The 112,247-nt window shown below is 71.9% G+C and carries 107 protein-coding genes and 4 pseudogenes (1 of these 111 running past the window's edge); 70 read left to right on the top strand and 41 right to left on the bottom strand.

Annotated elements, in window-relative coordinates:
* The 3 genes in view from ACZ4YY_RS16465 to ACZ4YY_RS16455 are tightly spaced (at most 40 nt apart) and all read right to left on the bottom strand, a layout consistent with a single transcriptional unit that may run on beyond the window.
* A protein-coding gene (locus ACZ4YY_RS16465) for a hypothetical protein (RefSeq protein ID WP_468289763.1) crosses the window boundary here: on the bottom strand, positions 1-106 show its start. 467 nt of this gene lie to the left of the window's left edge; only the first 106 of its 573 coding nucleotides appear in the window; it begins with the start codon at positions 104-106; the stop codon falls past the left edge of the window.
* On the bottom strand, positions 103-441 hold the full coding sequence (locus tag ACZ4YY_RS16460; RefSeq protein WP_468289760.1) for a hypothetical protein: 339 nt from the start codon (positions 439-441) through the stop codon (positions 103-105). The genes ACZ4YY_RS16465 and ACZ4YY_RS16460 overlap by 4 nt, the downstream gene beginning before the upstream one ends.
* Before the next feature lie 40 nt (positions 442-481).
* Positions 482-1,672, bottom strand: a complete 1,191-nt coding sequence (locus ACZ4YY_RS16455; RefSeq protein WP_468289758.1) for a conjugal transfer protein — start codon at positions 1,670-1,672, stop codon at positions 482-484.
* Positions 1,673-2,326: 654 nt separating this feature from the next.
* On the opposite strand from ACZ4YY_RS16455, the gene ACZ4YY_RS16450 reads away from it, so the two are divergent.
* The 13 genes from ACZ4YY_RS16450 (at position 2,327) to ACZ4YY_RS16390 (ending at position 14,265) form a co-directional block, all read left to right on the top strand.
* Positions 2,327-2,899 carry a hypothetical protein gene (locus ACZ4YY_RS16450; RefSeq protein ID WP_468289755.1) on the top strand — a complete coding sequence of 191 codons (573 nt, stop codon included), beginning with the start codon at positions 2,327-2,329 and terminating at the stop codon, positions 2,897-2,899.
* Between the two features lie 296 nt (positions 2,900-3,195).
* Positions 3,196-3,864, top strand: a complete 669-nt coding sequence (locus ACZ4YY_RS16445) for an ATP/GTP-binding protein (protein ID WP_468289752.1) — start codon at positions 3,196-3,198, stop codon at positions 3,862-3,864.
* Between the two features lie 31 nt (positions 3,865-3,895).
* Positions 3,896-4,588: an SAF domain-containing protein gene (locus ACZ4YY_RS16440; RefSeq protein WP_468289749.1), complete on the top strand. Its 693-nt coding sequence runs from the start codon at positions 3,896-3,898 to the stop codon at positions 4,586-4,588.
* Positions 4,588-5,424: a hypothetical protein gene (locus tag ACZ4YY_RS16435; protein WP_468289746.1), complete on the top strand. Its 837-nt coding sequence runs from the start codon at positions 4,588-4,590 to the stop codon at positions 5,422-5,424. The genes ACZ4YY_RS16440 and ACZ4YY_RS16435 overlap by 1 nt, the downstream gene beginning before the upstream one ends.
* Entirely contained in the window at positions 5,414-6,937 is a 1,524-nt protein-coding gene (locus ACZ4YY_RS16430) for a CpaF family protein (RefSeq protein ID WP_468289743.1), read from the top strand. The genes ACZ4YY_RS16435 and ACZ4YY_RS16430 overlap by 11 nt, the downstream gene beginning before the upstream one ends.
* A complete protein-coding gene (locus ACZ4YY_RS16425) occupies positions 6,934-7,845 on the top strand; it encodes a type II secretion system F family protein (RefSeq protein WP_468289740.1) in 912 nt (303 codons plus the stop codon). Before ACZ4YY_RS16430 ends, ACZ4YY_RS16425 begins: the two co-directional genes overlap by 4 nt.
* Positions 7,842-8,732, top strand: a complete 891-nt coding sequence (locus tag ACZ4YY_RS16420) for a hypothetical protein (protein ID WP_468289737.1) — start codon at positions 7,842-7,844, stop codon at positions 8,730-8,732. The genes ACZ4YY_RS16425 and ACZ4YY_RS16420 overlap by 4 nt, the downstream gene beginning before the upstream one ends.
* A gap of 79 nt (positions 8,733-8,811) precedes the next feature.
* Entirely contained in the window at positions 8,812-9,036 is a 225-nt protein-coding gene (locus ACZ4YY_RS16415) for a hypothetical protein (protein WP_468289734.1), read from the top strand.
* Positions 9,036-9,446 (top strand): TadE/TadG family type IV pilus assembly protein, encoded by a 411-nt coding sequence (locus tag ACZ4YY_RS16410; RefSeq protein ID WP_468289731.1) that lies wholly within the window; start codon positions 9,036-9,038, stop codon positions 9,444-9,446. Before ACZ4YY_RS16415 ends, ACZ4YY_RS16410 begins: the two co-directional genes overlap by 1 nt.
* Before the next feature lie 18 nt (positions 9,447-9,464).
* Positions 9,465-9,887, top strand: coding sequence for a TadE/TadG family type IV pilus assembly protein (locus ACZ4YY_RS16405; protein WP_468289728.1), 423 nt, complete (start codon positions 9,465-9,467; stop codon positions 9,885-9,887).
* On the top strand, positions 9,887-10,315 hold the full coding sequence (locus ACZ4YY_RS16400) for a pilus assembly protein TadG-related protein (RefSeq protein WP_468289725.1): 429 nt from the start codon (positions 9,887-9,889) through the stop codon (positions 10,313-10,315). The genes ACZ4YY_RS16405 and ACZ4YY_RS16400 overlap by 1 nt, the downstream gene beginning before the upstream one ends.
* 6 nt (positions 10,316-10,321) lie before the next feature.
* A complete protein-coding gene (locus tag ACZ4YY_RS16395; protein WP_468289722.1) occupies positions 10,322-13,450 on the top strand; it encodes a BTAD domain-containing putative transcriptional regulator in 3,129 nt (1,042 codons plus the stop codon).
* 98 nt (positions 13,451-13,548) lie between these two features.
* Complete coding sequence (locus tag ACZ4YY_RS16390) at positions 13,549-14,265, top strand: prepilin peptidase (protein ID WP_468290192.1); 717 nt, start codon at positions 13,549-13,551, stop codon at positions 14,263-14,265.
* Between the two features lie 128 nt (positions 14,266-14,393).
* On the opposite strand, the pseudogene ACZ4YY_RS16385 reads toward ACZ4YY_RS16390, so the two are convergent.
* A pseudogene (locus ACZ4YY_RS16385) lies at positions 14,394-14,585 on the bottom strand (D-2-hydroxyacid dehydrogenase family protein); the annotation flags it as partial.
* A gap of 54 nt (positions 14,586-14,639) precedes the next feature.
* On the opposite strand from ACZ4YY_RS16385, the pseudogene ACZ4YY_RS16380 reads away from it, so the two are divergent.
* The 3 genes and pseudogenes from ACZ4YY_RS16380 to ACZ4YY_RS16370 all read left to right on the top strand — a co-directional run.
* Positions 14,640-14,804: pseudogene (locus tag ACZ4YY_RS16380) on the top strand (NAD(P)-dependent oxidoreductase); the annotation flags it as partial.
* Between the two features lie 115 nt (positions 14,805-14,919).
* Positions 14,920-15,096 (top strand): hypothetical protein, encoded by a 177-nt coding sequence (locus ACZ4YY_RS16375; RefSeq protein WP_468289719.1) that lies wholly within the window; start codon positions 14,920-14,922, stop codon positions 15,094-15,096.
* 155 nt (positions 15,097-15,251) lie between these two features.
* Positions 15,252-16,145, top strand: a complete 894-nt coding sequence (locus ACZ4YY_RS16370; protein ID WP_468290190.1) for a glycosyltransferase family 2 protein — start codon at positions 15,252-15,254, stop codon at positions 16,143-16,145.
* Positions 16,146-16,180: 35 nt separating this feature from the next.
* Here the strand turns inward: ACZ4YY_RS16370 and ACZ4YY_RS16365 are convergent, their stop codons facing one another.
* Positions 16,181-17,863, bottom strand: coding sequence for a bifunctional 3'-5' exonuclease/DNA polymerase (locus ACZ4YY_RS16365; protein ID WP_468289717.1), 1,683 nt, complete (start codon positions 17,861-17,863; stop codon positions 16,181-16,183).
* Positions 17,864-18,590: 727 nt separating this feature from the next.
* Positions 18,591-19,016, bottom strand: coding sequence for a Clp protease N-terminal domain-containing protein (locus tag ACZ4YY_RS16360; protein ID WP_468290188.1), 426 nt, complete (start codon positions 19,014-19,016; stop codon positions 18,591-18,593).
* Positions 19,017-19,426: 410 nt separating this feature from the next.
* On the opposite strand from ACZ4YY_RS16360, the gene ACZ4YY_RS16355 reads away from it, so the two are divergent.
* Positions 19,427-20,569, top strand: coding sequence for a DUF2786 domain-containing protein (locus ACZ4YY_RS16355; protein WP_468289714.1), 1,143 nt, complete (start codon positions 19,427-19,429; stop codon positions 20,567-20,569).
* Between the two features lie 7 nt (positions 20,570-20,576).
* Here ACZ4YY_RS16355 and ACZ4YY_RS16350 read toward each other — a convergent pair whose 3' ends face one another.
* The 4 genes from ACZ4YY_RS16350 to rpmB all read right to left on the bottom strand — a co-directional run bounded on the left by ACZ4YY_RS16350 (position 20,577) and on the right by rpmB (position 22,971).
* Positions 20,577-21,119, bottom strand: a complete 543-nt coding sequence (locus ACZ4YY_RS16350) for a DUF4232 domain-containing protein (protein WP_468289711.1) — start codon at positions 21,117-21,119, stop codon at positions 20,577-20,579.
* Positions 21,120-21,205: 86 nt separating this feature from the next.
* Entirely contained in the window at positions 21,206-21,733 is a 528-nt protein-coding gene (locus ACZ4YY_RS16345) for a hypothetical protein (RefSeq protein ID WP_468289709.1), read from the bottom strand.
* Positions 21,734-22,429: 696 nt separating this feature from the next.
* Positions 22,430-22,735, bottom strand: coding sequence for a 30S ribosomal protein S14 (rpsN, locus tag ACZ4YY_RS16340; protein WP_468289706.1), 306 nt, complete (start codon positions 22,733-22,735; stop codon positions 22,430-22,432).
* Positions 22,735-22,971 carry a 50S ribosomal protein L28 gene (rpmB, locus tag ACZ4YY_RS16335; protein WP_390700373.1) on the bottom strand — a complete coding sequence of 79 codons (237 nt, stop codon included), beginning with the start codon at positions 22,969-22,971 and terminating at the stop codon, positions 22,735-22,737. Before rpmB ends, rpsN begins: the two co-directional genes overlap by 1 nt.
* A 62-nt stretch (positions 22,972-23,033) precedes the next feature.
* On the opposite strand from rpmB, the gene rpmG reads away from it, so the two are divergent.
* The 5 genes from rpmG (at position 23,034) to ACZ4YY_RS16310 (ending at position 25,903) form a co-directional block, all read left to right on the top strand.
* Entirely contained in the window at positions 23,034-23,198 is a 165-nt protein-coding gene (gene rpmG, locus ACZ4YY_RS16330; protein ID WP_351736062.1) for a 50S ribosomal protein L33, read from the top strand.
* A gap of 6 nt (positions 23,199-23,204) precedes the next feature.
* Entirely contained in the window at positions 23,205-23,453 is a 249-nt protein-coding gene (locus tag ACZ4YY_RS16325; protein WP_468289703.1) for a type B 50S ribosomal protein L31, read from the top strand.
* Positions 23,454-23,457: 4 nt separating this feature from the next.
* On the top strand, positions 23,458-24,663 hold the full coding sequence (locus tag ACZ4YY_RS16320) for a CobW family GTP-binding protein (protein WP_468289700.1): 1,206 nt from the start codon (positions 23,458-23,460) through the stop codon (positions 24,661-24,663).
* A 3-nt stretch (positions 24,664-24,666) separates the two neighbouring features.
* Positions 24,667-24,900 (top strand): 30S ribosomal protein S18, encoded by a 234-nt coding sequence (gene rpsR / locus ACZ4YY_RS16315; RefSeq protein ID WP_468289697.1) that lies wholly within the window; start codon positions 24,667-24,669, stop codon positions 24,898-24,900.
* A gap of 742 nt (positions 24,901-25,642) precedes the next feature.
* Positions 25,643-25,903: a DUF397 domain-containing protein gene (locus tag ACZ4YY_RS16310; RefSeq protein ID WP_468289694.1), complete on the top strand. Its 261-nt coding sequence runs from the start codon at positions 25,643-25,645 to the stop codon at positions 25,901-25,903.
* A gap of 93 nt (positions 25,904-25,996) precedes the next feature.
* Here ACZ4YY_RS16310 and ACZ4YY_RS16305 read toward each other — a convergent pair whose 3' ends face one another.
* Positions 25,997-26,482, bottom strand: a complete 486-nt coding sequence (locus ACZ4YY_RS16305) for an ATP-binding protein (protein ID WP_468289692.1) — start codon at positions 26,480-26,482, stop codon at positions 25,997-25,999.
* A 375-nt stretch (positions 26,483-26,857) separates the two neighbouring features.
* On the opposite strand from ACZ4YY_RS16305, the gene ACZ4YY_RS16300 reads away from it, so the two are divergent.
* From ACZ4YY_RS16300 to ACZ4YY_RS16280, 5 genes are all read left to right on the top strand, one after another.
* Entirely contained in the window at positions 26,858-27,682 is an 825-nt protein-coding gene (locus ACZ4YY_RS16300) for a helix-turn-helix domain-containing protein (RefSeq protein WP_468290186.1), read from the top strand.
* A 130-nt stretch (positions 27,683-27,812) separates the two neighbouring features.
* Complete coding sequence (locus ACZ4YY_RS16295) at positions 27,813-29,273, top strand: aldehyde dehydrogenase family protein (RefSeq protein WP_468289689.1); 1,461 nt, start codon at positions 27,813-27,815, stop codon at positions 29,271-29,273.
* A 52-nt stretch (positions 29,274-29,325) separates the two neighbouring features.
* Complete coding sequence (locus ACZ4YY_RS16290) at positions 29,326-29,967, top strand: PadR family transcriptional regulator (protein WP_468289686.1); 642 nt, start codon at positions 29,326-29,328, stop codon at positions 29,965-29,967.
* An 80-nt stretch (positions 29,968-30,047) separates the two neighbouring features.
* Positions 30,048-31,004, top strand: a complete 957-nt coding sequence (locus ACZ4YY_RS16285; RefSeq protein ID WP_468289685.1) for an ATP-binding cassette domain-containing protein — start codon at positions 30,048-30,050, stop codon at positions 31,002-31,004.
* Complete coding sequence (locus ACZ4YY_RS16280) at positions 31,001-31,756, top strand: ABC transporter permease (protein ID WP_468289682.1); 756 nt, start codon at positions 31,001-31,003, stop codon at positions 31,754-31,756. The genes ACZ4YY_RS16285 and ACZ4YY_RS16280 overlap by 4 nt, the downstream gene beginning before the upstream one ends.
* Before the next feature lie 58 nt (positions 31,757-31,814).
* On the opposite strand, the gene ACZ4YY_RS16275 is transcribed toward ACZ4YY_RS16280, so the two are convergent.
* Together ACZ4YY_RS16275 and ACZ4YY_RS16270 are read right to left on the bottom strand one after the other, a co-directional pair.
* Positions 31,815-33,215 (bottom strand): glutamate decarboxylase, encoded by a 1,401-nt coding sequence (locus ACZ4YY_RS16275; RefSeq protein WP_468289679.1) that lies wholly within the window; start codon positions 33,213-33,215, stop codon positions 31,815-31,817.
* A gap of 30 nt (positions 33,216-33,245) precedes the next feature.
* A complete protein-coding gene (locus ACZ4YY_RS16270) occupies positions 33,246-34,529 on the bottom strand; it encodes an ion channel protein (protein ID WP_468289676.1) in 1,284 nt (427 codons plus the stop codon).
* Between the two features lie 138 nt (positions 34,530-34,667).
* Here ACZ4YY_RS16270 and ACZ4YY_RS16265 point away from each other — a divergent pair, with 138 nt between their 5' ends.
* Positions 34,668-35,429 (top strand): MerR family transcriptional regulator, encoded by a 762-nt coding sequence (locus tag ACZ4YY_RS16265; protein WP_468289673.1) that lies wholly within the window; start codon positions 34,668-34,670, stop codon positions 35,427-35,429.
* A 19-nt stretch (positions 35,430-35,448) separates the two neighbouring features.
* On the opposite strand, the gene ACZ4YY_RS16260 is transcribed toward ACZ4YY_RS16265, so the two are convergent.
* Positions 35,449-35,814 (bottom strand): YbjQ family protein, encoded by a 366-nt coding sequence (locus tag ACZ4YY_RS16260; RefSeq protein ID WP_468289671.1) that lies wholly within the window; start codon positions 35,812-35,814, stop codon positions 35,449-35,451.
* A 132-nt stretch (positions 35,815-35,946) separates the two neighbouring features.
* Here ACZ4YY_RS16260 and ACZ4YY_RS16255 point away from each other — a divergent pair, with 132 nt between their 5' ends.
* Positions 35,947-36,867 carry a DedA family protein gene (locus ACZ4YY_RS16255; RefSeq protein ID WP_468289668.1) on the top strand — a complete coding sequence of 307 codons (921 nt, stop codon included), beginning with the start codon at positions 35,947-35,949 and terminating at the stop codon, positions 36,865-36,867.
* A 30-nt stretch (positions 36,868-36,897) separates the two neighbouring features.
* Here ACZ4YY_RS16255 and ACZ4YY_RS16250 read toward each other — a convergent pair whose 3' ends face one another.
* Positions 36,898-38,559, bottom strand: a complete 1,662-nt coding sequence (locus ACZ4YY_RS16250) for a threonine/serine exporter family protein (RefSeq protein WP_468289666.1) — start codon at positions 38,557-38,559, stop codon at positions 36,898-36,900.
* A 210-nt stretch (positions 38,560-38,769) separates the two neighbouring features.
* Complete coding sequence (locus ACZ4YY_RS16245) at positions 38,770-39,261, bottom strand: inorganic diphosphatase (protein ID WP_055637912.1); 492 nt, start codon at positions 39,259-39,261, stop codon at positions 38,770-38,772.
* Positions 39,262-39,385: 124 nt separating this feature from the next.
* On the opposite strand from ACZ4YY_RS16245, the gene dacB reads away from it, so the two are divergent.
* From dacB to folE, 6 genes are all read left to right on the top strand, one after another.
* Positions 39,386-40,999: a D-alanyl-D-alanine carboxypeptidase/D-alanyl-D-alanine endopeptidase gene (dacB, locus tag ACZ4YY_RS16240; RefSeq protein ID WP_468290184.1), complete on the top strand. Its 1,614-nt coding sequence runs from the start codon at positions 39,386-39,388 to the stop codon at positions 40,997-40,999.
* Positions 41,000-41,578: 579 nt separating this feature from the next.
* Entirely contained in the window at positions 41,579-42,709 is a 1,131-nt protein-coding gene (locus ACZ4YY_RS16235) for a zinc-dependent metalloprotease (protein ID WP_468289663.1), read from the top strand.
* 237 nt (positions 42,710-42,946) lie between these two features.
* Positions 42,947-43,975, top strand: coding sequence for a tRNA lysidine(34) synthetase TilS (gene tilS / locus ACZ4YY_RS16230; RefSeq protein WP_468289660.1), 1,029 nt, complete (start codon positions 42,947-42,949; stop codon positions 43,973-43,975).
* A 60-nt stretch (positions 43,976-44,035) separates the two neighbouring features.
* Positions 44,036-44,596 carry a hypoxanthine phosphoribosyltransferase gene (hpt, locus tag ACZ4YY_RS16225; RefSeq protein WP_468290182.1) on the top strand — a complete coding sequence of 187 codons (561 nt, stop codon included), beginning with the start codon at positions 44,036-44,038 and terminating at the stop codon, positions 44,594-44,596.
* A gap of 183 nt (positions 44,597-44,779) precedes the next feature.
* On the top strand, positions 44,780-46,819 hold the full coding sequence (gene ftsH / locus ACZ4YY_RS16220) for an ATP-dependent zinc metalloprotease FtsH (protein WP_468289657.1): 2,040 nt from the start codon (positions 44,780-44,782) through the stop codon (positions 46,817-46,819).
* A gap of 119 nt (positions 46,820-46,938) precedes the next feature.
* Positions 46,939-47,544 carry a GTP cyclohydrolase I FolE gene (folE, locus tag ACZ4YY_RS16215; RefSeq protein ID WP_468289654.1) on the top strand — a complete coding sequence of 202 codons (606 nt, stop codon included), beginning with the start codon at positions 46,939-46,941 and terminating at the stop codon, positions 47,542-47,544.
* Between the two features lie 36 nt (positions 47,545-47,580).
* Here folE and ACZ4YY_RS16210 read toward each other — a convergent pair whose 3' ends face one another.
* The 6 genes from ACZ4YY_RS16210 to ACZ4YY_RS16185 all read right to left on the bottom strand — a co-directional run bounded on the left by ACZ4YY_RS16210 (position 47,581) and on the right by ACZ4YY_RS16185 (position 52,779).
* Positions 47,581-48,069: a DUF3180 domain-containing protein gene (locus ACZ4YY_RS16210; protein WP_468289651.1), complete on the bottom strand. Its 489-nt coding sequence runs from the start codon at positions 48,067-48,069 to the stop codon at positions 47,581-47,583.
* A 55-nt stretch (positions 48,070-48,124) separates the two neighbouring features.
* A complete protein-coding gene (gene folK, locus ACZ4YY_RS16205; protein WP_468289648.1) occupies positions 48,125-48,736 on the bottom strand; it encodes a 2-amino-4-hydroxy-6-hydroxymethyldihydropteridine diphosphokinase in 612 nt (203 codons plus the stop codon).
* Complete coding sequence (gene folB, locus ACZ4YY_RS16200) at positions 48,733-49,092, bottom strand: dihydroneopterin aldolase (RefSeq protein ID WP_468289645.1); 360 nt, start codon at positions 49,090-49,092, stop codon at positions 48,733-48,735. Before folB ends, folK begins: the two co-directional genes overlap by 4 nt.
* A gap of 342 nt (positions 49,093-49,434) precedes the next feature.
* Complete coding sequence (locus tag ACZ4YY_RS16195) at positions 49,435-49,938, bottom strand: nuclear transport factor 2 family protein (RefSeq protein ID WP_468289642.1); 504 nt, start codon at positions 49,936-49,938, stop codon at positions 49,435-49,437.
* The gene (folP, locus tag ACZ4YY_RS16190; protein ID WP_468289639.1) at positions 49,935-50,843 is read right to left on the bottom strand and encodes a dihydropteroate synthase; all 909 of its coding nucleotides are present in this window, start codon (positions 50,841-50,843) and stop codon (positions 49,935-49,937) included. Before folP ends, ACZ4YY_RS16195 begins: the two co-directional genes overlap by 4 nt.
* 124 nt (positions 50,844-50,967) lie before the next feature.
* The gene (locus ACZ4YY_RS16185) at positions 50,968-52,779 is read right to left on the bottom strand and encodes a phosphatidylglycerol lysyltransferase domain-containing protein (protein ID WP_468289636.1); all 1,812 of its coding nucleotides are present in this window, start codon (positions 52,777-52,779) and stop codon (positions 50,968-50,970) included.
* Positions 52,780-53,010: 231 nt separating this feature from the next.
* On the opposite strand from ACZ4YY_RS16185, the gene ACZ4YY_RS16180 reads away from it, so the two are divergent.
* Positions 53,011-54,132 carry an alpha/beta hydrolase gene (locus ACZ4YY_RS16180; protein ID WP_468289633.1) on the top strand — a complete coding sequence of 374 codons (1,122 nt, stop codon included), beginning with the start codon at positions 53,011-53,013 and terminating at the stop codon, positions 54,130-54,132.
* 226 nt (positions 54,133-54,358) lie between these two features.
* Positions 54,359-56,119, top strand: a complete 1,761-nt coding sequence (locus ACZ4YY_RS16175) for a hypothetical protein (protein ID WP_468289631.1) — start codon at positions 54,359-54,361, stop codon at positions 56,117-56,119.
* A 45-nt stretch (positions 56,120-56,164) separates the two neighbouring features.
* Here ACZ4YY_RS16175 and ACZ4YY_RS16170 read toward each other — a convergent pair whose 3' ends face one another.
* Both ACZ4YY_RS16170 and ACZ4YY_RS16165 read right to left on the bottom strand, forming a co-directional pair.
* Positions 56,165-57,508 (bottom strand): PH domain-containing protein, encoded by a 1,344-nt coding sequence (locus ACZ4YY_RS16170; protein WP_468289628.1) that lies wholly within the window; start codon positions 57,506-57,508, stop codon positions 56,165-56,167.
* Complete coding sequence (locus ACZ4YY_RS16165) at positions 57,505-58,032, bottom strand: PH domain-containing protein (RefSeq protein WP_468289626.1); 528 nt, start codon at positions 58,030-58,032, stop codon at positions 57,505-57,507. The genes ACZ4YY_RS16170 and ACZ4YY_RS16165 overlap by 4 nt, the downstream gene beginning before the upstream one ends.
* A gap of 31 nt (positions 58,033-58,063) precedes the next feature.
* Here ACZ4YY_RS16165 and ACZ4YY_RS16160 point away from each other — a divergent pair, with 31 nt between their 5' ends.
* Positions 58,064-59,215 (top strand): NADH-quinone oxidoreductase subunit D, encoded by a 1,152-nt coding sequence (locus tag ACZ4YY_RS16160; protein ID WP_468289624.1) that lies wholly within the window; start codon positions 58,064-58,066, stop codon positions 59,213-59,215.
* A 48-nt stretch (positions 59,216-59,263) separates the two neighbouring features.
* On the opposite strand, the gene ACZ4YY_RS16155 is transcribed toward ACZ4YY_RS16160, so the two are convergent.
* A complete protein-coding gene (locus ACZ4YY_RS16155) occupies positions 59,264-60,280 on the bottom strand; it encodes an SAM-dependent methyltransferase (protein ID WP_468289621.1) in 1,017 nt (338 codons plus the stop codon).
* A gap of 140 nt (positions 60,281-60,420) precedes the next feature.
* On the opposite strand from ACZ4YY_RS16155, the gene ACZ4YY_RS16150 reads away from it, so the two are divergent.
* The 3 genes from ACZ4YY_RS16150 (at position 60,421) to ACZ4YY_RS16140 (ending at position 63,152) form a co-directional block, all read left to right on the top strand.
* Positions 60,421-61,623, top strand: coding sequence for a sensor histidine kinase (locus ACZ4YY_RS16150; protein WP_468289619.1), 1,203 nt, complete (start codon positions 60,421-60,423; stop codon positions 61,621-61,623).
* 74 nt (positions 61,624-61,697) lie between these two features.
* Positions 61,698-62,366, top strand: coding sequence for a response regulator transcription factor (locus ACZ4YY_RS16145; RefSeq protein WP_468290180.1), 669 nt, complete (start codon positions 61,698-61,700; stop codon positions 62,364-62,366).
* A gap of 114 nt (positions 62,367-62,480) precedes the next feature.
* Positions 62,481-63,152 carry an AAA family ATPase gene (locus ACZ4YY_RS16140; protein ID WP_468289616.1) on the top strand — a complete coding sequence of 224 codons (672 nt, stop codon included), beginning with the start codon at positions 62,481-62,483 and terminating at the stop codon, positions 63,150-63,152.
* Positions 63,153-63,445: 293 nt separating this feature from the next.
* On the opposite strand, the gene ACZ4YY_RS16135 is transcribed toward ACZ4YY_RS16140, so the two are convergent.
* The gene (locus ACZ4YY_RS16135; protein WP_468289614.1) at positions 63,446-64,552 is read right to left on the bottom strand and encodes a DUF5937 family protein; all 1,107 of its coding nucleotides are present in this window, start codon (positions 64,550-64,552) and stop codon (positions 63,446-63,448) included.
* A 159-nt stretch (positions 64,553-64,711) separates the two neighbouring features.
* On the opposite strand from ACZ4YY_RS16135, the gene ACZ4YY_RS16130 reads away from it, so the two are divergent.
* On the top strand, positions 64,712-64,939 hold the full coding sequence (locus ACZ4YY_RS16130; protein WP_468289611.1) for a hypothetical protein: 228 nt from the start codon (positions 64,712-64,714) through the stop codon (positions 64,937-64,939).
* Positions 64,940-65,277: 338 nt separating this feature from the next.
* Here the strand turns inward: ACZ4YY_RS16130 and ACZ4YY_RS16125 are convergent, their stop codons facing one another.
* Complete coding sequence (locus tag ACZ4YY_RS16125; protein ID WP_468289608.1) at positions 65,278-66,453, bottom strand: threonine aldolase family protein; 1,176 nt, start codon at positions 66,451-66,453, stop codon at positions 65,278-65,280.
* Between the two features lie 337 nt (positions 66,454-66,790).
* Between ACZ4YY_RS16125 and ACZ4YY_RS16120 the strand changes: the two genes are divergently transcribed.
* From ACZ4YY_RS16120 to ACZ4YY_RS16075, 10 genes are all read left to right on the top strand, one after another.
* The gene (locus tag ACZ4YY_RS16120; protein ID WP_468289605.1) at positions 66,791-67,720 is read left to right on the top strand and encodes a Rossmann-like and DUF2520 domain-containing protein; all 930 of its coding nucleotides are present in this window, start codon (positions 66,791-66,793) and stop codon (positions 67,718-67,720) included.
* The gene (panC, locus tag ACZ4YY_RS16115) at positions 67,717-68,709 is read left to right on the top strand and encodes a pantoate--beta-alanine ligase (RefSeq protein WP_468289602.1); all 993 of its coding nucleotides are present in this window, start codon (positions 67,717-67,719) and stop codon (positions 68,707-68,709) included. Before ACZ4YY_RS16120 ends, panC begins: the two co-directional genes overlap by 4 nt.
* A complete protein-coding gene (locus tag ACZ4YY_RS16110) occupies positions 68,706-70,421 on the top strand; it encodes an L-aspartate oxidase (protein ID WP_468289599.1) in 1,716 nt (571 codons plus the stop codon). The genes panC and ACZ4YY_RS16110 overlap by 4 nt, the downstream gene beginning before the upstream one ends.
* Positions 70,422-70,426: 5 nt before the next feature.
* Positions 70,427-71,419 (top strand): carboxylating nicotinate-nucleotide diphosphorylase, encoded by a 993-nt coding sequence (nadC, locus tag ACZ4YY_RS16105; protein WP_468289596.1) that lies wholly within the window; start codon positions 70,427-70,429, stop codon positions 71,417-71,419.
* A gap of 15 nt (positions 71,420-71,434) precedes the next feature.
* Positions 71,435-72,232 (top strand): type III pantothenate kinase, encoded by a 798-nt coding sequence (locus ACZ4YY_RS16100; RefSeq protein ID WP_468289593.1) that lies wholly within the window; start codon positions 71,435-71,437, stop codon positions 72,230-72,232.
* A 525-nt stretch (positions 72,233-72,757) separates the two neighbouring features.
* Entirely contained in the window at positions 72,758-73,444 is a 687-nt protein-coding gene (locus ACZ4YY_RS16095) for a hypothetical protein (protein ID WP_468290177.1), read from the top strand.
* 156 nt (positions 73,445-73,600) lie between these two features.
* Entirely contained in the window at positions 73,601-73,780 is a 180-nt protein-coding gene (locus ACZ4YY_RS16090) for a hypothetical protein (protein ID WP_468289590.1), read from the top strand.
* Between the two features lie 143 nt (positions 73,781-73,923).
* Positions 73,924-74,346, top strand: a complete 423-nt coding sequence (locus tag ACZ4YY_RS16085) for a BlaI/MecI/CopY family transcriptional regulator (protein ID WP_468289587.1) — start codon at positions 73,924-73,926, stop codon at positions 74,344-74,346.
* 9 nt (positions 74,347-74,355) lie between these two features.
* Positions 74,356-74,889: an amino-acid N-acetyltransferase gene (locus ACZ4YY_RS16080; RefSeq protein ID WP_468289584.1), complete on the top strand. Its 534-nt coding sequence runs from the start codon at positions 74,356-74,358 to the stop codon at positions 74,887-74,889.
* 225 nt (positions 74,890-75,114) lie between these two features.
* Positions 75,115-75,453, top strand: a complete 339-nt coding sequence (locus ACZ4YY_RS16075; protein ID WP_468289582.1) for a histone-like nucleoid-structuring protein Lsr2 — start codon at positions 75,115-75,117, stop codon at positions 75,451-75,453.
* Here ACZ4YY_RS16075 and ACZ4YY_RS16070 read toward each other — a convergent pair.
* The gene (locus tag ACZ4YY_RS16070; RefSeq protein ID WP_468289579.1) at positions 75,432-76,046 is read right to left on the bottom strand and encodes an SCO3374 family protein; all 615 of its coding nucleotides are present in this window, start codon (positions 76,044-76,046) and stop codon (positions 75,432-75,434) included. The two genes, ACZ4YY_RS16075 and ACZ4YY_RS16070, sit on opposite strands and share 22 nt — an antisense overlap.
* 430 nt (positions 76,047-76,476) lie before the next feature.
* Here ACZ4YY_RS16070 and ACZ4YY_RS16065 point away from each other — a divergent pair, with 430 nt between their 5' ends.
* A complete protein-coding gene (locus ACZ4YY_RS16065) occupies positions 76,477-79,002 on the top strand; it encodes an ATP-dependent Clp protease ATP-binding subunit (protein WP_468289577.1) in 2,526 nt (841 codons plus the stop codon).
* 70 nt (positions 79,003-79,072) lie between these two features.
* On the opposite strand, the gene ACZ4YY_RS16060 is transcribed toward ACZ4YY_RS16065, so the two are convergent.
* Positions 79,073-79,720 (bottom strand): HAD family acid phosphatase, encoded by a 648-nt coding sequence (locus tag ACZ4YY_RS16060; protein ID WP_468289574.1) that lies wholly within the window; start codon positions 79,718-79,720, stop codon positions 79,073-79,075.
* A 518-nt stretch (positions 79,721-80,238) separates the two neighbouring features.
* Between ACZ4YY_RS16060 and ACZ4YY_RS16055 the strand changes: the two genes are divergently transcribed.
* A complete protein-coding gene (locus ACZ4YY_RS16055; protein ID WP_468289572.1) occupies positions 80,239-80,841 on the top strand; it encodes a M23 family metallopeptidase in 603 nt (200 codons plus the stop codon).
* 22 nt (positions 80,842-80,863) lie between these two features.
* Here ACZ4YY_RS16055 and ACZ4YY_RS16050 read toward each other — a convergent pair whose 3' ends face one another.
* Positions 80,864-81,460 carry a TetR/AcrR family transcriptional regulator gene (locus tag ACZ4YY_RS16050; protein ID WP_468289570.1) on the bottom strand — a complete coding sequence of 199 codons (597 nt, stop codon included), beginning with the start codon at positions 81,458-81,460 and terminating at the stop codon, positions 80,864-80,866.
* 169 nt (positions 81,461-81,629) lie between these two features.
* On the opposite strand from ACZ4YY_RS16050, the gene ACZ4YY_RS16045 reads away from it, so the two are divergent.
* The 3 genes from ACZ4YY_RS16045 to ACZ4YY_RS16035 all read left to right on the top strand — a co-directional run bounded on the left by ACZ4YY_RS16045 (position 81,630) and on the right by ACZ4YY_RS16035 (position 84,648).
* Positions 81,630-83,222, top strand: coding sequence for an MDR family MFS transporter (locus ACZ4YY_RS16045; RefSeq protein WP_468289567.1), 1,593 nt, complete (start codon positions 81,630-81,632; stop codon positions 83,220-83,222).
* A gap of 512 nt (positions 83,223-83,734) precedes the next feature.
* On the top strand, positions 83,735-84,217 hold the full coding sequence (locus tag ACZ4YY_RS16040; protein ID WP_468289564.1) for a helix-turn-helix transcriptional regulator: 483 nt from the start codon (positions 83,735-83,737) through the stop codon (positions 84,215-84,217).
* Positions 84,214-84,648, top strand: coding sequence for a VOC family protein (locus tag ACZ4YY_RS16035; protein ID WP_468289562.1), 435 nt, complete (start codon positions 84,214-84,216; stop codon positions 84,646-84,648). Before ACZ4YY_RS16040 ends, ACZ4YY_RS16035 begins: the two co-directional genes overlap by 4 nt.
* Before the next feature lie 27 nt (positions 84,649-84,675).
* On the opposite strand, the gene cseC is transcribed toward ACZ4YY_RS16035, so the two are convergent.
* From cseC to ACZ4YY_RS16010, 5 genes are all read right to left on the bottom strand, one after another.
* Positions 84,676-86,019 (bottom strand): two-component system sensor histidine kinase CseC, encoded by a 1,344-nt coding sequence (gene cseC / locus ACZ4YY_RS16030; RefSeq protein ID WP_468289559.1) that lies wholly within the window; start codon positions 86,017-86,019, stop codon positions 84,676-84,678.
* Between the two features lie 11 nt (positions 86,020-86,030).
* The gene (gene cseB / locus ACZ4YY_RS16025; RefSeq protein ID WP_468289557.1) at positions 86,031-86,735 is read right to left on the bottom strand and encodes a two-component system response regulator CseB; all 705 of its coding nucleotides are present in this window, start codon (positions 86,733-86,735) and stop codon (positions 86,031-86,033) included.
* 282 nt (positions 86,736-87,017) lie between these two features.
* The gene (locus ACZ4YY_RS16020) at positions 87,018-87,680 is read right to left on the bottom strand and encodes a hypothetical protein (RefSeq protein ID WP_468289554.1); all 663 of its coding nucleotides are present in this window, start codon (positions 87,678-87,680) and stop codon (positions 87,018-87,020) included.
* Entirely contained in the window at positions 87,665-88,207 is a 543-nt protein-coding gene (locus ACZ4YY_RS16015) for a SigE family RNA polymerase sigma factor (protein ID WP_468289552.1), read from the bottom strand. Before ACZ4YY_RS16015 ends, ACZ4YY_RS16020 begins: the two co-directional genes overlap by 16 nt.
* A 481-nt stretch (positions 88,208-88,688) precedes the next feature.
* Positions 88,689-89,642 (bottom strand): HhH-GPD family protein, encoded by a 954-nt coding sequence (locus ACZ4YY_RS16010; protein ID WP_468289550.1) that lies wholly within the window; start codon positions 89,640-89,642, stop codon positions 88,689-88,691.
* 493 nt (positions 89,643-90,135) lie between these two features.
* Between ACZ4YY_RS16010 and ACZ4YY_RS16005 the strand changes: the two genes are divergently transcribed.
* The gene (locus tag ACZ4YY_RS16005) at positions 90,136-90,987 is read left to right on the top strand and encodes a hypothetical protein (protein WP_468289547.1); all 852 of its coding nucleotides are present in this window, start codon (positions 90,136-90,138) and stop codon (positions 90,985-90,987) included.
* A gap of 339 nt (positions 90,988-91,326) precedes the next feature.
* Here ACZ4YY_RS16005 and disA read toward each other — a convergent pair whose 3' ends face one another.
* Both disA and radA read right to left on the bottom strand, forming a co-directional pair.
* A complete protein-coding gene (gene disA / locus ACZ4YY_RS16000) occupies positions 91,327-92,451 on the bottom strand; it encodes a DNA integrity scanning diadenylate cyclase DisA (protein WP_468289544.1) in 1,125 nt (374 codons plus the stop codon).
* A gap of 80 nt (positions 92,452-92,531) precedes the next feature.
* Positions 92,532-93,941, bottom strand: a complete 1,410-nt coding sequence (gene radA, locus ACZ4YY_RS15995) for a DNA repair protein RadA (RefSeq protein WP_468289541.1) — start codon at positions 93,939-93,941, stop codon at positions 92,532-92,534.
* Positions 93,942-94,173: 232 nt separating this feature from the next.
* Here radA and ACZ4YY_RS15990 point away from each other — a divergent pair, with 232 nt between their 5' ends.
* Positions 94,174-95,904 carry a hypothetical protein gene (locus ACZ4YY_RS15990; protein WP_468289539.1) on the top strand — a complete coding sequence of 577 codons (1,731 nt, stop codon included), beginning with the start codon at positions 94,174-94,176 and terminating at the stop codon, positions 95,902-95,904.
* 397 nt (positions 95,905-96,301) lie between these two features.
* Here the strand turns inward: ACZ4YY_RS15990 and ACZ4YY_RS15985 are convergent, their stop codons facing one another.
* Positions 96,302-97,192, bottom strand: coding sequence for a DUF3109 family protein (locus ACZ4YY_RS15985; RefSeq protein WP_468289537.1), 891 nt, complete (start codon positions 97,190-97,192; stop codon positions 96,302-96,304).
* A 97-nt stretch (positions 97,193-97,289) separates the two neighbouring features.
* Here ACZ4YY_RS15985 and ACZ4YY_RS15980 point away from each other — a divergent pair, with 97 nt between their 5' ends.
* The 4 genes from ACZ4YY_RS15980 to ilvD all read left to right on the top strand — a co-directional run bounded on the left by ACZ4YY_RS15980 (position 97,290) and on the right by ilvD (position 102,182).
* On the top strand, positions 97,290-98,222 hold the full coding sequence (locus tag ACZ4YY_RS15980; RefSeq protein ID WP_468289534.1) for a Ppx/GppA family phosphatase: 933 nt from the start codon (positions 97,290-97,292) through the stop codon (positions 98,220-98,222).
* Between the two features lie 534 nt (positions 98,223-98,756).
* A complete protein-coding gene (locus ACZ4YY_RS15975) occupies positions 98,757-99,581 on the top strand; it encodes a sugar phosphate isomerase/epimerase family protein (protein WP_468289531.1) in 825 nt (274 codons plus the stop codon).
* Positions 99,578-100,198 (top strand): TetR/AcrR family transcriptional regulator, encoded by a 621-nt coding sequence (locus ACZ4YY_RS15970; protein ID WP_468289528.1) that lies wholly within the window; start codon positions 99,578-99,580, stop codon positions 100,196-100,198. Before ACZ4YY_RS15975 ends, ACZ4YY_RS15970 begins: the two co-directional genes overlap by 4 nt.
* A gap of 130 nt (positions 100,199-100,328) precedes the next feature.
* Positions 100,329-102,182 (top strand): dihydroxy-acid dehydratase, encoded by a 1,854-nt coding sequence (gene ilvD, locus ACZ4YY_RS15965; protein WP_468289525.1) that lies wholly within the window; start codon positions 100,329-100,331, stop codon positions 102,180-102,182.
* A 139-nt stretch (positions 102,183-102,321) separates the two neighbouring features.
* Here the strand turns inward: ilvD and ACZ4YY_RS15960 are convergent, their stop codons facing one another.
* Entirely contained in the window at positions 102,322-104,604 is a 2,283-nt protein-coding gene (locus ACZ4YY_RS15960; RefSeq protein ID WP_468289522.1) for a serine/threonine-protein kinase, read from the bottom strand.
* A gap of 181 nt (positions 104,605-104,785) precedes the next feature.
* Between ACZ4YY_RS15960 and ACZ4YY_RS15955 the strand changes: the two genes are divergently transcribed.
* The 6 genes from ACZ4YY_RS15955 to proC all read left to right on the top strand — a co-directional run bounded on the left by ACZ4YY_RS15955 (position 104,786) and on the right by proC (position 109,589).
* Entirely contained in the window at positions 104,786-105,112 is a 327-nt protein-coding gene (locus tag ACZ4YY_RS15955; RefSeq protein WP_468289520.1) for an SH3 domain-containing protein, read from the top strand.
* A gap of 51 nt (positions 105,113-105,163) precedes the next feature.
* Positions 105,164-105,685 carry an EamA/RhaT family transporter gene (locus tag ACZ4YY_RS15950; RefSeq protein WP_468289517.1) on the top strand — a complete coding sequence of 174 codons (522 nt, stop codon included), beginning with the start codon at positions 105,164-105,166 and terminating at the stop codon, positions 105,683-105,685.
* A 145-nt stretch (positions 105,686-105,830) separates the two neighbouring features.
* Positions 105,831-106,607, top strand: coding sequence for a class I SAM-dependent methyltransferase (locus ACZ4YY_RS15945; RefSeq protein WP_468289514.1), 777 nt, complete (start codon positions 105,831-105,833; stop codon positions 106,605-106,607).
* Between the two features lie 388 nt (positions 106,608-106,995).
* On the top strand, positions 106,996-107,826 hold the full coding sequence (locus tag ACZ4YY_RS15940) for an ABC transporter ATP-binding protein (RefSeq protein WP_468289511.1): 831 nt from the start codon (positions 106,996-106,998) through the stop codon (positions 107,824-107,826).
* The gene (locus ACZ4YY_RS15935; RefSeq protein ID WP_468289508.1) at positions 107,823-108,596 is read left to right on the top strand and encodes an ABC transporter permease; all 774 of its coding nucleotides are present in this window, start codon (positions 107,823-107,825) and stop codon (positions 108,594-108,596) included. The genes ACZ4YY_RS15940 and ACZ4YY_RS15935 overlap by 4 nt, the downstream gene beginning before the upstream one ends.
* Positions 108,597-108,776: 180 nt before the next feature.
* Positions 108,777-109,589: a pyrroline-5-carboxylate reductase gene (gene proC, locus ACZ4YY_RS15930; RefSeq protein WP_468289505.1), complete on the top strand. Its 813-nt coding sequence runs from the start codon at positions 108,777-108,779 to the stop codon at positions 109,587-109,589.
* Between the two features lie 49 nt (positions 109,590-109,638).
* Here the strand turns inward: proC and ACZ4YY_RS15925 are convergent.
* Positions 109,639-109,895 (bottom strand): annotated as a pseudogene (locus tag ACZ4YY_RS15925) (isochorismatase family protein); the annotation flags it as partial.
* A gap of 2 nt (positions 109,896-109,897) precedes the next feature.
* Between ACZ4YY_RS15925 and ACZ4YY_RS15920 the strand changes: the two are divergent.
* Positions 109,898-110,628, top strand: a pseudogene (locus tag ACZ4YY_RS15920) (GlxA family transcriptional regulator); the annotation flags it as partial.
* On the opposite strand, the gene trpS reads toward ACZ4YY_RS15920, so the two are convergent.
* Positions 110,556-111,593, bottom strand: a complete 1,038-nt coding sequence (gene trpS / locus ACZ4YY_RS15915) for a tryptophan--tRNA ligase (protein WP_468289502.1) — start codon at positions 111,591-111,593, stop codon at positions 110,556-110,558. The pseudogene ACZ4YY_RS15920 and the gene trpS sit on opposite strands and share 73 nt — an antisense overlap.
* Positions 111,594-112,247 lie beyond the last annotated feature (654 nt).

The following is a 112,247-nucleotide window of genomic DNA, read 5'->3' as shown; positions in this document are numbered from 1 at the left end:
GGAGGCGCCCGCCGCCGGGGAGCTTGCCGATGACAAGAGGGTGCTTGCGGGCCCGGGTGTAGGAGTGCCCGACCAGCGGCTTCTCGCCCGACGGCGCCGTGCTCACAGCAGGTCAGCCCCCTGGACGGGCGGCAGTCCCGGCTGCGTCACATCGACGACGGTGACCACACCCGATGCCTTGTCCGGCACCTCGCTGTCGACCATGCTGCTGAGGTCGTCCATGTGCGAGACGGCGTAGACGACGATGGCACCGAGGATGGCCGCGGTCAGGGTGCCGGCCCAGGAGCGCGTCTTCCAGTACGCCATCACCGTGGCGACGATGGCCAGCACACCCGCGGCGGTGACGGCCAGGGTCTTGACGTCGGAGAGCGTGCCGTCGATCCACGTGAAGATCTGGCCGTCGACGGCCAGTTGGACCATTTCGGAACTCGCGTAGCTCATGTGTTGAATCCCCTCGTTGTGATGAGCTGCTGTGGGTGGGTTAATCCCCGGCGGATGCCGTCGGGGAATCCGTTGCCGTACTCGCTGCGGCGCTCGGTGTCGCCGGGCTGTCGGCGGCCGGCCCGGTCTGGTCGGGCGCGAGCACAGGCGCACTGTCGAACGCGGCGACCTCCCATCGGCCGTCCCGGGTGGCCAGCGTGAGGGCGTAGCTCAGCGTGTAGTCCTCGCCTCCGGCCGTGGCGCTCACGGTGACCAGTACGCGCCGCCGGGTGCCGTCCGACGGGACCGCGGACTGAGTTGCGTCCGAGTCGTCGGCCTGGTCGTCCTGCAGTCCGGTGACGAGCGTGCCGCTGTACGGAGCGGGGACGATCGGTGCGACCCGGAAGCCGGGGGAGACATAGCGGTCCAGTTCTCCCTGACCGGTGAGGTACGCGGCGATGAATCGGCCCACGGTGTCGGCGACCGGGTCGTTCTGGCTCACTCCGCTGTCAGAGCCGTAACCGAGGGCGCCGGGGCTCGCCTGGATCGGCGCGTTGACTTCCGCCGGCAGGGAGGTCGCCGCGTAGAGCGCCGGTGTCTGGCCGGACTTTGCGGCCTTCGCGGTGCCCCCCTGCTCGGGGGTTCCGGCGACCTGGACACCTACTCGGAAGTAGTGCAAACCCTGGTCGCTGGTCTTTCCGTTCTTGTCGATGGCCTCGATGCGGGCCGCCACCGTCACGGCCCAGTAGCCGTTCCCGATCTGCTGAGCCGCCACCGTCACCATGCTGGTCGCCCTGCGTGAGTCGGGACGGTTGGCCAGCGTTACGGCCTCGGCATAGTAAGGCTCGAGCGTGTCCTCCGTGCCTTCGCCGGCGGCGAGGTAGGCCGCGAGGTACAGCTCGGCGAATCCGGACGGACCGGTGGCCGACGGTGGGGCGGACGCTCCCGTGCTCTTCGCGGCCGTGGTGGGCGTGTTCGAGGAAGCGGCGGCGGCGACCGCGAAGACGCCGATTGCGGGCCCGGACAGCAGAAGGACCCAGATGCCGACTGTGGCGAGCTTTGTGAGACCGGCCATTTTGGCGGTCGTCTGGCGCCAGCCTGTAGCGGACTCGTCGAGCGCGTCGACGAGTTCCAGGTCGTTCTCCTGCACCGGTGTGAGCGCCTCGTAACGCGTCGTCCTTCCGGTCGTGCGCTCGGCGGCAGCCTGGCCCTTCTTCGGTGCCTTCTCCTTCTGCTTGCGGCCCCGCATCATCGGCCGTCTCCCCGTCCGATCCACAGCACCGGGCGCCAGGAATCGACGACGTGTCGTTCGTCCTCGTCCAAGGACGCGGTGGTGGGGATGGCGGTCAAGGGATCCTCCGTGGCGTCGGGATGGGTCATGGGTGGGTGAGGAAGCCGGTTCCTCGGAGATGGGCGTGCACCGGCGTGTCCGGTGTGATGTTCAACCGGCATAAAGTTTGGGCAAGTTGTGTCACCAGTCAGTCACTTTGCTGTCGCAAGGCTGTCCGGAGCTGTGACGGACCTGTCTGGCGCTCAGGTGACGACTGTTTCAGACCCCCCTTGTCCCCCTCCCGCCGGTCGAGCGGTCCAGGGGAAACGCGTCCGATGCACGTTTCGAGGCAAGATCTTGTCCGATTAACTCCGCTGTGTCACGCGCTAATTGATTGAGCGTGAGGCCCGGCACCTGTGTAACGGTGTGACGAGCGATGTCCCAACGGCGTCGCCCACGAGTGCCTGTTGTCCCGGTTTGCCATCAACCCGGTGGATGTGACGGGTGCTTGTGACAAGGGGGCTACATGGTTGTGACACGATCCCCCGCCCGGGTCGCGTGGGGCTGAGGCAAAATGGCGTCGGGTCACTTTTCAGACGTGCACGAGACGTTACGTCGAATGACCAAGGGGGTCTGATGACGCACGGGGGCAACGCTGCCCGCTGGATCCGGACGGGTGCGGCGGCGGCCGTGCTGGTGTTTGTGGCGGGCTGTGGATCGTCGGGTGACGAGAAGCCCGAGAAGCCCAAGGCGAGCACGACACAGAGCAAGGAGCAGAAGGAGCGGGCGGCGGCTGAGCGTGCGGCCCTCGCGGCGTACCGCGGCATGTGGGACGCCCAGGTCAAGGCGTATTCCTCCGGGAGCATGGAGAACGCCAAGCTGGGCAACTACACGACCGGCGAGGCAGCCAAGAAGATCATCAACACGTTCACCTACTACCAGCAGAGCGGGCTCACCTTCACCGGCAAGCCCACGCTGGCGCCGAAGGTGACGGCGGTCAGCATGAAGAGCGGATCCGCGACCGCCACGATCAGCGACTGCGTCGACACGACGGATTACGTCTTGGTCAAGCGCTCGACGGGCAAGCCGGTCACGGTGGACAACGAGGACGCCCGACGCCCATGGACCGCCACGGCGAGCACGGCCGAGGCGGGCGGCACAGAGTGGCGGATCGTCGACTACACCGTGGACAAGGACCGGACGTGCTGAGCCGGGAGCGGCTGAAGCGTGCGGCCCTCGTTCTCCTGGTGAGCGGCGGCCTCCTCCTGGCGGGAACCACGACGGCGACGGCTGACGTCACATGCCCCGTATACGCTCCGAAGTGCGACGTCACGGCGGAGGACCCGGGAAACAACGGGAGTGGAAGCGGGGGAAACCAGGGAAACGGTGGCAACGGCGGGAGCGGGGACTCCGATGACAACGGTGGAGGCTCCAGCACATGCCGTAGCGCGACCGGTGCCGAGATCCCCTGCTACGTCCCGGGACTCGGATACTGGGACGGCAAGATGTGCTACTGGATTTTGGTGAACCCTCAGCCACCAGCCGACGACCCCGTCTGGGACGGCCACGATCCGAGCGAAGGCGCCATCTACCACCCCACTTCCTGCCCGGACTTCCCGTACGTGGGCGCCGGCACGTTCGTGCCCCGGGACCAGTTCTTCGCCGACAGCGAAGGAATCGGACGGGCACCGACCATCAGCCCGGAGGAAGTGGCGCAGCGGGCCGTCGAGCAGATGACGCTGAACGGGCCGCAGATCGGCATGGCGCCCGGTCCGGGCAAGACGGGCCTGATCGGCATGCCCGTATGGATGTGGAACCAGCAGGGTGAGACGACGACGGGGCCCCAGACCGTGACGGCCACCGCAGGGTCCGTCAGTGTCACCGCCACGGCCAAGGTCGACAAGGTCGTGTGGAACATGGGCGACGGGACGTCCGTCACCTGCACCAAGCCGGGCACGCCGTATGCCGAGAGCTACGGCAAGCGGGAGTCGCCCGACTGCGGCCATGTCTACAGCCGGACGTCCAAGGGCGAGAACGGCAACAAGTACAAGATCACCGCGACGGCCACCTGGACCATCCACTGGGAGGGTGGTGGCGAGACCGGAGAGCTGACGCAGACGCGCGAGAGCGACACCGCGCTCGCCATCGGCGAGCTCCAGGTCGTGGGCGAGTGACGAGCGGCGACAGATCTGCTGGAGGCAGGAATTGACCAGGACGAAGACCGCCACCCCGCCGGTTCAGGGCGGGCTCGGCGGCTCCTCCGCCCCCACCCCCGTGGCGCCCCCGCGGGCCCTGAAGCAGCGGCGGCGCCGACCGGCGCTCATCGCGCTCTCCCTTGCCCTGACCGCGGTCGGAGGGCTCTCCGGCGCCGTGTTGTTCACCGCCACCAGCGAGCGCACGGCGGTTCTGGCCCTCAGCCAGGACGTACAGGCCGGTGATGTCATCGAGGACGGCGATCTGACCGAGGCGTCCATCTCACTGGATCCGGCACTCGAAGTGGTCAAAGCCACCTCCCGGTCCAGCGTCGTCGGCAAGCGTGCCGCGGTCGACCTGATCTCCGGGTCTCTGCTGTCGAGTGACCAGGTGACCGACAAGTCGCTGCTGAAGGCGGGCGACACCCTGGTCGGCATCTCCGTCAAGCCGTCCCAGCGGCCCAACGAGGGACTGACACCGGGGCGCAAGGTGCTCATCGTGAGCACGCCGGGACAGGACGAGGACGTTCCGTCCTCTCCTCCGCAGACCATCTCGGCCAAGGTCGTGTCGGTCGGCAAGGCAGCCGACAGCACCGGTGTCGTCACGGTCGACGTGGCGGTGCCCGCCACGGACGGGCCGGCCCTGGCGGCACGCGCGGCCACCGGCCGCATCGCCATCGTCGTGGAAAACGGGAGCGGGTCCTGATGTCGGTGATCGCGCTCGTCGGTGGCACCGGCGCCCCGGGGGTGACCAGCACGGGTCTCGCCCTGCTGCTGGCGTGGCCCCTGGAGCCTGAACGGCGGCTGATCTTCGCCGAATGCGACCCGGACGGAGGGGCGGTGCTGGCCGGCGCGCTCCAGGGGCGGATGGACGCGCGCTACGGTCTACGCAACCTGGCGGTGGCCTCGCGCAGGGATCAGCTCGTGGAAGCGTTCTGGCGGCAGCTCGTCGACCTGTCCGAGACAGAGGACCAGACCCGTCTGCTCCTTCCCGGCATCACCGACCCGGCCCAGGCGGCGGGCCTTGACCCTGCCTGGGCGAGCCTTTCCGAACTCTTCGCCCGCATCGAGGACCACGGCCACGACGTGGTCGTGGACCTCGGTCGGCGTGGGGCGTTCGGCCCGTCCTCCGTCCTGGCCAAACGGGCGGACCTGGTGGTGCTGGTGGTCCGCAACACGCTGCGAGGCATCCAGAGTGCGCAGGTGCGGGCCGAGGCGCTGCGCAAGGAGTTGGCGGGACCGGGAGGCACAGGGGCCGACGCGCTTGCGGCGGTACTGGTCGAAAGCGGTCCCTACTCGGCATCCGAGATCGAGAAGACGCTCCACGTGCCGGTGCTCGGCAGCATGCCCTGGCAGCCGAAGCAGGCGGAGGTGCTCTCCGACGGGGCTGACGGTGGCAAGCACTTCGAGCGTTCACAGCTGATGCGCGCCGCTCGTTCGCTGTGCGGTCCGCTTCAGCAGCGCGTGCTGCTCCGCCGCGACCGGCTGGCACCGAGGTCGTCAGGACCCCAGGGAAGCGAGGAGCTGACGCGTGCGCGCTAACCCCTTGCACCCCGACCCCGGGGTACGGCCCGCGCCGGGATCGGAGCGGACCGTGGTCCTCGGCCGGTTCGGAGCGCCCCCCGCCGACCCCCGCGAGGGGCCCTACGGCGCCTCGACTCCGCGTGCCCTGGGCGGAGACAACCTGCCCAAGGTCACCGTGGACTACCGCGTCGCCAGCGAGATCAAGCGAACGGTGGCGGACCGGCTCGCCCAGGAGATCAACTCTGCCGGGGGAATGAACCCGGAGTCACAGGCACAGCGCGGCCGTGCCCTGATCAATGAGGCAGTCGCCGTCTGGTCCGATGCCATTGCCATCGAGCGGGGCGCGAGCACGACGAAGGCCGAGGACACTGCGCTCGCCGCAGCTGTCTACGACATGCTGTTCCGAGCAGGCCGGCTCCAGCCGTACCTGGACGACGACCGGGTCGAGAACATCCTGATCAACGGCTACGACGACGTGTGGCTCGACTACGGTGACAGCCACCGGGTGCGCGCGACGCCGGTTGCCGACTCGGATGCCGAGCTCCAGGAACTCTTGCGCGACCTGGCCCGGCGCAACGGCCAGAGCGAGCGCACCTTGTCCACTGCCGACCCGTTCCTTGCGCTGCGCCTCGCGGACGGTTCTCGGCTCCAGGCCGTCACGGGAGTGACCCCCAAGACCTATGTGACCATTCGCCGACACCGGGTCAAGGACGTGGACCTGCCGGGCATGGTCGAACTCGGGGCCATCGACGACACCTTGGCGGCCTTCCTGTCCGCAGCCGTGCGCGCCGAGAAAAACATCATGATCACCGGCGAACAAGCGGTGGGGAAGACGTCGTTGCTTCGGGCCCTGCTCAAGGAGATCGACCCGGACGAGCGGTTCGCAACCATCGAGACGGAGTTCGAACTCTTCGCGCACACCAACGGTTACCACCGCCAGGTCGTCCCGATGGAGGCCCGGGAGTCCAACGGCGAACGGGGTATGGACGGCCGCGGCGCCGGTGAGATCACATTGCTCGATCTGATTCACCGGGCCCTGCGAATGTCCCTGTCCCGTGTCGTCGTGGGCGAGGTACGCGGTCAGGAGATCGTCGCGATGATGCAGGCGATGACCAACGGCAAGGGTGGCAACCTCTGCACCATCCACGCTCGCCGGCCCGACATCGTCTTCGACCGAGTCGCGGAACTGTATTTGCTGGCTCAGGACAACATGACGGAGCAACTGGCCTACCGGCAGGCCGCCAACGGTCTCGACTTCATCGTCTTCGTCTCAATGCGCGACGAGACCCGTATCGGAGGCAAGCGGCACCGCTTCGTCTCCCACGTGCTGGAAGTCACGGGTATGGGAGAGAACGGGCGTCCGGCCACCAACCGGATCTTCGCTCCAGGGCCCGGCGAGCCGCGCGCGGTGCCCCACATGCACCCGTCCTGTCTGGACGATCTGGTCCGTGTGGGCTTCCCGGCCCACCTTCTCGACAACCCTCACGGGTCCTGGCGCCACCCTCTGGATCTGCGGGTGATGGCCGGATGAACACGTTGCTTCTGTGGGTGCTCGCAGGGCTTGCCACGGCGGGCGGGCTCGTCGGTGTTGTCGCCGGTTTCGTGGGCACGACCGCGCCGCCGACGCCTCTGCGCTGGAGGCGAGGCCAGGGCGCCGGCGTGGAACTGGAGGAGTCTCTGCGCCGCCGGACGCGCTGGACCGCCGCCGGTGTCGTCGGTCTCGGAGTGTGGCTGTTCACCGGTGTGTTCGTGGGCGGATTGCTGGCCGGGCTCGCCATTGTCGGCGTGCCGTGGCTGCTGTCCCCGACGAAGAGGGCTTCCGGGCGCATCGACAAGTTGGAAGGGCTGGGCGAATGGACCCAGCGGCTTGCGGACGTGCTGCGGCTCGGCATGGGGCTGGAGCAGGCCATGATCGCCAGCCGTCGAGGTGCACCGAGTGAACTCGAACACGAGATCGCCGACCTCGCCGACCGTCTGCAGGTCGGTTGGCGTCCGACCGAGGCACTGGAGGCCTTTGCCGACTCGCTCGACGACGTCACCGCCGACAAGGTCCTCGCAGCCCTGATCCTCTGTTCCTCGGACAGAGGCCCAGGACTCGCCCAGGCGCTCGAGGACCTCTCGGAGGCGGTCCGGGAGGAGGTCGCCAAGCGTCGCCAGATCGAGGCGGATCGGGCCAAGCCGCGGACGACCGTGCGGTGGATGACCATCATCACCCTGTGTGTGGTCGCTGCCGGGTTCCTCACTCCCGGGTACACGGCACCGTACGGAACCTTCGTCGGCCAGCTCGTGCTGGCGCTGTTGGCGGCCGGGTTCGTCGGTGTCCTCGCCTGGATGCGCTCTCTCGCCGATCACAAGCCGGTGCCCCGCTTCCTCATCGCCGACTCTCGAAGCCGGGTCAAGCTGCCGCAGTATGCCGAGTCGGCCCAGGAGGTTTCGTGATTCCGCCCGGTGCGATCTTCGCCGGCCTTGCCGTCGGTGGTGGACTCGCGCTTCTCGTAAGGGAGTTGGTCCGTCCCCAGCCGGATCTTGCCGCCTCGCTGCGCCGACTCAACATCGGTGCGGCGGACGAGGAGACGCGCAGGGCCCCCGCGACTCGGGACGATCTGTGGGGCCGGTGGCTGCTGGAGCATCTGCAGGGGATGCCCGGAGTCAGTATTCCGCGCAAGGACCTGGCGCTCATCGGGCAGTCTGCCGAACGTTTCCTCCTGACCAAGACGGCGTTGGCGGCCATGGGCCTGCTGCTGCCGCCTCTGCTGGTCGGCGTCTGGTCGCTGATCGGGCTCAGTGTGCCCTTCTACATCCCCGGTGTCGTGGGCATCGGGCTCGGGGCGCTGTTGTGGTTCATCCCGGACCTGTCCGTACGCGATCAGGCGGGCCGAGCACGTGAGGAGTTCTCCCACGCCGTTGCTGCCTATCTGGACCTCGTCGCCCTCAAGCGGGCGGCCGATGCCGGTCCGACCGAGGCGTTGGAGGGTGCGGCGGCGATCGGCAAGGGGTGGGCTTTCACCCGGTTGCAGGAAGCGATGCTGCGAGCCCGCGTGGACAAGATCCCGCCATGGGAAGCACTCGTGCGGCTTACTCGTGAGCTGGATCTGCCCGTCCTCGAGGATGTTGCCGAGATCATGCGCATGTCTGCGCATGACGGCGCCGCGGTCTACACGACCCTGAGGGCGCGGGCCAAGTCCCTGCGCACGGAGCTGCTGTCCAAGCAGGCGGCCGAGGCGAACGAGAACAGCGAGAAGATGACGGCCCCGGGCGCGCTGCTCGCGGTTTTGGTAATGCTGTTGGTCGCTTTTCCCGCTGTGATCAATATTCTGACGACCTGAGACACGACCGGTACACAACGAGACGACAATAGACAGGAGTTGGCACGGGAGTGCCCATCCAACGAGGGGGATGTCCAAAATGAACATGCTCAACAAGTTCACCCACCGGGCCACCGCGTCCCTGGGCGTCGTGCTGGCGGTACTGAGCGAGCGTATCGAGCGCGGCATTCAGGACCCGGAGCGGGGCGACATCAGCATCACCACCGTCATCATCTGGGTGGCGGCGGTCGCCGGAGCTCTGCTGATCGCGGGAACGATCGCCGCGGTCGTCGCCAGGTACAACGGTCAGTTGGCAGGTATCTAGTGAGCGCGGCGGACGGCAAGGTCCGCCGACGCCTGGACGACCGGGGCGACTCGTCGATCCAGATGGCGATTCTCTTCCCGTTCGTCATCCTGTTGACGGTCGCCGTGGTGCAGGCGTCCATGTGGTACTACGCGCGCAACGTTGCTCTCACCGCTGCACGGGAGGGCGTGGCCGCCGGCCGGGTCTACGACTCGGGAGCCGGCGCGGGGGCGGCGCGGGCCCGCGCCGTACTGGACCGGATCGCCGGCAACAACCTCACCGGGGCAACGGTGTCGACGGCCGGCAGCTCTGCCGAGCGTATTCGGATCCAGGTCACCGGCAGGGCTCCGTCCATGTTGCCCGGAGTGCCGGGTCTGACCATCACACAGAGTGCGTCTGGGCCGATGGAGCGCTGGACGACCGGCGAATGATCGCGATCGGGGGATGAGTTGAACTGGGATGACCGGGGCAGTGAGTCGATCCAGGCGGCGATCGTCACGCCGCTGATGATCATGTTTCTCTGTCTGGCCCTCGCCGCCGGTCGCGTCGTCACGTCCGGCAGCAAGGTGGACGCCGCGGCCGAGGACGCGGCCCGCGAGGCGTCCATCGCACGTACGGCCGGGACTGCCCAGGCCAACGCGTACGCCGCCGCGGCGGAGTCCCTGACCGACCAGGGGCTGAAGTGCTCCGGCACCAGCGTCTCCGTGGATGCATCCGGCCTCAACGCCCCACTCGGCTCCGTCGGCACCGTGACCGTCACTGTGCGCTGCACGGTGCCCCTCTCGGATCTGCTCCTTCCTGGCAGCCCCGGAAGCAAGACCCTCACATCGACGTTCACTTCGACGGTGGACGCCTACCGGGAGCGGAACTGATGCGTGCCCACTTTGACGACCGGGGCGGTATCGCGGTCTTCTGCGCCATCCTCACCGTGTCGCTGCTCGCCATCGTCGGCATGGTCGTGGACGGCGGCGGGAAGCTCCGCGCCACCGAACGTGCCGACGCCATCGCGATGGAGGCGGCTCGGGCCGGCGGACAGGCCATCGACCCCGGCAAGGCGATCACCGGTGAAGCCGTCGTCGCGGATCCGGCTTCCGCGCGAGCGGCTGCCCTTTCCTATCTCGGTGGCGCGGGTGTCGGAGGCACGGTGGATGTGTCGGCCGACGGCGGCACCATCACCGTCCGGGTGAACACCGCCTATCGCACACGCTTCCTGGGAGTCGTCGGCATCGGCTCCATGGATGTCACCGGCCACGGCCAGGCGACACTGATCCACGGTGTCGTGGCCCCGGAAGGAACGTGATCCCCGTTGCGTACAGCCCGTCATCTTCTGCGGGGCCTGCTGAGCCTGGCCGGCCTTCTTCTGCTGCTGTTCGGCCTTCCGGCATTGCTGTGGACGGCGACCAGGCTGATCCTGGACAGCGGACTGGAGGACCTCGCCCACCTGTTCTCCCGCCAGGACACGGGAGGAGCTTTCCTTTTGCTGCTTGCCCTGGCCGGGTGGGTCGGCTGGGCAGGCTTCGCCGTTTCCGTGCTGTTGGAGGTCCCCGCACAAGTGCGGGGGCGCACTGCGAGGCGGGTGAGCGGTCTCGGTATGAGCCAGCGAGCCGCGGCCTCGCTGATCGGCGGCATCCTCGTGTTGCTGCCCACGGCGGGTTCCGCCATGGCGCTGCCCTCCGCTTCGCCGACCTCGGTGGCCCAGCCGCTCAGCGTCGAGGCAGGCAAGGGCCGAGTGACCCCGGCGGACGCGCGGTCGGTCGACAAGACCTCCGAGGCGAACACATACACCGTGCGTGACGTGCGGCCGGCGGAAAGTTTGTGGAGCATTGCCGAATCTGTGCTCGGAGACGGCGCCCGCTGGCAGGAGATCGCCGAGCTGAACGAAGGCCGCGTGATGACGGACGGCTCCGTCTTCCGCGCTCATGGGATCATTCAGCCGGGCTGGAAGCTCCACATCCCTGGTGGGACGACCTCGGCGAGCGCCGTGACGGCCGGTAGGAACACGACGACTGTGCGCCCCGGCGACAGTCTGTCCAAGATCGCGGAACGTGAGCTCGGTGATCCCGCCCGTTACATGGAGATCTTCGACCTCAACCAGGGCGTGCAACGGCCGGGTGGCGGCACCTTCGACGACCCGAACCTGATCACCCCTGGACAGGAGTTGCGACTTCCCACCGCCGATCCTGGCTCCGAGGACGGGGGAGCGCAACCTGCGCCTGACCAGGGGCGCCCCTCCAAGCCGGGTGGTTCGGGGACGGACCGGGAGTCGAAGCCGGAGGGGTCGGCGAAGCCGGGGGAGACGGCCAGGCCCGAGGGCGACCAGGAGAAGGGTCAGGCGCCGGTGGACCCCAGCGGTGAGGCTACGCCCTCGTCGCCCGCGACGCCGGACGGCAGCGCCTCCCAGGGAAGCAGCGGCGGCAAGCAGCCGGACGCGACCGACCAGACACCGCACGTCTCCGACGAGGAAGACGACGGGGACTCCGAAGTCCGTACCGTCGCGGGATACGGGGCTCTTCTCGCCGCGGGGGTGCTCGGCTCGCTCGCACTGCGGCGGATCCAGCAGCAGCGCCGTCGGCGCCCTCGTCGGCGTATCGCGTTGCCCGAGGGCGAGGCCGCGTCTCTGGAACGGAGCATGAGGCTTGTCGCGGCGGACGCTCCGGAGGGCCTCGACCTCCTGGACCGCGCGTTGCGCACCCTTGCCGCCGAACTGGGGGCGGACGAAGCGGAACTGCCGCCGGTTGCCGCGGCCGTCATCACCACCGAGGGAGTCGCTCTTCATCTGTCCGCCCCGGCACGGGCCGTACGCCCGTTCCTCCCAGTGAGGGAAGGCGACGACATCTGGTGGTGCCCGAAGGGCTCGGACGCTCTGCTGCCGGAAGAGGAGACGGCCGACGTCGCGCTGCCCTACCCGGCGCTGGTCAGCCTCGGCACGAGTCCGGACGGATGCCCCGTGCTGGTCGACCTCGAACGTATCGGGATGCTGCGGCTCCAAGGTGATGAGACCGATGTGCGGGACGTCCTGCTGGCACTGGCCGTCGAATTGGCCTCTGATTCGCTGCACGCGGCCCACTCCGTGCGCCTGATCGGGTTCGGCGAGGAGTTGCGTGTCGCGTTCCCGGGCCGGGTAACCCACCACGCGACTCTTCCGTCGGCGGTCGCCGGGCTGAAGGCCCACGACGAGGCGCAGCGTCAAGCCCTTGCGGAGAGTGGTTCGGCGAGCCTGCGTGAAGCGAGGCTGCGGGGAACCGGCGCCGACGCATGGTCCCCCGAGATCGTGCTCTGCGCCCTGCCACTCACCGACTCCGCCGAAGGCGCTGTGGAGTTGCTGGACCTGGTGGCATCACAGCCGCGCACCTCCTTGGCAGCGGTCGCGAGCGTCGACGACACTCTCGCACCCGGTGAGATGTGGAAGGTGCCGACTGACCGAGGTCTTCTCGTTCCGGTTCCCGAGGGCGGGGACCTGTCGCTCGAGCTTCAGCGCCTGGATGAGGATCAGTACGGACGCCTGCTGGAACTCATGGAGATCGCCGACCGTCCCAGTGACGAGCCGACACCGGTCTGGGCGCGGCCGAAGGATCCGCGTCTGGCCCTCGCCGTCGCTCCCGCACCGCAGCCTTCTCCGGCCGAGCAGCCCGGGGACGAAGCATCAACCGCGGTTGCCGAGGTGATCGACACTTCGCCGGAGGCGCCCGCCGCGCCGTACGTGCGAGTCCTCGGTCCGGTGGATCTGATCGAGGCCGAAGGGCCCGTGGAACCCAATCGTCGTGGCCGGCTCACCGAACTGGCGGCCTGGCTGGTTCTGCACCCCGGCAGGGACCACCATGCGCTCGATGAGGCGATCTGGCCCGACCGCAAGGTCGGTCACTCGCTGCGCAATTCCAACATCAGCAAACTGCGTGCTTGGGTGGGGGGTCAGTCCCATCTGCCGTTCATCACGGACGGTCGCTACGCATTTGCCCCGTCCGTGGGCTGTGACTGGGAGGACTTCCAAGAGTTCTACCGCCAGGGCATGCACGCCACGGGCCCGACTGCCGACAGAGCACTGGCCGAGGCACTGGCACTCATCAGAGGTACGCCGTTCGCCGGGACCAACCCGCGGAACTACATCTGGGCGGACGCGCTGTTCCACGACATGGTCGCAGCGGTCGTCGACGTAGCGCACGAACTGGCCAAGCGGTGCTTGGTGGCAGGCGATCACCACGGTGCCGCCGCCGCGTCCACCCGAGGGCTCGTGTGTTCTCCGGAAAGTGAACTGCTGTATCGAGATCTCTTCCGTGCTCATGCGGCGATGGGTGATCGCGCCGCAATGATCCAGGCAGCGGACCGCCTGAACCGTCTGAACGACGAGTTGGGGGTCGATGCCGAGGACGAGACCATCGAACTGTTGCGCGAACTGCTTGCCCTGGTTCCAGAAGCGGACAACAGCTCCGCTGCCTGAGCAGGTGGGTCGGCCTTCGGTGAGTACGTTCGTCAAGCCGCGGGGACACACAGCCACGTGGACGCGCAGATCGAGGTCCCTCGTTGGAGACATTGCTGATGGTCATCACTGCCGCCCTCTGGGGTTGCGGTACGGGTGTACTGGTACCTCGGGCGGCCTATCGGTTCGCCGTGCCGCTCGGGGAGCCCTGGAGGGAGACGTGTCCGGCCACCCACCCTTTGACAGGGCCGGGCCACGGGTGGATCGGGCGGGCACGCTGCAAAGACGGCACGGCGTACGGGCCGAGTACACCCGTGGTAGCCGGCGTCACCACCCTGGTCTGCGCGGCTCTCGCGGCCACTGTCGGCGTCCGGCCGGAGTTGGGTGTCTGGCTGCTGCTCACTCCTGTGGGTGTGCTGCTCGCCCTCGTCGATCTCGCGGTGCACCGATTGCCTGACGTCCTGACATTGCCGTTCGCCGGGTCCGCGCTCGTTCTGCTCGGCGTATCTGAGGCACTGCCCGCGACGGGCGGTGACTGGACTAACGCTCTCATCGGATCGCCCGTGCTCGGCGCCGCCTTCTTCGTTCTCTTCCTGGTGGGCGGTGGCATCGGTTTCGGCGATGTGAAACTCGCCTTCGGCCTGGGAGCAGTGTTGGGGTGGTACGGCTGGGGCGTGCTCTTCGTCGGCACCTTCGCCGGCTTTGTCTGTGCCGCGGTGTACGGTGCCGGGCTCCTGCTTGCGCGCAGAGCCGAGCGCCGGGCGACGATCCCGTTCGGGCCGTTCCTCATCGCAGGAGCGTACGTGGGGGTGGTCCTGGGGGCCTGCGCCTCATGAGCCTCCGCCGTCGATTCTCCCGGAGATCGGCGCGGCCGGGGGCGGGGAGACGTGGTAGCGCACGACGGCGTGGGCAGGTGCGGGGTGGGCGACGGCGGCGCCCTCGACGCGGAGCCCGAGCCCGCGCCTCACCCCAGCACCCGCACCGCCGTCCCCTCCGGATACGCCCCGATGTTCTCCACAGCCTGGCCGTAGTACCGCTCGTAGTTGGCGCGGGAGACGTAGCCGAGGTGGGGGGCGCCAGCAGGCGGGGTCGTGCGGGTCGGGTGGTGCGCGGGCATGGGTTCCTCGTCGAACACGTCGATGCCGGCGCCGGCGAAGTCGCTGCCGGCGAGCAGTTCCTCCTTGGTGGACGTCCGGCGGATGCCGACCTCGGCCTGCTCGGCCCCGCCGAACTCGCCCTGCTCAAGCCGACCGCCTACCTGGTCAACACCTCCCGCGCCGCGATCGTCGACCAGGACGCCCTGCCCACCGCCCTTCGTGAGGGCCGCATCGTCTCCGTCCACCTCGCCCTGAGCGACCGCACGCGCCCGCCCGCTCCTCCGTGAGGTTCTGGCTCCGGGCGGTGACCTCCGTGCCGTCGCCTTCTACCGCGCGCACGCCGACCTGGCCGCCGAAGCCCCCGCGCTCGTCCGTGACCTCGCCGACCCGGCCATGCTCTGGATCGCCTGGCCCCGCAAGGCCGCCGGTCACATCAGCGACGTCACCGAGAACGTCCTGCGCGAGGTTCTCCTCCCGCTCGGCGTGGTGGACGTGAAGGTCGCGGCGCTGGGCGACGACTGGTCGGGTCTGAAGTTCGTGCGCCGCCGGGAGAACCGCGGTGCGCGGTGAGCGGTGCACCCTGAGCGGGGAGAAAAATCTGCGCAAACTCGACGCGGGGTGACGGGGTGCGCGGCAACCCTCGGCACTGAGGCAACATCTAGGTGAACGACGGGCACCGCGCGGACGGGCTGCGGTCGCCGTCGAGGGCCGGATGGGGTGAAGGACTGGTGGAGCCGAGGATCGCCGTTGCCGTGGTGACGATGGGAAATCGGCCCGCCGAGGTCGACGCCCTGCTGGAGTCGGTGGCCAAGCAGGACGTGCCGCCCGCCCGCATCGTGATCGTCGGCAACGGCTGCCGGCTGCCGGAGTTCGCCCGCAGGCTCTCGCTGTCCGGTGAGGTCACCGTCCTCGAGACGGACGACAACCTCGGCTGTCCCGGCGGCCGCAACGTCGCCCTCGCCCGGCTGCGCGAGTACGGCGACGTCGACGTGGTCGTCGAGCTGGACGACGACGGGCTGCTCGTCGACGCCGACGTCCTGCGCCGGGTGCGCGACCTGTACGCGGCCGACCCGCGCCTGGGGATCGTCGGCTTCCGCATCGCCGACGAGCACGGCGAGACACAGCGGCGGCACGTACCGCGGGTCGGCGCGTCCGACCCGATGCAGGGCGGTTACGTCACCGGCTTCCTCGGCGGCGGCCACGCCCTGCGGATGGAGATGCTCGACGAGACGGGCGACTGGCCCGCCGAGTTCTTCTTCGCGCACGAGGAGACCGACCTGGCCTGGCGGGCCATGGACGCCGGCTGGAAGATCCTCTACGCGCCCGAACTGCTGTTGCAGCACCCCAAGACATCGCCCGCCCGGCACGCCATCTACTACCGGGTCACCGCCCGCAACCGGGTCTGGCTGGTGCGGCGCAACCTGCCCCTGCCGCTCATCCCGGTGCACCTGGGCGTGTGGATCCTCGTCACCCTGCTGCGGACACGCTCCGTCGGGGGTCTGAAAGCCTGGTTCGGCGGCTTCGCGGAGGGCGTGCGCAAGCCGGCCGGCGCCCGGCGCCCCATGCGCTGGCGCACGGTCTGGCACCTGACCCGCCTGGGCCGGCCCCCGGTCATCTGACCGGGCCGCTCGGCGCCACCGGCGCCACCGGCCGGTCACTTCGCGTCCGCGTAGCACTCCACCACCGCCATGGTGAACGGAAACCGCACCGGCGTCGGACCGAAGGTCAGCCTCCCCGCCAGGTCGGACGCCTCGCGGATCGCCGCGACGACCGCTTCCACCTCCTCCTCGGGGCAGTGCACGATCACCTCGTCGTGCTGGAAGAAGACGAGTTCGGCCGCCATGCCCGCGCAGGAGCGGCGCAGTGCGGCGAGCAGCAGCAGGGCCCAGTCGGCGGCGCTGCCCTGGACGACGAAGTTGCGGGTGAAGCGGCCGCGCGCGCGGGCGTCGGTGGAGGCGTACCCGCGCGGCAGCTGGTCCGCCGCCTCCTCGTCCCCGGTGGGGATGCCCGCCTCCTCCGCCGTGTCCTCCGTCGCCCCGGCGGCGGGTGGGCAGGTCCGCCCCAGCCAGGTCCGCACGAGCCGCCCCTCCTCGCCTGCCCGCGCCGCCTCGTCGACGTACGCCACGGCCCGCGGGAAGCGGCGGCGCAGCGCGGCGAGGTTCTTCAGACCGTCCCCGGAGGTCTGCCCGTAGACCGCGCCGAGCACCGCGAGCTTGGCCTGGTCGCGGTCGCCGGAGAAGGCGCGGTCGGACACCGACTGGTACAGGTCGGTCTCCCGGCCGGCCACCTCCATCAGCCCGGGGTCGCGGGAGATGGCGGCGAGCACGCGGGGCTCCATCTGGTCGGCGTCGGCGACGACCAGCCGCCAGCCCGGCTCGGCGACCGCGGCCCGCCGGATGACCTTGGGGATCTGCAACGCGCCCCCGCCGTTGGTCACCCAGCGCCCGGAGACCGTCCCGCCCGCGAGGAACTCCGGCCGGAAGCGGCCCTCGCGCACCCAGTCCTGGAGCCAGGACCAGCCGTGGGCGACCCAGATGCGGTAGAGCCTCTTGTACTCGAGCAGTGGCTTCACGGCCGGATGGTCCAGCGACTCGATCTCCCAGCGCCGCGTGGACCGGATCCTGAGTCCGGCCCCCGCGAAGGCCTTGATGACATCCGCGGGCAGGTCCGGCCGCACCCGTCGCCCGAAGGCCGCGGACACCTGGTCGGCCAGCTCGGCCAGCCGGCGGGGCTCGCCGCCGCCCGGGTACCGCTCGCCGAGCAGGTCGTGCAGCACCGCGCGGTGCACGTCGGCGCTCCATGGCAGGCCGGCCCGGTTCATCTCGGCGGCCACCAGCATCCCGGCCGACTCGGCCGCCGTCAGCAGCCGCATCCGCTCGGGGTGCTCCGCCCGGTCGTGGCGCCGCTGCTGCTCGGCGTAGACGGCGAGGAGGTCCGCCAACGGCAGGCCGGCGTCCTCCGGTTCGAACAGCGAGGACTGGGCGCCGGGCTCGGCGGAGCGCTGCGGCGGGTCCGGTGGTACGGGGCCGCCGCGCAGCCGGGCCAGGGCGGCGGCGGCCGACCGGGGCTGGCCGTACCTGCCCTCGTGGCCCAGGAGGAGGGTCTCGGCGTCCTCGACGTCGTAGCACCGCTCGACTCGCACCCCCGCGGCGAGCAGACGCGGATACACCTCGGCTGTCGAACGCCACACCCACCGGCCGACCCCCGGTCGCGCCCGCACCGCCGCCACCAGGTCGGGCTCGCGCAGCACCGGCCCGGCGGGCAGCCCGTCCGGACCGAGGGCGGCGAGCTCCACGCCACCACCCTCGGCCGGAGCGAGCGCCCACCGTTCGGCCATGCTGCGAGTGTGGCAGGCGGGTCTGACATCGGCCCCCGTGCCGGCGCCCGGCCGCACCTCCGGTGCCCTGGGCCCGGCGGTGGTCCCGGGACCGGCGGCGCTGCTGGGACCGGTGGTGGTCCTGGGACCGGCGGCGCTGCTGGGACCGGCGGCGCTGCTGGGACCGGCGGTGCTGCGTGGGACCTCCGGTGTCCTGGCCGGAGCCTTGGACCTCCGGCGCTCCCGGCGCTGCCGGCCACGCCCGCGCGCTCGGTTGCGGCCTTCTCGATGTCGCCGGCCCCCGGCACCTCCGTCCCCGGCCTTCCCCCCGTGCTTCCGGCGCCCCGGCCCTCGGCACCTCAGGGGGCCGGGGCGCCTCCCGGGCCTCCGGCGCGTCCGTGCTTCCGGCGCCTCCGGCCCCCCCGGCACTCCGTGGCCCCCCCGGCACTCCGTGGCCCCCCGGGCACTCCGTGGCCCCCCGGGCACTCCGTGGCCCCCCGGGCACTCCGTGGCCCCCCGGGCACTCCGTGGCCCCCCGGGCACTCCGTGGCCCCCGGGCACTCCGTGGCCCCCGGGCACTCCGTGGCCCCCGGGCACTCCGTGGCCCCCGGGCACTCCGTGGCCCCCGGCACTCCCTGGCCCCCCGGTACTCCGTGGCCCCCGGCACCCCCGGGCCTCCCGGCACCCCCGCTCCCGCACGGTGCACCGGCGGCGGCCCTCCCGCCCGTTGCCCTACCCCCGGTTGCTCCTACTCCTCCTCCTGCGTCTCCTCCCGCGCCTTCAGCACCTCCGCCAGGGCCTTCTCGACGTACCGCTCGACGCCCGCCTTCTCGACGCCGAGCCCGCTGAGCACGCCCTCGCCGTTCTCGAACTCCAGCAGCGCGAGCAGGATGTGCTCGGTGCCGATGTAGTTGTGGCCGAGGCGCAGGGCCTCGCGGAAGGTGAGTTCCAGGACCTTCTTGGCGTCCGAGCCGTACGGGACGAGTTCGGGCACGTCCTCGACGGCGGGCGGCAGCGCGGCCGTGGCGGCCTCGCGCACCGCGTCCGCGGAGAGGCCCTGTTCGGCGAGGGCCTTCGCCGCGAGGCCCTCCGGCTCGGCGAGCAGACCGAGGACCAGGTGGACGGGCAGCCCCTCGGGGCTGTGGGCCGTCTTCGACTCGCCGTGGGCGGCCATGACGACGTTCCGCGCGCGCGGGGTGTACCGGCTGAAGCCCTGGCTCGGGTCGAGATCGGCCGACTCCTTGGGCACGAACCGCTTCTGCGCGGCCTGCCGGGTCACGCCCATGCTCCGGCCGATGTCCGTCCAGGAGGCGCCCGAGCGCCGGGCCTGGTCGACGAAGTGGCCGATGAGGTGGTCGGCCACGTCACCGAGGTGCTCCGCCGCGATGACCGCGTCCTGGAGCTGGTCGAGGGGCTCGGGGTGGACCTTCTTGATGGCGTCGATGAGGTCGTCGAGGCGGATGGAGGCCGTGGGTTCCTGTCGCGAGGTCATGTGTCAACCGTAGGTTGACACTCGTTCATCGTCAACCCGGAGTTGACAGTGGGGGAGGATGTGGTCGCACGCGCGCGTGACACCATCGCGAGATGAGCAGTACGCCCCCCGCGACCGTCGACCGCGCCTTCCGGGCCGCCCTCTACGACACCGGCGACAGCGCCCTCGACACGGGCGCGTCCCTCCTCGCCGCCGACCCCGGGGCGGACGTCGAACTCGCCCGGCGGGGCGAGGAGTTCGTGGCGACCCTCTGGCGGCACGGCTGGCAGCCCGCGGACGTCGTGCGGATGGTGCGCCGCGAGCTGGACGACGTCCACGTGTCGCTCGCCGCCGCCCTGATCCGCGCGCAGGCGCCGCACGACCGGCCGCGTGGCCGGCGCTGGGCGGCCCAGCTGGAGGATCTCGGCGCCGCCGACGGGCCCGCGACCGCCGCACTCCGCGCCGACCGCTTCTCCCACGCCACCGCGGTCCTGGAGCTGTACCGCCTGCTCCTGCGCCTGCCCGCCCTGGAGCCCCTCCAGGAACCAGCAGCCCCCCGGCGGTCGTCGTCCGGCTCCCACAGTCGCATGCTCACCCGCATCCGAGCCCTGCTGGCGAAGGCGGAGGCGACGGGGTTCCCGGAGGAGGCGGAGGCGCTCACCACGAAGGCGCAGGAGCTGATGGCCCGCCACAGCGTCGACGAGGCGCTGCTCGACGCCGGGGCGCCGCAGCCGGACGCGCCCGGCGCCTGCCGGATCGGGGTCGAGCCGCCGTACGAGCAGGCCAAGGCGGTGCTTCTGGACGCGGTCGCCGACGCCAACCACTGCCGGGCGGTGTGGAACGAACCCTTCTGCTTCTCCACGGTCGTCGGCTTCGAGGCCGACCTGGACGCGGTGGAGCTGCTCTACACCTCGCTCCTCGTCCAGGCCCAGACGGCGATGGCGAGGGCGGAGGCGGCGCAGCGAGCCGGCGGCCGCAAACGGACCAAGACCTTCCGGCAGTCGTTCCTGGCCGCGTACGCCCACCGCATCGGCGCCCGCCTCGCGGCCGCCGCCGAGACGCAGGTGAGCGACGACCTGCTGCCGGTGCTCGCCTCCCGCGAGGTCGCCGTCACGGCGGCGACGGACCGGATGTTCCCGCAGACGGTCACCACCCGGCTGCGCGGCGTCAGCGACGAGGCGGGCTGGACCGAGGGCGCCGAGGCCGCGGACCGCGCCCGCGTGGACTCCCGGCCCCGGCTGCCCCGGACGACATGAGGGCTGGTCAGTCGCCGGCCTGCTGGAAGGCGCTCACCGAGGCGTCCGGCGCGCCCTCGCCCTTCAACGCCACGTCGCCGTAGGACCAGGGGAAGCTCTCCTTCGCCTCGGCCCCCGGCAGGCCGTACCGCACCGTCTTCACGGCGAGGCTCTTGTCGCCGCCGTCCTGCCCGCGCACGTAGGTGATCGTGAAAGAGGCGGTGCCCTGCTCGGCGAGGGTCAGCTTCTGCGCCTCGGCGGCGGCGTCCTTGGGCACGGCGGCGCTGGTGTCGCCGGCCTGGAACTCCACGGTCGGGAAGCCCTCCAGGGTGCACTGGGCGCCCTGGTTGGTGACCGTGACGGTGACGTTGCCGCTGTCCCCGGCGGCCGGGGCGGCGTTGACCGGGCCGACCTCCACGCCGAGGTCGCACGACGACGCGGCGCCCGCGCTCTGCGTGCTGCCGGAGGAGGCACCGGAGGAACTGTCGGAGGAGTCGTCCTCCCCGCCGCCGCAGGCGGTCAGCAGCAGGGCGGCGGCGAGGGCGGTGACGGTGAGGGGAACGGCGCGCATGTGTGGGTCCCTTGGACGACGTGACGGTGCTCGAAGGATCATCACGCACGAGCGCGCCCCGTGGTCGCGCGCCCCCGACTGGTCGTTCACGACCCCAGGCCGGCCGTGGGCAGCCCCGACGGGAACTGCCCGCCCTCCGCCTTGGTGAACGTCTCCTGGCCGGCCCCGCCCTCCCAGGTCACCTTGAGGGTTCGGGCGTCGACGGAGTCGACCATGCCGGTCGTGCGGTCGTTCTTGCCGCTCGTGCAGGTGAGGCGGATCATCTGCATGCCCGCCTCCTGGCCGGCGGTGCCGCTGCACACGCTTCCGCCGGTCGCGAAGAGGGCGGCCTCCTTGCCGTTGACGACCAGTGCGACGGCCTTGCCGTCGGTCGTGGCCAGCCAACTGCCCTCCAGTTCCCCGGAGGCGGACACGGAGCCGGACGCGCCGCCCGTGGCCGGGCCGCCGGGGTCCGCGGTCGTCGCGGACGCACTCGGCGCGGCCGAGGCGCCGTCGTCCGAGCCACCGTCGTCACTGCACGCGCCCAGCGCGAGCACGCCCGCGACCACGCCGGCCATGACGGCGCCCCGGCGGGCCACCCCGCCCCGGGGACGCGAGAAGATCCTCGAAGTCACTGCGAACTCCCTAGCGCTAGCCGACGGAACAAGCCCGCAGCAAGCTACCAGCCGCCCCTGCACGACCTCCGCCTGCGCGAGCGGGCCACGGAGTCGGCTGGCGCGAGCGGGTCCACGGCGTCCGCCCCGTGAGCGGAGCCACTACTTCCGCCTGCGCGAGCGGGCTCGCGACCGCCGCCGACGAGACCGAGCCCACGGCGTCCGCCGGCAAAGGTCGCCTCGCGGCCGCCGCCGGGGCCGCATCACCATCGGCGAGGGCTCCTCCGGCACCCCTGGGGAGCGCCCCGCCCCACCGGCGAGCGCGCCCCACGGCCTCCCGCCCCCGCGACCCCCACCGCCGAGAGCGGCCCCACCCTGTCGACCGGTGAGAGCGGCCCCACCAGTCCACCGCCGAAGGCAGCCCCATCAGGTCCACCGGCGCGAGCCAACCCTGACGCCCGCCCGGTGGAGCCGCCCCGCGAGCCCTTCGTGCCCGCCCGGCGCGAGCCGCCCCTGACGCCCGCCCGGCGCGAGCCGCCCCTGACGCCCGCCCGGCGCGAGCCGCCCCTGACGCCCGGCCGGTGGAGCCGCCCTGACGCCCGCCCGGCGAGAGCCGCCCCCCTGCCCGCTTGCCCGCCGGGCGCGAGCCCTTCACGCCCGCCCGGCAGCCCGCCCTCGTGCCCGCCCGGCGCGAGCCGCCCCCATCCGCAACCGCCCCTACCAGGACGCCTTACGCACCCCCGGCAGATACCCCGCATGCGCCTGTTCGCGCAGGCTCACCCGGGAGAGGCCGAACGCGCGGAAGTAGCCGCGCGGACGTCCGTCCACCTGGTCCCGGTTGCGGACCCGGGTCGCGCTCGCGTCGCGGGGCTGCCTGCGCAGCTCCCGCTGGGCGGCGAGCCGTTCCTCCGGTGTCGACGACGGACGGCGGACGATCTCCTTCAGCTCGGCCCGTCGCGCCGCGTACCGGGCGACGATCTCCTGCCGCTGCTCGTTCTTCGCGATCTTGCTCTTCTTCGCCATCAGACCCGCACCCCCCGCGCCCGGATCCGGGCCACGGCCGCCTCGACGCCGATCGCGTCGACGGTCTTGATCCCCTTCGCGCTCAGCCGCAGCCGGACGTGGCGGCCCTCGCTGGGCAGCCAGTAGCGCTTGGACTGGATGTTGGGGTCGAACCGGCGGGACGTGCGCCGGTGGGAGTGGGAGATGCGGTTGCCGAAGCCCGGCCGGGCCCCGGTCAGCATGCAGTGCGCGGACACAGGTGACGTACCTCTCCTCGATGGCTACTGTTAATGGAATTCATTTTCAGTAAGATAGCAGCATGGCACGCAACGAACTGCGCCCGGTCATCAAGCTCCGCTCCACGGCGGGCACCGGCTACACCTACGTCACCCGCAAAAACCGCCGGAACGACCCGGACCGCATGACCCTGCGCAAGTACGACCCCGTCCTCGGCCGGCACGTCGACTTCCGAGAGGAGCGCTGAGCAGCCATGCGCAAGGGAATCCACCCGGCCTACGGCCCCGTCGTCTTCCGCGACCGCGCCGCCGGCTACGCCTTCCTCACCCGCTCGACCATGACGAGCGAGAAGACGATCGAGTGGGAGGACGGCCACACCTACCCGGTCGTCGACGTCGAGATCTCGAACGTCAGCCACCCCTTCTACACCGGCACCGCCCGCGTCCTGGACACCGCCGGCCGCGTCGAGCGCTTCGAGCGCCGGTACGGGAAGCAGGGCTGACCCCGTGCCCGACCTCCCCGTGGTCATCGTCGGCGGTCTGCACGCCGACGCCCGCAGGGCGACCGTCGCCCGCCTGCTCGCCGACGTGCCCGGCAGCGTCGTCCTCCACCACGACCTGGCGACGGCCGAGACGGGCACGGTCGTCCGCACGGTCCGCGACGCCCACGGCGTCCGGGACACCGGCGAGACGCCCCTCGTCAACGACTGCGCCTGCTGCGCCCTGCGCGAGGACCTCGTGCCCGAACTGCGCCGCCTCGCCGACGACGGCACCACCCGGCTCGCGGTCGTCGAGCTGTGGGACTCCGTCGAGCCCAAGGCGATGGCGGAGGTCGTCGTCGCCGGCGGCCTCACCGTCACCGGCGTCGTCACCGCCGTCGACCCGGCGCTGCTGCTGCCGTACCTCGGCAACGGCGACGACCTCGCCGAGGGCGGCCTCGCCGCGGCCGCCACCGACCAGCGCACGGTCGCCGACACCTTCGCGCGGCAACTGGAGTACGCCCCGGTCCTGGCCGTCGTCGACTCGCCGGAGGCCGACGACGAGGACCGCGAGCTGCTGGCCCAGCTCCATCCGACGGCCCGCCGGGTCCCCGTCCCGGGCGGCCACCCGTGGGACCCGGCGGGCGCCTCCACACCCGCACCGGCATCCGCACGTGCGGCAGCACCGTACGCCGGATCCCCGCTGGCGGCCGCCGTCCTCGCCGGTTTCGACGTGGAGGCGGCCGCCGCGGCCCAGCACCCGGCCTGCGCCCTGCTGCCCGCCGAAGCCGACGCCCACGGCGTCGCCACCTTCGTCTGGCACCGCCGCCGCCCCTTCCACCCGGAGCGGCTGTACGCGGCGCTGGAAGACCTGACCTGTGCCGCGGCCCGCAGCCGGGGCCGGTTCTGGCTCGCCGACAAGGCGGACACCCTGCTCCACTGGGACGCGGCCGGCGGAGCCCTGTGCGTGGAGTCGGCGGGCCCCTGGCTCGCCTCCCTGCCGGACGCCGCCTGGGAGATGGTCCCGCCGGTGCGCCGCGCCGCCGCCGCGCTGGACTGGCACCCCGAGCACGGCGACCGCTGCCAGCATCTGGTGTTCACCTCGCCCGGGCTCGACCGGGACGGCCTCGAACGGCTGCTGGAGTCCTGCCTGCTCACCGACGCCGAGTACGCCGCCGGCCGCGACGCCTGGAAGCGGCTGCCGCCCGCCTTCGACACCCTCCTGGAGGTCTGACCCATGCCCCGCAAGACCGAGCGCAAGCCGGCCAAGTCCCGCCCCAACCCGCTCGACCAGGCGAGGATCGGCTACATCGACTACAAGGACACCGACCTGCTGCGCAGGTTCATCTCCGACCGCGGCAAGATCCGCAGCCGGCGCGTCACCCGGGTGTCCGCCCAGCAGCAGCGCCTCCTGGCCCGCGCGATCAAGAACGCCCGCGAGATGGCCCTGCTGCCGTACAGCAGTCGCTGACCCTCCCGCCGCGGCCGCCGGCCGTCGTTCGCGGGAGGGGAACCGGTTCGTCCGTCCCCTCCAGGCGGCCGGCCGCCGCAGTCGCCTCCCCGCCGACCGCCCTACCGCACCCTTCCGCTCGCGGCCGAGCCCGCCCTCGCCCCCGTGGACGACCCCGTCGTCGTGCACGGGGGCGAGGGCGTTCGCGCTCCCGGAGCCGGGTGGGCGTCGCGGGGGACCCGGTGCGGGCGCGCCCGGCCTGTTCGCGGCGGGGGCGGTGGACGGCGGCGGGCGAGCCGGTGCCGCGGACGCCCCCGTCCGAGCCATTCACCCGGCTGCCCGTCGGACGGAACGGACGGCGGGCCTCCGACCGGCGGGGGGCGTTCCGCCCGTCTTGTCCGGACGGTGCCGCGGCCTGTGGGTCGAACCGTGTCCGGAACCACGGAACACGAAGCGGTCCCGATGCGTCTCTTCCTGTGCAGAAGTAGTTCGATCCGAACCACTTCGCGCGTCCCGCGGTGCCGGAGGCCGTCCTGCGCGACCGGTGGCCACCCGTGCCACGGGCTTCGGGGCGAACGCGTGAAGGGTTCGGGGATCCGACCGGGACCGGTCGCGGGAGCGTCGAAGCTGTAACCGCCTCGGCACCGCGCGTGCACGTGCATCTGCTCATGCAGATGCACGTGAACGGGAGATATGATCCCGGACAGTCGACCACGGCATCCATCGCCGCACGAGCCAGCGCACCACCACCAGGGAGCGACCTGTGGACCACGACGTTGACGGGGGGAACGACGTGTACAACGGCATGACGGCCACGCAGCTGCACGGGGTTGCCTGGCAGAAGAGCCGGCACAGCAACTCGCAGGGTACGTGCGTCGAGTTCGCCCGGTTGCCCGGCGGTGACGTCGCGGTGCGCAACTCGCGCTTCCCTGACGGGCCCGCGCTCGTCTACACACGGGCCGAGATCGAGGCCATGCTGCTGGGCATCAAGGACGGGGAGTTCGACCACCTGATCGCGAGCTGACGGCCGGCGGCCGGGGCCCAGGCGCGGCGCCGGAATCGGCCGAAAAGCGGCAGCAACGCGCGTAGAACCACGGCACGAGCGTGCCGCGGTTCGTCATTCGGCGGGCGTGTGCAGCCGGAACAGCGCCCAGACGACCTTGCCGCCCAGCCTGCCGGACAGCGGGTGCCAGCCCCAGCCGTCGGCGAAGGAGTCGACGAGGAACAGGCCGCGACCGGACTCCGCCGAGAAGTCGTCCGCCTCGCGCGGCAGGGGGCTGTCCCGGCTGGGGTCGCGCACCGCGCAGACCAGCCGCTCGGTCCACCGCATCAGGTGCAGCCGCACCGGCGGGTGCTGCGCGCCGGCCGGACGGGGTTCGGCGTCGGTCGACAGTCCGTGCCGCAGCGCGTTGGTGACGAGTTCCGAGACGACCAGGCACACGTCGTCGAAACGGTCGCCGACGTCCCACTGGCCGAGGGTTCTGCGGGTGAACCGGCGTGCCTCGCGCACGGCTTCGAAGCGGGCGGGCAGTGCGCAGGACGCCGCGTTGGACACGGCCGCGGGATCAAGCGGCGGAAGGCCCTGCCGTAACGGCTCGAGCATGGTCGATCCATTCGTCCCCATGCGAGGCACTCCCGGGATTCGCGGTCGTTGCGATGCAGCGGTGGCGCGGGACCATGGTTTCCGAAGCGCAGGGCAGATGCAAGGGCAGATGCACGTGCACGTGACCGAATTGGACCCGCCCGTACCGCTTCTTGGCCATTTTTTCCGCCATCTTCTCGCCGTTCAGAGGCGGTTCCCTCGCTTTCCGCTCACCCTTCCCACGCACCGGTCCACGCGTATCCTTTGGCTTCTTTCCGTCTGTGTAATCGGACGAGTACTGCTCGAAGTGTTTTAGTGGCAGACTGCGGGCCCTGAGGACGGTTGGGGAGGCTGGCGAACGTGAGCGCGGGAGAGCCAGGATCGGTGGTGCGGCGCATGCTGCTCGGCTCGCAACTACGGCGACTGCGTGAGGCGCGCGGCATCACGCGCGAGGCGGCGGGATATTCGATCCGCGCGTCGGAGTCGAAGATCAGCCGGATGGAGCTGGGCCGGGTGAGCTTCAAGACACGGGACGTGGAAGACCTGCTGACGCTGTACGGCGTCACGGACGAGTCCGAGCGCCACGCACTGGTCTCCCTCGCGCGCGAGGCCAACGTGGCGGGCTGGTGGCACAGTTACTCGGACGTCCTGCCCAACTGGTTCCCCACCTACGTCGGGCTGGAGGGCGCGGCCTCGCTGATCCGGGTCTACGAGGTGCAGTTCGTGCACGGGCTGCTGCAGACGGAGGCCTACGCGCGCGCGGTCGTGCGGCGCGGTATGAAGGGCGCGAGCGCGGCCGACGTCGACCGGCGGGTGGCGCTGCGCCTGGAGCGGCAGAAGTGTCTCGTCGCCGAGAGCGCCCCCGACTTCCACATCGTCCTCGACGAGGCCGCCCTGCGTCGGCCGTACGGCGACCGTGAGGTGATGCGCGGGCAGCTCCAGCACCTGATCGACATCTCCGAACGCCCCAACGTCCGGCTGCAGATCATGCCGTTCGGCTTCGGCGGGCACTCCGGGGAGTCCGGCGCCTTCACGATCCTGAGCTTCCCGGAGTCCGACCTGTCGGACGTCGTCTATCTGGAACAGCTCACCAGCGCCCTCTATCTGGACAAACGCGAGGACGTCGCCCAGTACGAGCAGGCGCTGAAGGAGCTCCAGCAGGACAGCCCCGGCCCCGACGAGAGCCGGGACCTGCTGCGCGGGCTGCTCCAGCTCTCCTGAGGGTTTTCCCCGGGGCGACCCGCTCTTCCACCAACTCCCCTGACACACACGTACGATGACGTGTGATCAGTTCGTGACGTCGATCGGGGTTCCGCGCCGACCGCCCGCTTCCAGGGGATTGAGGGATCACATGTCGTCCTGCTTCACCGACCTGGCCCAGCAGTACATCGACGGGGAGTGGCGTCCGGGGACCGGTTCCTGGGACGTCATCGACTTCAACCCCTACAACGGTGAGAAGCTCGCCTCGATCACCATCGCCACGGTCGACGAGGTCGATCAGGCCTACCGGGCCGCCGCCCGCGCCCAGAGGGAGTGGGCCGCGACCAACCCCTACGTCCGCCGCGCGGTGCTGGAGAGGGTGCTGCGGCTGGTGGAGGAGCGGGAGCGGGAGATCGGCGAGGTCCTGGTCGACGAGGTCGGCGGGACCTTCGGCACGGCGGCCTTCGAGCTGCGGATGGCCAAGGAGTTCCTGCGCGAGGCGATACGCCTGACGCTGAGCCCCGAGGGGTCGATCCTCCCCTCGCCGATCGACGGCAAGGAGAACCGCGTCCACCGCGTGCCGGTGGGTGTCGTCGGCGTGATCAGCCCGTTCAGCGTGCCCTTTCTGCTGGCGCTGAAGTCGGTCGCCCCGGCCCTGGCGCTCGGCAACGGCGTGGTGCTCAAGCCGCACCAGGACACCCCCGTCGCCGGCGGCACCCTGATCGCCAAGCTCTTCGAGGACGCGGGCCTGCCCGCCGGCGTGCTCAACGTCGTCGTCACCGACATCGCCGAGATCAACGACGCCTTCCTGGAGCACCCGGTCCCGAGCGTCATCTCCTTCACCGGCTCCGACGAGGTCGGCCGTCACGTCGCCACCGTCTGTGCCGCGCACTTCAAGCGCTGCGTGCTCGAACTGGGCGGCAACAGCGCGCTCGTCGTCCTCGACGACGCCGACGTCGACTACGCCGTCGACGCGGCCGTCTTCAGCCGTTTCCTCCACCAGGGCCAGGTCTGCATGGCCGCCAACCGCGTCCTGGTCGACCGGTCGGTCGCCGACGAGTTCACCGAGAAGTTCGTCGCCAAGGTGCGCGCTCTGAAGGCCGGCGACCCGCGCGATCCCGGGACCGTCATCGGCCCGTTGATCAACTCCTCGCAGGCGGAGGCCGTCTCGGGTGTCGTCACCAAGGCCCTCGCCGAGGGCGCGACCGCCCTGGTGCACGGCGAGACCCGGGAGAACGTCGTCGAGCCGTCCGTCCTGACCGGGCTGCCCGCAGGCTCCGCTCTGCTGCGGCAGGAGGTCTTCGGCCCGGTCGTCTTCCTCACGGCCTTCGACGGCGAGGAGGAAGCCGTGCGCCTCGTCAACGACAGTCCCTACGGACTGAGCGGCGCGGTGCACACCGCCGACGTCGAGCGGGGCGTCGCCTTCGCCCGGCGGATCGACACCGGCATGTTCCACGTCAACGACGCGACCGTCCACGACGAGCCGGTCGTCCCCTTCGGCGGCGAGAAGAACTCCGGCATCGGCCGTCTGAACGGCGAGTCGTCCCGGGAGGCCTTCACCACCACGAAGTGGATATCGGTCCAGCACGGCCGCAGCGGCTTCCCCTTCTGACCGCTCGGGGCACGGCGGGTGGGCGGCCCCGGCGCCGCCTACGCTGGACGCCATGTCAGCGATCCGTCTCCTCGTGCTCGGCGCCGTCCGGCAGCACGGGCGGGCCCACGGCTACCAGGTGCGCAACGACCTGGAGTACTGGGGCGCCCACGAGTGGTCCACCGCCAAGCCGGGCTCGATCTACCACGCCCTGAAGCAGATGGCCAAGCAGGGGCTGCTGCACGAGCACGAGATCGCCCCCTCCACCGCCGGCGGTCCGCCGCGCACCGAGTACGAGATCACCGGGCGCGGCACCGAGGAGTTCCTGCGGCTGCTGCGCGAGGCGCTGACCGCCTACGACCAGAAGATGGACGTGAAGTCGGCGGCGATCGGCTTCATGGTGGACCTGCCGCGCGCCGAGGCGGTGGCGCTGCTCGAGGAGCGCATCCGGCGCATCGAGGAGTGGCGCGCGGCCGTCACCGAGCACTACGTGCCCGAAGAGGGGCCGGAGCAGCTCGGGCACATCGGCGAGATCATGAACCTCTGGATCCACACCGCCGACGCCGAGGCCGAGTGGACCCACAGCCTGATCGCGCGGATCGAGGGCGGGGCCTACTCCTTCGCCGGCGAGGGCGAACCGTTCGTCGCGGTGCTCGCGGACGGTGAGGAGAACCCGTACACGACGGGGGAGCGGCAACCGGAGGAACCCCGCTAATCAAGTTGGACGAGTGGGATCGGTGGTGTTACCTTGAAGAAGTAGTCAACCTTGACTAGTGAGGGAGATGGGGGACCGGGATGGCTGACGCGGCGATCATCGTCGAGGGCGTACACAAGAGATACGGCGACACCCGGGCGCTGGACGGGCTGGATCTGGAGGTCGCCCGAGGCACCGTGCAAGGGGTGCTCGGACCGAACGGCGCGGGCAAGACGACCCTGGTCAGGATCCTCTCCACGCTGCTGCGGCCGGACAGCGGCCGGGTCGAGCTGGCCGGGCACGACGTGGTGCGGCAGGCCCGCGAGGTCCGGCTGCGCATCGGCCTGCTCGGCCAGCACGCGGCGCTGGACGAGGAGCTGGGCGGCCGGCAGAACCTGGAGCTCTTCGGCCGCCTCCACCACCTGGGCGCCCGCCGCGCGCGCGTGCGCGCCGACGAACTGCTGGAGCGCTTCGGGCTGACCGACACCGGCCGCAAACCCGTGCGCTCCTACAGCGGCGGCATGCGCCGGCGGCTGGACCTGGCCGCCTCCCTGATCACCGACCCGGAGGTGCTCTTCCTGGACGAGCCCACCACCGGCCTCGACCCGCGCGGACGCGCCGAGGTGTGGTCCGCGGTCCGGTCACTGGTCGGCGGCGGCACGACCGTCGTGCTGACCACCCAGTACCTGGAGGAGGCCGACCAGCTCGCCCACCGCATCTGCGTCGTCGACCGGGGCCGGGTGATCGCCGACGGCACGGCGGCCGAGCTGAAGGCGCTGACGGGCGGCGACCGCATCGACGTCGTCCTGCGCGACGAGGGGCACCTGGGCGCCGCGCTCGCGCTGCTGCCCGTGCCCGAGGACGACATCGTGGTCGACGCCGACCGCCGGCTGCTCAGCGCCCCCGTCACCGACCGCATGGCCGCGCTCACCGCCGTCGTCCGCGCCCTGGAGGAGTCGGGCATCGAGGCGGAGGACGTGGCCCTGCGCCGCCCCACGCTCGACGAGGTGTTCCTGCACCTCACCGGACGGGACGACCGTACGAAGGAGGCCGCGTGAGCACGCACGCGCTGACCGATTCCTGGACCATGACCCGGCGCGAACTCGCCCACTGGGCGCGACGGCCGGGCCAGTTGGCCGTCGGGCTGGTCTTCCCGGTGATGCTGCTGCTGATGTTCGGCTACCTGGTCGGCGGCGGGCGCGGGGTGAGCGGCCATTACCTCGACTACCTCTTCCCCGGCATGCTCGCGCTCACCATGGCCTTCGGCCTGGAGGGCACGATGCTCGCGGTCACTCGTGACCTCGACAAGGGGGTGATCGACCGGTTCCGTTCGATGCCGATGGCCGACGGGGCGGTCCTGGTGGGCCGTTCGGCGGCCGACATGCTCCAGTCGGCGGTGGGCCTGGTCGTGCTGATCGGCATGAGCGCGGCCCTCGGCTGGCGTGCGCACGGCGGGGTGGCGGCCTTCCTGGCGGCCGTGGGCCTGCTGCTCCTCCTGCGCTTCGCGATGCTGTGGATCGGCATCCACCTGGCGTTGGTCGCCGGCAGGCCGGAGATGGTCCAGGCCGTGCAGATCCTGGTCTGGCCGGTCGGCTTCCTCTCCAACGCCTTCGCCAGCCCCACGTCCATGCCCGGCTGGCTCGGCACGGTCGTCGAGTGGAACCCCCTCTCCCACACGGCGACCGCGGTGCGCGACCTGTTCGCCACGGGCGCGTCCGGCCACGTCTGGACGGCTGTCGTCTGGCCACTGGCCCTGCTGGCCGTGTTCTTCCCGCTGGCGGTGCGGAAGTTCGCCCGCATGAGCCGCTGAGCCGCGTGAGCCGCATGAGCCGCATGAGCCGTTGTGCCGGGACAGCACAGCTAGGGCCCTAATGGTGGAAGCCCGTCGCCGCCTCCTTGTCCCGGGTCAGTGGGCGGGGCTGTCTGCGGAGTTCCGGCAGGAGGCGCGTCAGGTCGTCGACGAACAGGTCGGCCAGGTCGGAGGAGAAGCCGTTGCGGCACACGACGCGCAGGACGGAGAGGTCCTCGCGGTTCGGCGGGAAGGTGTACGCGGGCACCAGCCACCCGTGCTCGCGCAGCCGGCGGGAGACGTCGAAGACGTCGTACGCCTCGACGCCGGGAGCCGTGGTGAAGGCCAGGACGGGGAGTTCGTCGCCCCGGGTGAGGAGGCGGAAGTCACCGAGGGACTCGACGCGCTCCGCGACGGTCCGCGCGACCTCCCGGGTGGAGCGCTGCACGGCCCGGTAGCCCTCCCGGCCCAGCCGCAGGAACGTGTAGTACTGCGCGACGACCTGGGCGCCGGGCCGCGAGAAGTTCAGCGCGAACGTCGGCATGTCACCGCCCAGGTAGTTCACGCGGAAGACGAGCTCCTCGGGCAGCGCGTCCTGGTCGCGCCACAGCGCCCAGCCCACCCCCGGGTACACCAGCCCGTACTTGTGCCCCGAGGTGTTGATCGACGCCACGCGCGCGAGGCGGAAGTCCCACAGCAGGTCCTCGTCGAGGAAGGGCGCGATCATCGCTCCGGACGCCCCGTCGACGTGCACCGGGATGTCGAGGCCGGTGCGCTCCTGGAGGGCGTCCAGGGCCGCGCACAGGTCGGCGATCGGCTCGTAGGAGCCGTCGAAGGTTGAGCCGAGGACGCCGACGACCCCGATGGTGTTCTCGTCGCACAGCTCGGCGGCGGCCTGCGGGTCGAGATGGAACCGGTCGCCCTCCATGGGCACCTGACGGGGCTCCACCTCCCAGAAGGTGCAGAACTTCTCCCAGCAGACCTGGACGTTGATCCCCATCACCAGGTTGGGCCGGGCCGCCGGGTCGGGACGACGCCTGCTCCAGCGGCGCTTGAACGCCATCCCCGCGAGCATGCACGCCTCGCTCGACCCGGTCGTCGAGCACCCCACGGCGGCCGACGGGTCCGGCGCGTTCCACAGGTCGGCGAGCATCGCCACACAGCGCCGTTCCAGTTCGGCGGTGCGCGGGTACTCGTCCTTGTCGATCATGTTCTTGTCGCGGCACTCCGCCATCAGCACCCCGGCCTGCGGCTCCATCCAGGTGGTGACGAAGGTGGCCAGGTTCAGCCGGGAGTTGCCGTCGAGCATCAACTCGTCGTGGACCAGCTGGTACGCCGTCGACGGCGGCGTGGGACCGTCCGGCAGCCGGTGCCGTGGCGGCGCCTCGGTCATGCCGCCCACCGGATCCGCCTCGCCGTAGAACGGGTTGACGGAACGGGAGCGCTCGTCGGGGTTCCGGGGACCTTCGTGCAACGGCATGGACGTGCCTCCTGAGACGGTCGACTGTGGTCAGCGGACGGCGGTTCCCCCCTCGCGCAACTGCATCTGCGGCCGCCCCGTGACCAGCAGCCAGGCCGGCAGGGAGGCGACACACAGCAGTGCGAGGATCGCGGGCGAGGCGACCAGGACGGCGGCGACGAACAGGCTCACCCAGCCCTGCCGGGTGATGGCGAGCAGCACACCGAGCACCGCGGCCGACACGCCCACCGCCGGATGCACCGCCGGCACGAGTGCGTGGGCGGTGAGCCCGAGGGCGACACCGACGAACACGGCGGGGAAGATCCGCCCGCCGCGGAAACCGCAGGACGCGGCGACGAGCAGTGCGGCCAGCTTCACCACCGTCATCGTGGCGAACTCGCCCGCCGTCCAGCCCTCGGGGTCGCGCGCCAGCTCCCCGATCTCGTCGAGCCCCTTGAAGAGCGTCAGATGGCCGCCCAGGGCCGCCAGCAGCCCCAGGACGAGGCCACCGACCGGAAGGGCCAGCATCGGGTGCCGCAGCCGCGCGAACGCGCCGTGGGCGAACGGAAAGGCGAGGACGGCGCACAGTGCCAGCAGCGCGGCCGCGGACGCGATCACCAGCGCCGCGAGCAGGTCGCCCCAGCCCGCCGTGGTGAAGGCGGGCAGGCCGAGGTCGAACGTCGGGTGCGCCACCAGATTCGTCGTCATGGCCCCCGCCGCGGCCGCGACGAGGGGGGCGAAGACGTGGTCCCACAGCGGCCCGCCGGTCCGCCGCGCGGCCAGCGCCTCCGAGATCAGCAGTGCGGCCGCGACCGGCGTCCCGAACAGCGCGCCGATCGTCGCCGCCTCCGCCAGCGCCGGCCACGCCCCGCCCGGCGCCCGGGGCAGCAGCCGGCGGCCCAGCCAGTAGGCCAGCCCGACGTTCACCGCGATGATCGGGTTCTCCGGGCCGAGACTCGGCCCGCCGGCCAGCACCAGGACCGTCGCCAGCAGCAGTCCGGGCAGCACCACGGGCGGAAGCACCGGCGCGTCCAGCCCGGTGGTGGCCGGGTCGGGCCCGGCATGCCCCGGCGCCTTCCACACCACGAGCCCCACCAGCACCCCGGTCGTGGTGAGGACGACGACCACCCACAGCACCGACCAGCGGCCCACCCCGAGCGCGTCAGGCAGATCCCGCCACACCACGTCCTGGAGCCGCTCGGCCACGCCGCTCACCAGCAGCAGGACCAGGCTCGCCACCACCCCGACGACCAGTGCGGGCAGGATCGTCGGCAGCAGCGTGCGCGCCGGCGTCGCCGGAGCGGGGGGCGCCTGCCGCGCGGTGTCCTGGACCACGGGGTCACGATAAGCGGACGTAACCGACACAACATCCCGAGTCGGGCGACGTGGTGAACCGCCCCGGGAGACGGCTTGCACCTCACGCGACGTGAGGGCCCACAGTGGAGCGCGTACCGAGAAGAAGGAGCGGACGAAGTGAGCTACTCCGTCGGACAGGTCGCCGGATTCGCCGCAGTCACGGTGCGCGCCCTGCACCACTACGACGACATCGGCCTGCTCGTCCCGAGCGAGCGCAGCCCCGCGGGTCACCGGCGCTACAGCGACGCCGACCTCGACCGGTTGCAGCGGGTCCTGTTCTACCGCGAGCTCGGCTTCCCGCTCGACGAGGTCGCCGCCCTGCTCGACGATCCCGGCGCGGACCCGCGCGCGCACCTGCGCCGCAGGCACGCACTGCTGACCGCCCGGATCGAGAGGCTGCAGAAGATGGCGGCGGCCGTGGAGCACGCCATGGAGGCACGCACGATGGGCATCAACCTCACCCCCGAGGAGCGCTTCGAGGTCTTCGGCGACAAGGACCCCGAGCAGTACGCCGAGGAGGCCGAACAGCGCTGGGGCGGCACCGACGCCTACGCCGAGTCACAGCGCCGCACCGCGCAGTACACCAAGGAGGACTGGAAGCGCATGCAGGCCGAGGTGGCCGACTGGGGCGAGCGCTACGACGCCCTGATGGCCGCCGGCGAGGCCCCGACCGGCGAGTCCGCCATGGACCTGGCCGAGGAACACCGGCAGCACATCTGCGGCTGGTTCTACGAGTGCTCCTACGAACTGCACCAGTGCCTGGGTGAGATGTACGTCTCCGACGAGCGCTTCAAGGCGTTCTACGACTCCATGCGCCCGGGCCTCGCCGAACACCTCCGGGACGCGATCGTCGCGAACGCCGCCCGTCGCGCCGGCTGAGCACCTGGCCCGGAAGGTCTCATTCCCGGGCCAGGACCACGGCCGTGCCGTAGGCGCACACCTCGGTGCCCACGTCGGCGGCCTCCGTCACGTCGAAGCGGAACGCCAGGACGGCGTTGGCCCCCCGCGCGCGTGCCTGCTCGACGAGACGGTCCATGGCCTGGTTCCGGGTCTCGACGAGCGTCTTGGTGAGCCCCTTGAGCTCACCGCCGATCATCGACTTCAGACCCGCGCCGATCTGGCTGCCGAGATGCCGCGAGCGCACCGTCAGTCCGAAGACCTCGCCGATGACCTGCTCGACCCGGTGCCCGGGTACGTCGTTCGTGGTGACGACCAGTACGTCCGGCTGGGGCCCCTGGCCGCCGCCGTAATCCTCGATGCCCATGCTCACAGGTTTGCCCAAAGGCGGGCACAGTGCATCCTGGGAAGCCCCATGGAACCTGGGCAGGGGCGGCTGCGTTGATACGTTGGGGCAGCCAGCCCCCCGCCCGTACCCCACAGCAGGAGCCACAATCCCGTGACCACGCTTGCGCTAGGCCCCGAGTGGCTCAGCCCGGACTATCTGATCGAGACCTTCAGCCTGCCCGGCATCCTGCTGATCGTCTTCGCGGAATCCGGCCTCTTCGCCTTCTTGCCCGGTGACTCCCTGCTGTTCACCGCGGGCTTGTTCGTGGCCGAGGGCCAGTACATCAGCCAGCCCCTGTGGCTGGTCTGCACGCTCATCGTGATCGCCGCCGTCGTCGGCGACCAAGTGGGCTACATGATCGGAAAGTTCCTCGGTCCGAAGCTCTTCAACCGGCCCAACTCCAAGCTCTTCAAGAAAGAGAATCTGGACAAGGCGCACGAGTTCATGGAGAAGTACGGCCCCAAGGCGATCGTCCTCGCCCGCTTCGTGCCCATCGTGCGCACCTTCGCCCCCATCGTCGCGGGCGCCGGCAGCATGAAGTACCGCACGTTCATCGCCTACAACGTCATCGGCGGCATCGCGTGGGGCACCGGCGTCACCGTCGCCGGCTACTGGCTCGGCCAGATCGAGTTCATCAAGACGAACGTCGAGGCCATCCTCATCCTCATCGTGATCGTCTCGGTCGTGCCGATCGCCATCGAGTTCCTGCGGGAGCGCTCCAAGAAGAAGCGCGCGGCGGCCGAGCAGCCGGCGGCGGCCCGCCAGGCACAGGACCGGGCCCACCACCAGGCGCAGGCCCACGGCCAGGCGATGGACGACGCCACGACCCAGCTGCGCCGCATCGACCAGCACGAGCCGTACCCGGGCCGCCCGTCCCAGGACCAGGGCTACGGGCAGGACGAGTACTACGGCCAGCAGCAGCAGTACCCGCAGCAGGAGTACCCCCAGCAGCAGTACGCGCCGCAGCAGCAGGACTGGCAGCAGCCCCAGCACCAGCAGAACGGCCAGTACCCCCACAACCAGGGCTACTAGGCCCCGCTCCCGAGAGGCGCGGGGAACAGCTCAGAATCCCCGCGTCCTCTTGGCGGCCCGCCGCTTCTCCGGCGACCCGATCCGCAGGAACAGCCGCGACACCTCCGACCCGAGGTTCACCCCGATGGCGATGGCCATCGCCAGGGCCGCGGCCTTCGTCAGCGACACCAGTCCCGCGTCCACCTCGTTCTGAGCGATCGCCAGCAGACCGAAGTAGGTGGCCGAACCCGGCAGCAGGGGCCCGATCGCCGCCGTGGTGTACGGCAGCGCCGACACGAACCGGTACCGCGACAGCAACTGGCCGAACAGCCCGACGACCCCGGCGGCGACGGCGGTGGAGGCGACGGGCGAGATGCCGCCGGCGTAGTGCATCGCGCCGTACACACACCAGGCGACCCCGCCGTTGAGCGTCACCGCCAGCACGGTGGACCGTTCCTGCTGGAGCAGGACCGCGAAGGTCAGCGACAGCAGCATCGACGCGCCGATCTGCAACAGCGGCCGCTCGCTGATGCCCAGGGTGGCGTCCGGATTGAGATGGGCGCCCAACTGCACGCCGACGTAGAGCATCACCAACACCCCGACGACGATGCCCACGAAGAAGTACAGGACCTCCAGCAGACGGGCCGCCGCGGTGATGTAGAAGCCCGTCAGACCGTCCTGCACGCCCGCCACCAGGGCCCGTCCGGGCAGCAGCGCGAACAGCCCACCGGTGATGACGGCGGCGGCCTTCACATCGACGTGGGCGAGTGTCAACGCCACACCGATCGCCGCCGGCGGCGTCGCGGCCACCAGGAACTGGTAGAACTCGGGCAGCCCGCGCCCCGCGCACAGCCAGGCCAGCCGGTCGCCGAGCATCGCGCCGATCGCGGCCGCCAGGAACACCGTCACGTCACCGCCGACCAGCACCGAGGCCGCCCCCGCGAGCAGCCCGCTCGCCGAGGTCAGCACCCAGGTCGGGTACGGGTGCCGGTTGCGCCGCATCTCCGCGAGCCGCCGGTAGGCCTCCTCCAGGGAGATCTGCGTCTCGGGGTCGCTGAGATCGTCGACGAGCTGGAAGACGGCCGCGAGCCGCGTGTAGTCCGTCCCCCGCCGCCGCACCGTCCGCGACGCCGTCACCGGGTCCTCCACCAGCGACGGCTGGTAGGAGATCGACAACAGGGTGAAGGTGACGTTCGGCTCGCAGCGGTCGAGCCCGTAGGAGCGGCAGACCGCGAACATCGCGGCCTCCACGTCCTCGGCGCCCTCCCCGCCCGCCAGCAGCAGCTCCCCGATGCGCAGGGTCAGGTCGAGCACGCGCGGGACGGCCGGGCCCTCCTCCTCCGCCTTCACCGCCCGCTCCGGCGCGGGCCGCTCGGCCACCGGCATGCGCAGCATCGTGCGCATCCGGTCCTGCCACGGCACGTCCTTGGTCAGACTGACCACCGGGAAGCCCTCGGCGGGCGTGAACGCGGCGGGCGCGTGCCGGGAGCTGTAGGTACTGGGCCGGGTGAACGCCGACTTCTCCGGCTCCGCCGCGGCCGGCTGCGGGGCCTCCAGCCCCACCGGAACGGCGAACTCCGACGTGGTCTCCGACTCGCCCCCACCCCGCGGGACGGCAAGCCCCTCGGGAATCGCGAACTCGGAGGTCACCTCGGGATCGAACAGGCCACGCGCCTCGTCCGACCGTGGCTTGCGGTCCTCCGCCTCCGTCACTGAGCAACGCTCCCTGAACGACACCTTCCGTAGGCCTCAGTATGCGCAGACGCGCCGAAGGTATGCGTCGGGGCCGACCGTCACGCGACCCGCACCACGCAAGCGGGCATGAGAAAGGGCCGCACGCGCGCGTACGGCCCTTTCCGGGACTGCTCTGGCAGGTCGGACCGTGACTGCTACGGCAGGTCGGTCTGCGACTGCTGCGACAGGTCAGTGACCGCCCTGGTCCTTGAAACGCTTGTAGGACCGCTCGATCTCGGCCTCGGCGTCGGTGCGGCCGACCCAGTCGGCGCCCTCGACGGACTTGCCGGGCTCCAGGTCCTTGTAGACCTCGAAGAAGTGCTGGATCTCCAGGCGGTCGAACTCCGAGACGTGGTGGATGTCACGCAGGTGCTCCACACGCGGGTCGGTCGCCGGGACGCACAGCAGCTTGTCGTCGCCGCCGGCCTCGTCCGTCATACGGAACATGCCGATCGCGCGGCAGCGGATGAGGCAACCCGGGAAGGTCGGCTCGTCCAGGATGACCAGCGCGTCCAGCGGGTCGCCGTCCTCGCCGAGGGTGTTCTCGACGAAGCCGTAGTCGGTCGGGTAGGCGGTCGAGGTGAAGAGTCGACGGTCCAGGCGGATCCGACCGGTCTCGTGGTCCACCTCGTACTTGTTCCGCGAACCCTTCGGAATCTCGATCGTGACGTCGAACTCCACCGGTGGCTCCTCCATGATCAACACATAGTTCTGGTGGTTAAGTGTCCCTCACGCTGCTGTGTGATCGCGAAAGGGGCTGGTGGTCGTGCCGGAGCTGGGGCCTTGGCGTGCCGCGAGACCGCACGTGGTGCGGGCCGCGAACGCCGTACGACCGCGTCTGGCACGGGCCGCAGGGATCGTACGACCCCGTCTCGCGCGCGCCGCGGCCGCCGCGCAGCCGAGGGTCGCACGGCTCACACGGGCGGCGAAACCGCAGCTCACGCGGATCACGCGGCCGAAGAACCCCGGGAACCTCAGGACCTGGCAGTACACCACCGGCGCGGCGACCGCCGGACTGGTACTGGCCGCCGGCGTGGTGACCGCGGCCGGCCCCTGGGATTCCACCGGTCAGCGTACGGCCGAGCGGGACCACGCCGCCGCACTCGAGCGGACGGGTGGCGCAGATCACGGCCGCACCTCCGCGGAGGGCGCGTCGGCCGACGGGACGCCGCGGCCCGCCCCCAGCGCCGCGTCCGTCCTCACCGGGCTCGGCGGGACCACGAACGCCGTGCACCCCGTCCCCGGCACCCTGCCCGCCACGACCGCCCTCGCCGGCATCCTGACGCCCCTGCTGGGCGACCCCGCCCTCGGCCCCGCCCCCGCCGCCGCCGTCGTCGACGTGGCCACCGGCACGCGCCTGTACGAGACGGGCGCCGACCAGGCGCTCACCCCGGCCTCCACCACGAAGATCGCCACCGCCGTCGCGGCGCTGTCCGCGATGGGACCCGACCACCGCCTCACCACCCGCGCCGCGCTGGAGCCCGACACCCAGGAGATCGTCCTCGTCGGCGGCGGCGACCCCACCCTGACCGCCCGCGCGAACGCCGAGGGCCTCGCCAGTCTGCGCACCCTCGCCGCGCAGACCGCGGCCGCCCTGAAGAAGCGCGGCATCACCCGGGCGACGCTCTCCTACGACACCACCCTGTACGCCGGCACCGAGGTTCACCCCATCGGGCGCAACCCCAACCTCGCCCGGGTGACCGCCCTGATGGCCGACGAGGGACGCACGGACGACTCGACGAGCGGTGAGGTCGGCCGCGTCCTCGACCCGGCGCTGGACGCCACGACCCAGTTCGCGGACTTCCTGTGGGTGCACGGCATCCGGACCACCCACCCCGGCCCCTCGAAGGCGACCACGCGCGCGCAGACGCTCGCCACGGTCTCCTCCCCGCCCCTGTCCGCCCTGGTCGAACGCATGCTCACCAACAGCGACAACGACATCGCCGAGGCCCTCGCCCGCCAGACTGCCGTCGCCACCGGCGTGCGCGCCGACTTCGCCGGCGCCGGCCGGGCCGTCCACGCCCAGATCGCGCAGCTCGGCCTGCCGATGGCCGGCGTCTCCTTCAAGGACGGCAGCGGCCTCGACCGCTCCGACCGCCTCACCGCGAACCTGTTGGCCGGCCTCCTCGCCAAGGCCGCGGACCCCGCCCGCCCCGACCTGCGCCCCGCCCTCACCGGCCTGCCCGTCGCCGGCTTCACCGGCACCCTCGCCGGCCGCTCCACCGACACCTCGGCCGGTGTCGTCCGCGCCAAGACCGGCACCCTGACGGGTGTCGACACCCTCGCGGGCACCGTCGTCGACCGCAACGGCCGTCTCCTCGCCTTCGCCCTTCTCGCCTCCGACACGACGGACCGCGGCGCTGCCCGGGCGGCCCTGGACCGCGTCGCTTCAGCGGTGGCGGCGTGCGGGTGCAGGTGAGGGGATGCCCGGGCACGTGGAGCTCCGAACAGAAGGGGAGCCCGGCTCGCGACGCCGGGGACGCACGCTCGCCGCGTTGCCGAAAGCCCCTGGCAGCTCCGCTGCGAGGAGCTTCCGGCGTCCTGCGGCCGCACGCACCGGACGCCGCGACCTGATCGGCCCCCCTTCTGTTCGGAGCTCTCAGGGGTCCTCGCACCCTGCCCGCCCGGGCCGCCGCGCGTCTGACCAGGCGCTCACAGTGCAGAGACCCCTCAAAGGGAGCTGCCCGGGGAGACGTCAGGGGAGTGCCCGGGAGATACGTCAGGGGCCCACCCGGGGCGGACCGCCGGCCACGACGCGGCACGACCGACACGGACCGAACCCGAGCACCGGGCGGCGCCCCCTCGACTCCGGGCCGTCGGGCAGACGGCCGCCCCCGGTTCACCCCCGCGCCCGCTCCCCGTGGCCGACCACGCAGCCGGCCGGGCCACCCGAGCACCACCGTCCACCGGCCCGCCCGCCCCGGCCCGACCCTGACGCACCCCCCATCTCGTCCCCCACGCCCTGCCCCCGACGGCGGCGCTCACGTACGGTTGACACATGACGAGCATCGGTGGTGCCTCTTCCGGGATGGTCGACTGGAATCTCGCGGTCGCGACCGCGACCCGGCTCGTACGGCCGGGCCCAGAAGTGAGCCGCGACGAGGCCCGCGCCGTCGTCGCCGAACTCCGTCGGCACGCCAAGGCCTCGGAGGGACACGTCCGGGGCTTCACTCGGCTGGGTTCCGAGGACACCCACGACACCCCCGTCCTCGTCGTCGACCGCCCCGGCTGGATCCGGGCGAACGTCGCCGGCTTCCGCCAGATCCTCAAACCCCTCCTCGACAAGATGCAGGAACGCCGCAGCACCAGCCCCGGCGGCGTGGTCCTCGGCGCGGTCGGCGGCAAGGTCACCGGCGTCGAACTCGGCATGCTGCTGTCGTTCCTCGCCTCCCGCGTCCTCGGCCAGTACGAGACCTTCGCCCCCGCCACCCGAGAACTCCCCGCGGGCTCCGACGGCGGCGGCCGTCTCCTCCTCGTCGCCCCCAACATCGTCCACGTCGAACGCGAACTCGACGTCGACCCCCACGACTTCCGCCTCTGGGTGTGCCTGCACGAGGAGACGCACCGCACGCAGTTCACCGCGGTGCCCTGGCTGCGCGACCACCTCGAGGGTGAGATCCAGTCGTTCCTCGCGGAGACCGACGTCGACCCCATGACCTTCCTGGAGCGCGTCCGCGAAGCAGCCCAGTCCCTCGCCGGCGGCCGCCCCGAGGGCGAGGAGGACGACGGCGGCCACTCCCTGGTCGAACTCGTGCAGAGCCCGGCCCAGCGTGAGATCCTCGGCCGCCTCACCGCCGTGATGTCCCTCCTCGAGGGCCACGCCGACTTCGTCATGGACGGCGTCGGCCCCGACGTCGTACCGACCGTCGCCGAGATCCGCGAGAAGTTCCAGCAGCGCCGCGCCAAGGGCGCCTCCCGCCTCGACATGGCCCTGCGCAAACTGCTCGGCCTCGACGCCAAGCTCCGCCAGTACAAGGACGGCGAACGCTTCGTACGCTCTGTCGTCGACCAGGTCGGCATGGACGGCTTCAACCGCGTGTGGACCTCCCCGAACACCCTCCCCACCAAGGCCGAGATCGCCGCACCGGCGGACTGGGTCGCACGCGTGCACCGCAAGTCCGACTCATGACGCCGACACGCCGAAGACCCCGTGACGTCCCGTGATCGGCCGTGACCCGTCCTGAACCGTCGGGAACCGAATCCGGCCGACGGCAGGCGAACGCCGCGCCAATCACCCGTCCGAGGGACCGTGAGGCCCGCGCAGGCGTGCAATGCTCGGGGAACGGCTCAGTTCTGTCACCATCTACACACTCTGCGTGACCGGCATCGGGCTCAACCCCGAAAACTTCATGAAGGGAACCGGACAATGGGTCCCCATCCTGCGGTCGCGGCGATACGCCTGGCGGTCCGCCGCGTCCTCCACGACATCCTCACCGAACACACCCGCCTCGCCGAAGAGACGGCCCCGCACGAGCGTCCGCCCTCGCCGCTCGTGCTCGTGGCCTGCTCCGGCGGAGCCGACTCCATGGCGCTCGCCTCCGCCCTCGCCTTCGAAGCCCCCAAGCTCGGCATCCGCGCCGGCGGCGTCACCGTCGACCACGGCCTCCAGGCCGGCTCCGACACGCGCGCCGACGAGGTCGTCCTGCGCCTGCGCGGACTCGGACTCGACCCCGTCGAGTCCACCGCCGTGAGCGTGGGCCGCGCGGGCGGACCCGAGGCCGCCGCCCGCGACGCCCGCTACGCCGCCCTCGACGCCGCCGCCGACCGCCACGGCGCCACCGCGGTCCTGCTCGGCCACACCCGCGACGACCAGGCCGAGACCGTCCTCCTCGGCCTCGCCCGCGGCTCCGGCATCCGCTCCCTGTCCGGCATGGCCGCCATCTCCGGGGCCGGCGGCCGTTACCGCCGTCCCTTCCTGGGGCTCGACCGCCAGACCGCCCGCAAGGCCTGCATGGTCCAGTCCCTGCCCGTCTGGGACGACCCGCACAACACCGACCCGGCCTACACCCGCTCCCGGCTGCGCCACGAAGGACTGCCCGCCCTGGAGAAGGCCCTCGGCAAGGGGGTCGTCGAAGCCCTCGCCCGTACGGCCCGGCTCTCCCGCGACGACGCGGACGCCCTCGACGCCTGGGCCCGGCGGGCCGAGACCGCCGTACGGGACTCCGCCGGCCTGCTGGAGTGCGCCAAGCTCTACGCCCTGCCGCCCGCCGTACGCCGCCGCATCCTGCGCCGCGCCGCCATCGAGGCGGGCGCCCCGGCCGGCTCGCTGTTCGCCCGGCACATCGAGGAGATCGACCGGCTGATCACCGGCTGGCGCGGTCAGGGGGCCATCAATCTCCCCGGCAAAGTCGTCGCCCGGCGCCAGGGTGGCAGACTGGTGATTCGGCAAGGCTGAATCCCGGCCCCTCCGAGTACCTCGGGGAGGGGCGGCCAGCCGGTGGGACGACCGAAAGTGATGCGGGTGGACGCGAAAGACATGGGTGCCGAGCTCAAGCAGGTACTCATCACCAAGGAAGAGATCGACGCGAAGCTGGCCGAGCTGGCCGCGAAGATCGACGCGGAGTACGCGGGCAAGGACCTGCTGATCGTCGGCGTCCTCAAGGGCGCGGTGATGGTCATGGCCGACCTCGCGCGGGCGCTGTCCACCCCCGTCACCATGGACTGGATGGCCGTGTCGTCGTACGGCGCGGGCACCCAGTCCTCCGGTGTGGTGCGGATCCTCAAGGACCTCGACACCGACATCAAGGGCCGGCACGTCCTGATCGTCGAGGACATCATCGACTCCGGCCTGACCCTGTCCTGGCTGATCTCCAACCTCGGCTCGCGCGAACCGGCGTCCCTGAAGGTCTGCACACTGCTGCGCAAGCCCGACGCCGCCAAGGTCGCCATCGAGGTCGAGTGGGTCGGCTTCGACATCCCCAACGAGTTCGTCGTGGGCTACGGCCTCGACTACGCCGAGAAGTACCGCAACCTCCCCTTCGTCGGTACGCTCGCGCCCCACGTCTACGGCGGCTGACCCCGCAGGGCCACCGCCGTACGAAGATCGGGAACCCCGGCGGGCCTCGCACCGTTGGAGCATGCAGACGGGTTCGCCAGCCGTCCCGTGCGGCTTCGTGCGGCGAAGCTGGGGTACCGTCAGAAGAACTGTCTTATCAAACTCACTATGGCAGGAGGGACGGGGCGGCACCGCTCCGTATGGATGGACGTGAAGCGATACTTCCGTGGGCCGGTCATGTGGATCGTGCTGGCCGTCCTTGCCGTGGTCGTGTTGATGCAGGTCGTCGGTTCGTCCGGCGGCTACAAGACGGTGGACACCGGCCAGGTCGTCGCAGCGATCAACGACAACAAGGTCGAGTCGGCCAAGCTCACCACCGGTGACGAGCAGATCATCAAGGTCACGCTCAAGGACGGCACAAAGGTCGAGGGCAGCTCGAAGATCCAGGCGAGCTATATCGGCGACCAAGGCGTGACCATCGCCAACACACTGCAGACCAAGTTCCAGGACAAGCAGATCCCGGACGGCTACACCGTGTCGCCGTCCAAGCAGAACCCCTTCGTGGGCATCCTGCTCTCCCTGCTCCCCTTCGTCCTCATCGTGGTCGTCTTCCTGTTCCTGATGAATCAGATGCAGGGCGGCGGCTCCCGGGTCATGAACTTCGGCAAGTCCAAGGCGAAGCTCATCACCAAGGACACCCCGAAGACGACGTTCGCCGACGTCGCCGGCTCGGACGAGGCCGTCGAGGAGCTCCACGAGATCAAGGAGTTCCTCCAGGAACCGGCCAAGTTCCAGGCCGTCGGCGCCAAGATTCCCAAGGGCGTGCTCCTGTACGGCCCTCCCGGCACCGGCAAGACGCTGCTCGCGCGTGCCGTCGCCGGCGAGGCGGGCGTCCCCTTCTACTCGATCTCCGGTTCGGACTTCGTCGAGATGTTCGTCGGTGTCGGTGCCTCGCGGGTCCGTGACCTCTTCGAGCAGGCCAAGGCGAACGCCCCGGCGATCGTCTTCGTCGACGAGATCGACGCGGTCGGCCGCCACCGCGGCGCCGGCCTCGGCGGCGGTCACGACGAGCGCGAGCAGACGCTGAACCAGCTGCTCGTCGAGATGGACGGCTTCGACGTGAAGGGCGGTGTGATCCTCATCGCCGCCACGAACCGGCCCGACATCCTCGACCCGGCCCTTCTGCGCCCCGGCCGCTTCGACCGCCAGATCGCGGTCGACCGTCCGGACATGCAGGGCCGTCTGGAGATCCTCAAGGTCCACCAGAAGGGCAAGCCGGTCGCGCCCGACGTCGACCTGGCCGCCGTCGCCCGCCGCACCCCCGGCTTCACGGGTGCCGATCTCTCCAACGTGCTGAACGAGGCCGCGCTGCTCACGGCCCGATCGGACAAGAAGCTGATCGACAACCACATGCTGGACGAGGCGATCGACCGCGTGGTCGCGGGCCCGCAGAAGCGGACCCGGATCATGTCGGACAAGGAAAAGAAGATCACCGCGTACCACGAGGGCGGACACGCCCTGGTCGCGGCGGCCTCCCCGAACTCCGACCCGGTCCACAAGATCACGATCCTGTCCCGCGGCCGTGCCCTCGGTTACACGATGGTCCTGCCGGACGAGGACAAGTACTCGACCACGCGCAACGAGATGCTCGACCAGCTCGCCTACATGCTGGGCGGCCGCGCGGCCGAGGAACTGGTCTTCCACGACCCGACCACGGGCGCCGCGAACGACATCGAGAAGGCCACCGCCACGGCCCGCGCGATGGTCACGCAGTACGGCATGACCGAACGTCTCGGCGCCATCAAGTTCGGCGGCGACAACACCGAGCCCTTCCTCGGCCGTGAGATGGCTCACCAGCGCGACTACTCGGAAGAGGTCGCCGCGCTGGTCGACGAAGAGGTCAAGAAGCTCATCGAGAACGCGCACAACGAGGCCTGGGAGATCCTGGTCGAGAACCGCGACGTCCTCGACAACCTGGTCCTGCAGCTGCTGGAGAGGGAGACGCTGGGCAAGGAGGAGATCGCCGAGATCTTCGCCCCCATCGTCAAGCGCCCGCCGCGGCCCGCCTGGACCGGCTCCTCGCGGCGCACGCCGTCCACCCGCCCGCCGGTGCTCTCCCCCAAGGAGCTCGCACTGACCAACGGTGCCAACGGCGCGACCCCGGCGATCACCACCGCCAAGTCCACGGCGACGGACGCCACCCCGGTGGCCGAGCCGGCCCCCGAGGACCGTACGGAGAGCTGACACTCCTCGTCACGGACCTCACAAAGACGGGCATGGATGCCGCGTCCCCCAGGATTTAGCCTGGGGGACGCGGCATTTCCCTTATGCCCGTATGCAGGACACACAGGAACGAGGCACAGATGACCGACCCCGTGACGCTGGACGGCGAGGGCCCCATCGGCGAGTTCGACGAGAAGCGAGCCGAGAACGCCGTACGGGAACTGCTGATCGCGGTCGGCGAGGACCCGGACCGCGAGGGCCTCCGGGAGACGCCGGCCCGGGTTGCGCGGGCGTATCGGGAAATCTTCGCGGGCTTGTGGCAGGAGCCCGAGGACGTGCTGACGACCACCTTCGACCTGGGGCACGACGAGATGGTGCTCGTGAAGGACATCGAGGTCTACTCGACCTGTGAGCACCATCTGGTGCCGTTCCGCGGGGTCGCTCATGTCGGGTACATCCCGTCGACCAGCGGCAAGATCACCGGCTTGTCGAAGCTGGCCCGCCTCGTGGACGTCTACGCACGCCGCCCCCAGGTGCAGGAGCGCCTCACCACGCAGATCGCGGACTCGCTGATGGAGATCCTCGAGCCGCGAGGCGTCATCGTGGTGGTGGAGTGCGAGCACATGTGCATGTCGATGCGCGGGATACGCAAGCCGGGTGCCAAGACCCTCACCTCAGCGGTCCGCGGGCAGTTGCGGGACGCGGCGACGCGCAACGAGGCCATGAGCCTGATCATGGCCCGCTGACGTCGGGGGCGCGGGGCCCCCGACGCGTGACGCGGCTCACGCCGCCGGGGCGGTCCCCGGGCCGTTGGGGTCGTCGTCCTCGGGGAGTTTGCAGACGCGCTCCAGGAAGACGGCCGCCGCTATCACGGCGATGCCGGCCAGGACCGAGAAGCCGGCGTAGATGGCCTGGTCGCGGCGGGCGGGGATGTCGAGGGACTCCAGGAGGAAGACGCCCGTGCCGCCGTACATGCCGGCGACGAGGGCGGCGACCAGGGCGCTGGACTGGCCGAAGACGACCGCGCGGGCCGCCATGAGCGGGTCGACGCCCTTGGCCTCGGGACGGCGCTCGCGCTGCGCCTTGAGGCGGGCGCGCAGCGACAGCGCCGTGGCCAGCAGGATGGCCGCGATCACGGCGAGGACGATGGGGGCGGCCAGCGGGACGCTGGGGAGGGTCCCGATCGAGTTCCAGAGGCGGGCGCCCGCCCAGGACAGGACGCCGGCGACGACGAAGACGCCGACCAGCATCCTGATGCGCAGCTCTCTCACGGTGTCCCTTCGGTTCCCCGGCGGTGTTGTGGTCGTGTGACCTTACCGACAACGACTATTCGGGCAGCCGGAGTTCCAGGTCCTCGCGGGCTTCGACGCCCGCCCGGGTGACGGTGTCGAGGAGGCCGGCGACCGGGCCCCGGCCGGGCAGCTGGGCGGCGGGGTCGACGTCGTGCCACGGGACGAGGACGAAGGCGCGCTCGTGGGCGCGGGGGTGGGGGAGCGTGAGGTGGGGGTCGTCGGAGACGACGTCGGCGTAGGCGACGATGTCGACGTCCAGGGTGCGGGCGCCCCAGCGCTCGTCCCGTACGCGGTGGAAGGCCTCCTCGACCGCGTGGGCCCGCTCCAGAAGAGAGGACGGCGGGAGGGTGGTCTTCAGGACGACGACCGCGTTGAAGTACGAGGGCTGGCTGCCGGGCTCGACGCCCCACGGCTCGGTCTCGTAGACGGGGGAGACGGCCTTCACGCGCACGCCGGGCGTGTCCTCGAGGGCGTCGATGGCGCCCTGGAGGGTCTCCAGGCGGTTGCCGAGGTTGGAGCCGAGGGAGACCACGGCCCGTCGCGGGTTGTGGAGGGTGGTGTCGGCGGCGTCCACCCTCTCGACGACGGAGGCGGGTACCGGCTGTACGGTCGGGTCGCTGTGACCCTCGGTGAAGGACGCGGTCATACTCGGCTCCGGGTGATGGTGACGGTCACGTCGTCGAAGGGGACGGTGATCGGGGCGTCCGGCTTGTGGACGCACACCTCGACCTCCTGGACCCCTTCGTGCTTCAGACAGGCCTGGGCGATGCGCTCGGCGAGCGTCTCGATGAGGTTGACGGGCTCGCCCTCGACGACGGCCACGACCTCCTCCGCCACGATGCCGTAGTGCACGGTCTTCGCCAGGTCGTCGTCGGCTGCGGCCGGACGGGTGTCCAGGCCGAGGACGAGGTCCACGACGAAGGTCTGGCCCTCCTCGCGTTCCCTGGGGAACACGCCGTGGTACCCACGGGCCTTCAGGCCGCGCAGCGCGACACGATCCACGCGAATCACTCCTGCAGTCGTCGGTGACGGCCGGTGCGTACCGTGTGCGGGCGGTACACCGGCCTCGAACGAATCTACCTGCGAGCGCTGACAGGGCCGGGCCACGGGGGCGTCGGCCGGGTCGGGGCCGGGAGGTGTTCACCGGGTGTTTCCCCCGGGGAACCCGACGGCTCACGGGCTGGTAGCCGCGCCTACCCGCCGGTTCGCGGTTCCAACCACTTCTCGGTCCCCGCGGGTCACGTCCGTGCGGGCGACGTCCGTGCGCACGACGTCCGTGCGTCCGTCCCGTCCGCAGTGGCCACCCCCTCCCGTGGGCCGCCCGGTCCCGTACCGCCTACCCGCTCAGGAGGGTGTCTCCTCGTCCTCCTCGTCGTCGGTCTCGGCGAGGACCGGGGAGGCGTGGTGGGACCAGAGTTTCCAGCCGTCTGCGGTGCGGTGGAACACGTTCGTGGCGACCACCAGCTGGCCGACGAGCGGGCCGAGCTCCTCGCCGGCCCGTGGTGCGGGGCCGCCGCTGAGGATGTTCTCGGTGCAGGTCACCAGGGCGGTGTCGCCGGTGACGGAGACGTGCACGTCGGTGAGGAAGAACTGGATGTAGTCGGTGTTCGCCATGATCAGCGCGTACGAGCGCAGCACCTCGCCGCGTCCGGTGAGCGCGGGCCAGCCGGGATGCACACAGGAGATCACGCCCACGTCCGCCGGGTCGTGGTACGTCTCGTCGACGCCCAGGTCGGAGGGGCTGAGCCAGAGGGAGGACACCTCTTCGAAGTCGCCCCGCTCGAGTGCCTCGTAGAAGGCGGTGTTGGCGGCCTCGACCTGCTCGACATCGGTGTGCGGGGCGCTCACCGGGTTCCTTCCCGAGCGGCGCGCGCGCCCGGCGTGTCGTGTCCGGCGCGTGCCTCTTCCACGGCGCGCGCGACCCGTACCGCGTCCGCCGTGGCGCGCACCTCGTGCACGCGGACCGCCCAGGCGCCGGCGTGTGCGGCGAGCGCGGAGACGGCGGCGGTGGCGGCGTCGCGTTCGCGTGCGGGCGGCGGGGCGCCCTCGGGTCCGGCGAGGACGTGGCCGAGGAAGCGTTTGCGGGAGGCGGCGACGAGCAGGGGGTGCCCGAGGGTATGCAGCCGGTCGAGGTGGGCGAGCAGGGCGAGGTCGTGGTCGGCTTCCTTGGAGAAGCCGAGGCCGGGGTCGACGACGACGCGGTCGGGTGCGATGCCGCCGGTGAGGACGGCGTCCACGCGCGCGTGGAGTTCGTCGACGACTTCGCGGACGACGTCGTCGTAGGCGCCCCGGACGTTGCCGCCCTCCAGGAAACCGCGCCAGTGCATGACGACGAAGGGGGCGCCCGCGTCGGCGACGACCGGGATCATCTCCGGGTCGGCGAGGCCGCCGCTGACGTCGTTGACGAGAGCGGCGCCGGCGGCGAGGGCCTGGGCGGCGACGGAGGCGCGCATGGTGTCGACGGAGACGGTGACGCCTTCGGAGGCGAGACCGCGGACGACGGGGACGACGCGGCGCAGTTCCTCGTCCTCGTCGACGCGGGTCGCGCCCGGCCGGGTGGACTCGCCGCCGACGTCGACGAGGTCCGCGCCCTCGTCGACCAGGTGGAGGCCGTGCTTGACGGCGGCCGTCGTGTCGAACCAGCGGCCGCCGTCGGAGAAGGAGTCGGGGGTGACGTTGACGACCCCCATGACCGCGCAGCGGTCCCAATCCGGAAGGCCGTCGACTCGCCCGCGTCCGCTCTGCTTGCTCATATGTTCAGCGTAGGCCCAGGAGCGGGCCGTATCGCCGGGAGGCCCGGGCGGAGGACTCGGGGCCGAGGGGCGTGCGAGGCATTCGCCCGGGCCGGCCGGGAGGGGGCGGCCCGGTGGGAGGCGGTCATGCCGCGCGGACGTCTCTTTCGCCGACGGCGTGGGCACACACGCGTGCGGCGGGCGAGCGGCGGCGCAGGAAGCGGGGCAGGGGGAGGGCGAGGTTGACGAAGCCCTCGGCCTGCATCGCGGCGAAGCCGATGCGGGGCAGGTCGGCGGAGGCCCGGTAGACGACGAAGCGGGGTTCCCAGCGGGGCTGGAACTTGGCGTTGAACTTGTAGAGCGACTCGATCTGGAACCAGCGGGAGAGGAACACGAGCAGTCCGCGCCAGGCGCGCAGCACGGGGCCCGCGCCGATCTTCTCGCCGCGTGCCAGGGCCGAGCGGAACATGGCGAAGTTCAGCGACACGCGCGTGATGCCGAACCGGGGGGCGGCCTGGAGGGCGGCGACGATGAGCAGTTCGTTCATGCCGGGGTCGGCGGCGCGGTCGCGGCGCATGAGGTCCAGGGAGGCGCCGTCGGTGCCCCAGGGGACGAAGTGGAGGATCGCCTTGAGGTCGCCGTAGGGGCCGGGTTCCGGGTCGGCCTTGTGGGCGGTGGCGATGAGGCAGTCGCCGTCGGCGGGGTCGCCGACGCGGCCGAGGGCCATGGAGAAGCCGCGCTCGGTGTCGGTGCCGCGCCAGTCCTCCGAGGCCTGCCGGATGCGCTCCAGTTCGCCTTCGCCGAGGTCACGGACACGACGGACCCGGGTCTCGTAACCGGCGCGCTCGATGCGCTTGACCATCTGGCGCACGTTGCGCATCGCGCGGCCGGCGAGCGAGAAATCCGCGACGTCCACCACCGCCTCGTCGCCCAGTTCGAGGGCGTCGAGGCCGGTCTCGCGGGTCCACACCTCGCCGCCCGTCTCCGAGCAGCCCATGACGGCAGGGGTCCAGGAGTGGGCCTTGGCCTCGTCCATGAAGCGCTCGATGGCGCCGGGCCAGGCCTCGACGTCACCGATGGGGTCGCCGCTGGCGAGCATCACGCCGGAGACGACGCGGTAGGTGACCGCGGCCTTGCCGCTGGGGGAGAAGACGACGGCCTTGTCGCGCCGCAGGGCGAAGTGGCCGAGGGAGTCGCGGCTGCCGTGCTTGTCCAGCAGGGCGCGCAGCCGGGTCTCGTCCTCCTCGGTGAGGTGGGCGGCCGGGTGTTCGGGGCGGAAGGCGAGGTAGATGGTGGTGACGGCGGTGATCCAGCCGAGGGCGCCGAGGGAGAAGGCGACGGTCCAGGAGGCGTCCCCCTGGTAGTCGACCGGGCCCTCGAAGCCGAAGAGGCCGTAGAGGACGTGGGTGAGGCGGTCGGCCAGGCTGGGGTCGCCGACCATGCGGCCGGGGTGGGCGCTGACGATGACGAGGCCCAGGCCGAGCGAGCCGGCGCTCATGAGGACGAAGTTCGCGAGGGCGCGCCAGCGGCTGCGCGGGTCGGGCAGGGCCCGGAACTGGTCGCGGTGGACCAGCAGGGGTATCAGGAGTGCGACGGAGATCAGCACGCCGACGACGGAGTGCCGGTAGGTGAACTGCGCGACGGCGCCCGCGGGGAGCAGGGCGACGGCCGCGCGCCACGCGCGCCGCTTGCTGCGCTTGAGGCCGTGTGCGAGCAGGAGCAGCAGGATCCCGGCGCTCAGCGACAGTGCGGCCGCGAACGGACCGAACGCGCCTGGCAGCACCTCGGCGAGTGTGTGCATACGGCTGTGCCGGAAGCGCGGGAACACGCCCGCGGCGACATTCAGCAGGCCGACCAGGGCACAGGCCCTGCCGACGAGGAGGGGCACGGACTCGGGGCGTGGGCCCCGGACCAGTCGCCGCACCCGGCTCGATCGATTCGGAACCTCGCCCGACATTTCCCCATCTTCCCTGACAGACATCGCATCCCGTAGTTCCGCGAGAGACCTTGAACCCGGTGCCGATTCGGGCATCCGGCGACATTGCGCCCTCTAGGACGGTGTCTGGGGGGAGGAGGTTCACTCACCTTCCTCAAAGCCGCCGAAAAGGCGGAGGAAAGTCCGGGGCAAGGCCTCGCGAAGGTCGCGGGGGAGCACAGTCCGGACGGAGAGCGTAGGCAGGAACACTTCATGGGTCTCACGAGCAACAAAACGCTGCTGCTGTCGGTCCTGTGTGCCGTGGCGCTGTTCGCCGGCACGGTGTGGCTGTGGCCGCGGCTGGCAGGGCGGGGCTGGCGTGCCGTCAGCGGTCGCGTGGGCATGCTGCTCGCCACCCAGTTGGCCCTCTTCGCGGCCGTGGGTCTCGGCGCGAACCAGGCGTTCGGGTTCTATGCGAGCTGGTCGGACCTGTTCGGACAGGAGAACGACACGGGCGTCGTCGTCGACCACGCGGGAGGCGGCCGCAAGGGCCCCCTCCAGGTCGTCGACACGCGGCGGGTGTCGGGCGGGGGAGCCGGCCGGCCGCGGATGGGCGGGCAGATACAGAAGGTCACCGTCACCGGCCGTACGACGCACATCGCCACGCCCGCCTTCGTGTACCTGCCGCCGGAGTACTTCGATCCGAGCCAGCGCACGCGTACGTTCCCGGCGGCCGTCGTCCTCACCGGCTATCCGGGTACGGCGGAGGCTCTCGTGAACAAGCTGAACTATCCGCGCACCGCGCGGGAACTCGCCGCGGACGGCCGTATGCAGCCGATGATCCTGGTGATGCTGCGGTCGACGGTGGCGCCGCCGCGCGACACGGAGTGCGTGGACATCCCCGGCGGGCCGCAGACCGAGACGTTTTTCGCCAAGGACCTGCCCGACGCCGTCACCGCGCAGTACCGGGTGAGCAGGAAGCCCGGCAGCTGGGGGATCGTCGGAAACTCCACGGGCGGCTACTGCGCGCTGAAGCTGGCGATGCACCACCCAGAGGTGTACGCGGCGGGGGCCGGTCTGTCGGCGTACTACAAGGCGCCGACCGACCCCACCACCGGTGACCTGTTCCACGGCGACGACACCCTGCGCAAGGAGGCCGACCTGCGCTGGTACGTCAAACACCGGCCCGCGCCCCGCACCTCGTTGCTCGTCACCAGCAGCAAGGTCGGCGAATCCAACTACAAGGACACGCTGAAGTTCATCGACGAGGTGAAGGCGACGAAGAAGACCAGGATCTCGTCGATCATCCTCGATACCGGCGGACACAACTTCAACACCTGGCGGCGGGAGATCGCGCCGACACTGGAGTGGATCAGCGGGCGGCTCAGCGCTTGATGATCTTGTTTCTCGTCGAATTCGGCGCGGGGCTGTTTCCGTAAGGCGTCCTTGCACTCTGAGCGCCTGATCAGGCCGCGCGGCCCAGGCGGCCACAGTGCGCGGCCCAGGCGGCCACAGTGCAAGGGCCCTAAGGCGTTCCTGATGCCCTGTGAAGGGTTCGGGGTGGCTGTGTTTTTACGGGGTGGGGCGCCAACATTCGCCTACGCGCGGTAAGTTTCTGGCCATGCCACGTGGACGTCACCGCCATTCCCCGCCATTGCACAGGCTGCTTCCTCCGTCGGCGATCGCAGGCGTTTCCCTCGTCTGTGCCCTCGGTCCCTGGGTGTTCGCGGAGCAACTGGTGCTCCGGGTGCTCGCCGCGGCCGCCGCGGTGACGGCGATCCTCGGCGCGGTCGTCATGCGCCGCTGGGACATCCAGGCCGGCAAGCGGGTCGCCGACCTCACGCGCGCGCGTGCGGGCGACGAGTGGCGGTTCGAGGAGCGTGTAGCCGAGCTCGAGAGCGACCTCGAGGAATCGCGGGAGCTGCGCGTCAAGCTGGAGCAGCGGCTGCGGGCCAAGCGCGCCGAGCTGGCCGGCCTGCGCAACGAGCACGCGGCCCTGCTGCGCCGTTACGCCACGGCGGAAACCGAGCGGGCGAGCGCCCTGGAGGGCCGCCGCCTGCTCGAGATAGAGACGGCGCCGTCGCCGTCCCGCGCGCTGCCGCCGGCGCGGAGTGCGCAGGAGGCGTCGGCGAGCGGGCCGGCGACGGAGGTCGAGAAGGCCGGAACGGCTGAGAAGGCCGAGAAGGTTGAGCGGGCCGAGAAGGCCGGGGTTGGGGTCGAGCAGGCCCAGGGTGGCGAAGTGGCCGAAGGCGGCGCCCGGAGCGGCGAGTCGGTCGCGGCGGGTTCGCCGGCCGCGACCGGTGGGTCCGACGCGGCCGGCGAGGACGCCGGGACCGGCGGGAACGAGCCGAAGGCGCCCGCGGTCTTCTCCCCGGAGGGATCCCGGCTGTTCCTGCGGGCGCAGGCGGCGCTCGCCCGGTTCGACGACGGTGGCCGGCCGGTTGCGGTCGACGAGAGGCCGGCCGGGGCGGAGCCCGCCCGGCCCGACTCCCCCGACGTCGGCGACGACGCCGGAGCCGCACCGGAGGACGAGGCGAAGGGGAAGCCCGAGGCGGTCGACGAGCACGCGCGCGCGACCGCCCACCACACGGCCGCCGGGGAGAACGCGACCCCGGCTGAGGAGACGGCTGCGGCGCAGGCCGCCGCGAGGCGGACGGAAGGCCCCGGGCACACGGGCTCCGCGGAGACGGACGTCACGGTTGCGGGCGGCGAGAGCGCGGACGTGGTCACCGCCGGGAACGGCGACGGCAGCGGCGGCCCTGACGCGGGCCCGGGCGCGGGTGTGGGCGCCGGGGACGCGGACGGCGAGGCCGCGCATGCCGAGGACGTGGACGCGGAGGGCGCTGCACAGGCCGCGGAAGCCCCGGAGGCGGCAGAGCCCTCGGTAACGGCGGAATACCTGGAGGCCGCGGAGATCCCCGCGGTCGCAGGCACCTCCGGGGAGACCCCCCGGACCCGCTCGGCAGCAGAGGCCTCGGAAGCACCGGCAGCCTCAGCAGCCCCGGAGCGGGCCGAGGGTTCCGCGGACGCCTCCGTCCCCCGCTCCGCCGCCCCCGTGCAGCGGCCCGCCGGGCACTTCACCGTGCCGACCGCCGTGGCCGTCGTACCGGCCGCGCAGTCGGTGCGGCGGCCGAGTGCCGAGGGCGGGTTCGACTTCTTCGGCACGCAGAAGTCGTCGTCCGCCGCGCTGGAGGCGGTGCAGAACGAGGACCTCGCCGACGTCGTCGGCCAGGAGGCCCTCGCGCTGCACAAGGCCGAGGCCGAGGCGGAGTTCAAGCCGGTGGACGAGGACGCGCGCGGTGTCGGCCAGGTGATCGACCTGACCGCGCACGACGAGACCGAGCAGATCGACCTCCAGGGACTGCGCAGCGTCGTTTCCTGAACGGTCGGCGGATGGGTCCCCTTCTGTTCGGATCTGCAAGGACCCCTAAGCCATCCACCGGTCGGACCGGGCGGCGCGGCGCCCGGTCCGTGACCGTTCCGCCTGGCCGCGCAGCAGTTCCGCGGCCTCCTCGGTGCCCCTCAGACGCGCCGTCACCGTCTTGTCGGCTCCCGTGTCCACCCGCACGTCGGCGAGGCGCCACAGTCGCTGCCAGGGCCCTTGCGTCAGCCGCACGCTCTGGACCTTGGCGTGCGGGACGAGGGCCAGATGGCGGCGCAGCAGACCGTGGCGCGCGGCGAACACGGTGTCGCCGACGGCGATGCCGTAGCCGCGCCACCACAGCGGGACGCACCGCCCGGCCCGGCGCGGCGGGCGCGACAGCGCGGCCGTCGCCGGAACGGTCGCGCCGGGCAGCACGCGCGCGATCACGGCCTCGGCGACCGCGCGGGGAGCGACCGGCACGAGCACGGAGTTCGTCGAGCCGGCCACGTCCAGTTCCACGCGCACCCAGTCCCGTCGCCGCCACAGCAGCGGCTCGACGATCCGCACGGTCTGCACGCGCCCCGGCGGTACCGTCTCGTGCGCGCGGTCCAGCAGGCCGTGGTCGATCCGCAGCCCGTCCGGCGACTCGCCGACCGTCCAGTCGTACTCGCCGACGAACCGGCCCACGCTGCTGGCGCCCGCGGCGCCGAGCAGCGGAACACCGGTCGCCAGGACCGTCCACACGCTGTGGGTGGCCAGCCACAGCACGGGCGGGACGACGAGGGCGGCGGCCAGCGCGCCCCAGGTCGCGCCGGTCAGCAACAGCGCGGTCGCCAGCTCGCGCGGCGGCACGCGCAACAGCTCGCGCGCCGGCGCCTCGCCGACCTCGTGCGCCGTCTCGGGCGCGAAGCCCGCAGCCCGTGCGAGCAGCTCGGCCCGCAGTGCCCGCGCCTCGCCCTCGCCCAGAAAGGCGAGTTCGTCCTTCTTGTCCGCTCCGACGACGTCCAGCCGGAGCTTGGCGACGCCCGCGATCCGGGCGAGCAACGGCTGGGTCACGTCGATGGCCTGGATGCGCTCCAGCCGGATGTGCGCGGTGCGCCGGAACAACAGGCCCGTCCGGATGCGCAGGTCGGCGTCGGTCACCGCGAAGTGGGTGAACCACCAGGACAGGAAGCCGTAGAGGGCCGCTGCCGGGACGACGACGGCGAGCCCGGCCAGCAGCGCCGTCGTGGTGAGCCGGGCCAGCTGTTCCTGTGTCCGGTTCGGGTCGTGCACCGCCCATCCGGCGACCACCGCGACGGGCGCCCACGCCCGCCGGAACGGGGTGACGGGATGCAGCCGTCGCTCGCCGACGACCCGCTCCGGACGCTCCCCGGGGACGGCGTCCTGGACGTCCGGCGCCGTCACAGCCCCGCCGATCGGGCCTCGCCGAGCTCGGTGAGCCGGTCGCGCAGCCGTTCCGCCTCGGCCGGGTCCAGTCCCGGGATCGTCGCGTCGGTCGCGGCCGCCGCGGTGTGCAACTGCACGCTGGCCAGCCCGAAGTGCCGCTCCACCGGTCCGGAGGTCACCTCCACGAGCTGCATGCGCCCGTACGGCACGACCGTCTCCTCGTGCCACAGCACGCCCCGGCTGATCAGCAGGTCGTCGACGCGCTCGGCGTAGCGCCAGGAGCGCCAGTTGCGGTCGAGCAGGACCCAGCCCGAGCCGATGCCGGCCAGCGGCACCAGGGCGAACGCGGACCACGCCGGGCCGACGAGCAGCCCCGCCGGCAGGCCGATGCCGAGGGCGGCCAGCCCCAGCCACACCACCAGCATCAGTCGGCGCATCCGCAGCAGCCCCGGGGGCAGCCCCGTCCACACCGGACCGGCCGGTCCTTGCGCCGTACCCGCCTGTGCCGCCGATTCCCCGCCCCGCGGGCTCCCCGTCTCCATACGGTCAGCGTACGTAGGGGAGACTGGGGCCATGACTCCTACGACGGAGACCACGGTCGGGATCGGCGGCGCCGCGGAGAGCACGGACATGGTGCTCAACATCGGGCCCCAGCACCCCTCCACGCACGGCGTGCTGCGGCTGCGGCTCGTGCTCGACGGCGAGCGCATCCGGCACGCGGAGCCGGTGATCGGGTACATGCACCGGGGCGCGGAGAAGCTGTTCGAGGCGCGCGACTACCGCCAGATCGTCATGCTGGCCAACCGCCACGACTGGCTTTCGGCCTTCTCGAACGAGCTGGGCGTGGTCCTCGCCGTGGAGCGGATGCTGGGCATGGAGGTGCCCCCGCGCGCGGTGTGGACGCGCACGCTGCTCGCGGAGCTGAACCGGGTGCTCAACCACCTGATGTTCCTGGGGTCGTATCCGCTGGAGCTCGGCGGGATCACGCCGGTGTTCTACGCGTTCCGTGAGCGCGAGGTCCTCCAGAACGTCATGGAGGAGGTCTCCGGCGGGCGCATGCACTACATGTTCAACCGCGTCGGCGGTCTCAAGGAGGACCTGCCGGCGGGGTGGGCCTCACGCGCGCGTGGCGCCGTCGCCGCGGTGCGCTCGCGGATGGACGTCTTCGACGACCTCGTCCTCGGCAACGAGATCTTCCGCGGCCGCACGCGCGGGGTGGGCGAGCTGTCCGCGGCCGCCGTGCACGCGTACGGCGTGAGCGGGCCGATCGCGCGCGCCTCGGGCGTCGACTTCGACCTGCGCCGCGACGAGCCGTATCTGGCGTACGGCGAGCTCCAGGACACCCTGAAGGTGGTGACGCTCGCCGAGGGCGACTGCCTGGCCCGCTTCGAGGTGCTGCTGGCGCAGACCCACAACGCGCTGGACCTCGCGGACGCCTGCCTGGACCGCCTCGCCGAGCTGCCGCCCGGCCCGGTCAACCAGCGGCTCCCCAAGGTCCTCAAGGCTCCCGAGGGGCACACGTACGCGTGGACGGAGAACCCCCTCGGCATCAACGGCTACTACCTCGTCAGCAAGGGCGAGAAGACCCCGTACCGGCTGAAGCTGCGGTCCGCCTCGTACAACAACATCCAGGCGCTCACCGAGCTGCTGCCGGGGACGCTGGTCGCGGACATGGTGGCGATCCTGGGGTCGATGTTCTTCGTGGTGGGCGACATCGACAAGTGACCGCCCCGGAGGGGTGGGGCCCGGCGCGTGCGCGGCCTGCCGGAGCGCTCAGCCGTCCGGCACGAGCGGATCGGGGATGCCGACGGGCTGGAGCAGCCAGCCGAAGTCACCCAGTCCGCCCGGTGCGGTGAGCTCGGCGGCCTCTCCGGCGCCCGCGAGAGCGCGCACGTACGCGGCGGGGTCCGTGGACGCGAGCGCGAGCGGGGGGCGCGCGCCCGTGAGCCCGAGGGCGCGCAGGGCGGCGCGCTGGGGGACCAGGCGTGCGCCGGCCTCCGCCCCCGCAGTCGCGCAGGCGTCCAGGGCCACGTGGGTGGTGAGGTCGCAGGAGCCGTCGGGGACGGGCGTCGTCTCGTGGCCGGTGCGGAAGGCGGTGAGGGTGCCGAACGGGGGACGGGCGGACGCCGTGTGCGCGTAGTCGACCGCCACCGCGAGGCCCCGCGCCACGCGCGAGACGGCCGCGGCCCACGCGGTGTCCCGGGGGAGGCCGATCTCCGCCCGCAACCCCTCCTGCGCGGGCAGCGGCCACCACCGAGCGAGCCACCGCGCCGCCGCGCCGGACACCGGCTCTCCGAGCCGCTCGGTGCCGTCGTCGCGGACGAGGACCAGGCGGGGCACGCCCGCGGCGTCCACCTCCACGACGTCGACCGGCACGTTGTCCAGCCACTCGTTGGCGAAGAGCAGCCCGGTGAGCTGCTGCGGCGGCTCGGTGAGCCACTCGATCCGGTGAGCGAGGCCCGCGGGGCGGTCGGCGACCTCGACGGCGTACGCGCGCGTGCGGGCCGCGACGTCGGCGGGGAGCGCGGCGAGCACGCCGGTGACGAGTTCGCCGCGCCCGGCGGCGAGGTCGACGAAGTCGAGCGACGCGGGCCGGCCGAGCGCCTCGTCGACCCGGCACAGCAGCCGCGCCACGGCCCCCGCGAAGAGGGGCGACGCGTGGACGGACGTACGGAAGTGGCCGGCGGGACCCTCGGGGCGCCGGTAGAAACCGTCCGGTCCGTACAGGGCGGCCTCGGTCGCCGCCCGCCAGCCGCGCCACCCGCCGGAGTCCGTCGTCGCTTCCCTCACCCGGCCAGACTATGCGTCCAGGTGATCACGACTGTGCGAACAAGTGATCACGGCCTCCACCTTGCGGAGTATGCGCGTCGGCACCGGATCGACCCTCCGGTTGACCCCTGCACTCATCGGGCTTCCCTACGCTGGGTTACGTGCAGCGCCTCTATGACTTCCTCCGCAGGCACCCGACCGGGGTCGACGGCTTCTGGGCCGTCGTCCTGTTCGGGATCTCGCTCGTGTCGGAGCCGACCGTCCAGGAGGCCGGGGGTAACGACGCCCCGGCACTGGTCGTTCCGATCACGCTCCTGCTGTGCCTGGTGATCGCGCTGCGTCGCCGTCTGCCCGAGAAGATGCTGCTGCTGGCCTGTGCGACGGGCCTCGCGCAACTGATCCTCGACGTTCCGACGGCGCCCGCCGACTTCGCGCTGCTGGTGATCGTGTACACGGTCGCCGCGAACGGCGCCCGCTGGGCCTCCCGCCTCGCCCTGGCCCTGGGCCTGTGCGCGGCGACGGTGGCGCAGGTGCGCTGGCCGGAGGAGGACGCGAGCGTCGCCGGGAGCATCGCGGTCGTCGTCCTGCTGACCGTGCCGTTCGCCCTCGCCTGGGTGCTCGGCGACTCGATGCGCACCCGTCGCGCCTACTTCGCGCAACTGGAGGAGCGTGCCGCCCGCCTGGAGAAGGAGCGCGAGGCGCAGGCGAAGGTCGCCGTCGCCGCCGAGCGCGCCCGCATCGCGCGCGAGCTGCACGACGTCGTCGCGCACAACGTCTCCGTGATGGTGGTGCAGGCCGACGGCGCCGCCTACGTCCTCGACGCCGCCCCCGACCAGGCGAAGAAGGCCCTGGAGACGATCTCCTCCACCGGCCGTCAGGCCCTCGCCGAGATGCGCCGCCTGCTGGGCGTGCTGCGCACCGGCGAGCACGAGGAGAGCGGGGAGTACGTCCCCCAGCCCGACGTCGAGCAGATCGAGGATCTGGTCGAGCAGTGCCGCGGTGCGGGCCTGCCCGTCGACTTCAGGGTCGAGGGCACCCCGCGCCCGCTGCCCAGCGGCGTCGAGCTGACCGCGTACCGCATCGTGCAGGAGGCGCTGACCAACACCCGTAAGCACGGCGGGCCCAACGCGGGCGCGAGCGTACGCCTGGTCTACTTCGACGACGGTCTCGGCCTGCTCGTCGAGGACGACGGCAAGGGCGCCCCGCACGAGCTTTACGAGGAGGGCGGCGCCGACGGCCGGGGCCACGGCCTGATCGGCATGCGCGAGCGCGTCGGCATGGTCGGCGGCACCCTGGACGCGGGCCCGCGCCCCGGCGGAGGATTCCGCATCAGTGCCCTGCTGCCCCTCAAACCCGCGCACTGACGCCGACGCGCGCCCCCGGTTGACACCTGTCACGCCCCTGACCCTTGACGAGAGACCCCATGGAAGAGGACCCGATGACGATCCGCGTGATGCTCGTCGACGACCAGGTGCTGCTGCGCACCGGGTTCCGGATGGTGCTCGCCGCCCAGCCGGACATGGAGGTCGTGGCGGAGGCGGGCGACGGCGTCGAGGCCCTCCAGGTGGTGCGCTCCACACAGGTCGACGTCGTGCTGATGGACGTGCGCATGCCGAAGCTGGACGGTGTGGAGGCCACCCGACGCATCTGCCAGGAGCCGAACCCGCCGAAGGTGTTGATCCTGACCACCTTCGACCTCGACGAGTACGCCTTCTCCGGACTGAAGGCGGGCGCCTCCGGCTTCATGCTCAAGGACGTTCCGCCCGGCGAGCTGCTCGCCGCCATCCGTTCCGTGCACAGCGGCGACGCCGTGGTCGCCCCCTCCACCACCCGCCGTCTCCTCGACCGGTTCGCGCCCATGCTCCCCAGCACCGCCAAGGAGCCCCGGCACAAGGAGCTGGAGCGGCTGACCGAGCGGGAGCGCGAGGTCATGATCCTCGTCGCCCATGGCCTGTCCAACGGCGAGATCGCGGCTCGGCTGGTGCTGTCCGAGGCGACCGTCAAGACGCACGTGGGCCGCATCCTGACCAAGCTGGGGCTGCGCGACCGGGTGCAGGTGGTGGTCCTGGCGTACGAGACGGGGCTGGTGCGGGCCGGCGGCCGCTGAGCGGACCCGGTCTCGTCCGCGTGGCCCGCACGGCACAGGCCGCCGCCCCGCCCCCGCCGGCGCTCTGGGGCGATACGCCACCCGCGCGTGACGTGCGGCCACTAGGGTGCGCGCATGCTCCTGTGGATCAACGGGCCCTTCGGGGGCGGCAAGACGCAGACCGCGTACGAGCTCCAGCGCCGCCTGCCCGCCGGTGTCGTCTGCGATCCCGAGCACGCCGGGTTCGGCCTGCGCCGCATGCTGCCGCCGGACCTGCTCGGGGCCGACGGCGGAAAGCCGCTGCTGGACGACTTCCAGGACCTGGTGTCCTGGCGGCGCGGCGTCGTCGAGGTGCTCGACCTGGTGCTCACCCGGCACGAGGGCGTGGTGATCGTGCCCATGACGGTCACGGACCCGCGCTACTTCGCGGAGACCGTCGGCAGGCTGCGGGAACTCGGCCACGACGTACGCCACTTCGCGCTCCTCGCCGAACGCGAGACCGTTCTGCGACGGCTGCGCGAGCGCGGCTTCGGGCACCTCCTCCCGTACGCCCGCGGGCGGCGGGCGGGGAGCACGGCCGGTCTGCGCAGGGAGACCTGGGCTGTCCGGCAGCTCGACCACTGCCTGGAACGCCTGTCCGGCGAGGAGTTCGCCGAGCACCTGTGGACGGACCACTCGACCGTGCCGAAGACGGCGGACCGCATCGCCGTCCTGGCCGGGCTGACGCTGAGCCCGAACACCGAGGGCCGGCTGAGGACGCGCCTGCGCCAGGCCCGGGTCGGCCTGCGGCACATCCGCTTCGACTGACGGCCCCGCCTCGCGGGCTCGGGCAGGGTCCGGCCCGACCCGCCTCCCGTGCCGGGGCGCCTCCCGTGCCGGGGCCGGGTCCGGCACGTGGCTGCGCCGGCACTGCGGAGCCGGCCTGGCAGGACACCCAGGGGGTTTACCGAAAGTCCCGCGCAGCACCCACGGCGCCCGGCACGCCCTCTCGCCGCACCGGCGGAAAGCCCGAGTACATGGGTACGAGCGCCTTCGTCCGGCACGCCGAGAGCCCGCACCGGACACCGCGGGCACCGCACACGACCTTCGAAACACCCCTACTAGCGCAGGACGCCCTCCAGGTAGTCGCTGCCCAGCCGGGCCACGCGCGTGACGTCGAGCTGGTGCAGCACGTACCGGCCGCGCCGGCGAGTGGTGACCAGCCCCGCCTTCTTCAGGACGCCGAGGTGCCGGGATATTTCGGGGGCCGTCATGCCGTGCACCTGGGCCAGCTCGGTGGTCGTGTACGCGCTGCGGGCCAGATGCCGGCAGATCCGCATCCGCACCGGGTGCGACAGGGCGGTCATCCGCAGGGTGAGCTGCTCGACCGACGGCGGCGAGGCCGGCTCGGGCGATCCGACGGGGTAGTGCAGCAGGGGCTGCCAGCCCTGGCGGTGCAGCACGGTCAGATGCGGCCAGCCAAAGCTGGTCGGGACCAGGAGCAGACCGCCGCCGACGGTCGAGGTGCGGCCCTCCACCAGCTTGTCCACGACGATCCGCCCGCCCGCCTCGTCCAGCGTCACCACCGGGGAGACCGCCGCCAGCGCCTCCGCCAGACCACGGTGGCGCAACAGCTCCGTCTTGTGCCGGGCGTCCGCCGCCAGCTGGTGCCCGAGCCGGGACCAGGCCTCCGCGAAGAAGGCCTCGTCGCAGTCCTCCAGGAAGCGCCGCATCCACGCGCGGACGCTGGGCGGGTCGTCGAGCAGCCGCTGCGTGAACCGCACCTGCCGGGGACCGCGCGAGGCGGCCACCTCCAGGGCTCGGCGGCGCAGACCGGGGTCCGACAGGTCGACCGGAGCCGGCGTGTCCTGGGTGAGCACACAGGTGAACTCCAGAGCGGCGTCCACGAACTGCTCGTCGGTGAGCTTGTCCAGCAGGTCCAGTTCCTCGCCCAGGGTGGCGCCGGGCAGGGTGGTGCGGCCCGGGATGCCCGCGTAGGGCAGGAAGATGTCGGAGAAGGTCGTCCGCCACAGGAAGTCGGCCTCGCACATCCGGTCCGCCAGGTGCGAGTCCAGGCGGGCGGTGACGCCGGTGACCCAGCCCTGGAGACCGGGGTGGTGCCCCGGCTCGGACAGCGCGTGCAGCGCCATGCCGAGCTCGGCCAGGGGGGAGGGCACGACGGCGATCCTCTCCGGCCGCAGTCCCGTGATGTCGATGCTCACGCTCATGCACTCATGGTGCACCCCGCCTCTGACAACGCCGCCCTCGTTTGACGTCCGCCGTCAATCGACGCGACGCCGCGCGCCGGCCCGGAGCAACCTGGGACACCGCGGCCACCGCGGAGCCTTCCGGATCCCCCGTCCCCCCGTTCTGAAGAGGCACCGGCCATGAGCATCACCCAGCAGTACGCCCTCGACGTCCACCGCGCCCTGCGCCACGGCGAACCCGTGCCGCCCGCACCCGGCGCCCACGACTGGCAGCTGGTCCGCGAGTTCCACGACCACCGGCAGTTCCGCGCCGTCCTGGCGGGCCGCCCGGCCCGGGGCCGAATCCGCCGTGCCCTGAGCCGCCTGCGGCACCGGCAGCAGCGCGACACGGCGGCAGCCGGCCGCTGACGACCCGCGACCGGCCCGTCGTCCTCTGCCGGCCCCGGAGCCCCGGGACGTCGGCGGTGTGCCGTCCGTTCGATGTGCCGCCCGTTCGGCGGGCAGGCGGCAGGCGGCAGGCAGGCGGCAGACGGGCAGGCGGCAGGCGGGCAGGCGGCAGGCGCGCAGCGGCAGACCCGGGCGCCGGAGCCGTCGTCCCGCGGCCGGCGTGACGCCCGCCGTCGTCCCGCGGCCGGCGTGACGCCCGCCGTCGTCCCGCGCCCTGCGTGACGCCCGCCGCCGTCCCACGCCGGTTCCTCGTCCGCCGCCGTCCCGGGAGGGGGGCCCTCGCCCCGCCGTCCCGGGTCCTACGCGGTGAGGGCCGCCACCCGCGCCACGAAGTCCGCCGCCGCGGCCCGTACGTCGGCCGCCGTCCACTCCAGGCCGGCGGAGCGGACGGTGACCTCGGTGAAGGACACACCGGGCCCGCCCCGGTCCCAGGCGGCGGCGAAGAGCATCGTCCCGGTCTCCTCGGCCTGGAGCGCGGCCGCCTCCGCGAGGACCTCCGGCTCGTACGGCAGCCACACCTGGAACTCGTGGGTGTGCGGCACCCCGGGGTGGACGCGCGACCACGGCACGCCCGCCCCGGCGAACGCCTCGCGCAGCGCGGCGGCCACCACGCGCGCGTGGGCGACGTACCGCGGCAGCCGGGGCAGCTCCCGCTCCAGCCCGGCGAGCGCCGACAGCGCCGTCGGGAACTGCTGGAAGACCATGCCGCCGTACCGGTGCCGCCAGACCCGCGTCTCCTCCACGAGAGTCCGCGGGCCCGCCAGCGCGGCGCCTCCGAAGCCGTCGAGGGACTTGTAGAACGACACGTAGACGCTGTCAGCGAGCCCCGCGATCTCGTCGAGGGGGCGGCCGAGGTGGACGGTGGACTCCCACAGGCGCGCGCCGTCGAAGTGCACCACCGCGTCACGCTCGCGTGCCGCCTCCACGACCGCGGTGAGCTCCTCCCAGGAGGGCAGCACGAAACCGGCGTCCCTCAGGGGCAGCTCCAGCATCAGCGTGCCGAAGGGTTCCTCCAGGGCGCGGACCTCGTCCGCCGTCGGCAGCCGGGGCTCGCTCGTGACGCGGACCGGGCGCAGCCCGCTGACGGCGGTGAACGCGCCGCGCTCGTGCACCTCCGGGTGGGCCAGTGCGTGCAGGGCGACCGTCGGGTTGCCGGTACGGCCCGCCCAGCAGCGCAGGGCGACCTGCTGGGCCATCGTGCCGGTCGGGAAGAACGCGGCGGCCTCCGTGCCCAGCAGGGCGGCGACGCGCTTCTCCAGGGCCTCCACGACGCCGTTCCCGTAGATGTCCGCCCGCTCGTCCAGGTCGTACACCTCCGGTGCCGTCTCCTCCAGCAGCGCGAGCCGTTCGCGCAGTGTGCCCAGGAAGCCGGGGCGTGACAGGACGCGCTCCGCCGCCCGGAAGGCCGCCGCCCGCCGCTCCCGCAGCAGGCGCCCCGCCGACGTGTCCCCGCCCTGCCCGCCCGTGTCCGTCATGGAACGGATCATGCCGCGCGGCGCGCCGCGCGGGCACCCCGGGTACGTCCCCGCCGCTTCTCGGTGCCCCCTGGCCGCTTCCCGCAGGGGCGTGTGTCCCGGTGCGGCCCCGCCGCTCCCGGCGCCCCCGGCCGCTCCCCGCAGGGGCGCGCCCGCCGCCTCTCGGCGTCCCACCCGCGTCCGCGCGGCGGCGTGCCCGTCGCTTTTCCGCGTGCCTCGCTGCTGTCGGAAAACCCACAGCCTGTGGATGACCGGGGGCCTGGGGGACGGATCGCGTTAACATGACGAGAAATCGTCCGGTACCCAGAGCGGACTGGAACGGGAAGGCCGCCGTCGCGTGAGTACAGTCCACCAGCCAGACCCCAGGGACCGCCCCGCGCGGCTCACCGTCGGCGTCGTCGGCGCCGGGCGCGTGGGCCCGGCGCTCGCCGCGTCCCTCCAACTCGCCGGACACCGGCCGGTCGCCGTCTCCGGTGTCTCCGACACCTCCCGGCGGCGGGCCGCGCAGATGTTGCCCGACGTGCCCCTCGTCCCGCCCGCCGAGGTCCTCGGCCGCGCCGAGCTGGTGCTGCTGACCGTCCCCGACGACGCTCTGCCCGAGCTCGTCCAGGGCCTCGCCGACACCGGCGCCGTACGGCCCGGGCAGCTCCTGGTGCACACCTCCGGGCGGTACGGCGCGAAGGTCCTCGACCCCGCCCTGCGCGCGGGCGCGCTGCCGCTGGCCCTGCACCCGGCGATGACCTTCACCGGCACGCCCGTGGACGTGCAGCGGCTGGCCGGCTGCTCCTTCGGCGTGACCGCGCCCGAGGAGCTGCGGCTGGCAGCCGAGGCCCTCGTCATCGAGATGGGTGGCGAACCGGAGTGGATCGCCGAGGAGAACCGCCCGCTCTACCACGCGGCGCTCGCCCTCGGCGCCAACCACCTGGTCACCCTGGTCGCGCAGTCCATGGAGCTGCTGCGCACGGCCGGTGTCACGGCCCCTGACCGGATGCTCGGCCCGCTGCTCGGCGCCGCCCTGGACAACGCGCTGCGCTCCGGTGACGCGGCGCTCACCGGCCCCGTCGCGCGCGGGGACGCGGGCACGGTCGCCGCCCACGTCCTGGAGCTGCGCAAGCACGCCCCGCAGACCGTGAGCGGCTATCTGGCGATGGCCCGGGCGACCGCCGACCGCGCGCTCGCCCACGGGCTGCTGAAACCGGAACTGGCCGAGGACCTCCTCGGGGTACTCGCCAACGGGACCGACGGCGCCGAGGGAGATGCCGGATGACCACGACCCTGCTGCGCACCGCCGCCGAACTGCACGCACGCACGCGTGCGGGCCGTCGCGCCGTCGTGATGACGATGGGCGCCCTGCACGAGGGCCACGCCACCCTCGTGCGCACCGCCCGCGAGATCGCCGGACCCGAGGGGGAGGTCGTCGTCACGGTCTTCGTCAACCCCCTGCAGTTCGGCGCGGGAGAGGACCTCGACCGCTATCCGCGCACCCTGGACGCGGACCTGAAGATCGCCGAGGAGGCGGGCGCGGACGTCGTGTTCGCCCCCTCCGTGGACGAGGTCTACCCGGGCGGCGCGCCCCAGGTCCGCGTCGGCGCGGGCCCCATGGGGGAGCGCCTGGAGGGCTCCTCCCGGCCCGGCCACTTCGACGGCATGCTCACCGTCGTCGCCAAACTGCTGCACCTCACCCGGCCCGACGTGGCGCTGTACGGGCAGAAGGACGCCCAGCAGCTCGCCCTGATCCGGCGCATGGTGCGCGACCTGAACTTCGGCGTCGAGATCGTCGCCGTACCGACCGTGCGCGAGGACGACGGACTGGCCCTGTCCAGCCGCAACCGCTACCTCTCCCCGGCCGAGCGGCGCACCGCGCTCGCCCTCTCCCAGGCGCTGTTCGCGGGCCGTGACCGGCACGCCGCGCAGGAGGCGCTGCGGGCCCGTGCGCGGGAGGTGCCCGCCACGCACGCGCGTGCGGAGGCGCTCAGCGCCATAGGGGAGTCCCGGGCGGCGGCCGACGCGCACGCCGTCGCCAAGGCCGCCCCCGGATCCGCGGCGGCCGTCCGCGCGGCCGCACGGCTCGTCCTCGACGAGGCCGCCCGGCTGAACCCGCCACTCGAGCTGGACTACCTCGCGCTCGTCGACCCGTCCGACTTCACCGAGATCGGGGACGACTTCACCGGCGAGGCCGTCCTCGCCGTCGCCGCCCGGGTCGGGACGACCCGGCTGATCGACAACCTTCCCCTCACGTTCGGAGCCGCCTCGTGACCAGCACAGGCATACGACTGCACGCGCCCGCGCCCGGGTGGTCCATCTCCGCGGACGTCGTGGTCGTCGGCTCCGGGGTCGCCGGACTGACCGCCGCCCTGCGCTGTGAGGCAGCCGGCCTGACGACGGTCGTGGTCACCAAGGCCCGCCTGGACGACGGCTCCACCCGCTGGGCGCAGGGCGGCATCGCCGCGGCCCTCGGCGAGGGCGACACGCCCGAACAGCACCTGGACGACACGCTGGTGGCGGGCGCGGGCCTGTGCGACGAGGACGCGGTGCGGATCCTGGTCACCGAGGGCCCCGACGCCGTACGGCGGCTGATGTCCACCGGCGCGCACTTCGACACCGACGACGAGGGCGGCATCCAGCTCACCCGCGAGGGCGGCCACCACCGACGCCGTATCGCGCACGCGGGCGGCGACGCGACCGGCGCGGAGATCTCCCGCGCGCTCGTGGAGGCGGTACGCGCGCGCGGCCTGCGCACGATCGAGAACGCGCTCGTCCTGGACCTGCTCACGGACGCCGACGGCCGGGCCGCGGGTGTCACCCTGCACGTCATGGGCGAGGGCCAGCACGACGGCGTGGGCGCCGTGCACGCCCCGGCGGTCGTCCTGGCCACCGGTGGCATGGGCCAGGTCTTCTCCGCCACCACCAACCCGTCGGTGTCCACCGGCGACGGCGTGGCGCTCGCGCTGCGCGCCGGTGCGGAGGTCTCCGACCTGGAGTTCGTCCAGTTCCACCCGACCGTGCTCTTCCTCGGCCCCGACGCCGAGGGCCAGCAGCCCCTGGTCTCCGAGGCCGTGCGCGGCGAGGGCGCCCACCTGGTCGACGCCGACGGCGTGCGCTTCATGGTCGGACAGCACGAGCTCGCCGAACTCGCCCCGCGCGACATCGTCGCCAAGGGCATCATGCGCCGCATGCAGGAACAGGACGTCGAGCACATGTTCCTCGACGCCCGCCACTTCGGCGCCGAGATGTGGGAGCACCGCTTCCCGACGATCCTCGCCGCCTGCCGGGCCCACGGCATCGACCCGGTCACCGAGCCCGTCCCGGTCGCGCCGGCCGCCCACTACGCCTCCGGGGGCGTGCGCACCGACTCCCACGGCCGGACCACCGTCCTCGGTCTGTACGCGTGCGGCGAGGTCGCCTGCACCGGCGTGCACGGCGCGAACCGGCTCGCCTCCAACTCCCTCCTCGAAGGCCTGGTCTACGCCGAGCGCATCGCCGCCGACATCGCGGCGAGCGGCGCGGACGAGGGCCTCCACGTGCGCGTGCCCGCACCGGTGGAGCACCCCGAGACGCCCGCCCACCCGCTGCTGGCCCCCGAGGCCCGCTTCGCGATCCAGCGCGTCATGACCGAGGGCGCGGGCGTCCTGCGCTCCGCCTCATCCCTGGAGAAGGCCGCCGACCAGCTCCACCGGCTGCACGACGAGGCCCGCGACGCCCTCGCCGAGAACGGCAAGACCGCCGCGCCCGGCGTCGACACCTGGGAGGCCACCAACCTCCTGTGCGTGGCCCGCGTCCTGGTGGCCGCCGCCCGGCAGCGCGAGGAGACCCGCGGCTGCCACTGGCGCGAGGACCACGCCGATCGCGACGACCGCGCCTGGCGCCGCCACATCGTCGTACGGCTGAATCCGGACCGGACGCTCGCCGTACACACCACCGATACCGCAGACTTCCCCCCGACCCGGCAGCACCAGCAGGAGCAGTGACAGAAGTGAGCACCCCCGAGGACCTTCCCCTCGTCCGGAACGGCGGCTGCGGCGACGGCTGTGCCTGTGGCGCCGACGCCGGCCTCGACGGCGACGAGGAGTACCTGGAGTGCGGGTTGGATCCCGCGCTCGCCGAGCTCCTGGCCGAAGCGGGGCTCGACCCGCTGGAGGTCGAGGACATCGCCAACATCGCCATCCAGGAGGACCTGGACCACGGCGTGGACGTGACGACGGTCGCGACCATCCCCGAGGACGCGGTGGCCACCGCCGACTTCACCGCCCGTGAGGCGGGCGTCGTCGCGGGCCTCAGGGTCGCCGAGGCGGTCGTCTCGGTCGTCTGCTCGGACGAGTTCGAGGTCGAGCGGCACGTGGAGGACGGCGACCGGGTGGAGGCCGGGCAGAAGTTGCTGTCGGTCACCACGCGCACGCGTGACCTGCTCACCGCCGAACGCAGCGCCCTGAACCTGATGTGCCGCCTGTCGGGCATCGCCACCGCCACGCGCGCGTGGGCGGACGTCCTGGACGGCACGAAGGCACGCGTGCGGGACACCCGCAAGACCACCCCGGGCCTGCGAGCCCTGGAGAAGTTCGCCGTGCGCTGCGGCGGCGGCGTCAACCACCGCATGTCCCTCTCGGACGCGGCCCTGGTCAAGGACAACCACGTGGTCGCCGCCGGCGGTGTCACCCAGGCCTTCCAGGCCGTGCGGGAGGCCTTTCCGGACGTGCCGATCGAGGTGGAGGTCGACACCCTGCACCAGCTGCGCGAGGTCGTGGACGCGGGCGCCGACCTGATCCTGCTGGACAACTTCACGCCCGGGGAGTGCGCGGAGGCCGTCGGCATCGTCGGCGGCCGCGCGCTGCTCGAGGCGTCCGGCCGGCTGACCCTGGACAACGCCAAGGCGTACGCCGACACCGGCGTGGACTTCCTGGCCGTGGGCGCCCTGACCCACTCCTCGCCGATCCTCGACATCGGCCTGGACCTGCGAGCGGCGGAGTAGGAGCGGGAACCGGCCATGCTGCTGACGATCGACGTGGGAAACACCCACACGGTGCTCGGCCTGTTCGACGGTGAGGACATCGTCGAGCACTGGCGCATCTCGACGGACGCCCGCCGTACGGCCGACGAGCTCGCCGTGCTGCTCCAGGGCCTGATGGGCATGCACCCGCTGCTCGGCGTGGAGCTGGGCGACGGCATCGACGGCATCGCGATCTGCGCGACCGTGCCGTCCGTGCTGCACGAACTGCGCGAGGTCACCCGCCGCCACTACGGCGACGTGCCCGCCGTGCTCGTCGAACCCGGCGTGAAGACGGGCGTGCCGATCCTCTTCGACAACCCCAAGGAGGTCGGCGCCGACCGCATCATCAACGCGGTCGCCGCGAACGAGCTGTACGGGGGCCCGGCGATCGTCGTCGACTTCGGCACGGCGACGACGTTCGACGCGATCAGCGCGCGCGGGGAGTACGTCGGCGGTGTCATCGCCCCCGGCATCGAGATCTCCGTGGAGGCCCTGGGCATCAAGGCCGCGCAACTGCGCAAGATCGAGGTGGCCCGCCCGCGCAGCGTCATCGGCAAGAACACGGTCGAGGCGATGCAGGCCGGCGTGGTCTTCGGGTTCGCGGGCCAGGTCGACGGGGTGGTCGGCCGGATGGCCCGCGAGCTGGCGGACGACCCGGACGACGTGACGGTGATCGCCACGGGCGGTCTCGCGCCGATGGTGCTGGGCGAGTCGTCGGTGATCGACGAGCACGAACCCTGGCTGACGCTGATCGGCCTGCGCCTGGTGTACGAGCGCAACGTGTCGCGGATGTGAGCGAGTTCCGGCCCCGGAGGACTTCCCCGACGGGGCCGCGCAGCCCTCACGGACCCCTCGCGGGAGTGGGGCGGCCGTTCGGGAGGCCGTCGGCGTCGGCCAGGAGCGGTCGTGTCGCCGGTCGGGCGTCCGTCGGGCGGCTCGAGCGGTTGACCTGCCGTACGGGCGTCCTTCCGCGGCTACGAGTGGTCGTCCTGTTCGGTCGGGCCGTCCGCGCCGCTCGCGGGGGTGGTCCTGTCACCGGGCCGCACGTATCGCCGTGCCGCACGTACGGGTCGAATTGTCCAGGCCGCTCCAGGGGGCCGTCCCGCCGCCGGCCGTCAGCAGAGGCCGTCCCGCCGCCGGGCCTCTCGCCGCAGGGGTGTCCGCAGCCGGAGCCGCTCCGAGCGTTCGTCCCGTCGCTCGAGTGCCCCCTCCCGGGCCGCCCGGCGGAATCGACCGCGCCACACCCATCCCTTATGTCGAATTTGTCTGATTAGCGCGTATCGTCGCCGCATGCCCACGCCATACGGATCCCGCGGCGGCATGGCGTTCGGCGCGGAGGAGCTGCGTGTGCTCCGCCGCGCTCTCGCCCTCGCCCTCCACCCCGGCCCCGCCCACGCCGAGGACGTCCAGGACTGCCATCGCCTCGCCGAGTCCCTCGACGAGGCGATGCGCGAGGCCGCCCGGATGCGGGCCTTCCTGGTGGCCGACCTCGCCCGCTACCGCGCCGCCCTCCCGGGCACCGCGGCCGGCTACCTCAGCCTCCTGGAGGAGGTGCTGGCCGCCGGCCACCTCCCCCGGCCCGACGACCTCGCCGCGCTGCGCGCCCTGCGGGGCAATCCGGTGGCCGCCGCCCTGCTGGCCCGCTGCGAGGTCCTCGCCGAGCAGGACGTACGCGCCCGTCTCGCCCGCCGTACGCCCCACAGGGCCCCCGCGACGGTCCCGGTGATCCCGGCGTCGCGCACCCACCTCCTGGCCCTTCCGGGGGGCCGTCGCGCGGAGCCCGCGGAGCACGGCGCCGCGCGGATCGCCGTGCTCGCGGAGGAGCCGGCCGAGGAGCCGGCGAAGAAACCCGCCCGCAAGCCGTCCGCCCCCGGCCCCGGGCCCGTCCCCGTGAAGCCCGCCCCCGAGCCGCAGCGCCGGCCCGTCCCCACGCCCGGCGAGGTCTTCCCCCGTCGCAAGCCCGCTCCGCCGCCCGGCGATCCCCGCCAGCGCCTCGCGGTGGGCTGAGGGGTTCTGCACCATGCCCGCCCGGGCCGCGCGGCCTGATCAGGCGCTCATGGTGCAAGGCCCCCTGAGGACCCGCCTGCCGGGTGTCCCACCTGGGTGTCCTCCGGTATCCCACCCCGGCCCGATGTCCGCTTCCTCCCTGGCTACCCTGGATCCATGGACTATGTCTCCGCGCTCGTGCCTCCCGTCGTCATGGCCGTCTTCTTCATCGGTCTGATCAGGGTGATCGTGAAGACCCAGGGCGGCGCCAACAAGGCCAAGGAGGACGCGGCCGTCGACGCCGCCCTCGCGCGCGCGGAGGGCACCGGCCGGCCCTCCGCGAACACCGACGCCTGACCCCGGACCGCCTCCGGCCCCCACCGGCGTACGACTCCCCTCGGGAGCCGTACGCCCTTTTTGTTCCCGTTTGCCGATGTGGTGCCCGTCCGGCACGCGATTGCCGGGATCTCCCACTATTGTTCTGAGTTGTGCCTCGCCCATTGGGAGAACTCGAAGACGCGGTCATGACGCGGGTGTGGAAGTGGAACCGCCCGGTGACCGTTCGAGAAGTCCTGGAAGACCTACAGCGGGAACGGTCCATCGCCTACACCACGGTGATGACCGTTTTGGACAATCTCCATCAGAAGGGCTGGGTCCGCCGTGAGGCGGAAGGCCGGGCCTATCGATATGAGGCGGTCTCCACCCGTGCCGCCTACGCCGCCGCCCTGATGAACGACGCCTGGGCGCAGAGCGACAACCCGGCCGCCGCTCTCGTCGCCTTCTTCGGCATGATGAGCGAGGAACAGCGCGGGGCACTGCGCGACGCGGTACGCATCGTCCAGGGTCCGGAAACATCCGAAGCCCCACAAGCACCCGCGCCCGGGGAGAACCCCGGCTCGGCAACGCAGACCGGTGGGCGATAGCGTCCGCACATGTCAGCACAGAGCCCCGAAGTCAGCGCTAAAGCCATCACCGTCCGCCGGGCCCGGACCAGCGATGTCCCCGCCGTACGTCGTCTCCTTGACGCGTACGTCCGCGACCGCATCCTGCTCGACAAAGCGACGGTGATGCTTTACGAGGACATCCAGGAGTTCTGGGTCGCCGAACGGGACGACAACGCCGAGGTCGTCGGCTGCGGCGCCCTGCACGTCATGTGGGAAGACCTCGCCGAAGTCCGCACTCTCGCGGTGAAGCCCGGTCTGAAGGGCGCCGGCGTCGGTCACCAGTTGTTGGAGAAGTTGCTGCACACCGCGCGCTGGCTCGGCGTTCGCCGCGTATTCTGCCTGACCTTCGAAGTGGACTTCTTCAGCAAGCACGGCTTCGTGGAGATCGGCGAGACGCCCGTTGACACCGATGTCTACGCGGAGCTCCTGCGTTCCTATGACGAGGGCGTCGCGGAGTTCCTCGGACTCGAACGAGTGAAACCGAACACCTTGGGCAACAGCCGGATGCTTCTGCATCTGTGATCGCCGAGTCCATTCCGGTCGACCGTCCATGCACCGGTGCCCTATGTCCGAAACGCGCACGTTTCCGGGCGGAGGGTGGGCTGCGGATCTCTCCCCGGGGTTTGTGTTTTTCCAGGAAAAGCGGTTTGCTTTCCGACGTACTGCAGTACTGCATATAACAGGGGGCGGCGAAACGGCGGACGCCGCAGACCCCCGGCCCTCACCTTATCGATGAAAGGAAATCCGGTGGCACAGAAGGTTCAGGTCCTTCTTGTCGACGACCTCGACGGTGGCGAGGCGGACGAGACCGTGACGTTCGCGCTGGACGGCAAGACGTACGAGATCGATCTCACGACTGCCAATGCGGACAAGCTGCGCAGCCTTCTCGACCCCTATGTGAAGGGTGGTCGTCGTACCGGAGGCCGTGCGTCGGGTGGGCGTGGAAAGACGCGTGCCGCTTCCGGCGGCGGCAGCCAGGACACCGCGCAGATCCGCGCGTGGGCCAAGGAGAACGGTTACGAGGTCAACGACCGCGGCCGTGTTCCCGCGACCATTCGCGAGGCTTACGAGAAGGCCAACGGCTGAGCGCACGCGCGCCGCAGCCGGACGCGGTGACAGTGCGTCGCCAGCGAGTCCACCAGCCGCACCAGATCGGGGGCGCCCCCACCGCCCCCCAGCGCCGACACCGTCGGCAGCGAGGCCTCGACCTCGCACCCCGCGACGGGGGGCCGCACCCACACGGCGGCCCCCTGCACCGGCCCGGCATCCTCCCGGCCGGCGGGTGAGGGCGCCTCGATGACGCCGTCCGCGCCGAGCGCCGTCAGATCCAGCGGCAGCGAGCCCCACTCCAGCCAGCGCAGGATTCCCGGCAACTCCTCCGCGCTCCCCGCGGCCACCAGCAGCCACATCCGGTCGCCCCGCGCAGCTACCGGAGCCCCGGGAGCCAGGCGTCGTCGCAGTGCCGCCCGGCCGGCCTCGGCCGGCACGTCCAGGACGTCGAAGCGCAGGCCGGTCGAAAGTCGTACCGGCTCCCCGGGCACCGTCGCCCACCCCAGTTCGTTCTCGTACCAGCCGCGCAGCAGGCCGGACGGACCGGCCGACGGACGGCGGGGGAAGGGGACGGCGGTGGTCGCGACGGCCGAGAGGGCCCGCTCTGTCGGGGGGACGGGGCCAACCATGCCCAGTGCAACAGTCCGAAAGCCCGTCGCGTTACGCTGTGTGTTCATGCGAATGCCCAGTGTGCCGGAAGAGGGGGCGTGTGGGGGTGCCGGGAGGCGCAAGGTTGTTCGCCCGTAGCGGAGGGAACCGGTGCGCGCGGCATGGAGTGTCAGTCCCGGCGGGTAAGACATCCCTAGTGGGAGGGGGCGACACGCAGGAAAGGCCGTCTCGCGTTCGCCATCGGCGTACTGGCGATGGGGGTAACTGCCTGGCCTGCGGGAACATCGTCTCGCACCATCGGGTTGGAGCAGATGTCGGCGTTCGGGGTCAGGAGGCCATCGACGGTGTCGGCAGTTGGAATGAGCGGTCCCCGCTTGCGGGACTAAGCTGCGGAAGGACAGGGAGGGGAAGTTCCCCCCACTGCCTGACCGCTCTGAGGAGCGATTAACGATGTTCGAGAGGTTCACCGACCGCGCGCGGCGGGTTGTCGTCCTGGCTCAGGAAGAAGCCCGGATGCTCAACCACAACTACATCGGCACCGAGCACATCCTCCTGGGCCTGATCCACGAGGGTGAGGGTGTCGCCGCCAAGGCCCTTGAGAGCCTCGGGATTTCGCTCGAGGCGGTCCGCCAGCAGGTGGAGGAGATCATCGGTCAGGGCCAGCAGGCCCCGTCCGGGCACATCCCCTTCACCCCCCGTGCCAAGAAGGTCCTGGAGCTGTCGCTCCGCGAGGCCCTTCAGCTGGGCCACAACTACATCGGCACGGAGCACATCCTGCTCGGCCTGATCCGCGAGGGCGAGGGCGTCGCCGCCCAGGTCCTGGTCAAGCTGGGCGCAGATCTGAACCGCGTGCGGCAGCAGGTGATCCAGCTGCTCTCCGGTTACCAGGGCAAGGAGACCGCCACCGCCGGCGGGCCTGCCGAGGGCACCCCCTCGACGTCCCTGGTCCTCGACCAGTTCGGCCGGAACCTCACCCAGGCCGCTCGTGAGTCCAAGCTCGACCCGGTCATCGGGCGCGAGAAGGAGATCGAGCGGGTCATGCAGGTGCTGTCCCGCCGCACCAAGAACAACCCGGTCCTGATCGGTGAGCCCGGTGTCGGCAAGACCGCCGTCGTCGAGGGCCTCGCCCAGGCGATCGTCAAGGGCGAGGTGCCCGAGACCCTCAAGGACAAGCACCTCTACACCCTGGACCTCGGTGCCCTGGTCGCCGGCTCCCGCTACCGCGGTGACTTCGAGGAGCGCCTGAAGAAGGTCCTCAAGGAGATCCGCACCCGCGGCGACATCATCCTGTTCATCGACGAGCTCCACACGCTGGTCGGTGCGGGTGCCGCCGAGGGCGCCATCGACGCGGCCTCCATCCTGAAGCCGATGCTGGCCCGCGGTGAGCTGCAGACCATCGGTGCGACCACGCTGGACGAGTACCGCAAGCACCTGGAGAAGGACGCGGCCCTGGAGCGCCGCTTCCAGCCCATCCAGGTCGCGGAGCCGTCCCTGCCGCACACCATCGAGATCCTCAAGGGCCTGCGCGACCGGTACGAGGCGCACCACCGCGTCTCCATCACCGACGAGGCGCTGGTCCAGGCCGCCACCCTGGCCGACCGGTACATCTCGGACCGCTTCCTGCCGGACAAGGCGATCGACCTGATCGACGAGGCCGGCTCGAGGATGCGCATCCGCCGGATGACCGCTCCGCCGGACCTGCGCGAGTTCGACGAGAAGATCGCCGGCGTCCGCCGCGACAAGGAGTCCGCGATCGACTCGCAGGACTTCGAGAAGGCCGCCTCCCTGCGCGACAAGGAGAAGCAGCTCCTGGCCGCCAAGGCCAAGCGGGAGAAGGAGTGGAAGGCCGGCGACATGGACGTCGTCGCCGAGGTCGACGGCGAGCTGATCGCCGAGGTCCTCGCCACGGCCACCGGCATCCCGGTCTTCAAGCTGACCGAGGAGGAGTCCAGCCGCCTGCTCCGCATGGAGGAGGAGCTGCACAAGCGGGTCATCGGCCAGAACGACGCCGTCAAGGCGCTGTCGAAGGCGATCCGCCGTACGCGTGCCGGTCTGAAGGACCCGAAGCGCCCGGGTGGCTCGTTCATCTTCGCCGGCCCGTCCGGTGTCGGTAAGACCGAGCTGTCCAAGGCGCTCGCCGAGTTCCTCTTCGGCGACGAGGACGCGCTGATCTCCCTCGACATGTCGGAGTTCAGCGAGAAGCACACGGTGTCGCGTCTCTTCGGTTCGCCCCCCGGATACGTGGGTTACGAAGAGGGCGGCCAGCTGACCGAGAAGGTCCGCCGCAAGCCGTTCTCCGTCGTCCTCTTCGACGAGGTCGAGAAGGCTCACCCGGACATCTTCAACTCGCTGCTGCAGATCCTGGAGGACGGTCGTCTGACCGACTCCCAGGGCCGGGTCGTGGACTTCAAGAACACGGTCATCATCATGACGACCAACCTCGGCACCCGGGACATCTCCAAGGGCTTCAACCTGGGCTTCGCGGCCTCGGGCGACACGAAGTCCAACTACGAGCGCATGAAGAACAAGGTGTCGGACGAGCTCAAGCAGCACTTCCGCCCCGAGTTCCTCAACCGCGTCGACGACGTGGTCGTCTTCCCGCAGCTGACGCAGGAGGACATCCTGCGGATCGTCGACCTGATGATCGGCAAGGTCGACGAGCGCCTGAAGGACCGGGACATGGGCATCGAGCTCTCCCAGTCCGCCAAGGAGCTGCTGTCCAAGAAGGGTTACGACCCCGTGCTGGGCGCCCGGCCGCTGCGCCGGACGATCCAGCGGGAGATCGAGGACTCCCTGTCGGAGAAGATCCTCTTCGGTGAGCTGCGCCCCGGTCACATCGTGGTCGTGGACACCGAGGGCGAGGGCGAGACCCAAACCTTCACCTTCCGTGGCGAGGAGAAGTCGGCGCTGCCCGACGTCCCGCCGATCGAGCAGGCGGCCGGCGGTGCCGGGCCGAACCTGAGCAAGGACGCGTAAGCGGTCCGAACGCCCGAAAGGGGCCGGTGCTTTCGAGCACCGGCCCCTTTCGCATGCCCTGCGCCCTGGGTTACGACAGCTGTCCGTCGTAGTCCGGCAGCTTGAACGTCTTCTCGGCGTGGCCGCCGGAGAGGTCGGTGGCGCTGTTGCCGATGTTCGCGATGATCGTGTAGCCCTTGTTCTCGATGTCGACGCGCTGGGCGGTCTTGTAGGCGGCGACGTCCTTGAAGAGGTCCAGGAAGCCGCGGACGTAGAGGCCGGAGACCTCGTAGCCGACGTGCTGGAGGTTGTAGTCGGTGAAGCCGGCGATGATGCCCGGGCGGGCGGTGACGAAGAACAGGGAGACGCCGTGGTCCTGGGCGTACTCGGCGACGTCCAGCACCGGCTCGTTGGCCGGCTGCGGGTAGCTGAAGCCGAAGTCGGTCTCCAGGGTGGTGTTGTCGATGTCGAGGACGATCGCCTGCTTCTCGCCGGGCTTGGCGGCGGCGATGCGCTGCTTGAGGTACGGCAGGGCCTGGTTCATCACGGCCTGGCAGTCGGCCTGCCAGGTGTCGTAGTCGACGTCCACCGCGGCGGTGGCGGTGGCGGTGGCTGAGGCGACGGTGGGGGTGCCGGTGGCCGTCGCGGCCTGGGCGCCGGCCGGAACGGCCATCGCGGTGACGGCGGCCGTGGCCACCGCGGTCGTGGCGATACGGCGCGTCCAGGTGCCTCTGGTCATGGTGGTGGGGTCCTCTCACGTCGATGCGCTGCCGATGTCATGGGCATGCTCATTGATGGGGATGGCTTGAGGGGAACCAGCGGGTTACTGGACGGTAGATGAGCGTGAGAGGCCGCTCACACCCCCCTGCACACTTCGTGATGGGGGTCACAACTCCCTTTCCCTGTAAGGAAGTAGTCCCGGTCACACGGCAATGCCCTCCGAGGCGGCGCCCCGGTGACATGCCGCACAGGCGATTTGTCCGTTACTAGGCGGATTAGTGGAAACCTGGATTCGGACAAAAGGGACTTCAGGTTCGGAAGTGCATGGCCTCAGTGCACTCCTGGTAAGGGTCGACGGCGAAAAGGGACTGAAGGGTCGGACTGTCAAGAAGGCGGATTTTCAGGGACGAGATACTAGCTACCGTCGTAGGTCACACGTTTGGGACTCAACGGGCATCGGGGTTACCAAGGGATGGCCCATTCGGCGACGTCCGTACGCCGGGTGGTTTTCTCTGTCCCCGTCCCCATGAGGTTTCGATGTTCCAGCGCGTCACGTTCCGTTCTTCCCGTACGTCCCTGCTTCGCAGCCGCGTGGCCGTCGGGGCCGCCGCCCTGGGCGCCTCGGTCGTGCTGGGGAGCGGAGTGGCGTCCGCCACCGCAGCCGCCGCCGCACCCGCGGCCAAGCCCGCCGCCGCTCCCGCCGCCAAGGCGGCCAAGGCCCCCTCCTGGGTCGACCCGGTGGCGAAGTACAAGCTCTCGGCGAGCTTCGCCCAGGCCGGCGGCATGTGGCAGTCCACCCACAGCGGCCAGGACTTCGCCGTGCCGAGCGGCACCAAGGTCGTCGCGGCCCACGGTGGCACCGTCGTCAAGGCCGGCTCCAACGGCGCCGGCGACGGCCCGGCCTACGGCAACGCCGTCGTCATCAAGCACGCCAACGGCGTGTACTCGCAGTACGCCCACCTCTCGAAGGTCAACGTGAAGATCGGGCAGATCGTCAAGACCGGTCAGCGCATCGCCCTGTCCGGCAACACGGGCAACTCCAGCGGCCCGCACCTGCACTTCGAGATCCGTACGACCGCCAACTACGGCTCGGCGATCGACCCGGTCAAGTTCCTGCGCTCCAAGGGCGTGACCGTCTGACCGACGGCGCTCGGGTGCGGCCTCAGGCCGACCGCGGGCCCTGGTGGGCCTGAGTGACCAGACCGATGGCGACCTCGAGGACGGCTTCGCGCTTGTCCTCGGGGTCGCCTTCGAGGTCCTGCAGGAAGTGCATGCCGGCGTGCAGCGTGAAGATGGCGCTGATGCAGCGGACCTGGTCGGCGAGGGGGGCCTCCGGGTCGATGATGATGTCCCGCAGACCTCGCATGCGGTCCTTGAAGGAGTCGCCGATCTGCAGCTCCCGGACCGTCGCCTGGTTCTCCTGCATGAAGCGGAAGAGCGGGGCGGCGTCGGTGAGCGCCTGGCCGTAGCGCCGGACGATCTCCTGCTTGGTCTCCAGGGTGTGCGGCTGGTCCTTGCCCCACTCGATCAGGTCGCCGATCGGCTTCGTCAGATCCGTGAAGATGCTGACGAGGATCTCTTCCTTGGTCTTGAAGTGGTAGTACAGGGCCGCCTTCGTGACCTCCAGACGCTCCGCGATCTCGCGCAGTGAGGTCTTCTCGTAGCCCTGCTCGGCGAAGAGTTCGAGCGCCACGTCCTGGATGCGCTGGCGGGTGTTGCCGCGGCGCTGCTGCTTCATGCCGTCCATGGTGACGTCCATCCTCGTACCTCTCGCCGTCCCGCGGAAACTCCCCTGCCGTTCGGTGAGAAAAACTTACCTGCCGCCCGGCTAGAACTTACTTGACGCCCGGCTAGTTGCCGGTCTACTTTCCCGAGTGTAGTTGAACTAGCCGGGCGGCAAGTAAGTAGGCCTGGGGGAGTGGGAATCGATGGCGGACACGCGCACCGTTGCGACGGGCACCGGAACACCCGACACACAGCCGAGAAGCGTGCGGGTCGTGATCCTCGCGCTGATGATCACGATGATGCTCGCGATGCTCGACAACATGATCGTGGGCACGGCGATGCCGACGATCGTGGGTGAGCTCGGCGGTCTGGAGCACCTGTCCTGGGTGGTGACGTCGTACACGCTCGCGACCGCCGCCTCCACCCCGATCTGGGGCAAGGTCGGCGACATGTACGGGCGCAAGGGCGCCTTCCTGAGCTCGATCGTGATCTTCCTGGCCGGATCGGCGCTGAGCGGCATGGCCCAGGACATGGGTCAGCTGATCGCCTTCCGTGCCGTCCAGGGCCTGGGAGCCGGCGGTCTGATGGTCGGCGTCATGGCGATCATCGGTGACCTGGTTCCGCCGCGGGAGCGCGGCAAGTACCAGGGCATGATGGCCGGCGTGATGGCGATCGCCATGATCGGCGGGCCGCTCGTCGGCGGCACCATCACCGACCACTGGGGCTGGCGCTGGGCCTTCTACATCAACCTGCCGCTCGGCGTGGTGGCCCTCGGCCTCATCACCGCCGTGCTGCACCTGCCCAAGAAGCGGTCCGAGGCGCGCATCGACTACTTCGGCGCCGTGCTGCTGACCGTCGGCATCACGTCCATCGTGCTCGTCACCACCTGGGGCGGCACGGAGTACGCGTGGGGCTCCGCGCGGATCATGGAGCTGATCGGGATCGGCGTGGCCGCGCTGGTGGGCTTCGTGTTCTGGCAGACCCGGGCGGCCGAGCCGATCGTGCCGCTGCACATCTTCCGCAGCCGCAACTTCACCCTGATGTCGCTCATCGGCTTCATCGCCGGCTTCGTGATGTTCGGCGCGACCCTCTTCCTGCCGCTGTACCAGCAGTCCGTGCAGGGCGCGTCCGCGACCAACTCGGGACTGCTGCTGCTGCCCATGCTCGGCGCGATGCTCGTGACGTCGATGGTCGCGGGCCGGATCACCACGAGCAGCGGCCGCTACAAGATCTTTCCGATCGTCGGCGCCGCCCTGATGCTCGTCGGGCTCTACCTGCTGTCGACCATGGACACCGGCACCTCCCGGTTCACGTCCGGGGTGTTCATGGCCGTCCTCGGTCTCGGCATGGGCTGTCTGATGCAGATCACCATGCTGGTCGCGCAGAACAGCGTGGAGATGAGGGACATGGGAGTGGCGTCCTCCTCCACCACCCTCTTCCGCACGCTCGGCTCGTCCTTCGGTGTCGCGATCATGGGCGCACTGTTCAACAGCCGTGTCCAGGACGCCATGGCCGAGCGGGCCGGCGCGCTGGGCTCCAAGGTCACCGAGCAGTCCGCCCAACTGGACGCCGCCGGCCTCGCCAGGCTCCCGGCGGAGGCCCGGGAGGCCTACCAGTACGCCGTCTCCGACGGCACCCACGCCGCCTTCCTCCTCGGCACGGCCGTCGTGGTGATCGCCCTCGTGGCGGCCCTCTTCGTCAAGGAGGTCCCGCTGCGCGGCGCGGGCCCCAAGCCGGAGCCCACCTCGGAGGACGACACGACCACGCCGAAGGCACCGGTGGCGGAAGCCGTCTGAGGAAGGCGAGGCGGTAGCTGCCCCGGGCGGCGGGGGCCGATAGCGCCCCCGCAGGTGCCGTTGGCCGCGAGCCGCGGCGAGGTGTTCACGAGAGGCCACTGCCCAGGGCGGCTTCAGCGAGGGGGAGCCGACTGTCCCGGGAGGGCTGAGCGAGGGGGAGCCGACTGTCCCGGGAGGGCTGAGCGAGGGGGAGCCGACTGTCCCGGGAGGGCTGAGCGAGGGGGAAGCCGCCGCCGTGGTGTTCTCCGTGAAGGTGGGGCCGCTGCCCGGGCTGGTGGGGCGGCGGCCGACCTGTGGGCGCGGGTGGGTACGGGCGAGGGTGCGTACAGGAAACGCGTCCGCGCTCGGGCGGGCCCTCGTGGGCGGCAGTGCGGCCGGGTGGACCGTCGTGGGCGTCGCGCCCGCGCCCGGGCGCTCGTGGTGGGCGACGTGCCAGGGTGGTCGGTGGTGGGCGACGTCCGGGCGGTTCTCATGGGCGACGTGCCCGGTGTGCTCCGTGTCACCATCCCCTCATGGACAAGACACGGCAGTTGCGGCTGGCCAAGGACGCCATGGACCGGGACTGGGCCGATCCGGATCTCGACCTGGATGCCGTGGCCGCACACGCCGGGTACTCCCGGTACCACTTCGTCCGCGCCTTCAAGGAGGCGTACGGCGAGACACCTGGCCAGTATCTGACCCATCGTCGTATCGAACGCGCCGAGGAGATGCTGCGCAGCGCCGACCTCACGGTCACGGAGATCTGCCATCTCGTCGGCTTCAGCAGCCTCGGCACTTTCTCGTCCCGCTTCAAGGCGCGCACCGGGCTCACCCCCAGCGAGTACCGGGCCGAGCACGTGGGCCGGGGCGCCGCCCTCATCCCCGGCTGCTACGCGATGCTGTGGGCCGGCGGGTTCCCCGGCGCAACTTTGAAGAAGCGCCCCGCGCCCGGCCCTGCCTACGGTGGCGGACAGGAAGCGATCCGACCCGACCCCGACGGGAGAGCGAAGTCATGATCAAGGGCCTGGGCATCACCACCGTATGGACCTTCGACCAGCAGCGCACCAAGGCCTTCTTCACCGAGAAGCTCGACTTCGAGGTGCGCACCGAGCTCGCCATGGGGGACATGAGCTGGGTCACCGTCGGCGCCAAGGACCAGCCGGACGTCGAACTGGCGCTGATGAGCCTCGACGGCCCCGGCCTCGACAAGGAGTCCGCGGAGGCGCTGAAGAAGCTGGTCGGCAAGGGCGTCATCGGCGCGGGCGCGTTCCGCACGGACGATTGTCGCGGTGACTACGAGACCTTCCGGTCGCGCGGGGTGGAGTTCCTCCAGGACCCGCAGGAACGCCCCTACGGCATCGAGGCGATCTTCCGGGACGACAACGGCAACTGGTACTCGCTGACCCAGCGCAACGAGGAACTCGACTTCTCGAAGGACTTCGGCTGAGCCGACTGAGCGCGCGCGGTGCCGCCGTCACGGCAGCATCGGGTAGCTCCCGGTGTTCGTCGGCGCGTGCTCCGGCAGCCACAGGACGGCGACGGCGCCCTCCGCCGGTATGTGCTCCGGCACCCCCGCCGGCCGTACGTTGCGGAAGGTCAGCCGGGCGCCCAGGACACGGGCCTGCCCGGCCGCGATGGTCAGGCCGAGCCCATGGCCGCGGCCGGCCCGGTCGGTGCTGCCGGTGCGGAAACGGCTCGGCCCGTCGGCGAGCAGGTCCTCGGGGAAGCCGGGGCCGTGGTCGCGGACCCGGATGACCCGGCCCTCGACGGTGACCTCGATCGGCGGCTTGCCGTGTCGCGCGGCGTTGGCCAGCAGGTTGAACAGCACGCGCTCCAGGCGCCGGGGATCGGTGGTGACCATCGACTCGTGCACCACGCGCACCTCGACCGCGGGGTCCTTCGCCGCGACCCGGCGGGCCACGAACTCGCCCAGCACGATGTCCTGCAATTCGGCCCGCTCCGAGGCGCTGTCGAGTCGGGCGACCTCCAGGACGTCCTCCACGAGCGTCCGCATGGCCTTCGCCCGGTCCAGGACCAACTCCGTCGGCCGGCCGGGCGGCAGCAGCTCGGCGGCCGTCAGCAGGCCCGTGACGGGGGTGCGCAGCTCGTGCGCGATGTCGGCGGTGACCCGGCGCTCGGCCTCGAGCCTCTGCTGGAGCGCGTCCGCCATGGCGTCCACCGCGCTGGCCAGGTCATCGGTCTCGTCCCGGACGACACCGCCGATGGCGTCCCGCACCCGCACGTCCGGCTCGCCCTTGGCGACCTGGTTCGCGGCGGCCGCCGCCTTGCGCAGCCGGCGCGACAACTGCCCGCCGATCAGCACGCCGAGCGCGCTGCCGCCGACGACGACCGCGATGGAGCCGATCACCAGGGCCTGGTCCAGGTCGTTGAGGATGTCGGTGCTGCGGTCGGTGAAGCCGGTGTGCAGCGACAGCACCTGGCCGCCGCCGTTGACCGGGACGGCCGCCCATATGTCCGGCACACCGCCCTGGTCGGAGACGAACGTCGCCCGGCGGCCCTCCCGGACCTTCTCCCGCAGCTCCGAGGGGAGGTTCGGGTCGTCGAGCTTGATGTTGGGGAAGTTGGGGCGCCCGGACAGCGCGTAGTTGCGCTGGGCGATCTGGACGCGCTCGTCGGCGAGGTCGCGCGCGTTGTCCAGCATGGACACGCGGGCCGCGTTGTGCACGACCAGGCTGAGCACGATCGCCACCAGCGCGCCGACCAGCGCGATGGCCGCGCTGAGTTTCCACCGCAGGCCCGTGCGGATACCCGCGCGCTCCACTCGGGCCGGAACCAGGTGTCGCAACATCCCCCGCATCCCGCCTCCGCTCAGGCCTTCAGCTTGTAGCCGAAGCCGCGGACCGTCTCGATGCGGTCCTGGCCGATCTTCGTCCGCAGTCGCTGCACGTGGACGTCCACGACGCGGGTGTCACCGCCCCAGCCGTAGTCCCACACGCGCTCCAGCAGCTTGTCGCGCGAGAGGACCGTGCCCGGGGCGGAGGAGAACTCCAGCAGTAGGCGCATCTCGGTCGGGGTCAGGGCGACCGGCTCCCCGGCCCGCCGCACCTCCATGCCCTCGGTGTCGATCTCGAGATCGCCGAAGGTCAGCACCCCGCCGGTGGCGGCGGAGGCGTCCGGCTCGCCGCGGTCGCCGCCTCCGGCGTGACCGAAGCGGCGCAGTACGGCCCGGATGCGGGCGACCAGGACGGCACCGTCGAACGGCTTGGTCACGTAGTCGTCGGCACCCGCCTCCAGACCGAGGACGACGTCGATCGAGTCCGCGCGCGCGGAGAGCATGATGACCGGGACGGTGGACTCGTCACGGATGCGCCGGCACAGGCTCACACCGTCCAGGCCGGGCACCATCACGTCCAGCAGGGCGATGTCGGGGCGGTCGGCCCGGAACGCCTCCAGGCCGGACAGGCCGTCGGGCATCGCGGTGACCGCGAAGCCGTCCCGCTCCAGGGCCAGCTGGGTGGCCTCGCGGATGACGTCGTCGTCCTCGACGAACAGGACGTGGGTCTGATCTGCCATCCCGGTGCTCTCAGTCCTCGTGGGGTCTCGGTCGTACAGGGCGTCGTCGGTGGTGAGGGGTGTCGGTGGTACAGGGCGTCGGTCGTACGAGGGTGCCAGTCGTACGGGGTGTCGTTCGTACGGGGGTGTCGGTCGGCGGGGGGGTGCGCCGGTGGGTGCCCCCTGAGGGGACGCCCGGAGCGTGTGGTGCGTTCACTCGTTCATCGTTCGGGACGGCCCGAACGGTTCACCGAACGCGAGAATTATTTCGACACCGGAGCAGTTTCTCCGCATCCACGACCGTCAGCCGTTCTCGGGCTCCGGCGTCGCGTTCCCGCCGACGACGCTGCTGTAGTCGTTGTGCCAGCTGTACTCCATGACGAAGCGGTCCGAGGCCCACCGGTACGTGACCACGTTCTCCCCGGACGGGCTGGACACCGGATCGCCCTTCTCGTACACCTGCTTGGTCACGACGAGATCGCCGCGGTCTATCTCCGCGTACACCGGGGGCTCCTCCGCCCTGAACACGTTCTCGTAGCCGCCGCCCGTCTCCCGGTACACGTACGACCCGACACCGACCGCGTCACCGCAGGTCAGCACGTTGACGACGAGGTCCTTGTCGGCGCCGCCGGTGAGGTCGCCGTAGGACACGTCGACCGGGTACTCGTCGCCGACGCACGGCTTCAGCTCGCGCTTGACCTCGGTCGACACGGCGGGGTCGTCCTTGACGAGCCGCACCGCCTCCCCACGGTCGGGGGTGTTCGTGGGAGCGGCGGACGGCGAGACCGTGGCGGCGCCGGCGAACGCGTCGGCATGGGCCGGTCCCTCGTCACGGGCGCCGGTGCCGCCCGTCGCGCACGAGGAGACGAAAAGGGCGAGGGCGGCGAGCACGGACCCTGCCGTGATCGCCGCCTGGAAGGTGCCTCGGGCCGGTGAGGGCCCGGCCTCGGTCAGGCCGCCGCGCAACGCTCCCGCTCCTCACGCTCCAGCGCGCGTGCGTCCAGATCGCGGGCTTCCAGCTCCTCGCGGAGCCGGGCGAGCGCCCGGTGCAGCGTGCTCTTGACCGTTCCGGCCGACATGCCGAGGGCGGCGGCCGTCTCCTCCGTGGACATCTGCTCCCAGTGTCGCAGCACGACGACACTGCGCTGCTTCGGAGCGAGCACCTTCATCGCGTCCATCAGCAGGGCGCGGTCGGCGTGCTGTTCGGTCGAGTCGTCCACGCGTGCGTCCGGGAGCTGCTCGGTGGGAACCTCCTCCAGCTTGCGGGCCCGCCACCACTCCGTCCGGGTGTTGATCATGACCCGGCGCAGGTAGGCGTCGGCCAGCCGCTTGTCCGCGATGCCCTCCCAGCGGCCGTAGGTCCGCGCCAGCGCCGTCTGCAGCAGGTCCTGCGCGTCGACCGGGTCCGGGACCAGCCGACGGGCACTGCGCAGCAGCGCCTCCTGCCGGGTGCGGACGTACTCCTCGAACTCGAGCACCTCTCCCTGCGCCATGGTCAACCGCCTCCGTCGTCCCCGTGCCGGCCGACTCGTCGTCCGCCGGTTTTCCTGCCTGTGTGTCGCCCTCGTGCCCCTGCCGGGCACGCAAACGAAGCTACGGAGGTGTTGTCACGGCACTGTCCGAGGCAGCCTGCGGCTAGCACTCGGCTGTCCGTCGGTTGTGTAACGGAAGCAGGTCCGGGGTAAGGGCATGCGCCGAATCGACCGCGTATGGGGTGATATGGCGATCAGGGCAATGTGTCGGCGTTCACCTGCGGGCCCGTATCGGTGTCACGCCGGTCCCGCACCGGTGTGCGCGCCTGTCGTCCCGCAGTGTGCGCCTGTCGTCCCGCACGGGTGTGTGCGCAGGGCCCGTGTCGGTGTGTGCGCAGGGCCCGTGTCGGTGTGTGTGAAGGCCTGCGCCGGTGTGTGTGAAGGCCCCTGCGCCGGTGTGTGCGCAGGGGTCGGGGCCGGCGTTCTGGGGCCCGGGTCGGCGTCAGGTCAGCGGCAGCCGGTACAGGCCGCCCGGCAGCGGCTCCACCAGACCGTCCGCGACGAGACCGTCCAACGCACGCGCGCGTTGCACCGGCTCGTGCCACACCCGGTCCAGCGCCGCCTGCTGCACCGGCGCGTGTGCGTCCCGCAGGACGGCGAGCAGTTTGCCGCGCACCTGCCGGTCCGTACCGGCGTACGTCTGGCCCCGGCGCGGCGGACCGTCGTGCTCCGGCTTGCCCGCGAGGCGCCAGGCGCACTGCGCGGCGATCGGGCAGCGGTGGCAGGTCTCGTTCTTCGCCGTGCAGACGAGCGCGCCCAACTCCATGGAGGCGGCGGCCCAGCGTGCCGCGGTCCGCTCGTCGTCGGGGAGCAGCGCGCGGGCCAGCTTGCGCTCGGCGGCCGTCGTGGCGTTCGGCGGGTACCGCACACCCTTCACCGCCCGCGCGAAGACACGGCGGACGTTGGTGTCCAGCACCGCGTGCCGCTGTCCGTACGCGAAGGAGGCGACGGCCGCGGCCGTGTACTCGCCGATGCCGGGCAGCGCCAGGAGTTGTGCGTGGTCGGCCGGTACGTCGCCACCGTGCCGCTCCGTTATGGCCACCGCGGCTCCGTGCAGCCGCAGCGCGCGCCGCGGGTAGCCGAGCCGGCCCCACGCGCGCACGGCCTCGCCGGGGGCCTCCGCGGCCAGGTCGGCGGGGCGCGGCCAACGGGCCAGCCACTGCTCGTAGACGGGCAGGACGCGGTTGACGGGCGTCTGCTGGAGCATGAACTCGCTGACCATCACGCCCCACGCGCCCGCCTCGGGACGCCGCCAGGGGAGGTCCCGGGCGTGGTCGTCGAACCAGTCGATGACGGGGGAGTGCAGAGGGGCGCCGGAGGGCGGCCGCTCGGTGGGGAGGGCGTCGGGAGTGGCGTCGGCGGGGCTGCTGTGCGGGGGCTTCGTGGGCGCAGTCATGGCCCTTCCGATCCTGCCATGCGCACGGGGGCACGCGCGCGTACCGCCACCCGACGGGGGTGGCGCGCACAGGCGCGTACGGCTGCGCAGCGGTGGTGCGCGTCCTGCGGGTGGCCGATGGTGGTGCGGCTCTGCGGGTGGTCGGCGGTGGTGCGCGTTGTGCGGGTGGTTGGCGGTGGTGCGCGTTCTGCGGGTGGCCGACGGCGGTGCGCGTTGTGCCGGCGGCCGACCGCGGGACCCGTGGCCGTCGTGGCTGCCGCAACGGCGGTCGGAGTCATGGCCAGAGGTGCAAAGGGTGCGCGATCGCGAAACCGGCCCTGGTCACGGACCGTGGGCGTCGGCGCCCTTTCGTCACGTCCTGCGACCGCTTCGGGCCTGGAGGCCCACAAGTCGGGGGTGTTGCCGCCCTGTCCGGAATGATGATCCGGAAAAGTTGTCCTCCGGGCGGCGGGTGGCGCCGGGGAACGCGACGATCTCTCGTACAGTTTGCGCCGTGGGATCTCTGCGCAATCCGGTCGGGCCGCTTCCCTCCTCCATCTACTGGCGACGGAGGGTCGTACTGCTGTCTGTGGTCGCCCTGTTGGCGCTGCTGATCACCTGGATCGTCACCTCGGGCGGGGGAGGCGACAAGAACGGAGCGGACGGCTCCGACGGCAAGAATCCCGCGTCCTCCATCACGCCGGGACCGTCCGGGTCCGGACCCGCGATCAGCCAGAACCCGGGTGGGCGCGACGACTCGGACGACGGGAGCTCCGGCGGATCCGGTTCGGGGTCCTCGGGCACGGGAACCGGCGGCGGTGCGGGGTCCGGCGGCACAGGCGGTGCCGACGGGAGTGGCGGCTCCGGCGCGGGTGGCGGTGGCGGTGCGGCGGGGGCCGGCAGTGTCGACGACGGTGCGGGCGGCAGCGGTTCGGCCACCACGTTGCCGGCCGGGACGACCCTGCCCGACTGCACCGCGAGCATCGTGCAGTTGACCCTGCGCAGCGTGCGAAACGCCTACTCGCCCGACCAGACGCCGACCTTCCAGTTGACCGCGAAGAACTCCTCCGCGAACGACTGCAAGCTCGATCTCGCTCCGCGGAGCGCGGTGTTGACGATCACTCAGGCGGGCGGTGAGGACGACTACTGGTCGTCGGCCGACTGTCCCAAGGTCTCGGGGAGCCGGCTGTACCGGGTGCCGGGCGGCGGCAGCTTCACCTACACCGTGACGTGGGACCGCAAGCCGAGCGCCCCGGAGTGCGCGACGCCGCCGGCGGGGAGCGCCGGAACCGGCACGTATCTGGTGGAGGCGAAGGCCCCCGGGTTCACGAAGGCGCAGACGTCGTTCGTGCTGAAGGCCGACTGACGCCGACGGTGCCACCCGGGCCGACGGCCGACCGGCACGCACCCGGTCCACCTGGAGGCGTCCGGCCCACGGCGGCCGGTCAGTTCGAGCGACCCGAGCCCCCTTGTGTCCGCCGACTTGTCAGCAGGCCGAGTCCCCGCCCGCCGACCGACGGCGACCCTAGCCCCCCGCCCGCCCGCCAACCGATCGGCAGGCCGAGCCGAGCCGACGCAGCCCCGAGAGCCCAAGCTCGACGCTCAAGGACCAAAGCTCAAGGATCGAAGCTCGGGTCGAAGCCGAAGTTCGAGGCCGAAGTTCGAGGCCCGAAGCCGAAAGCCACCGACGGCCCCCGGTCTCGCGTCAGACGTACCGCTCCAGGATCGAGGACTCCGCCAGACGCGACAGGCCCTCGCGGACGCTGCGGGCCCGCGCCTCGCCCACGCCGTCGACCGTCTGGAGGTCGTCGACGCTCGCGGCGAGCAGCTTCTGGAGGCCGCCGAAGTGTTCGACCAGGCGGTCGATGATCGCGCCGGGGAGGCGGGGCACCTTGGCCAGGAGGCGGAAACCCCGGGGCGAGACCGCCGAGTCGAGGGCCTCGGGAGAGCCGGTGTAGCCCAACGCGCGTGCCACCGTGGACAGTTCGAGGAGCTCGGCGTGGGTGAGCGCGTCCAGTTCGTGGAGGGCCTCGTCGACCGTGCGGGAACGCTTCACCGTGGGCTCGGGCACGTAGTCCCGCACGACCAGCTCGCGCTCGGGTTCGAGTCCCGCGATCAACTCGTCGAGCTGGAGGGCGAGCAGACGGCCGTCCGTGCCCAGTTCGACCACGTATTCGGCGATTTCGGTGGCGATGCGGCGCACCATCTCCAGGCGCTGCGCCACCGCGGAGACGTCCCGGACCGTCACCAAATCCTCGATCTCCAGGGCGGACAGCGTCCCCGCGACCTCGTCCAGGCGGAGCTTGTAGCGCTCCAGCGTGGCGAGGGCCTGGTTGGCGCGGGACAGGATCGCCGCGGAGTCCTCCAGGACGCGGCGCTGGCCGCCGACGTAGAGGGCGATCAGACGCATCGACTGGGAGACCGAGACGACCGGGAACCCGACCTGCTTGGAGACCCGGTCCGCCGTGCGGTGCCGGGTGCCCGTCTCCTCCGTGGGGATCGTGGGGTCCGGCACCAGTTGGACGCCGGCCCGCAGGATCTTCGACAGGTCGGAGGAGACCACGATGCCGCCGTCGAGCTTGCACAGCTCGCGCAGGCGCGTGGCCGTGAACTCGACATCCAGGTCGAAACCGCCCGTACACATCGTTTCGACGGTTTTGTCGGAACCGAGCACGATGAGCCCGCCGGTGTTGCCGCGCAGAACCCGCTCGAGGCCGTCGCGCAGGGCCGTGCCGGGTGCGACTGCGCTGAGTGCGGCGCGCATCAGGCCCTCGGCGCGGGAACTCCCACCGGACTTTCCGGGAGCTGCCGCCCGGTCGTTGGCTGCCACTGCACTCCTCCGGTCGCAGGTTTGGGGCGCTCCCGTTTCGCGCACTCGGTTCGTACGGACGGGCGAGACCTGGGCAAAGTCTACCGGCGGTCCTCCGCCTCCCGGGGGGCGTCTCGGCGACGGGAACGCGGCAGGACCCGCAGGGCGTCCCCCATGTCCGCGACTTCCAGGACCTTCATGCCCGCGGGGATCTTGCCGGGATCGCCCGGGACCAGCGCGTGCGTGAAGCCCAGACGGTGCGCCTCGGCCAGCCTGCGCTGCACGCCCGTTACCCGCCTGACCTCGCCCGCGAGACCCACTTCGCCGATCGCGACGAGGTTCTTGGGCAGGGGGGTGTCGCTCGCCGCGGAGGCCAGGGCGAGGGCGATCGCCAGGTCCGCCGCGGGCTCGGAGAGCTTCACTCCGCCGACCGTCGCCGAGTAGATGTCCCGCTTGCCGAGCGCGCTGATCCGGCCGCGCTGCTCCAGGACCGCGAGCATCATCGAGACCCGGGACGTCTCCAGGCCGGACGTCGTGCGGCGGGGGGAGGGGATCTGCGAGTCGACCGTCAGCGCCTGGACCTCGGCGACCAGGGGACGGCGGCCCTCGAGCGTCACCGTCAGACATGTACCCGGGACCGGTTCGTCACGACGAGTCAGGAAAAGTCCGCTTGGGTCCGTCAGGCCCGTGATGCCCTCGTCGTGCAGTTCGAAGCAGCCGACCTCGTCGGTGGCGCCGTAGCGGTTCTTGACACCTCGGACGAGTCGCAGGCGCGCGTGCCGGTCGCCCTCGAAGTGCAGGACGACGTCCACGAGGTGTTCCAGCAGGCGCGGGCCGGCGATCGCGCCGTCCTTGGTGACGTGGCCCACGAGCAGGGTGGACATGCCGCGGTCCTTGGAGGCGCGGATGAGGGCGCCGGCGACCTCGCGGACCTGGGCCATGCCGCCGGGCGCCCCGTCGATCTCGGGGGAGGCCACGGTCTGGACCGAGTCGAGGATCAGCAGGGACGGCTTCACGGCGTCCAAGTGGCCGAGGACGGCCGCCAGATCGGTCTCCGCCGCCAGGTACAGGTGGTCGTCGATCGCGCCGATGCGGTCGGCGCGCAGCCGGACCTGGCTCGCGGACTCCTCACCCGTGACGTACAGCGTGCGGTGTTCGTCGCTCGCGGACTTCGCGGCCACGTCGAGCAGGAGCGTCGACTTGCCGACGCCGGGTTCGCCGGCCAGCAGCACGACCGCGCCGGGGACCAGCCCGCCGCCCAGGACGCGGTCCAGTTCGGGCACGCCGGTGGTGCGGGCGGTGGCCTGACGGCCGTCGACCTGGCCGATGGGCACGGCGGAGGTGGTGACGCGCCCCGGCGACGTCGTACGGACCGCGGGCGTGCCGTACTCCTCGACCGTGCCCCAGGCCTGACACTCGGGGCAGCGGCCGAGCCACTTCGCCGTCTGCCAGCCGCACTCGGTGCAGCGGTAGGACGGGCGGTCCTTGGTGGTCTTCGTACGGGCAGCCATGGGAGAAACCGTAACCGCCACCACCGACAACGGGCCGGGCCTGTGGACGGGCGGGGCCCCGGCGGGCCCCCCGGAGTGGCACACACCCCCTGCGAACCGGCCACCCCCGTCACGAACGAGCCACGGAACCTCACGCTCCTGTCCCCTTATGAGGGATCGTTTCACCCGTACGGATTAAAAGGGCGCAAGGGGGCAGAAGTGGCTGTTCCACGGCCCCTACGGTCGCCGGGTGATGAGCAGCAGCCCGCAGACCTCGATCCGCACGACCGGCACCCACCGGGCGCACCGGGAGGCGCGCGACCGCTCCGCGGGGCGCACGCTGGCGCAGCGTCCGCCCGCGCGCTACGAGCCGTACCTGGACGGCCTGTTCACCTACTGCCTCTCCGTCCTGTGCGACCACGACACGGCCACCGCCGCGCTCGCGGACGCCCTCGCGCTCGCCGAGCGGCGCGCGCAGCGGATGCCGGACACCACCGGGGACCGCAGGGCCTGGCTGTACGCGCTGGCCCGCTGGGCGTGCCTGCGCAAGCTGGCCGAGGCCAAGCAGAAACGTCAGGGCACGCACGCGGCGGGCCGCGCCGGCACCCACCGGTCCGCCGGCGCGAAGGCCGACGTCGAGCCCGCTCCCGACGAGGTCCGGGAGCGACGGCAACGCGAACTCGCCCTGCTCGCCTGGCCGGAGGCCGCCGGCACCACCCCGGAACAGCGCGAGGCGCTCGAACTCGCCGTACGCCATCACCTCGCCGCGCACGAGGTTGCCGCCGTCCTCGGCATGGACCACGCCGCCGCCCGCGAACTGCTCGCCTGCGCCGCCTGCGAGGTCGAGCGCACGCGCGCGGCGCTCGCGGTCGTCGACACCGGCGGCTGCCCCGGTGTGGCCCGTCTCACCGGCGACCACCAGCTCGTGCTGAGCGCCGCCCTGCGCCGCGAGCTCGTCCGCCACGTCGACGACTGCCCGCACTGCCGCAGAGCCGCCGAGCGGGCCGTCCCCGGCCGCTGGCCCGGCGCCGGCGTCACCCCCGCCGAGCTGCCCGTCCTGGAGGCCCCCCGCGCGGAACTCCACGTCCTCATGACGCGCCTCCCGCGCGTGAGGGGCGCCGCCGCGCCGCGCTTCGACCGGCGCGGCTTCCCCATGGACCCCAAGGACCGCGCCGCCCGCCGCGACCGCCTCCGCGCGCGTGCCATCACGACGACCGTGGTCGCCACCGTCGTCGCCGCACCCGTGCTGGCCCTGTGGGCCGCCTACCGGGGCACGCCGTCGGCCGAGGGGGCCGACGGCCGCGCGGCCACCGCCGGGGAGGCACACGACCCCGGCCTCGACGGCGGGTCGGCGGGCGGCTACCAGAACGCGGGGAACGTCAGCACGCGGCCCGGCTCCGGCTCCCTCGGGGGTGACGAGCCGGACGTGTCCGTGGAGGTCGTGAGCGTCACCGGACTCGACGCGCGGGACGCCGACCGGCTCGCCGTCGCCGCCGGCAACGACGGCGACACCACCCTGATCACCCTCACCGCCTCACCGGACGCGGAGCGACCGGTGCGCTGGTCGGCGTCCACCGGTGCCTCCTGGCTCTACCTGAGCCGCGCCACGGGCGTCCTGCGACCCGGCGAGTCCGTCACCGTCAAGGTGTACGTCGACCACCTGCGCGAGCCCGCGGGCTCCTGGCACGCGCACGTGGCGGTGTCCCCGGCGGGCGCGGTGGTCTCCATCGAGGGGTACGGCGCCGCGCCCACCCCCGTGGACCCCGGCCCCGGCCACCCCAGCGGCCCGCCGCCCTCCTCGGACCCCGCGCCCGAACCGACCCCCACCGCCTCGGCCTCCGCCGACCCCGCGCCGAGCGATCCGCCGAGCCCGTCCGCGCCGGAGCCGACACCGAGCGGATCCACGCCGTCCGACCCGGCGGGGCCCACACCGCCGTCCGGCGGGGGCGGGAGCGGGGGCGAACCGAGCCCTCCGCAGTCCTGACAGCCGTCTCGAAGGCGCCGCAGTCGCAGTCGCGGTCGCAGCCGCACAGTCGCAACCGCAGTCCTGGCGACAACTGTGGCTGCGGCCGTAGCCGAGGCCACGGCCGCAGTCGTATCCACGGCCACGGTCGTATCCACGGCCACGGTCGTATCCACGGCCAGGGTCGCTCCATGGCCGCAGTCGTACCCATGGCCAAGGCCGCGGTCGTAGCCGAAGGACGACGTCGGAGCAGCGCGCCCGACAGCCGTCCGCGGGTTTCAGGGACGTCTCCAGGGCGGCAACGGCGTCCGGGGCGTCCCGGACGGCTCAGGCGTCCCAAGGGCTCAGGGAGCACCGGGGGCTCAGGGAGCACCGAATTTTTCAGAGAGTCCCGGTGCGCTCCGGCGTCCCGGCGGGCTCAGGGTGCCGGATCGGCCGGATGGGGTGCCAGCAGGGGCAGCTGCGAGGCCAGCCGCTCCTCGCACAGCTCGACGAGACGGTCGTAGCCCGCCTTGCCCATCAGCTCGGTCAGCTCGGCCCGGTAGGAGACGTACACGGGCTCGCCCGCGCCGTGCGCCGAGGTCGCCGACGTGCACCACCAGTGCAGGTCGTGGCCGCCCGGGCCCCAGCCGCGCCGGTCGTACTCGCCGATCGACACCTGGAGCACGCGGGTGTCGTCGGGCCGGTCGATCCAGTCGTACGTCCGTCGGACCGGCAGCTGCCAGCAGACGTCCGGCTTGGTCTCCAGCGGCTCGCGGCCCTCCCTGAGCGCCAGGATGTGCAGCGAGCAGCCGGCGCCGCCCGGGAAACCGGGGCGGTTCTGGAAGATGCACGAGCCGTTGAACGGGCGGGTCTGGCGCTCGCCGTCCTCGTCCTCCGACACCCAGCCGTTCGCCAGGCCCTCGTCATGGTGCTGCCAGATGTCGGGCGTGAGCCGCGCCACGTGCTCGGCGACCCGCTTCTCGTCGTCCTCGTCGGAGAAGTGGGCGCCCAGCGTGCAGCAGCCGTCCGCCGCGCGGCCCGCCTGGATGCCCTGACAGCCGCTGCCGAAGATGCAGTTCCAGCGGGACGTCAGCCAGGTCAGATCGCACCGGAAGACCTGTTCGTCGTCGGCGGGATCGGGAAACTCCACCCACGCGCGCGCGAAGTCGAGGCCCTTCTCGTCCGCCGCGAGGGCCTTGCGCGACTTCTTCGGCGACGGTGACGTCCCGCGCGAAGGAGTCGTTCCGGACATGTCCTCATTGCGAACCTTGTCCAGCTTGGCGGTCTTGTCGGCCTTTTCGTCCTTCGCCTTTTTCGTCTTTGGCACGCGTCCAGGGTAAGTCGCCCCGGCCCGCGCGCGGGCACCGTCTCAGGATGCGCACCGGCGGCTGAGGACGGCGGCGCTGGCAGTAGCGTTTCCCTCCATGAGACTCGGTGTCCTCGACGTGGGATCGAACACGGTGCACCTCCTGGTGGTGGACGCGCACCCCGGCGCGTGTCCGCTGCCCGCGCACTCGCACAAGGCGGAACTGCGCCTCGCCCAACTCCTCGACGAGGACGGCGCGATCCACCCCGAGGGCGTCGACAAGCTGATCGCCGTCGTGCACGAGTCGCTCCAGGCCGCCGAGGACAAGGGCGTCGAGGCACTGCTGCCGTTCGCGACCTCCGCCGTGCGCGAGGCCAGCAACGCCGACGACGTCCTCGCGCGCGTGCAGGTCGAGACCGGCGTCGAACTCCAGGTTCTCAGCGGCGAGGAGGAGGCCCGGCTCACCTTCCTCGCCGCCCGCCGCTGGTTCGGCTGGTCGGCCGGCAAGCTGCTGGTCCTGGACATCGGCGGCGGTTCCCTGGAGATCGCGTACGGCATCGACGAGGAACCCGACGCGGCCGTCTCCCTCCCGCTCGGCGCGGGCCGGCTGACGGCCGGCTGGCTGCCCGGCGACCCGCCCGACCCCGAGGACATACGCGCCCTGCGCCGCCACGCGCGCACGGAGATCGCCCGTACCGTCGGCGAGTTCAGCCGCTTCGGCGCCCCCGACCACGTCGTCGCCACGTCGAAGACGTTCAGGCAGCTCGCCCGCATCGCCGGCGCCGCCCGCTCCGCCGAGGGCCTGTACGTCCAGCGCGAGCTCAAGCGGGAGTCCCTGGAGGCCTGGGTCCCGCGTCTGGCCGGCATGACCGTGGCCCAGCGCTCGGAACTGCCGGGCGTCTCCGAGGGGCGCGCGGAACAACTGCTGGCGGGTGCGCTGGTCGCCGAGGGCGCGATGGACCTGTTCGGCGTCGAGACGCTGGAGATCTGCCCGTGGGCCCTCCGGGAAGGCGTGATCCTGCGCCGCCTCGACCACATGGGCTCGGGGTGACGTCCCGCGTGGGGCGGGTGGGTCCGGGGTGGTTCGCCCGCGCGGGGTGAGCGTGACGTGGTGCACCCGGGCGTGGGTGATCGGCCGCGCGGCCTTGGTGTGACGTCCCGCGTGGGGCGGGTGGGTCTGGGGTGGTTCGCCCGCGTGGGGTGAGCGTGACGTGGTGCACCCGGGCGTGGGTGATCGGCCGCGCGGCCTTGGTGTGACGTCCCGCGTGGGGCGGGTGGGCCCCGTGGGGGTTGGCCGCATGGGCCGTCTCTGACGCCGTGCGTGGGCATGGGTGATCGGCCGCACGGGCCGTGCCTGACGCCGTGCGTGGGACATGGGAATCGGCCGTCTGGGCTGCCCGTGACGTCCCGCGCGGGACATGGCCGCCCGTGGCGGTTCCGCCGCACGGCCCGGGTGTGACGCCGCGTGCGGGACGCGGGGAACCGTGCGATCGCGCACAGACACCCCGCCCCCGGCCGTGGCGAACACCACAACGGCGGGGTGAGGCCCCGCAGCTCGCCCACCGCACCCCGTAATCTGTCCCCCATGGCAGAGCCCGTCGTGCGCATCCCGGATGCGAAGGTCGCCCTGTCGACGGCCTCGGTCTATCCGGAGTCGACGGCGACGGCCTTCGAGATCGCCGCACGCCTCGGATACGACGGCGTCGAGGTCATGGTCTGGAACGACCCGGTCAGTCAGGACATCGACGCCCTGCGCCGGCTCAGCGACTACCACCGGGTACCGATCCTGGCCGTGCACGCCCCCTGCCTGCTCATCACGCAGCGGGTGTGGTCGACCGACCCGTGGGTCAAGCTCCAGCGGGCCCGCACCGCGGCCGAGAAGCTCGGGGCGAGCACCGTCGTCGTCCACCCCCCGTTCCGCTGGCAGCGCCAGTACGCGCGCGACTTCGTGAGCGGAATCTGGCGGATGGCCGACGAGACGGACGTGCGGTTCGCCGTCGAGAACATGTACCCCTGGCGCTACCGCGACCGCGAGATGCTCGCCTACGCCCCCGACTGGGACGTGACGAAGGACGACTACCGGCACTTCACCATCGACCTCAGCCACGCCGCGACGGCCCGTACCGACGCCCTCCACATGCTCGACCGCATGGGCGACCGCCTCGGCCACGTGCACCTCGCCGACGGCATGGGCTCCAACAAGGACGAGCACCTGGTGCCCGGTCGCGGCACCCAGCCCTGCGCCGAGCTGCTGGAGCGGCTCGCGCTGACCGGCTTCGACGGGCATGTCGTCATCGAGGTCAACACCCGGCGCGCGATGTCCGCCGCCGAGCGCGAGGCCGACCTGGCGGAGGCCCTCGCCTTCACCCGCCTGCACCTGGCCTCCGGGGCGAAAGTGCCCCGCAGGTGACGGACGCGCACGACACGCCCACGTCCCCCCGCCGCCGCGGCCGTCCCCCGCGCACCGAGTCCGCCGACACCCGCGACCGCATCCTCGCGGCGGCCCGCGACGAGTTCTCCCAGCGGGGCTACGAGAAGACGTCCGTCCGGGGCATCGCCAAGGCCGCCGGGGTGGACTCGGCCCTGGTGCACCACTACTTCGGCACCAAGGAGCAGGTCTTCGCGGCGGCCATCGAGGTCGCGTTCGCGCCCGCGCTGAGCGCGCCGCAGGCCATCGCCGACGGCCCCCTCGACGGCGTGGGCGAGCGCCTGACCCGCTTCGTCCTCGGCATCTGGGAGAACCCCACCACCCGCACACCCGTGCTGGCGATCGTCCGATCGGCGGTCACCAACGACACCGCGGCCGCCGTCTTCCGCCGCCTGATCTCCTCCCAGCTGCTGCGCCGCGTCGCCGCCCGGCTCGACCTCCCCGACGCGGACCTGCGCGCCGAGCTCGCGGCCGCGCAGCTGGTCGGCACGGCGATGCTGCGGTACGTGATCAAGGTGGAGCCGCTGGCGTCGGCCGACCCGGAGCAGGTCATCGCCCGCGTGGCACCCGTGGTGCAGCGCCACCTGACCGGATCCTGACCCGGGAGCCACCGGCCGGGCAGACCCCCCTGCGAGACGCCCGTCCCGCATTCCGGACACCCCGTCCCGCCCCCTGGATGACCGGCGTACGCTCGTTAGCAGCCAGATCTGTCTGAAGGAGCGAGCGACGATGCCCGAGCTGAGGTCCCGCACAGTCACCCACGGCCGCAACATGGCGGGCGCCCGCGCCCTTATGCGCGCCTCCGGTGTACCCGGTGCGGACATCGGCCGGAAGCCGATCATCGCGGTCGCCAACAGCTTCACCGAGTTCGTGCCCGGGCACACGCACCTCCAGCCGGTCGGCCGGATCGTCAGCGAGGCGATCGTCGAGGCCGGCGGCGTCCCGCGGGAGTTCAACACCATCGCCGTGGACGACGGCATCGCGATGGGCCACGGCGGCATGCTGTACTCCCTGCCCTCCCGCGACCTGATCGCCGACTCGGTCGAGTACATGGTCGAGGCCCACTGCGCCGACGCCCTGATCTGCATCTCCAACTGCGACAAGATCACCCCGGGCATGCTGAACGCCGCCCTGCGGCTGAACATCCCGACCGTCTTCGTCTCCGGCGGCCCGATGGAGTCCGGCCGCGCCACCCTCGTCGACGGCACGGTCCGCACGCTCGACCTGGTCGACGCGATCTCCGACGCCGTGAACGACAAGATCTCGGACGAGGACATCCTCCGCATCGAGGAGAACGCCTGTCCGACCTGCGGATCCTGTTCCGGTATGTTCACGGCCAACTCGATGAACTGCCTGACCGAGGCCATCGGACTCTCCCTGCCGGGCAACGGCTCGATCCTCGCCACGCACACCGCGCGCAAACAGCTCTACGTCGACGCGGCCCGCACGGTCATGGACATCACCCGCCGCTACTACGAGCAGGACGACGAGACGGTCCTGCCGCGGAACATCGCCACCTTCGCCGCGTTCGAGAACGCGATGGCGCTGGACATCGCGATGGGCGGCTCCACCAACACGATCCTGCACCTGCTGGCCGCGGCCCAGGAGGCGGAGGTCCCCTTCGGCCTCGACGAGATCGACGCCGTCTCCCGCCGCGTGCCGTGTCTGGCCAAGGTGGCGCCCAACGTCGGGAAGAACCGCACGTACTACATGGAGGACGTGCACCGCGCCGGCGGCATCCCCGCCCTGCTCGGCGAGCTGCACCGCGCGGGCCTGCTCAACGAGGACGTGCACGCGGTCCACAGCCCGTCCCTCGCGGACTGGCTGAAGACCTGGGACGTCCGCGGCGGCTCCCCGTCCCCCGAGGCGGTCGAACTGTGGCACGCGGCCCCCGGCTGCGTCCGCTCCGCCGAGGCCTTCTCCCAGTCCGAGCGCTGGGAGGCCCTCGACGAGGACGCCGAGGGCGGCTGCATCCGCTCCGCCGAGCACGCCTACTCCCAGGACGGCGGTCTGGCGGTCCTCAAGGGCAACCTCGCCGTCGACGGCTGCGTGGTGAAGACGGCCGGCGTCGACGAGTCGATCTGGACCTTCGAGGGCCCGGCGGTCGTCTGCGAGTCGCAGGAGGAGGCCGTCCAGAAGATCCTCACCCAGCAGGTCAAGGAGGGCGACGTCGTCGTCATCCGCTACGAGGGCCCCAAGGGCGGCCCCGGCATGCAGGAGATGCTCTACCCGACCTCGTACCTCAAGGGCCGCGGTCTGGGGAAGGCCTGCGCCCTGATCACCGACGGCCGCTTCTCCGGCGGCACCTCGGGCCTGTCCATCGGCCACGCCTCGCCCGAGGCCGCCGGCGGCGGCACCATCGCCCTCGTCGAGGACGGCGACCGCATCCGCATCGACATCCCGAACCGCACGATCGAGCTGCTCGTCGACGACGCGGAACTCACCCGCCGCGACCGGGCGTTGAACGGCGTGTACGCCCCGAAGAACCGCGAGCGCAAGGTCTCCGCCGCGCTGCGCGCCTACGCGGCGATGGCGACGAGCGCCGACAAGGGCGCCGTGCGCGACGTGTCCAGGCTGGGCTGACCCGCCCCGGGGCCGCTCCACCGCGGGCGGCCCTGCGGTCCGGGCCGGTCGCTTCGTCAGGGACGGCCCCTCGGCACAGACCCTTCGCTCCACCGCGGCCCGCGGGCGTCCCCGGCGCACGCCGTACGGCGGCAACGGCTCACCAGCGCGACGGATCCCGTCCGTCCACCGCGAAGACCGTCCCGTCGGGTGCGCCCGCGTAGACACGGTCGCCGACCACCGCGGGCGCGGGCAGCGCCGTCACCACCTCGCCCGCGTTCGCGCCGAGCCGCAGCGCCGTCTGCCCGACCAGCTTGCCCTGGTCGGCGTCGACCGCGAGGAGACGGCCGTCGGCGGCACCGAAGTAGACGTGCTCACTGTCGGCGACCGGCACGGACCCCCGGCTCACCGCCGTCTGCAACGACCACAGCCGCTCACCGCCGGCCGTGTCGACGGCGACCAGCGCGCCGTCGAGGGCCAGCAGGTACACCCGGTCCCCGTGCACGGCGACCCGCGTCTGCTGGAGCGCGACCGCCAGCCGCACCCGCTCCGCCGTCCGCGTGGCGGGACGGAACCGCACCACGGCGTCGGCCTTGCCGTACTCCCCGCTCCCGGCCAGCAGGACGAGGCTGTCGCGGGCCGTGCCCACCAGCGTCAGATCGCCGTCGAGCCGCTCGTCCCAACGCACCTCACCGGTGTGCGCGTCGACGGCCGTGATCCGCGTCCGCCCGTCGGCGGAGGCGCTCGTCGTGTAGGCCAGCGGGTCCCCCGGGAAGGAGAGGAAGTACGCCTCGGCCGCCTCCGGGATCCGCCGGGTCCACTCGGTCCTGCCCGACGCGGCGTCCACCCCGGACACCGTGCCGTCGGCGGCGGTCAGCAGCAGCGTGCCGCCGGCGTACCGGATGCCCGGGTACGCCGAGACGTCCCGCTGCCAGCGCACCGCGCCGGACGCCGGGTCGAAGGCCTCCACCCGCTTGCCGGAGTGGGTCAGGACGTGCGCGAGCCCGCCCGCGAGGGCCGGTGCCTCGCCCGGCCGGTCACCGGGGGAGAGCGCGTGCCGCCACAGCACCCGCCCGTCCGACGCGTCGAGTGCCGACACGAGCCCGGACTGGGCGCACACCAGTCGCTTCGCGTCGGAGGCGCACTGCGGAACCCCACCGCCGGCGGCGACGGGCCTGGTGGCCCACGGGCCGAACGGGTCCGACGCCGAACGCGTCCCGTCCCCCGAGCCCCGCCCGGCGCCGACCCCGCCGGCCAACACCGCCGAGGCCGTCCCGCCGCCCACGACGAGGACCAGCGCGCCTACGGCGACCGCGAGCCGCCTCCGCCTGCGAGCCGAGCGCGCCTTCCCGCCCCGCGCCGCGTCCGCCTCCCGGCCCGCCTCGGGGTCCTCCGCGCGCCACTCCTGGCGTGCCGCGTCCGCGTCCGCCTTCCCGCTCCGCGCCGCGCGCGTCTTCTCGTCCCGCGCCGCGCGCGTCTTCTCGCCCCGCGCCGGGCGCGCCTTGCCGCCCCGCGCCGCGCCCGCCGCGGGAACCTCGCTGCCGTCCTCGAGGTCTCCCTGCCCCGGGCCGTCCGTCTCCCGCTGTGCCGGTATGAACGCCTGCGTGTCGTACGAGGCCGCCACCGACCGCAGTTCGCGCATCAGCTCGTCCGGCGTCGGCCGCTCCTCCGGCTCCTTCGCCAGACACCGCAGGACCAGCGGAGCGAGGGTTTCCGGTACGCCCGTCAGATCCGGCTCGTCGTGCACGACCTGGTAGGCCACGACGTACGGGCTGTCCGAGTCGAACGGCCCCCGTCCCGTCGCCGCGTGCACCAGCACCGAGCCGAGCGCGAAGATGTCGGCGGCCGGCCCGACCTCGCGCGGCCGCCGGAACTGCTCCGGCGCCATGAACGGCGGCGTCCCGATCAACTTGCCGGTCTCGGTGCGCAGTTCGCTGTCCTTCGGCCGGGAGATGCCGAAGTCGATCACCTTGGGGCCGTCTTCGGCGAGCAGCACGTTGCTGGGCTTCAGATCCCGGTGCACCACGCCCACCCGGTGGATGTCGCGCAGCGCCTCCGCGAGCCCGGCCATCAGCCGCCGCACCTCACCCGCGCTCATGGGCCCGTTCCGCTTCACATGCTGCGACAGCGTCGGGCCGGGAATGAACTGGGTGGCCATCCACGGCCGTTCGGCCTCCGGGTCGGCGTCGACGACGGGCGCCGTGAACGCACCGCTCACCCGTCGAGCCGCCGCCACCTCCTGCCGGAAACGGCCCCTGAACTCGGGGTCCTTCGCATACTGGGCGTGTACGACCTTCACCGCGAGCTTCTTGCCCGAGGTGCTGCGGGCCAGGTGGACCACGCCCATGCCGCCGGAGCCCAGACAGGACTCCAGCAGGTAGTGGCCGGCGTACTCCGGAAGTTCCGCTTCCGCGTTCGCTCCGGTGTTGCGCTGTGGCGTCATGGACCACCCCCGTGCTGTTCCGCCGCCGCGCGCGACGCACGGAGCCTAGTCGATGACTCGTACGGGGCAGAGGCGGCTTGCTAGCCTCCGCGTGCGAGTCGCGTACAGGTGTTTCATGACGTGGCTCGGGGGAATCAACGTGGCCCCATGGCAGTCATGGGGTCCAACGGGGGAGGTCAACATGTCCGTCGACCATGTCGAGGAGACCGCCGGAAACGGCGACGAGGCCCGGGCGGCCACGGCGACCGCGGCGGTGGCCGTGACGTACTACCCGGTCGCACCGGGCGTCCGGCTCAACGTCCGCAGCGGCCCGGGCACCAGCTACCCGATCGTCAAGGTCCTGAACGAGGGCACGCGCGTGCCGATCTTCTGCCAGACCCCGGGCACCACGGTGACCGGCCCGTACGGCACGACGTCCATCTGGGACAACATCGCCGACAGCCAGTTCGTCTCCGACGCGTACGTGCGGACGGGCAGCGACGGCTACATCGCCCCGCGCTGCGCCTGACGCGGACGCCCCACCCGGGAGCCCGCCCCCGTCCGGAGCCATAATCGTCCCGTGAGCGACGAGAACGGCACCCCGGACACCGCGGCGGGCTCCCCGGTTGCGGGCATCCCGGCGGGCCCGCGCCCCGAGCCCCTCCGCTTCTTCGGCACCACGTGGGTCGACCACGACCACGGCTACACGGCCCGCCGCGTCGGTGTCGCCGCCGGCTCGCTCGCCGCCGCGGCCGTCTCCTGCCTGGTCCTGCGCTTCGCCTACCAGGGGCTGGCGATCGCCGACATCGGCAGCTTCGTGACCGTCCTGGTCGTCGTCATGTTCGCGGTCTGCAGCGCCCTCGCCTTCCGGCACACCTGGGACGGCTTCTCCCGGCGCCCCGACCCCGACCGCCAGGCCTCCCTGCGCGGCCTGCTGGCCATCGGCTTCGTCGGCTCCCTCCTGGCCTACTTCTTCCGCTCCCTCACCGAGGCCCCGGGCGAGCGCCTCCACCGCACCGAACACGACCAGGCCCGCGCCCGACACGAACGCCGCACCACCCGCCGCACGGGCAACCCCGCGAAGAAACGCAAACGCGCTTGAGCCGCCCTGTGTCCGACGGCTGAGAGCGAAGAGGCCGACGGCCCCCCACAGCCCACCGCCGGCATCAGGCCGGGCAGGCCGACCGGATCGAGGCGAGAGCCGTCGGCGGCTTCGCTTCCCGCTCCGACCCCGCGACCATGTCCCCATGACGCCACCCACCCCCTCCGGCACCGAGCGGGCTCACTCCTTCAACGCCGCCGCCGCCCAGTACGCGGCCAACCGTCCCTCCTACCCGCCCGCCCTCCTGGACGCGGTCGAGGAGATGGCCGGCCGCCCCCTCGCCGGCGCGCGCGTCGCCGACGTCGGGGCCGGGACCGGCATAGCGACCGCGCTCCTGTGCGCCCGGGGCGCCGACGTCGTCGCCGTCGAACCCGGCGACGCCATGGCGGCGCAGCTCCACCGGGACCTCCCCGAGGTGCCGGTCGTCCGCGGCGACGGCAACCACCTGCCCCTCGCCACCGCCTCCCTCGACCTCCTCACCTACGCCCAGTCCTGGCACTGGACCGACCCGTCCCGCTCGGTCCCGGAGGCCCTGCGCGTGCTGCGCCCGGGCGGCGCCCTCGCGCTGTGGTGGAACACCAGCGCCCTCGACGTGCCGTGGATCGAGGCCCAGGCACGCCGCATCCAGGGCCACTTCGGCATCGACCAGGTCGTCGGCATGAACGGCGACGGCACCCACACCGCCCTCTCCGGCCCCGCCGGCGGCCTCGACTTCGCCCGTCGCCGGGTCCGCTGGAGCCGCCGCGTCCCCCTCGACACGCACCTGGCCAACATCACCAGTCACTCGATCTTCCTGGTTCACGGCGCGGAGAGCACCGCCGCCTTCCTCGCCGACGAACGCCACCACCTCCTGGCCGCCTTCCCGGACGGCACGGTGGAGGAGACCTACGACGTCGAACTGCTGCTCGCCCCCCGCCCCTGACCGGCAGCGGAACCCACCCTCCCCGGCCGCCACCCTCGAGCCGCAGTCCCGACCTGCCCGCCGTGCGCCCGGCCGCGTCTCATGAGCCGCAGCCCCCGCCCTCCCGGCCACCACCCGAGCCGCAGCCCCACCCTTTCCCTACGCCAGGCCGCCGCGCCCGAGCCGCGGCCCCCACCCTCCCTGTACGCCCGGCCGCTCTCCTCCAGCCGCGGCCCCAACCTCCCTGTGCCCCCACCCTTTCCCTACGCCAGGCCGCCGCGCCCGAGCCGCGGCCCCCACCCTCCCTGTGCCCCCACCCTTTCTCAACGCCAGGCCGCCTTGCCCGAGCCACGGCCCCACCCCCCCACCCCACTTGACGGCTCCCTCGCCCAGGCACACTATTCATCATATGATGAATTACAGTCCGGGCCCGTCCGGGCCACCGGGCCCACCGGAGCCCCCTGACCCCCCGGCCGTGCGCGCCTCCGCCCTCACCGTCGTCCGAGGCCCCCGCACCGTCCTGCGCTCACTCGACTTCACCGTCCCCCGCGGCCAGATCACCGGCCTCCTCGGCCCGTCCGGCTGCGGCAAGTCGACCCTGATGCGCGCACTCGTCGGCACCCAGGCCAAGGTCTCCGGCACCCTCGAGGTCCTCGGCCGCCCCGCCGGCCACCCCACCCTGCGCACGCGCATCGGCTACGTCACCCAGGCCCCGTCCGTCTACGACGACCTGACCGTCCGCCAGAACCTCGACTACTTCGCCGCGATCCTCGACCCCGGACGCCAGGCCGCCGACCGCCGCCACGACACCGTCACCCGAGCCGTCGCCGACGTCGACCTCACGAGCCACGCCGACTCCCTCGCCGGCAACCTCTCCGGAGGCCAGCGCAACCGCGTCTCCCTCGCCGTCGCCCTGCTGGGCACCCCCGAACTGCTCGTCCTCGACGAACCGACCGTGGGCCTGGACCCCGTGCTCCGCCGCGACCTGTGGTCCCTCTTCCACGACATCGCCGCCTCCCGGGGCGCGACCCTCCTCGTCTCCTCCCACGTCATGGACGAAGCCGAGCGCTGCCACCGCCTCCTGCTGATGCGCCAGGGCGAGATCCTCGCCGACGGCACCCCCGACACCCTGCGCACCCGCACCGGCTCCGACACGGTCGAGGCGGCCTTCCTCCACCTCGTGGACGAGGCGGCCGAGGCGACCCGCACCCGGGAGACCCCACAGGAGGCAAACCCATGACCAGTACCGCCCCAGCAGCTTCCACCGGGCCCCTCAACCTCTCCCGCACCACGGCCACCGCGGCCCGCGTCCTGCGGCAGCTCCGCCACGACCCCCGCACCATCGCCCTGCTGCTCCTCATCCCGTGCGTGATGCTCCTGCTGCTGCGCTACGTCTTCGACGGCAGCCCACGCACCTTCGACACCACCGGCGCGTCCCTCCTCGGGATCTTCCCGCTGATCACGATGTTCCTGGTGACCTCCATCGCCACCCTGCGCGAACGCACCTCCGGCACCCTCGAACGCCTTCTCGCCCTCCCCCTCGGCAAGGCGGACCTGATCGCCGGCTACGCCCTCGCCTTCGGCGCCCTCGCGATCGTCCAGTCCGCCCTGGCGACGGGCCTGGCGCTGTGGGTCCTGGACCTCGACATCACCGGCTCGCCCTGGCTCCTCCTGCTGGTCGCCCTCCTCGACGCCCTGCTCGGCACCGCCCTCGGCCTCTTCGTCTCCGCCTTCGCCGCCTCCGAGTTCCAGGCCGTCCAGTTCATGCCGGCGGTGATCTTCCCCCAGCTCCTCCTCTGCGGCCTGTTCGCCCCCCGCGACACCATGCACCCCGCCCTGGAAGCCCTCTCCGACGTCCTCCCCATGTCCTACGCCGTCGATGGCATGAACGAGGTCCTCCACCACACCGACATGACCACCGCCTTCGTCCGCGACGTACTGATCGTCGGCGGCTGCGCGGTCCTCGTCCTCACCCTGGGCGCGGCAACCCTGCGCCGCAGGACGACCTGACCGCCCCGCCACACCGCAGGACGCCCCAGCCACCCCCGCCCACGAGCGACACCCCCCCCGCCCACCAACGACACCCGCCCCCGGCCCCGGACGTCCCGCCCACCGGACACCCGACCCGCGCCACCCCCCACCGGTGCGAGGATGAACCCGGACGTCCCAACCCCCGGAGGGCCCCGCACCATGACCCAGAAAGTCGCAGTCCTCGGCACCGGCAAGATCGGCGAAGCCCTCCTCAGCGGCATGATCCGAGGCGGCTGGCCCCCGGCCGACCTCCTCGTCACCGCCCGCCGTCCGGAGCGCGCCGAGGAACTCCGCACCCGCTACGGCGTCACCCCGGTCACCAACGCGGAAGCCGCCAAGACCGCCGACACCCTCATCCTCACGGTCAAACCGCAGGACATGGGCACCCTCCTCGACGAGCTCGCCCCCCACGTCCCCGCCGACCGCCTGGTCATCAGCGGCGCGGCAGGCATCCCCACCTCCTTCTTCGAGGAGCGCCTCGCCGCCGGCACCCCGGTCGTCCGCGTCATGACGAACACCCCCGCCCTCGTCGACGAGGCCATGTCCGTCATCTCCCCGGGCAGCCACGCCAGCGAGGCCGACCTCGCCCACACCGAGGAGATCTTCGGCGCCGTCGGCAAGACCCTCCGCGTCCCCGAGACCCAGCAGGACGCCTGCACCGCCCTCTCCGGCTCCGGCCCGGCGTACTTCTTCTACCTGGTCGAAGCCATGACGGACGCCGGCATCCTGCTCGGTCTGCCCCGCGACAAGGCCCACGACCTCATCGTCCAGTCCGCGATCGGCGCCGCGACGATGCTCCGCGACAGCGGCGAGCACCCGGTGAAGCTCCGCGAGAACGTCACCTCCCCGGCCGGCACCACCATCAGCGCCATCCGCGAACTCGAGAACCACGGCGTCCGGGCGGCCCTCATCGCCGCCCTCGAGGCCGCCCGCGACCGCAGCCGCGCACTGGCCTCCGGCAAGAAGGACTGACCGCGAGAAGACTGACCGCGAGAAGGACTGCCCCGACCGCCGGGGGCGGTCACGCACCGACCGCCCCCACGACCTCCTCCGTGGTCACCACCGCGCGAACCCGCCCCTGTGCAACGACACCGCCGAGGCTCGCGCGATCTCCTCCGCGCTCCTCCGCCACCCGAACGGCCCCTCCAGGCCGAAGGTGTACGCCGCGTCGGACGCCACCAGCACGTCGTACCCCGGGTTCCCGCCCATCCGCGCCGCCGTCTCCACACACATGTGGGTCTGGAACCGGGCCACCACGAGCCGCGAGACGCCCTCCGCACCTCCGCCGCGCCCACGCCCGCGGCACCCCCCTCGCCGCCCTCTGCGGCGGCGCCTTCACCCTCGCCCAGGCAAGCCTCCTTGCCTGGGCGCCGCGCCATCACCCACTGGAACCTCGTCGACCTCCTGCGCACCCACCACCCCACATCACCGTCGTCCCCGACGCCCTCTTCCTCGAGGACGACAACATCCGGACCGCCGCCGGCACGGCGGCCGGCATCGACCTCTGCCTCCACCTGGTCCGCCGCGCCCACGGCGCCGAAGCAGCCGCCACCATCGCCCGCTCGATGATCACCGCCCCCTTCCGCACCGGCACCCAGGCCCAGTTCATGGAACCCCCCACCCACTCCCGCGGACGGCGACGCCGACACCCTCGCCGCAGTCCGCGAACACCCCCTGCGCCACCTCGACCAGCTGCTCACGGTCGCCGACCTGGCGGCCCGCGCCGGCAGGTCCCCGCGCAGCGTCGCCCGCCACTTCACGGCGGCCCACCGGCACCACCCCGCTGCGCCGGCTCCTCGACCAGCGCAGCGCCGCCGCCCAGAGGCTGATGGAACGCACCGACCTCCCCATGCCCGAGATCGCCCGCCGCGCCGGCTTCGGCAGCGAGGTCACGATGCGCCGGCCCTTCGCATCGCGCCTCGCCACCAGCCCCCGCGCCTACCGGGCCGCGCTCTCCACCGGCTCGGCCACCGGCTCCTCCACCGGCGGCAGCAACCCGATCGCGCGGTAGGCGGCATCCACCACCGGCCGGGCCATCGCCCGCGCCTTACCCGCACCCTCCCGCAACACCCCCTCCACATACCCGGGGTCGGCGCACAACTCCTTGTGCCGGGCCTGCACCGGCCCGAGGACCTCCACCACAGCCTCGGCGGTGTCCTTCTTGAGCGCCCCGTACGAGGCGTACGCACCGCCCAGGACCTCGGGACTCCCACCCGTGCAGGCGGCGAGGATCTCCAGCAGATTCGCCACCCCCGGCCGCCCCGCCCGGTCGTAGACGACCTCGCGCCCACTGTCGGTGACGGCCCGCATGACCTTCTTCCGCACCACGTCCGGCTCGTCCAGGAGATAGACGATCCCGGGCCCAGCGTCCTCGCTCTTGCCCATCTTGGACCCCGGTTCCTGAAGGTTCATCACCCTCGCCGCCACCGGCGGATGCGTCGCCCTCGGCACCACGAACGTCTGTCCGTACCGCTGGTTGAACCGCAGTGCCACGTCCCGCGTCAGCTCCACGTGCTGCGACTGGTCGTCCCCCACCGGCACCTCGTCCGTCCCGTACGCCAGGATGTCCGCCGCCATCAGCACCGGATACGTCAGCAACGACAGCCGCACGCTCCCCCCGCGCTCCCGCTCACGGGCGGCCTTCTCCTTGTACTGGATCATCCGCCGCATCTCACCGTCGGTGGCCACGCACTCGAGCAGGTACGACAGCCGCGCGTGCTCGTCCACATGGCTCTGCACGAAGAGGGTGCACAGCTCCGGGTCGAGTCCCGCCGCCAGCAGCAGCGTCGCCGTCTGCCGGCTGAGCCGCCGCACCCGCGCGGGATCGTGGTCGACGGTCAACGCGTGCAGGTCGACGACGCAGAAGAGCGCGTCCGCCCGGTGCTGATCGACCTCGGCCCACTGCCGCATGGCCCCCAGATAGTTCCCCAGCGTCAGATGCCCGGTCGGCTTGACCCCGCTGAAGACCCGATTCATCTCTCCACCTCCTGGTCGAGACCGCCGCATCCGGCCGGCCGACCCCCGGAGGGGAAACAGAAACGGCCGCCGAGGCGGCGGCCGTTGAGCGCATACGTGACGCGGCCGCCGTCAGGCGGCCCACCACTGCTGGGTGTACGTACGCGTAGTCACGTCCACAGACTACGCCCCGGGGATGCCGCGAGGAGGCGGGTTGACACACCCCGGCCGGATACGTAGTGTTCTCCGAGTTGTCCGACGTGAGCGCCGACTCCGGTCGGTCCCCGGACAGCCATTCCGCAAGTACCAACCACTCCTCGACGAGCAGTCGATACGTCTGCCGTCGTGTCATTGGCTTGCGTATTCGCGGAATGAGGAATCAGTGTTCGAAAGGACGCGGGACCCGATTGGCTTCGGGGCGCGGGATTCCGCTAAAGTCTCACTCGTCGGAACGGCCCAACAGCCGGAAAGACACACCCCCTCTGACTGGGAATCAGACGCCGAAAGGATCTGATAGAGTCGGAACCGCCGGAAAGGAAACCGCGAAAGCGGGAACCTGGAAAGCGCCGAGGAAATCGGATCGAGAAAAGATCTGATAGAGTCGGAAACGCAAGACCGAAGGGAAGCGCCCGGAGGAAAGCCTGAGAGAGTCTCTCGGGTGAGTACAAAGGAAGC

This window comes from Streptomyces sp. NPDC030143, assembly GCF_055573695.1.
Note: the sequence above shows the minus strand (reverse complement) of the source record. Positions and strands in the feature narration are given on the sequence as shown.

Coding starts and splice junctions, on each gene's coding strand:
- ACZ4YY_RS16160 (WP_468289624.1), top strand. CDS start 58,064: ATGACTCCTACGACGGAGACCACGGTCGGGATCGGCGGCGCCGCGGAG.
- ACZ4YY_RS16455 (WP_468289758.1), bottom strand. CDS start 1,672: ATGATGCGGGGCCGCAAGCAGAAGGAGAAGGCACCGAAGAAGGGCCAG.
- cseB (WP_468289557.1), bottom strand. CDS start 86,735: ATGGCAGATCAGACCCACGTCCTGTTCGTCGAGGACGACGACGTCATC.
- ACZ4YY_RS16070 (WP_468289579.1), bottom strand. CDS start 76,046: ATGGTTGGCCCCGTCCCCCCGACAGAGCGGGCCCTCTCGGCCGTCGCG.
- folP (WP_468289639.1), bottom strand. CDS start 50,843: ATGAGCAAGCAGAGCGGACGCGGGCGAGTCGACGGCCTTCCGGATTGG.
- ACZ4YY_RS16390 (WP_468290192.1), top strand. CDS start 13,549: ATGGTCATCACTGCCGCCCTCTGGGGTTGCGGTACGGGTGTACTGGTA.
- ACZ4YY_RS16010 (WP_468289550.1), bottom strand. CDS start 89,642: ATGACTGCGCCCACGAAGCCCCCGCACAGCAGCCCCGCCGACGCCACT.
- ACZ4YY_RS16050 (WP_468289570.1), bottom strand. CDS start 81,460: ATGGACGTCACCATGGACGGCATGAAGCAGCAGCGCCGCGGCAACACC.
- ACZ4YY_RS16305 (WP_468289692.1), bottom strand. CDS start 26,482: ATGCTCGAGCCGTTACGGCAGGGCCTTCCGCCGCTTGATCCCGCGGCC.
- ftsH (WP_468289657.1), top strand. CDS start 44,780: ATGGACGTGAAGCGATACTTCCGTGGGCCGGTCATGTGGATCGTGCTG.
- cseC (WP_468289559.1), bottom strand. CDS start 86,019: ATGCGGGGGATGTTGCGACACCTGGTTCCGGCCCGAGTGGAGCGCGCG.
- ACZ4YY_RS16090 (WP_468289590.1), top strand. CDS start 73,601: ATGGACTATGTCTCCGCGCTCGTGCCTCCCGTCGTCATGGCCGTCTTC.
- rpsN (WP_468289706.1), bottom strand. CDS start 22,735: ATGGCGAAGAAGAGCAAGATCGCGAAGAACGAGCAGCGGCAGGAGATC.
- ACZ4YY_RS16045 (WP_468289567.1), top strand. CDS start 81,630: ATGGCGGACACGCGCACCGTTGCGACGGGCACCGGAACACCCGACACA.
- ACZ4YY_RS15945 (WP_468289514.1), top strand. CDS start 105,831: ATGACGCCACCCACCCCCTCCGGCACCGAGCGGGCTCACTCCTTCAAC.
- ACZ4YY_RS16275 (WP_468289679.1), bottom strand. CDS start 33,215: ATGCCGTTGCACGAAGGTCCCCGGAACCCCGACGAGCGCTCCCGTTCC.
- ACZ4YY_RS15980 (WP_468289534.1), top strand. CDS start 97,290: ATGAGACTCGGTGTCCTCGACGTGGGATCGAACACGGTGCACCTCCTG.
- ACZ4YY_RS16355 (WP_468289714.1), top strand. CDS start 19,427: ATGAGCAGTACGCCCCCCGCGACCGTCGACCGCGCCTTCCGGGCCGCC.
- ACZ4YY_RS15975 (WP_468289531.1), top strand. CDS start 98,757: ATGGCAGAGCCCGTCGTGCGCATCCCGGATGCGAAGGTCGCCCTGTCG.
- ilvD (WP_468289525.1), top strand. CDS start 100,329: ATGCCCGAGCTGAGGTCCCGCACAGTCACCCACGGCCGCAACATGGCG.
- ACZ4YY_RS16060 (WP_468289574.1), bottom strand. CDS start 79,720: ATGACCAGAGGCACCTGGACGCGCCGTATCGCCACGACCGCGGTGGCC.
- ACZ4YY_RS16080 (WP_468289584.1), top strand. CDS start 74,356: ATGTCAGCACAGAGCCCCGAAGTCAGCGCTAAAGCCATCACCGTCCGC.
- ACZ4YY_RS16015 (WP_468289552.1), bottom strand. CDS start 88,207: ATGGCGCAGGGAGAGGTGCTCGAGTTCGAGGAGTACGTCCGCACCCGG.
- ACZ4YY_RS16140 (WP_468289616.1), top strand. CDS start 62,481: ATGCTCCTGTGGATCAACGGGCCCTTCGGGGGCGGCAAGACGCAGACC.
- ACZ4YY_RS16435 (WP_468289746.1), top strand. CDS start 4,588: ATGTCGGTGATCGCGCTCGTCGGTGGCACCGGCGCCCCGGGGGTGACC.
- ACZ4YY_RS15955 (WP_468289520.1), top strand. CDS start 104,786: ATGTCCGTCGACCATGTCGAGGAGACCGCCGGAAACGGCGACGAGGCC.
- ACZ4YY_RS15940 (WP_468289511.1), top strand. CDS start 106,996: ATGATGAATTACAGTCCGGGCCCGTCCGGGCCACCGGGCCCACCGGAG.
- ACZ4YY_RS16180 (WP_468289633.1), top strand. CDS start 53,011: ATGGGTCTCACGAGCAACAAAACGCTGCTGCTGTCGGTCCTGTGTGCC.
- radA (WP_468289541.1), bottom strand. CDS start 93,941: ATGGCTGCCCGTACGAAGACCACCAAGGACCGCCCGTCCTACCGCTGC.
- ACZ4YY_RS16145 (WP_468290180.1), top strand. CDS start 61,698: ATGACGATCCGCGTGATGCTCGTCGACGACCAGGTGCTGCTGCGCACC.
- ACZ4YY_RS16375 (WP_468289719.1), top strand. CDS start 14,920: ATGCTCTGGATCGCCTGGCCCCGCAAGGCCGCCGGTCACATCAGCGAC.
- ACZ4YY_RS16175 (WP_468289631.1), top strand. CDS start 54,359: ATGCCACGTGGACGTCACCGCCATTCCCCGCCATTGCACAGGCTGCTT.
- ACZ4YY_RS16300 (WP_468290186.1), top strand. CDS start 26,858: ATGCTGCTCGGCTCGCAACTACGGCGACTGCGTGAGGCGCGCGGCATC.
- ACZ4YY_RS16350 (WP_468289711.1), bottom strand. CDS start 21,119: ATGCGCGCCGTTCCCCTCACCGTCACCGCCCTCGCCGCCGCCCTGCTG.
- folK (WP_468289648.1), bottom strand. CDS start 48,736: ATGACCGCGTCCTTCACCGAGGGTCACAGCGACCCGACCGTACAGCCG.
- ACZ4YY_RS16325 (WP_468289703.1), top strand. CDS start 23,205: ATGCGCAAGGGAATCCACCCGGCCTACGGCCCCGTCGTCTTCCGCGAC.
- ACZ4YY_RS16400 (WP_468289725.1), top strand. CDS start 9,887: ATGCGTGCCCACTTTGACGACCGGGGCGGTATCGCGGTCTTCTGCGCC.
- ACZ4YY_RS16130 (WP_468289611.1), top strand. CDS start 64,712: ATGAGCATCACCCAGCAGTACGCCCTCGACGTCCACCGCGCCCTGCGC.
- trpS (WP_468289502.1), bottom strand. CDS start 111,593: ATGAATCGGGTCTTCAGCGGGGTCAAGCCGACCGGGCATCTGACGCTG.
- ACZ4YY_RS16040 (WP_468289564.1), top strand. CDS start 83,735: ATGGACAAGACACGGCAGTTGCGGCTGGCCAAGGACGCCATGGACCGG.
- ACZ4YY_RS16185 (WP_468289636.1), bottom strand. CDS start 52,779: ATGTCGGGCGAGGTTCCGAATCGATCGAGCCGGGTGCGGCGACTGGTC.
- ACZ4YY_RS16360 (WP_468290188.1), bottom strand. CDS start 19,016: ATGGCCGCCCACGGCGAGTCGAAGACGGCCCACAGCCCCGAGGGGCTG.
- ACZ4YY_RS16055 (WP_468289572.1), top strand. CDS start 80,239: ATGTTCCAGCGCGTCACGTTCCGTTCTTCCCGTACGTCCCTGCTTCGC.
- ACZ4YY_RS15990 (WP_468289539.1), top strand. CDS start 94,174: ATGAGCAGCAGCCCGCAGACCTCGATCCGCACGACCGGCACCCACCGG.
- ACZ4YY_RS16415 (WP_468289734.1), top strand. CDS start 8,812: ATGAACATGCTCAACAAGTTCACCCACCGGGCCACCGCGTCCCTGGGC.
- ACZ4YY_RS16125 (WP_468289608.1), bottom strand. CDS start 66,453: ATGACGGACACGGGCGGGCAGGGCGGGGACACGTCGGCGGGGCGCCTG.
- ACZ4YY_RS16035 (WP_468289562.1), top strand. CDS start 84,214: ATGATCAAGGGCCTGGGCATCACCACCGTATGGACCTTCGACCAGCAG.
- ACZ4YY_RS16450 (WP_468289755.1), top strand. CDS start 2,327: ATGACGCACGGGGGCAACGCTGCCCGCTGGATCCGGACGGGTGCGGCG.
- ACZ4YY_RS16290 (WP_468289686.1), top strand. CDS start 29,326: ATGTCAGCGATCCGTCTCCTCGTGCTCGGCGCCGTCCGGCAGCACGGG.
- rpmG (WP_351736062.1), top strand. CDS start 23,034: ATGGCACGCAACGAACTGCGCCCGGTCATCAAGCTCCGCTCCACGGCG.
- ACZ4YY_RS16295 (WP_468289689.1), top strand. CDS start 27,813: ATGTCGTCCTGCTTCACCGACCTGGCCCAGCAGTACATCGACGGGGAG.
- ACZ4YY_RS16445 (WP_468289752.1), top strand. CDS start 3,196: ATGTGCTACTGGATTTTGGTGAACCCTCAGCCACCAGCCGACGACCCC.
- ACZ4YY_RS16460 (WP_468289760.1), bottom strand. CDS start 441: ATGAGCTACGCGAGTTCCGAAATGGTCCAACTGGCCGTCGACGGCCAG.
- ACZ4YY_RS15960 (WP_468289522.1), bottom strand. CDS start 104,604: ATGACGCCACAGCGCAACACCGGAGCGAACGCGGAAGCGGAACTTCCG.
- ACZ4YY_RS16100 (WP_468289593.1), top strand. CDS start 71,435: ATGCTGCTGACGATCGACGTGGGAAACACCCACACGGTGCTCGGCCTG.
- folE (WP_468289654.1), top strand. CDS start 46,939: ATGACCGACCCCGTGACGCTGGACGGCGAGGGCCCCATCGGCGAGTTC.
- proC (WP_468289505.1), top strand. CDS start 108,777: ATGACCCAGAAAGTCGCAGTCCTCGGCACCGGCAAGATCGGCGAAGCC.
- ACZ4YY_RS16285 (WP_468289685.1), top strand. CDS start 30,048: ATGGCTGACGCGGCGATCATCGTCGAGGGCGTACACAAGAGATACGGC.
- ACZ4YY_RS16235 (WP_468289663.1), top strand. CDS start 41,579: ATGACGAGCATCGGTGGTGCCTCTTCCGGGATGGTCGACTGGAATCTC.
- ACZ4YY_RS16135 (WP_468289614.1), bottom strand. CDS start 64,552: ATGAGCGTGAGCATCGACATCACGGGACTGCGGCCGGAGAGGATCGCC.
- panC (WP_468289602.1), top strand. CDS start 67,717: ATGACCACGACCCTGCTGCGCACCGCCGCCGAACTGCACGCACGCACG.
- ACZ4YY_RS16165 (WP_468289626.1), bottom strand. CDS start 58,032: ATGGAGACGGGGAGCCCGCGGGGCGGGGAATCGGCGGCACAGGCGGGT.
- tilS (WP_468289660.1), top strand. CDS start 42,947: ATGGGTCCCCATCCTGCGGTCGCGGCGATACGCCTGGCGGTCCGCCGC.
- ACZ4YY_RS15935 (WP_468289508.1), top strand. CDS start 107,823: ATGACCAGTACCGCCCCAGCAGCTTCCACCGGGCCCCTCAACCTCTCC.
- hpt (WP_468290182.1), top strand. CDS start 44,036: ATGCGGGTGGACGCGAAAGACATGGGTGCCGAGCTCAAGCAGGTACTC.
- ACZ4YY_RS16365 (WP_468289717.1), bottom strand. CDS start 17,863: ATGGCCGAACGGTGGGCGCTCGCTCCGGCCGAGGGTGGTGGCGTGGAG.
- ACZ4YY_RS16260 (WP_468289671.1), bottom strand. CDS start 35,814: ATGGGCATCGAGGATTACGGCGGCGGCCAGGGGCCCCAGCCGGACGTA.
- ACZ4YY_RS16095 (WP_468290177.1), top strand. CDS start 72,758: ATGGCGTTCGGCGCGGAGGAGCTGCGTGTGCTCCGCCGCGCTCTCGCC.
- rpsR (WP_468289697.1), top strand. CDS start 24,667: ATGCCCCGCAAGACCGAGCGCAAGCCGGCCAAGTCCCGCCCCAACCCG.
- ACZ4YY_RS16425 (WP_468289740.1), top strand. CDS start 6,934: ATGAACACGTTGCTTCTGTGGGTGCTCGCAGGGCTTGCCACGGCGGGC.
- ACZ4YY_RS16065 (WP_468289577.1), top strand. CDS start 76,477: ATGTTCGAGAGGTTCACCGACCGCGCGCGGCGGGTTGTCGTCCTGGCT.